The 115,343-nt window shown below is 51.1% G+C and carries 80 protein-coding genes (2 of these 80 cut by a window edge); 47 read left to right on the top strand and 33 right to left on the bottom strand.

What is annotated here, in order from left to right; all coding sequences use genetic code 11:
• The 5 genes from ACW9SV_RS20205 to ACW9SV_RS20185 form a co-directional block, all read left to right on the top strand.
• On the top strand, window positions 1-653 hold the 3' portion of the coding sequence (locus ACW9SV_RS20205; RefSeq protein WP_479558584.1) for a SusC/RagA family TonB-linked outer membrane protein. 2,707 nt of this gene lie to the left of the window's left edge; 653 of the gene's 3,360 nt are visible here — the last part of the coding sequence; the start codon falls outside the window, past its left edge; its stop codon occupies window positions 651-653.
• A 90-nt stretch (window positions 654-743) separates the two neighbouring features.
• On the top strand, window positions 744-2,183 hold the full coding sequence (locus tag ACW9SV_RS20200; RefSeq protein WP_479558583.1) for a SusD/RagB family nutrient-binding outer membrane lipoprotein: 1,440 nt from the start codon (window positions 744-746) through the stop codon (window positions 2,181-2,183).
• A 111-nt stretch (window positions 2,184-2,294) separates the two neighbouring features.
• The gene (locus ACW9SV_RS20195) at window positions 2,295-3,338 is read left to right on the top strand and encodes a glycerophosphodiester phosphodiesterase (protein WP_479558582.1); all 1,044 of its coding nucleotides are present in this window, start codon (window positions 2,295-2,297) and stop codon (window positions 3,336-3,338) included.
• A 254-nt stretch (window positions 3,339-3,592) separates the two neighbouring features.
• A complete protein-coding gene (locus ACW9SV_RS20190; protein ID WP_479558581.1) occupies window positions 3,593-5,089 on the top strand; it encodes a calcineurin-like phosphoesterase C-terminal domain-containing protein in 1,497 nt (498 codons plus the stop codon).
• Between the two features lie 172 nt (window positions 5,090-5,261).
• A complete protein-coding gene (locus ACW9SV_RS20185; protein WP_479558580.1) occupies window positions 5,262-6,797 on the top strand; it encodes an ATP-binding cassette domain-containing protein in 1,536 nt (511 codons plus the stop codon).
• A gap of 24 nt (window positions 6,798-6,821) precedes the next feature.
• Here ACW9SV_RS20185 and ACW9SV_RS20180 read toward each other — a convergent pair whose 3' ends face one another.
• The 3 genes from ACW9SV_RS20180 to ACW9SV_RS20170 all read right to left on the bottom strand — a co-directional run bounded on the left by ACW9SV_RS20180 (window position 6,822) and on the right by ACW9SV_RS20170 (window position 8,929).
• Window positions 6,822-7,457 (bottom strand): hypothetical protein, encoded by a 636-nt coding sequence (locus ACW9SV_RS20180; protein ID WP_479558579.1) that lies wholly within the window; start codon window positions 7,455-7,457, stop codon window positions 6,822-6,824.
• A 146-nt stretch (window positions 7,458-7,603) separates the two neighbouring features.
• Window positions 7,604-8,476 carry a prephenate dehydrogenase gene (locus tag ACW9SV_RS20175; protein WP_479558578.1) on the bottom strand — a complete coding sequence of 291 codons (873 nt, stop codon included), beginning with the start codon at window positions 8,474-8,476 and terminating at the stop codon, window positions 7,604-7,606.
• Between the two features lie 165 nt (window positions 8,477-8,641).
• Window positions 8,642-8,929: a GNAT family N-acetyltransferase gene (locus ACW9SV_RS20170; protein WP_479558577.1), complete on the bottom strand. Its 288-nt coding sequence runs from the start codon at window positions 8,927-8,929 to the stop codon at window positions 8,642-8,644.
• 166 nt (window positions 8,930-9,095) lie between these two features.
• On the opposite strand from ACW9SV_RS20170, the gene ACW9SV_RS20165 reads away from it, so the two are divergent.
• The 7 genes from ACW9SV_RS20165 (at window position 9,096) to ACW9SV_RS20135 (ending at window position 18,322) form a co-directional block, all read left to right on the top strand.
• A complete protein-coding gene (locus ACW9SV_RS20165; RefSeq protein ID WP_479558576.1) occupies window positions 9,096-10,052 on the top strand; it encodes a CvpA family protein in 957 nt (318 codons plus the stop codon).
• 142 nt (window positions 10,053-10,194) lie between these two features.
• Complete coding sequence (locus tag ACW9SV_RS20160) at window positions 10,195-10,527, top strand: hypothetical protein (RefSeq protein ID WP_479558575.1); 333 nt, start codon at window positions 10,195-10,197, stop codon at window positions 10,525-10,527.
• 347 nt (window positions 10,528-10,874) lie between these two features.
• Window positions 10,875-11,918, top strand: coding sequence for a succinylglutamate desuccinylase/aspartoacylase family protein (locus ACW9SV_RS20155; RefSeq protein ID WP_479558574.1), 1,044 nt, complete (start codon window positions 10,875-10,877; stop codon window positions 11,916-11,918).
• Between the two features lie 73 nt (window positions 11,919-11,991).
• Window positions 11,992-14,427, top strand: coding sequence for a TonB-dependent siderophore receptor (locus ACW9SV_RS20150; RefSeq protein ID WP_479558573.1), 2,436 nt, complete (start codon window positions 11,992-11,994; stop codon window positions 14,425-14,427).
• A 374-nt stretch (window positions 14,428-14,801) separates the two neighbouring features.
• Window positions 14,802-15,512 (top strand): ABC transporter ATP-binding protein, encoded by a 711-nt coding sequence (locus ACW9SV_RS20145; RefSeq protein WP_479558572.1) that lies wholly within the window; start codon window positions 14,802-14,804, stop codon window positions 15,510-15,512.
• 2 nt (window positions 15,513-15,514) lie between these two features.
• Window positions 15,515-16,936, top strand: coding sequence for an ABC transporter permease (locus tag ACW9SV_RS20140; RefSeq protein ID WP_479558571.1), 1,422 nt, complete (start codon window positions 15,515-15,517; stop codon window positions 16,934-16,936).
• Between the two features lie 3 nt (window positions 16,937-16,939).
• On the top strand, window positions 16,940-18,322 hold the full coding sequence (locus ACW9SV_RS20135; protein ID WP_479558570.1) for a DUF3526 domain-containing protein: 1,383 nt from the start codon (window positions 16,940-16,942) through the stop codon (window positions 18,320-18,322).
• A 157-nt stretch (window positions 18,323-18,479) separates the two neighbouring features.
• On the opposite strand, the gene ACW9SV_RS20130 is transcribed toward ACW9SV_RS20135, so the two are convergent.
• The gene (locus tag ACW9SV_RS20130; protein WP_479558569.1) at window positions 18,480-19,949 is read right to left on the bottom strand and encodes a M48 family metalloprotease; all 1,470 of its coding nucleotides are present in this window, start codon (window positions 19,947-19,949) and stop codon (window positions 18,480-18,482) included.
• Between the two features lie 230 nt (window positions 19,950-20,179).
• Window positions 20,180-20,947, bottom strand: coding sequence for an EcsC family protein (locus ACW9SV_RS20125; RefSeq protein ID WP_479558568.1), 768 nt, complete (start codon window positions 20,945-20,947; stop codon window positions 20,180-20,182).
• A gap of 310 nt (window positions 20,948-21,257) precedes the next feature.
• Between ACW9SV_RS20125 and ACW9SV_RS20120 the strand changes: the two genes are divergently transcribed.
• The 10 genes from ACW9SV_RS20120 to ACW9SV_RS20075 all read left to right on the top strand — a co-directional run bounded on the left by ACW9SV_RS20120 (window position 21,258) and on the right by ACW9SV_RS20075 (window position 30,701).
• Window positions 21,258-21,662 carry a hypothetical protein gene (locus ACW9SV_RS20120; RefSeq protein WP_479558567.1) on the top strand — a complete coding sequence of 135 codons (405 nt, stop codon included), beginning with the start codon at window positions 21,258-21,260 and terminating at the stop codon, window positions 21,660-21,662.
• A gap of 87 nt (window positions 21,663-21,749) precedes the next feature.
• Complete coding sequence (locus ACW9SV_RS20115) at window positions 21,750-22,151, top strand: hypothetical protein (RefSeq protein ID WP_479558566.1); 402 nt, start codon at window positions 21,750-21,752, stop codon at window positions 22,149-22,151.
• Window positions 22,152-22,775: 624 nt separating this feature from the next.
• Entirely contained in the window at window positions 22,776-24,119 is a 1,344-nt protein-coding gene (locus tag ACW9SV_RS20110) for a MutS-related protein (protein ID WP_479558565.1), read from the top strand.
• Window positions 24,120-24,145: 26 nt separating this feature from the next.
• Window positions 24,146-24,673, top strand: coding sequence for a hypothetical protein (locus ACW9SV_RS20105; RefSeq protein WP_479558564.1), 528 nt, complete (start codon window positions 24,146-24,148; stop codon window positions 24,671-24,673).
• A 91-nt stretch (window positions 24,674-24,764) separates the two neighbouring features.
• Window positions 24,765-25,589, top strand: a complete 825-nt coding sequence (locus ACW9SV_RS20100; RefSeq protein ID WP_479558563.1) for a WG repeat-containing protein — start codon at window positions 24,765-24,767, stop codon at window positions 25,587-25,589.
• 262 nt (window positions 25,590-25,851) lie between these two features.
• Window positions 25,852-26,271 carry a hypothetical protein gene (locus ACW9SV_RS20095; RefSeq protein ID WP_479558562.1) on the top strand — a complete coding sequence of 140 codons (420 nt, stop codon included), beginning with the start codon at window positions 25,852-25,854 and terminating at the stop codon, window positions 26,269-26,271.
• 315 nt (window positions 26,272-26,586) lie between these two features.
• Window positions 26,587-27,438: a DUF4261 domain-containing protein gene (locus tag ACW9SV_RS20090; RefSeq protein WP_479558561.1), complete on the top strand. Its 852-nt coding sequence runs from the start codon at window positions 26,587-26,589 to the stop codon at window positions 27,436-27,438.
• Window positions 27,439-28,142: 704 nt separating this feature from the next.
• A complete protein-coding gene (locus ACW9SV_RS20085; RefSeq protein WP_479558560.1) occupies window positions 28,143-28,802 on the top strand; it encodes a hypothetical protein in 660 nt (219 codons plus the stop codon).
• A 193-nt stretch (window positions 28,803-28,995) separates the two neighbouring features.
• Window positions 28,996-29,760, top strand: coding sequence for a type I methionyl aminopeptidase (gene map / locus ACW9SV_RS20080; RefSeq protein WP_479558559.1), 765 nt, complete (start codon window positions 28,996-28,998; stop codon window positions 29,758-29,760).
• Window positions 29,761-29,912: 152 nt separating this feature from the next.
• Window positions 29,913-30,701: a hypothetical protein gene (locus tag ACW9SV_RS20075; RefSeq protein ID WP_479558558.1), complete on the top strand. Its 789-nt coding sequence runs from the start codon at window positions 29,913-29,915 to the stop codon at window positions 30,699-30,701.
• A gap of 157 nt (window positions 30,702-30,858) precedes the next feature.
• On the opposite strand, the gene rluF is transcribed toward ACW9SV_RS20075, so the two are convergent.
• Window positions 30,859-32,067 carry a 23S rRNA pseudouridine(2604) synthase RluF gene (rluF, locus tag ACW9SV_RS20070; protein ID WP_479558557.1) on the bottom strand — a complete coding sequence of 403 codons (1,209 nt, stop codon included), beginning with the start codon at window positions 32,065-32,067 and terminating at the stop codon, window positions 30,859-30,861.
• Between the two features lie 80 nt (window positions 32,068-32,147).
• Window positions 32,148-32,366, bottom strand: a complete 219-nt coding sequence (locus tag ACW9SV_RS20065) for a VF530 family protein (RefSeq protein WP_479558556.1) — start codon at window positions 32,364-32,366, stop codon at window positions 32,148-32,150.
• A 253-nt stretch (window positions 32,367-32,619) separates the two neighbouring features.
• Here ACW9SV_RS20065 and hutU point away from each other — a divergent pair, with 253 nt between their 5' ends.
• Complete coding sequence (gene hutU, locus ACW9SV_RS20060) at window positions 32,620-34,332, top strand: urocanate hydratase (RefSeq protein ID WP_479558555.1); 1,713 nt, start codon at window positions 32,620-32,622, stop codon at window positions 34,330-34,332.
• Between the two features lie 129 nt (window positions 34,333-34,461).
• Entirely contained in the window at window positions 34,462-35,703 is a 1,242-nt protein-coding gene (hutI, locus tag ACW9SV_RS20055) for an imidazolonepropionase (RefSeq protein ID WP_479558554.1), read from the top strand.
• An 83-nt stretch (window positions 35,704-35,786) separates the two neighbouring features.
• On the opposite strand, the gene ACW9SV_RS20050 is transcribed toward hutI, so the two are convergent.
• Window positions 35,787-36,350: a hypothetical protein gene (locus tag ACW9SV_RS20050; RefSeq protein ID WP_479558553.1), complete on the bottom strand. Its 564-nt coding sequence runs from the start codon at window positions 36,348-36,350 to the stop codon at window positions 35,787-35,789.
• Between the two features lie 103 nt (window positions 36,351-36,453).
• Between ACW9SV_RS20050 and hutG the strand changes: the two genes are divergently transcribed.
• Window positions 36,454-37,416, top strand: a complete 963-nt coding sequence (hutG, locus tag ACW9SV_RS20045) for a formimidoylglutamase (protein WP_479558552.1) — start codon at window positions 36,454-36,456, stop codon at window positions 37,414-37,416.
• A 114-nt stretch (window positions 37,417-37,530) separates the two neighbouring features.
• Here the strand turns inward: hutG and ACW9SV_RS20040 are convergent, their stop codons facing one another.
• The 10 genes from ACW9SV_RS20040 to kduI form a co-directional block, all read right to left on the bottom strand.
• On the bottom strand, window positions 37,531-40,107 hold the full coding sequence (locus ACW9SV_RS20040; RefSeq protein ID WP_479558551.1) for a phosphoenolpyruvate carboxylase: 2,577 nt from the start codon (window positions 40,105-40,107) through the stop codon (window positions 37,531-37,533).
• A gap of 294 nt (window positions 40,108-40,401) precedes the next feature.
• The gene (locus ACW9SV_RS20035; RefSeq protein WP_479558550.1) at window positions 40,402-42,867 is read right to left on the bottom strand and encodes a glycoside hydrolase family 95 protein; all 2,466 of its coding nucleotides are present in this window, start codon (window positions 42,865-42,867) and stop codon (window positions 40,402-40,404) included.
• A 194-nt stretch (window positions 42,868-43,061) separates the two neighbouring features.
• Window positions 43,062-44,462: an MFS transporter gene (locus ACW9SV_RS20030; RefSeq protein WP_479558549.1), complete on the bottom strand. Its 1,401-nt coding sequence runs from the start codon at window positions 44,460-44,462 to the stop codon at window positions 43,062-43,064.
• 14 nt (window positions 44,463-44,476) lie between these two features.
• On the bottom strand, window positions 44,477-45,136 hold the full coding sequence (locus ACW9SV_RS20025) for a bifunctional 4-hydroxy-2-oxoglutarate aldolase/2-dehydro-3-deoxy-phosphogluconate aldolase (protein ID WP_479558548.1): 660 nt from the start codon (window positions 45,134-45,136) through the stop codon (window positions 44,477-44,479).
• Window positions 45,126-46,154, bottom strand: a complete 1,029-nt coding sequence (locus ACW9SV_RS20020) for a PfkB family carbohydrate kinase (protein WP_479558547.1) — start codon at window positions 46,152-46,154, stop codon at window positions 45,126-45,128. Before ACW9SV_RS20020 ends, ACW9SV_RS20025 begins: the two co-directional genes overlap by 11 nt.
• Window positions 46,155-46,157: 3 nt before the next feature.
• On the bottom strand, window positions 46,158-47,555 hold the full coding sequence (gene uxaC / locus ACW9SV_RS20015; protein ID WP_479558546.1) for a glucuronate isomerase: 1,398 nt from the start codon (window positions 47,553-47,555) through the stop codon (window positions 46,158-46,160).
• 159 nt (window positions 47,556-47,714) lie between these two features.
• The gene (locus ACW9SV_RS20010) at window positions 47,715-49,139 is read right to left on the bottom strand and encodes a tagaturonate reductase (RefSeq protein ID WP_479558545.1); all 1,425 of its coding nucleotides are present in this window, start codon (window positions 49,137-49,139) and stop codon (window positions 47,715-47,717) included.
• 191 nt (window positions 49,140-49,330) lie between these two features.
• Window positions 49,331-50,380 carry a LacI family DNA-binding transcriptional regulator gene (locus tag ACW9SV_RS20005; protein WP_479558803.1) on the bottom strand — a complete coding sequence of 350 codons (1,050 nt, stop codon included), beginning with the start codon at window positions 50,378-50,380 and terminating at the stop codon, window positions 49,331-49,333.
• A gap of 61 nt (window positions 50,381-50,441) precedes the next feature.
• On the bottom strand, window positions 50,442-51,230 hold the full coding sequence (locus tag ACW9SV_RS20000) for a gluconate 5-dehydrogenase (protein WP_479558544.1): 789 nt from the start codon (window positions 51,228-51,230) through the stop codon (window positions 50,442-50,444).
• A gap of 6 nt (window positions 51,231-51,236) precedes the next feature.
• Window positions 51,237-52,079, bottom strand: a complete 843-nt coding sequence (gene kduI, locus ACW9SV_RS19995; protein WP_479558543.1) for a 5-dehydro-4-deoxy-D-glucuronate isomerase — start codon at window positions 52,077-52,079, stop codon at window positions 51,237-51,239.
• Window positions 52,080-52,386: 307 nt separating this feature from the next.
• Between kduI and ACW9SV_RS19990 the strand changes: the two genes are divergently transcribed.
• The 11 genes from ACW9SV_RS19990 (at window position 52,387) to ACW9SV_RS19940 (ending at window position 70,152) form a co-directional block, all read left to right on the top strand.
• On the top strand, window positions 52,387-55,647 hold the full coding sequence (locus ACW9SV_RS19990) for a SusC/RagA family TonB-linked outer membrane protein (RefSeq protein ID WP_479558542.1): 3,261 nt from the start codon (window positions 52,387-52,389) through the stop codon (window positions 55,645-55,647).
• An 18-nt stretch (window positions 55,648-55,665) separates the two neighbouring features.
• Window positions 55,666-57,537 carry a RagB/SusD family nutrient uptake outer membrane protein gene (locus ACW9SV_RS19985; RefSeq protein ID WP_479558541.1) on the top strand — a complete coding sequence of 624 codons (1,872 nt, stop codon included), beginning with the start codon at window positions 55,666-55,668 and terminating at the stop codon, window positions 57,535-57,537.
• A gap of 41 nt (window positions 57,538-57,578) precedes the next feature.
• Entirely contained in the window at window positions 57,579-59,228 is a 1,650-nt protein-coding gene (locus ACW9SV_RS19980; protein WP_479558540.1) for a hypothetical protein, read from the top strand.
• A 164-nt stretch (window positions 59,229-59,392) separates the two neighbouring features.
• Complete coding sequence (locus tag ACW9SV_RS19975) at window positions 59,393-60,682, top strand: DUF4861 domain-containing protein (RefSeq protein ID WP_479558539.1); 1,290 nt, start codon at window positions 59,393-59,395, stop codon at window positions 60,680-60,682.
• A gap of 208 nt (window positions 60,683-60,890) precedes the next feature.
• A complete protein-coding gene (locus tag ACW9SV_RS19970) occupies window positions 60,891-62,219 on the top strand; it encodes a pectate lyase family protein (RefSeq protein WP_479558538.1) in 1,329 nt (442 codons plus the stop codon).
• Window positions 62,220-62,226: 7 nt separating this feature from the next.
• Window positions 62,227-63,177, top strand: coding sequence for a pectinesterase family protein (locus ACW9SV_RS19965; protein ID WP_479558537.1), 951 nt, complete (start codon window positions 62,227-62,229; stop codon window positions 63,175-63,177).
• A 67-nt stretch (window positions 63,178-63,244) separates the two neighbouring features.
• Window positions 63,245-64,477, top strand: coding sequence for a glycoside hydrolase family 88/105 protein (locus ACW9SV_RS19960; protein ID WP_479558536.1), 1,233 nt, complete (start codon window positions 63,245-63,247; stop codon window positions 64,475-64,477).
• Window positions 64,478-64,485: 8 nt separating this feature from the next.
• Window positions 64,486-65,463, top strand: a complete 978-nt coding sequence (locus ACW9SV_RS19955; RefSeq protein ID WP_479558535.1) for a pectinesterase family protein — start codon at window positions 64,486-64,488, stop codon at window positions 65,461-65,463.
• Between the two features lie 381 nt (window positions 65,464-65,844).
• Entirely contained in the window at window positions 65,845-67,416 is a 1,572-nt protein-coding gene (locus tag ACW9SV_RS19950; RefSeq protein ID WP_479558802.1) for a glycoside hydrolase family 43 protein, read from the top strand.
• A 108-nt stretch (window positions 67,417-67,524) separates the two neighbouring features.
• Entirely contained in the window at window positions 67,525-69,282 is a 1,758-nt protein-coding gene (locus ACW9SV_RS19945; RefSeq protein WP_479558534.1) for a glycoside hydrolase family 28 protein, read from the top strand.
• A 78-nt stretch (window positions 69,283-69,360) separates the two neighbouring features.
• On the top strand, window positions 69,361-70,152 hold the full coding sequence (locus ACW9SV_RS19940) for a rhamnogalacturonan acetylesterase (protein WP_479558533.1): 792 nt from the start codon (window positions 69,361-69,363) through the stop codon (window positions 70,150-70,152).
• 455 nt (window positions 70,153-70,607) lie between these two features.
• Here ACW9SV_RS19940 and ACW9SV_RS19935 read toward each other — a convergent pair whose 3' ends face one another.
• Window positions 70,608-71,606: an alpha/beta hydrolase gene (locus ACW9SV_RS19935; RefSeq protein WP_479558532.1), complete on the bottom strand. Its 999-nt coding sequence runs from the start codon at window positions 71,604-71,606 to the stop codon at window positions 70,608-70,610.
• 905 nt (window positions 71,607-72,511) lie between these two features.
• Between ACW9SV_RS19935 and ACW9SV_RS19930 the strand changes: the two genes are divergently transcribed.
• The 6 genes from ACW9SV_RS19930 (at window position 72,512) to ACW9SV_RS19905 (ending at window position 84,719) form a co-directional block, all read left to right on the top strand.
• Window positions 72,512-75,619 (top strand): SusC/RagA family TonB-linked outer membrane protein, encoded by a 3,108-nt coding sequence (locus ACW9SV_RS19930; protein ID WP_479558531.1) that lies wholly within the window; start codon window positions 72,512-72,514, stop codon window positions 75,617-75,619.
• 30 nt (window positions 75,620-75,649) lie between these two features.
• Window positions 75,650-77,161, top strand: coding sequence for a RagB/SusD family nutrient uptake outer membrane protein (locus tag ACW9SV_RS19925; protein ID WP_479558530.1), 1,512 nt, complete (start codon window positions 75,650-75,652; stop codon window positions 77,159-77,161).
• A 78-nt stretch (window positions 77,162-77,239) separates the two neighbouring features.
• Window positions 77,240-78,037, top strand: a complete 798-nt coding sequence (locus ACW9SV_RS19920; protein ID WP_479558529.1) for a rhamnogalacturonan acetylesterase — start codon at window positions 77,240-77,242, stop codon at window positions 78,035-78,037.
• A gap of 1,212 nt (window positions 78,038-79,249) precedes the next feature.
• Window positions 79,250-81,241 (top strand): DUF6298 domain-containing protein, encoded by a 1,992-nt coding sequence (locus ACW9SV_RS19915; RefSeq protein WP_479558801.1) that lies wholly within the window; start codon window positions 79,250-79,252, stop codon window positions 81,239-81,241.
• A 264-nt stretch (window positions 81,242-81,505) separates the two neighbouring features.
• Window positions 81,506-84,259 (top strand): NTP/NDP exchange transporter, encoded by a 2,754-nt coding sequence (locus tag ACW9SV_RS19910; protein ID WP_479558528.1) that lies wholly within the window; start codon window positions 81,506-81,508, stop codon window positions 84,257-84,259.
• A 7-nt stretch (window positions 84,260-84,266) separates the two neighbouring features.
• Window positions 84,267-84,719 carry a Crp/Fnr family transcriptional regulator gene (locus ACW9SV_RS19905; RefSeq protein ID WP_479558527.1) on the top strand — a complete coding sequence of 151 codons (453 nt, stop codon included), beginning with the start codon at window positions 84,267-84,269 and terminating at the stop codon, window positions 84,717-84,719.
• Here ACW9SV_RS19905 and ACW9SV_RS19900 read toward each other — a convergent pair.
• The 5 genes from ACW9SV_RS19900 to ACW9SV_RS19880 all read right to left on the bottom strand — a co-directional run bounded on the left by ACW9SV_RS19900 (window position 84,685) and on the right by ACW9SV_RS19880 (window position 95,380).
• On the bottom strand, window positions 84,685-85,296 hold the full coding sequence (locus ACW9SV_RS19900; RefSeq protein WP_479558526.1) for an HD domain-containing protein: 612 nt from the start codon (window positions 85,294-85,296) through the stop codon (window positions 84,685-84,687). The two genes, ACW9SV_RS19905 and ACW9SV_RS19900, sit on opposite strands and share 35 nt — an antisense overlap.
• Before the next feature lie 111 nt (window positions 85,297-85,407).
• Window positions 85,408-86,574 carry an adenylate/guanylate cyclase domain-containing protein gene (locus ACW9SV_RS19895; protein ID WP_479558525.1) on the bottom strand — a complete coding sequence of 389 codons (1,167 nt, stop codon included), beginning with the start codon at window positions 86,572-86,574 and terminating at the stop codon, window positions 85,408-85,410.
• 42 nt (window positions 86,575-86,616) lie between these two features.
• On the bottom strand, window positions 86,617-88,827 hold the full coding sequence (locus tag ACW9SV_RS19890) for a tetratricopeptide repeat-containing sensor histidine kinase (protein WP_479558524.1): 2,211 nt from the start codon (window positions 88,825-88,827) through the stop codon (window positions 86,617-86,619).
• A 140-nt stretch (window positions 88,828-88,967) separates the two neighbouring features.
• Window positions 88,968-92,927 carry a T9SS type A sorting domain-containing protein gene (locus tag ACW9SV_RS19885; RefSeq protein WP_479558523.1) on the bottom strand — a complete coding sequence of 1,320 codons (3,960 nt, stop codon included), beginning with the start codon at window positions 92,925-92,927 and terminating at the stop codon, window positions 88,968-88,970.
• A 575-nt stretch (window positions 92,928-93,502) separates the two neighbouring features.
• Window positions 93,503-95,380, bottom strand: coding sequence for a cyclic nucleotide-binding and patatin-like phospholipase domain-containing protein (locus ACW9SV_RS19880; protein ID WP_479558522.1), 1,878 nt, complete (start codon window positions 95,378-95,380; stop codon window positions 93,503-93,505).
• 551 nt (window positions 95,381-95,931) lie between these two features.
• On the opposite strand from ACW9SV_RS19880, the gene ACW9SV_RS19875 reads away from it, so the two are divergent.
• The 3 genes from ACW9SV_RS19875 to ACW9SV_RS19865 all read left to right on the top strand — a co-directional run bounded on the left by ACW9SV_RS19875 (window position 95,932) and on the right by ACW9SV_RS19865 (window position 98,182).
• Window positions 95,932-96,330 carry a VOC family protein gene (locus tag ACW9SV_RS19875; RefSeq protein ID WP_479558521.1) on the top strand — a complete coding sequence of 133 codons (399 nt, stop codon included), beginning with the start codon at window positions 95,932-95,934 and terminating at the stop codon, window positions 96,328-96,330.
• 367 nt (window positions 96,331-96,697) lie between these two features.
• Window positions 96,698-97,411, top strand: coding sequence for a rhamnogalacturonan acetylesterase (locus tag ACW9SV_RS19870; protein ID WP_479558520.1), 714 nt, complete (start codon window positions 96,698-96,700; stop codon window positions 97,409-97,411).
• A gap of 96 nt (window positions 97,412-97,507) precedes the next feature.
• Complete coding sequence (locus tag ACW9SV_RS19865) at window positions 97,508-98,182, top strand: LamG-like jellyroll fold domain-containing protein (RefSeq protein WP_479558519.1); 675 nt, start codon at window positions 97,508-97,510, stop codon at window positions 98,180-98,182.
• Window positions 98,183-98,275: 93 nt separating this feature from the next.
• Here the strand turns inward: ACW9SV_RS19865 and fbp are convergent, their stop codons facing one another.
• The 5 genes from fbp to ACW9SV_RS19840 form a co-directional block, all read right to left on the bottom strand.
• Window positions 98,276-99,265: a class 1 fructose-bisphosphatase gene (gene fbp, locus ACW9SV_RS19860; RefSeq protein WP_479558518.1), complete on the bottom strand. Its 990-nt coding sequence runs from the start codon at window positions 99,263-99,265 to the stop codon at window positions 98,276-98,278.
• Window positions 99,266-99,440: 175 nt separating this feature from the next.
• Window positions 99,441-101,087 (bottom strand): UxaA family hydrolase, encoded by a 1,647-nt coding sequence (locus ACW9SV_RS19855; protein ID WP_479558517.1) that lies wholly within the window; start codon window positions 101,085-101,087, stop codon window positions 99,441-99,443.
• A gap of 347 nt (window positions 101,088-101,434) precedes the next feature.
• Window positions 101,435-102,424 carry a Gfo/Idh/MocA family protein gene (locus ACW9SV_RS19850; RefSeq protein WP_479558516.1) on the bottom strand — a complete coding sequence of 330 codons (990 nt, stop codon included), beginning with the start codon at window positions 102,422-102,424 and terminating at the stop codon, window positions 101,435-101,437.
• 125 nt (window positions 102,425-102,549) lie between these two features.
• Window positions 102,550-103,167, bottom strand: coding sequence for a carboxypeptidase-like regulatory domain-containing protein (locus tag ACW9SV_RS19845; RefSeq protein WP_479558515.1), 618 nt, complete (start codon window positions 103,165-103,167; stop codon window positions 102,550-102,552).
• The gene (locus tag ACW9SV_RS19840) at window positions 103,154-103,741 is read right to left on the bottom strand and encodes an RNA polymerase sigma factor (RefSeq protein ID WP_479558514.1); all 588 of its coding nucleotides are present in this window, start codon (window positions 103,739-103,741) and stop codon (window positions 103,154-103,156) included. The genes ACW9SV_RS19845 and ACW9SV_RS19840 overlap by 14 nt, the downstream gene beginning before the upstream one ends.
• Before the next feature lie 439 nt (window positions 103,742-104,180).
• On the opposite strand from ACW9SV_RS19840, the gene ACW9SV_RS19835 reads away from it, so the two are divergent.
• Both ACW9SV_RS19835 and ACW9SV_RS19830 read left to right on the top strand, forming a co-directional pair.
• Entirely contained in the window at window positions 104,181-104,801 is a 621-nt protein-coding gene (locus tag ACW9SV_RS19835) for a DUF421 domain-containing protein (protein ID WP_479558513.1), read from the top strand.
• An 8-nt stretch (window positions 104,802-104,809) separates the two neighbouring features.
• Complete coding sequence (locus tag ACW9SV_RS19830) at window positions 104,810-105,502, top strand: DUF421 domain-containing protein (protein ID WP_479558512.1); 693 nt, start codon at window positions 104,810-104,812, stop codon at window positions 105,500-105,502.
• Between the two features lie 379 nt (window positions 105,503-105,881).
• On the opposite strand, the gene ACW9SV_RS19825 is transcribed toward ACW9SV_RS19830, so the two are convergent.
• From ACW9SV_RS19825 to ACW9SV_RS19810, 4 genes are all read right to left on the bottom strand, one after another.
• Window positions 105,882-106,742 (bottom strand): universal stress protein, encoded by an 861-nt coding sequence (locus tag ACW9SV_RS19825; RefSeq protein ID WP_479558511.1) that lies wholly within the window; start codon window positions 106,740-106,742, stop codon window positions 105,882-105,884.
• Window positions 106,743-107,165: 423 nt separating this feature from the next.
• Window positions 107,166-108,635, bottom strand: coding sequence for a M28 family peptidase (locus ACW9SV_RS19820; RefSeq protein WP_479558510.1), 1,470 nt, complete (start codon window positions 108,633-108,635; stop codon window positions 107,166-107,168).
• A 178-nt stretch (window positions 108,636-108,813) separates the two neighbouring features.
• A complete protein-coding gene (gene pbpC / locus ACW9SV_RS19815; protein ID WP_479558509.1) occupies window positions 108,814-111,033 on the bottom strand; it encodes a penicillin-binding protein 1C in 2,220 nt (739 codons plus the stop codon).
• Between the two features lie 244 nt (window positions 111,034-111,277).
• A protein-coding gene (locus tag ACW9SV_RS19810) for an alpha-2-macroglobulin family protein (RefSeq protein WP_479558508.1) crosses the window boundary here: on the bottom strand, window positions 111,278-115,343 show its 3' portion. The gene runs 1,316 nt beyond the window's last position; the window shows 4,066 of its 5,382 coding nt (coding positions 1,317-5,382); the start codon falls outside the window, past its right edge; it ends in the stop codon at window positions 111,278-111,280.

Here is a 115,343-nt window from a genome sequence, read left to right as displayed (position 1 = left end):
CGGGTGACATCTATGGTTTCGGGTTTGTCAGAAGCCCTGATGGTCAAATTGTGTATGACAACAGCGGTTTGCCCGCTTACCCAGACGAAGTTCAGTACATTGGCAACGCCTACGCCGATTGGAAAGGTGGTTTCCTGAACGAGGTTTCTTACAAGAATTTCCGGTTCAGCTTCCTGCTGGATGGTTCTTATGGTGGCATCATCTACTCCCAGACGCACCACAAAATGTCTGAGCAGGGCAAGCTGAAACACACCTTGATGGGCCGCGAAGAAGGATTCATCATTGGCGATGGCGTGGTGCTGAACGGTGACGGTACCTACACCCAGAATACCAAAAAAGTAAACCCCGCCGACTACTACACCCGGTATTACCGTCGCGCCAATGTGGAGTCCAACTCCTTTGACGCCTCTTACCTGAAACTGAGAGAAGTTCGTCTGGAGTACAACCTACCTCAATCGCTGTTGGCCAGAACCAGATTCTTCAACGGCGCCAGCATTGCCCTCTACGGCCGTGACCTGGCCATGCTCACCGACTTCCCGATTTTTGACCCAGAAACGGCTGCCCTGAACGGGAACAACATCATGCCGGGTATTGAAATGGGCCAGATGCCTTCTACCAGAACCATGGGCATGAACGTGACCCTTAAATTCTAAGCCAAAAACAGTTTAGTTTTCAACTCAACCTTTCAGAACTGCCGGTAGTCTACCCAGTCTATCGGCAGTTCTTCCAAAGAACTAAGAACCATGTTATCTATAAAGAAGACTTTTGTATTCCTCCTTGCCCTTGGTGCCCTCAACACTTCCTGTACCGATGATTTTGAAGAGGTAAACACAGACCCTAACCGCATTGAACAAATAAGCCCGGGTACCTTGCTGAACCCCATCCTCTATGAGATGAGCAGCTTCAACGCCAACCGGGCCGATGACTTCACCTTTGACCTCATGCAAGTGGCGCTTCCGTTCCCCAGTGCTTCGGGTGGTATTCACCGTTATGATGTCACAGAGAACTCCGGTAGCTCCACCTGGAACACCTACTACCGCTGGTTAACCAACATTAAGGAGATGCAGGCCGCGGCCGTGAAAGCCAATGACCCCAACTATGAGGCGGTAGCGCTTACCTTGAATGCCTGGGTATATTCACTGCTCACGGATAGCTTCGGCGATGTGCCCATGATGGAGGCTTCGCGCGGCGATGAGGGGATTCTGTATCCAACCTTTGACACGCAGCAGTCTATCTACACTAAGATTTTAGCCGATCTGGAAACTGCTAATGCAAAGTTTGATCCGGCTAAAACCATGATCTACGGCGATGATATCCTGTATCATAACAACGTGGCTAAGTGGAAGAAATTCTGCAACTCGCTGCGACTACGGTTACTGCTCAGAGTCTCCAAAAGAACGGAAACGAACGCCGTGGCTAAGATGACGGAGATCCTCAACAACCCCACCCAGTTTCCAGTATTCACGTCCAACGCCGATGCGGCCATTCTGCAGATCTCAGGAGTTCCGCCATTAATCTCTCCATGGGGACGGGCGGTTGACTTCAGAACGGGTCGGGCGGCATCATCTTTCTTCATTGATCACTTAAACGCCCTGAATGACCCCCGCCGAGCTAAATTCTTTACCCAAGCCACCTCCAAAGATGGTAGAACGCAGGTGGGGTACAAGGGAATACCTAGCGGCTACGAAGGAAGTGACACCCAGTTTGACTATGCTCCTTCCACCTTCAACGTTGCCCTGGTGACTGCTCCCATGATTACGGTGATCATGCCCTATGCCGAGGTGGAGTTCATCAAAGCAGAGTTGGCCCAGAAAGGCATCGTGACCGGTGATGCCCAAGCCGCCTATGAAAAAGGCGTAAAGGCCGCTATTGAACAGTGGGGCGCTGTGGTGCCCGCAGATTATTTCACCAATCCGGCAGCCGCGTACAATGGCACGTTGGAACAGATCATGCTGCAAAAGTACCTGGCCTTGTTCTTTGTGGATTATCAGCAGTGGTTTGAATACCGCCGCACGGGTTTACCGGTACTTCCCACCACCAATGCCATGATGAACAACAGGGTGGTGCCCGTGCGCTTCAGATACCCTACTACGGTGCAAACCAACAACGCCGAGAACTACAGAAAAGCCGTAGAAATGATGGGCGGCGATGACATTAATACCAAGGTTTGGTGGGAGAAATAAGCCTAAATTAACCTCTGGTGGCTATCTAAGCTTACCGTGCCTCTATCACCCTGGGCATGGTAAGCTTAGATTCTTTCCCTGTATGTAAGACCTCTTTTAACCAATCAGACTATGAGAATCGTAACACCCTGGAAGCTGCTTTTCTGTTTCTTGTTAGGGGTACACGCCAACGCCATGGCTCAATCGCAAATAACGCTTACTAACTTCACCTTTAAGCCCGGCTCAACGCAAGTGGGCCAGGTAGTAGTTCTGCCCCCTTCGATGAGTACAGCAAAGGTGAAGCTGGTAGGTACATCTGCTGCTACCTTCACCTTAGGCAAAGACAACTCCCTGAAAGCAAAGAAAGCCATCTCTGAACCATGGGTAGACGTGGTCTTGGCAGTAGAGCAGGGGCAAAGCACAATTCAGGATACCTTCCGGATTGTGAAAGACGAGTTTATCACTAACCAGGTCATTGCGCACCGGGGTGCCTGGAAAAACACCGGAGTTACTGAAAACTCCATTGGAGCCCTGCAGCACGCCATCCGGTTAGGCTGCGCGGGCAGCGAATTTGACGTGCACATGTCTTCAGACTCGGTTTTGTTTGTGCACCATGACCATGATGTGAACGGCATCCACATTGAAAAGACACCTGCCGCCGAACTATCCAAACTAAAGCTGCCTAACGGTGAGTATTTGCCTACGTTGGATTCGTATCTGCAAGCGGGACTCCACCAGAACAAAACCAAGCTGATCCTGGAGATCAAACCCTCCGCCATCAGCAAGGAGCGGGGCCAAGCCTTGGCGCGCAAAGTGGTGGAAACGGTGCAGAAACACAACGCCCAGGGTTGGGTAGACTACATCAGCTTTGACTATGCCATCTGCCGGAAAGTGCAGGAACTGGAGCCATCTGCTAAAGTAGCGTACCTCAACGGCGAGAAAGCCCCCGCCGAACTGGCCAAAGACAAGCTGTACGGGTTTGATTACAACCAAAGCGTTCTGAAGAAGAATCCCCACTGGATAGAAGAAGCCCACCAACTCGGCCTTACCGTTAACTCCTGGACCGTCAACTCCCCAGAAATGATGGACTGGCTTTTAGAACGCAAAGCTGATTTCATCACCACCAACGAACCTGAACTTCTGCTGGAAAAGGTAAAGAAGTTGGCTACTAAGTAAGCTGTGATTTTGGGTGAATTCCTTTAGTAAGGAGGAAACTGCTCCCATTGTTATATCCTTTCTCTATCACTAATTGTCATCCTGAAAGGACCTTGTGGGCAAGCTAGATAGACTTTGACTTCAAACACCATTGTAGCTTTAGGCCTGGATTCAATAAAACACCTCTAAACGGAGTCCCAGCAATCTCAGGTTGCCCCATTCTCTCTATCACTCATTCACACATTCTCTCAATCACTCATTCCCTCAATAATTACATGTTTAGAAGAAAATTCCTCCAGAGTATTGGCACCTTGGGCCTTGGGTTAACCTTGCCTATGGGGGCCGTGCAAGCGCAAACCACTCCAAAATCGGCTGACCAAAAAGTAAACTTGTCGCTCATCGCTATCAAGGGCAGGGTGCAGTCCGGTGGCAAGGGAATCCCCGGAGTAGTGGTTTCCGATGGTATCAACATGGTTGCCACCGATAATGCCGGAAAGTACACCCTGGAAAGCAACGCCACCGCCGAGTTTGTGTACATTTCCGTTCCCCGCGGCTACGCTATTCCGCAGGAGAAAGGAGTAGCGCAGTTCTTTAAACCGCTGCCCAAAGGCAAATCCAGCTTCACCGCCGATTTTGAACTGCAGAAACTGGCGCAGGACGACACCAACCACAACTTTGTAGTATGGGCCGATCCGCAGATGATCAACAAGAAAGACGCCGAAGAACTGGTGAACACCTCCGCTCCCGATTTGAAGAAACTAGTGGCCGGTTACAGCAAGGATACCCTCTTTCACGGCATTGGCTGCGGCGATTTGGTATGGGACAAATTTGAACTGTATGATGACTACAAGAAAGCTATCGAAATCTCAGGCATCCCGTTTTACCAGGTCATCGGTAACCATGACATGGACCTCACCGCCCGTACTGACGACGGCTCTGCTGACACTTTTAAGAAGCTATTCGGGCCCACGTACTACTCCTTTAACCGCGGGGAGTTGCATTACGTGGTGTTGGATGATGTTTTCTTCATAGGCACGGCCAAACGCTACATTGGCTATCTCACCGAGAAGCAGTTACAGTGGCTGGAGCAGGATTTGTCTTATGTGAAGCCGGGCAGCATGGTGGTGGTCTCGGTGCATATTCCGGTGAACAGCGGGGAGAAAAGACGCATGAAACTCAAAGACGAGTCGCTGGGCGGGGTGGTGTCTAACCGCAATGAACTGTACCGCCTTCTGAAGCCTTACCAAGCGCACATCATGTCAGGCCACACGCACATCTGCGAGAAAGTGATAGAGGGCGACATTATTGAACACACGCACGGAGCCGTTTGCGGTGCCTGGTGGACGGGACCCATCTGCACCGATGGCTCGCCTAGTGGCTACGGCGTGTACGAGGTGAACGGCTCGGAGATGAAGTGGTACTATAAATCGGTGGGCCATGACCGCGATCACCAGTTCAGGATCTACCCGAAAGGCACCGTGAAGGATCGCCCCGAGGAAGTGGTAGTCAACGTCTGGAATTGGGACCCGGAATGGAAAGTAACCTGGTTTGAGGATGGGGTGCGCAAAGGCGACATGAAACAGGAGATGGGCCTAGACCCGCTTTCGGTGCAGCTGCACGCCGGCCCAGATTTACCGGCCAAGCACAAATTCGTGGACCCTACCATGACCGACCATTTGTTCTGGGCCAAACCCTCTTCGGGCGCCAAGCAAATCAAGATTGAAGTCACCGACCGGTTTGGAAAGGTGTACACACAGCAACAGGCGGTTTAGGTACCGTTAAGGTTTAACATCGGGCTAAAGCAGGTGCGTAGGGCATAGCTTTAGCCCGATGTTTTTTTGGGCCCGATTTCCAGAATTCAGGCTTGAAACATTGAAAAGCAGAAAAGGCTAGGTTAGGCGGGGCAAACCTCTTATTTTAGAGGAATTACCATTGCCAACCTTCATGTCTTCGCCTTTCCTTTCTCTCCGTAACGTGACGGTTCGTCACCTCAACCATACCATTTTCCAGGATCTTACTTTTGAGGTGCAACCCGGTGAGCAGTGGGCGCTGGTGGGCGAGAGTGGCTCGGGGAAAAGCAGTTTGCTCAAGGCCATTGCCGGGAACCTGAGCGTGCTGGGCGGGCAGGTTCGATACGGGTTTTATGAGGAGTTTCTGGAAAATCAAGCAGCCCCGGATATCTTCTTCTCCTTCCGCAATCTGCTGGCAATGGTAGGGCAGAAGCACGCTTTCAAAAACTTCTCTTCCAATACCCACGACTTTTACTACCAACAACGCTACCATTCCACCGAGGCAGAAGACGCGCCTACCGTGGAAGAATACCTGACCTCGGTACAGCCAACCGGCGGGTCGCCTTCTGGGTGGACGTATGACAAGGTAATCACCTCTTTTCGGCTGACCGAATTGCTGCAGAAGCAACTGATCAAGCTTTCTAACGGGGAAACCAAACGGTTGCTCATGGCAGCCGCCCTGCTCCAGAACCCCAAACTGCTCCTCCTGGATATGCCGCTGACGGGATTGGATGTAGAAACCCGCGCCACCTTCAACTCTCTTCTTACAGAAATCACCTCTTCGTGTGTAACGGTGATCCTGGCCACCGCAGCGCATGAAATTCCGGAGGTGATCACGCACGTGGCCTACCTGGAAAATGGCCGCATTTTATCGGCCCAACCCAAGGCAGCATTTGAAATACAGAAAACAGAAGACCAATCCAAAGATGCTTTTGACGCAGAATTACTGACGCACTTGCTGGCCGGGGCAGAAGTGCCGAGTTTCTCCATCATTGCCGAGCTGAAAAATGTAACGGTGACCTACGGCGAGAAGACGGTGCTGGATGGGGTGAACTGGCAAGTCCGGCAGGGCGACCGTTGGGCGCTTCTGGGTCATAATGGCGCCGGAAAAACCACCCTGCTGAGTCTGCTCAACGGTGATAATCCACAGGCGTTCTCCAAGGATATCACCCTTTTTGACCGCAGGCGCGGTACCGGCGAAACCATATGGGACATTAAAAAGAAGATAGGGTTTGTTTCCCCGGAGTTGTTTCAATTTTTCCCGTACCAGCAGAGTTGCCTGCAAGTGGTGGAATCTGGCTTGTACGACACGCTGGGGCTTTTCAGGAAAAGTCAACCCCAGAATGCCGCCAAGGCTAGGCAGTGGTTGGAATTATTGGGGATTGCCGGGGAGGCGCAAAAATCGCTTCGGAGGGTATCTGCCAGTACGCAGCGGCTTTGTCTTCTAGCCCGTGCCTTAATCAAGCATCCGCCGCTATTGATTCTGGATGAACCTTGTCAGGGAATGGACGCCCAGCAACAAGAGCGTTTCAAGCAGATAGTAGACGCGATCTGTGCCAGCAGCAGCAGCACGCTCATCTATGTGACCCACTATCCAGAGGAAATCCCGGCCTGCGTGACCAAGGTGTTTAAACTGGAAAAGGGGAGGGTGGTTAATGAGGCAGAGAATGCTGGGCAAGTGTTAAGCTAGCCAAGGTAAAGGCTCTAATCGCCTTTACGCTTTTCCTTCCTCTAAATGCACGTAATAACGGGTGATTTTATCCCATTGCAAGGCTTGGAAGCCAGCCCAACCACCTTCTGAGATCAGCGTGTTCAGGATAGGGCGATCTCCGGCCTGTTCACCTGAGTTGTTTGGTTTCTCATCGCGGCCTATTTCCATGCCCATGATTTTGGTGCCCTCGCGTACTACCCTAAACGTACTGGTGGCTTCATCAGTGAAGAAGTGCTTTACTTCATCTCCGTCGGTCTCATCTTTCTGCGCTTCTGGTTTAGGGCAGGGACGTACCACAAATTGGGCCGCGTCTTCTTCGTCAATTACTTCCACCACGGTGACCCAGTTCTCAATCAAAGTGGCGGGCAAGATGATCTGCATGAAATCGCCTACCTGTACTTTGGTGGCATCAGACGGGTGGCCTTGTTTGTCATACAGCTGGAACGTGGAGTTGATGCCCGTCAGCGAAGACCAGCCATTTACGTTGAAGAGTTTCTGCTTGCTCCGGGTGAATTCCTGGCGGGCAGTGGTTTCATCTGGGTACGTGTTCTCGTTGTAAAAGAACTTGTCCTTGGCGTCCTCTCCCTTTAGTACTTCCCACTCTTTTTTGATCTTATCCAGAAAATCGGTGATAGCCATGACGCTCCTTTTGGTTGGTAAAAGTGTGTTTACCAAGAGGCGTACGGTTCAGGCAGGGTGGGGTTGGGCTTAAAAGCTTCTGTTTAGGCCTTGTTTTATCAAAAACAGTATTAAAACCGATGCTGCTGTTGCGGTGTAGCGCAAGTTTACTTCACCGGAGACACCTGCGCAATGCCGTCCAATACTGGTCTGATCTGGTTGGCCTGCTGCATCATCTGGTACAGTTGGTCGGTTTGGCCGTTTTGCAGGCATTGGTGGAACTGCTGCAAATGCTTGATGTACTCGGCCAGGGCGTGGCTCAGAAAATGGGCGTTCTGCTCAAAGATGGGTGCCCACATATCGGGGGAGCTTTTGGCCAGACGCACCGTGGAGGCGAAGCCGGAACCGGCCAGCGTAAAGATGTTGCGCTCGTCTTTCTCCACGTCCAACACCGTCAACCCCAAGAGGAAAGAACTTACGTGCGACAGGTGCGACACATAGGCCACGTGCTTGTCATGCTCCTCGGGCTGCATGTAAATGGTTTTGAGACCCAGGACAGAAAACAACTCTTCTGCCGTTGAGAGGGCGTGGGCAGAAGAGAGTTCCTTTTCGCAGATGATGTTCATTTTGCCCTGGTACAGCCCTTCCAGCGCCGCGGTAGGACCCGAGTTCTCAGTACCGGCAATAGGGTGGGCGGCGACAAACTGAGCACGGTTAGGGTGTTCTTTCACGGCTTCGCACAAAAGGCTTTTGGTGGAGCCAAGGTCAATCACCACCGCTTGAGGCGGCACGATGTCCAGAAGGGAGGGCAGCAGTTTCTGGATGGCCGTCACCGGAATAGCCACCAAGATCAGGTCAGAGATAGCGGTGGCCTCCTGCAAAGAAAGCACGCGGTCTACCAGGCCTATTTCCACGGCTTGGGCGGCATTTGCTGGGTTCTGTTCTACGCCAATCAACTCGGTGGCAAAACCTGCTTTTCTGATGTCTAAAGCAACAGAACCGCCAATGAGTCCGGTCCCTATAATGGTGATGGTTTTCATGTCTGAAAGCGAAGGCAAAGTAAAACGCGAAGGTACTACAAGTTTTCCTATCGGGGTTTATTTAGGCCTTGCTTGAGCCCCGCATCAGAAACAAAGGCTGGTTTAGGGGCTGCTTTCTCAAAAGCAGCCCCTAAACCAGCCTTTGTTTCTGAAAATCCTTATTGTTTAAACTTCAGACATGTACTCCTTAAAAGCCGGATGGCGTTTTACGTACGCTTCCACTACGGGGCAGGAGGCCACAAATTTCATGTTTCGGTCAATGACGTGCTCCAAAGCTGCTTTGACCAGTTTGTCGGCGAGGCCCTGGTTGCGGTGGTCTTCCGGAACGAAGGTGTAATCCAAATCCATCTCCTGGTTCTCGGTAATGGAGTAGGTCAGCTCGGCTTCTTCCCCGTCCAGCCTCATGTAAAATCTATAATTATCTTCGTCATGAATGACTTCTGTCTTATCCATAATCTTCCTTTTAAAATCTGTTATACGTTTAAGCCACCTCGTTAGATGGGAATTCAGGAATTCCACTTTTCCGGCTGAAGTTTGAAAACCGAAAGGAGGGGAGGGCGGTAAAAGAAAAAGGTACCCTCTTGAGTACTTACCGTTGTCTTACCATGAACTCCCACCTATGAACTACATAGATCTACTTATCATTTTCATTGTACTTTCCAGTCTCTGGACCGGCTGGTACCGGGGTTTTGCCTATGGCGTGCTGGACCTAATCAGGTGGGTGGGAAGTCTGCTCATTGGTCTGAGTTTATACCCTTACGTGGCCGAGGGGCTGGAGAAGCTGGTGAACTGGAACGAGCTTTGGCTGCTTCCCATCTCTTTTTTCGTGGTAGCGGTACTTGCCAGTATCCTTATTCAGGCCTTGGGTGATTGGGTTCTGGCGCAGTTCCCCAGCACCGTGCACCGGTCTAAAACCAACCAGATACTGGGGTTAATCCCCGGATTTCTGAGCGGACTGGTGACGGCCGCCATTGTGGTGGTGCTCATGACGGCGTTTCCGTTGCCCCAGAACATTCAGGAAGAAGTGCAGGAAAGCGCCCTAGCTACCCGTATTTCATCGGTCTCAGAAAAAGCTGAGATGGCCCTCTCACCAGTCTTTGACGAGGCCATTAACCGCACCATGAGCAAACTCACGGTGCAACCCGGTTCCGAGGAAATGATTGAGTTGCCTTATAAGGTCACCAACATGAAACCCCGTCCCGATTTAGAAGCCGAGATGTTGCAGCTGGTGAACGAGGAACGTGCCAAACAAAACCTGCGGCCCCTGGCTGCCGATACTTCCCTGCGCCGGGTAGCCCGCCTCCATTCCGAGGACATGTTCCGGCGCGGCTACTTTTCTCACTATACCCCTGAAGGCTGGAGTCCTTTTGACCGGATCAGAAAAGCGAAAGTACCCTTCCGGCTGGCGGGCGAAAACCTGGCCTTGGCACCCACTCTGGACATTGCGCACAACGGCTTGATGAACTCACCCGGTCACCGGGCTAATATCTTACGGGGTGGCTTCGGAAGGGTAGGCATTGGTGTCCTGCAAGGCAGCGACCGCCGCCTGATGATCACCCAGAACTTCCGGAATTGAAAATGTGGGATTAGCCATACAATTCTAGTGCAATCAAGTTGCGATTAGCGGGCATTTGTTTTAATATTGCGCAGGATGCTCTTTTCCGGAGGATGCCTTTAGGTGTTCACCTGGTACAAGAAGGCTTCCTTTCCTCGCCTGAATGCTTCGTCTACAGCCCTATATCGCCGCTTTTCTGCTGCTGCTCTTCTGCCAGGTTATGGTGCCGGAGTCAGCGCTGCTGGCGCTGCACGAGCACGAGCATACCGAGGCGCATGATGAGCCTATTCCCGATGGGGAGCATACCGTGGGCAAAGTACACCAGCACTGTAAGGTCAAAGAATACGGCTCCACCGATCTTATCTCATTTCCTCCTTTAGAGGTTCCGTTTACAGCACCCCCAATCAGTACCCGAATTTCAGGCTTCACCTTCGCCTGGAAATTTACCTATCCCAATAACATAGATCTCCGGGGGCCACCCCAACGCATCTCCTAAACCGTAGGCACTCGCCTGCTTTCACCCTTTTTCTTGGCTTTTTACTACTGCTTTTGCCGTTGCCGGAGCAGCAAGTGCCGGTACGTCTTGCTTTTTCGTGCCGTGAAAAGCCGTATCTGCGTGCGAACACCTTTTAGGCGTTTCCCGCTAAGAATTTGGAATTCGGGTCTTTTCTGAACCAGGAAAGTCCTGTCAGGCAGCTTGTGCCCTTTCTTCTGTTTTGCAGCTTCTGGCGCTTATCGTCCTGGTAAGTCGTGTCCCTGCATTCCTTCATAGATTTTAGAAAAGCAGACGCCCCTGGCTACCCAAAGCCAGGCAATGTCTGCCGTTTACGATTTGTGTTTCTTATGAGAAATCTACCCCTCCTATTCTTCTTCTTTTTCGCATTACATCTATCCGCCCATGCCCAGGTAAAAGCTTTCCAGTTTCAAGGTGAAAAGATAAAACCAGGCTCAAAACACTCCTTCCTGCTACCCGTTGTCACGTCCCAAGACAACACGGTTATTCCGGTTACGGTTTTCCACGGAGTTAAAAAAGGACCGGTTCTGGGTATCACGGCTGGGGTACACGGGCTGGAGTACGCGCCCATTATGGCCGCCCAAAAGTTAGGCAAACAGCTAGACCCGGCGCAGATGAGCGGCACCGTTATTCTGGTGCACATGGCCAATGTACCGGCCTTTCTGAACCGAAGTTTGCGGGTGAACCCTTTAGATGGAAAGAACCTGAACCGTGTTTTCCCGGGCAAGAAAGAAGGTACCAGTTCTGAGAAAATAGCTTGGATTATCTCTAATGAAATCATCGCGCGATGCGATTACTTTATTGACGTGCACGACGGCGATGCCAACGGGGATCTGCGCCCCTACTCTGGTTACTATAACTACTTCAACATGCCCGAGGTCTCAGAGAAAGCCCGGCAGATGGCCGTCAGTTTAGGCTTTGATTTCATTGTGCAGTTCGGGAATGAACAGGCCTTAACGGAAGCATCCATCTACTGTTCCCGCGAGGCCACCAAGCGCAACATTCCGGCCGTGGACATTGAATGCGGCGGTATGGGCAGGGTGGAGGAAGAAACGGTGCAGCAGGTGTTGGCCGCCCTGAATAGTCTCATGCGCCACCTGACCATTCTGGAAGGAAAGCCCAACACGGTGCTCCATCCGGTCATGGTAGGCCAACGGACCACCGTGGAAAGCAAGCACACGGGCTTTTTCTACAGCAATCTTACTAGCGGCGACTACGTGAAAAAGGGCATGCGGCTGGGCTATACCACTGATCTTTTCGGGAACCACTTGGCCGATGTGTTCTGCCCGGTAGACGGCGTCATTCTCTACAAGATCTTCAACCCGCCGGTAAAGGCTGGCGACGGATTATTCAACATCGGCCACATTCAATAAATCCTCAGAACTCAAAGCCAGCAGGGGCAAGCTATTTACCATTGGCTTTTGCCCGGGCTTCTCTCACATTTTTATGAAAAGACATCTAATTCTATTTCTTCTGATGTTGCATCAGATGGTAGCGTATTCCCAAACGGAGGGGCATGTTACCGGAACAGTCAGAAACGCCAAAGGCGAAGCATTGGAAGGGTTAACGGTTACCCTTAAAGAGAACAATGCCTTCGCGACGGTGACCGCGGCAGACGGCACTTTCCACCTTCATCACGTTCCCTTCGGAACCTATACCTTACTGGCCTTGGGAGTAGGCTACACCTCAGAAGCAAGAACCATTGTCCTGAATGCCGGTAACCCCGAGGTGACTGTGTCCTTCAATTTAAAGCAAAATTCTCAGGCCCTGCAGGAGGTAGAGGTGTTGGGCCGCAAGGAAACGACTTACAAAAGCGAGTACAGTTTCATCGGTACCAAAACTGCCACGTTGGTGATAGACGTGCCGCAGACCATTTCCACGGTCACCAAAGAGCTCATAGAAGACCAGCAGGCCTTTACCCTAAATGATGTGGTGAAGAACGTGGCCGGCGTAAACCAATACTCCAGCTATGATGACCTCACGGTGCGCGGGTTTAGAAATGGCTACGAAAGCGGTTTTCGGTTAGTGAACGGCCTGCGCTCGGGTTACAGCTACGGGAACGGGTTTTTCCGGGTGCCGCTAACGGTGAATCTGGAGCGGGTAGAGGTCTTAAAAGGTCCGGGTGCCGCGCTGTTCGGGGACATTAATCCCGGCGGAACCATCAACATGGTGACCAAGAAGCCGCTGGAGGAAGACCGGAAGGCCGTGAGTTTTTCGGTGGGCAGTTTCCAGACCATGCGCTCTACGCTGGATTTTACTGGTGCCTTGAACGATGACAAAACCTTGTTGTACCGCCTGAACGTGGGCTACGAGAACACCAAAACCTTCCGGGATGTGAATGACCGGGCCTCCTTCATTGTAGCGCCCACCATCACGTTCCGGCCCACGGAGAACACCACCTTCAACGCCGAATTGGTGTACAGCAACTTCAACGGCTATCTGGACCGCGGGCTGCCCATTCAGGCCGGGGACTTGTATGCGCTTCCGTTTTCCTTCACCCTGAGCCAGCCCAACGACCATTTCCGGGTAACGGATCTTTCGCTCAATGCTTCTCTGAACCAAAAGATCAATGACCGGCTCTCGTTCAACGTGGCGTACATGAAGTTCGCCTACGCCGAGGACATCAAGGAGCACCGCACCTTGAACACCTTCGCCGATGCGCCCCTGAACACCGTGATGAACCTGCGGTACTTTGAGCGCAGAGCCAAAGAGTACACTGATAACCTGTCTGCCTATTTCTCTTATGCTGGGAACACCGGCCCTCTCAGCCACAAAGTAGTCTTGGGCGCCGATTACGTGAAGTTCTCCACCGACAAGAACAGCACCATGTTTGAGGCCCGCCAGCAACTGGTGAACGGGAAGGCCGAGCCCCTGACCTTCGATCTGAAGAACCCGGTTTACGAGATCAAGAACACCAGTGATTACATCCGGCGGCCCACGCCGCAGTTCTTTATTGACTACCTCAATTCGGTGTTCCATACCACCGGACTGTATGTGCAGGACCAGGTGGAGGTAACCGACCGTCTGGGTCTGTTGCTGGGGCTGCGCTATGAGCTGTTCCGCGATGAGCGGGACTACGGCAACGGTGAGGAAACCGTGCAGCAGAACATGTTGTTGCCCCGCGCGGGTCTCACGTATTCGGTGCTGGAGAACGTGAACTACTTTGCCAGTTACAGCCAGGGTTTCCGGCCCATCAATCCGCAGTACATCAAATTTCCCGAGCGCTACGGCCGGACCAGCCCTTTTGAGAATGAGCAGAGCTATCAGGTAGAAACAGGGTTCAAAGGCGAGTTCTTCCAGAAAGCCTTGTTCGCCACAGTCTCTTTCTATCAGATTGAAAAGCGGAATACTCTCATCAACACGGGCCAGGTAACCGAGGCAGGCAACCCCATCTACCGGCAGAACGGGAAAGCCCGCGCCCGCGGAATGGAACTGGATGTGAGCGGTAACCTGCTTCCCAACTTCAACCTGAACGCCAACTATGCCTTCAACCACACTGAGATCCTGGATGCTGATGTGCCCGCCGAAAACGGGATGGTCGCCGCCAACGCCCCTAAGCACTCGGCAGGCCTGTGGGCGAAATACACCTTTACTTCTCCCGTGCTTAACGGCTTTGGTCTAGCTGTAGGAGGCAATTACGTGAGTCGCCGCCGCATGGAAGTACAGGTGAACGCCGTGAACACCGGCGAGTTGATCTGGGACTACTGGCCTGAGTATACCGTCGCTAACGCCGCCTTGTTCTACCAGGTGAACAAATTCAAATTAAGCCTGAACCTGAACAATGTCCTGAACAAACGCTATTTCGTGGGTGGCTACGATTACTTCCGCGCCAGTCCCGGTGCCCCTCGCAATTTCATTGCCACGGTGGGCTATACCATTTAGGGGAGAAAAGGTGTGTTTAGCGGCAAATTTTAGAAATCAGGCAGAGAACAGAAGGAGAAATTAACGAAGAGGACCCGGACAATATGAAAGGTTAGATTACGCATTTCGTCCCCCTTGGAAGGGGGTAGGGGGATGACAAGGCAGGATGAGAAAGCAACTCCAGTTGAAATACCACTAAGAAAAACGATTCTCGGGAATGTGAATATCAGCACGAGACATCATCCCCCTACCCCCTTCCAAGGGGGACGAAGACGAACTGTGATTTCGCTCTTTGATTAGCTGCGCCTGAGCTTCACCCTGTCATTTATAACCTATTTTAAGCAAAACAGGCCTAAAAAAAAACAATCATCAACTGACAATTAACAACCACCGATATGGAATTTGCCTTAGAAGCAAAACAACTGAAGAAACAGTACCAGGACAAACTGGCCTTAAAAGGACTTGACCTGCAGATAGAACCCGGGGAGATTTTCTGCTTATTGGGGCAGAACGGGGCGGGGAAGTCTACCACCATTAACCTGTTTTTGGGGTTCATCAGGCCTACCTCGGGAGCGGCGTACATCAACGGGCTGGAAGTAGCCGCGAACCCCATTAAGGTGAAAGAATACATGGCCTACATTCCCGAGAACGTGATGCTGTACCCTAACCTAACCGGGTTGGAGAACTTGGCCTTGTTCAGCAGCCTGGCGGGCTTCGACTATTCCCAGGAGGAGCTAATGACCTATCTGGTGCAGGCAGGTTTACCGAGCGAGGCGGCGAAGCGCAAAGTGGGGGCTTACTCCAAAGGTATGCGGCAGAAGGTGGGCATTGCCATTGCCGTGGCCAAGCACGCCAAAGTGTTGCTACTGGATGAACCTACCTCGGGGCTGGACCCCAAAGCCAGCAATGAATTCTCAGAACTGTTGCTTAAACTAAGCGACAATGGCACGGCCATTTTCATGGCCACCCATGATATTTTCCGGGCGAAGGAAGTGGGCACTCGTGTGGGCATCATGCGGGAGGGCGAACTGGTGGATGTGCTGGGCACGACTGACTTGAACGCCAACGAGCTGGAAAATCTTTACCTCAACTATATGCACGCGTAGAGATGGTCAGAAGTATTGCCCAAAAAGAATTCATCAGTACCCTGCGCGACAAGCGCTTTGTGGTGCTAAGCGTGTTGGTTTTGCTGTTGTTGCTGGCCGCCACTGTGGTGGGGCTGTACAGTTACCATACCCAGCAGCAGGAACGGGACGTGGCGCAGCAAACCGTGAACAACCAGTTCCAAAACTCCACGGATAGGCACCCGCACCGCATGGCGCATTACGGCTCCTACGCGTTTCGGCCCAAGTCCAGCATCAGTTTCCTGGATTTCGGGTTGGATTCCTATACCGGGGCTTCGGTGTTCATGGAAGCGCACCGGCAGAACAGCGCCAACTTCAGCCAGGCGCAGCAGTCGTCCTCACTCATCAGGTTCGGGGAAATGACGGTGGCCTTTGTGCTGCAGATGCTCCTTCCGCTGCTCATTATTTTCCTTTGTTTTAGCGCTTTCACCCAGGAAAAGGAAACTGGTACGCTCAAAATTCTGCTGAGTCAGGGCGTGTCTCTGCGGGAGATTGCCTGGGCCAAGATTGCCGGCTACAGTAAAACGGTGGGGTTAGTGGTAGGACCTGCCTTGCTCATTGCCAGTCTGCTGTTGTTCGGGCGGGGCGGTTTTGACTGGCACACCGATGTGCTAGTCAGGCTGCTGCTGTTCATCGGGTTTTACTTGGTGTACTTCTTCATTTTCGTGGTCCTGTCTGTGGTTGTCTCGGGGTTGCACCAGCGCTCCAGCACGGCCTTGGTGACCTTGCTGGGTATCTGGATTCTTTGCTGTGTGATCATCCCCAAAGCCTCGGCCAACCTGGGCAATACGCTCTACACTACGCCCACCAGAGCCCAGATGGACGCCGATGTGCACGAGGAAGTAGCCAAAGGCATTGACGGGCACAACTCGCAGGATGAACGGGCCGAGGCCCTGAAAAAAGGATTGCTGAAGAAGTACGGGGCGGATTCGCTGAGTCAATTGCCGGTGAACTTTGACGGGATCATCATGGCTGTGGGGGAGGAGCAGAGTACCAAAGTTTATCGGGAGCATTTCGCGGAGCTCACCGATATCTTCCAGAAGCAGAACCGCATCTCGGAGTGGGCCGGTTTCCTGAACCCGTATCTGGCGGTGCGCAACCTGTCCATGGGCATGGCAGGCTCTGATTTTCAGCACTACATCCATTTCCAGAACGAGGCCGAGCAGTACCGCTACAACCTGGCCCAGAGCCTGAACCACATCCAGACTACCCGCCTCAAGTACAAAGACAAAACCACCCGCCTCAGCTCAGACACCTGGAAAGAACTAGCGCCTTTCACCTATGAAGCGCCGCCGGTTCAATGGGCCTTGGGAAGTCACTTGATTTCCCTGGTGGCCTTGCTTTTGTGGTTGGGGCTGGTGTGTACCCTGGGGCTCAGGCTGATTGACAACATCCAAATTGCATAACACATGAAACTTTTCTGGATACTGATCAAATATGAATGGCTCAACTTCCGGGCCGACAAAGGCTTGGTGATACTTACCACTCTGGCGCTGGTAGCCGGATTGTACGGTATTTATTACGGAACAACGGAGATAGAACGGCAGCGGGAGAACATAGCTGGGCTGGAGGTTTTGACCCAGCACAACGTGGCCGAAATGAAAACCAAGTATCCCGCCGAGGCAGATGCCGGCGACATTGGCTACTACCACTCTACCTTCGCCGTCCACCACCCCGATTCCTGGGCCAGCCTCTCCCTGGGCCAGCGCGACGTGAACCCGTATTACATTAAGCTGCGCCTGCTGAATTTGCAATCCCAATTGTATGACTCCGAGAACATCAACCCATTGAAGGTTCTCTCCGGGAACTTTGACTTGGCATTTGTGCTGGTGTATTTGTTTCCGCTGCTGATTATTGGGCTGTGCTTTAATATTCTGTCCATTGAGAAAGAACAGGGCACCTTGCCGCTGTTGCTGTCGCAGCCCATCAGCCTTCCGCTAATTGTGGGAGCGAAACTCACCTTCCGGATGATGGTGGTGTTGGGCATGGCGTTGGTGCTTTCAATTGTGGCCATGGTCTGGGGCGCGGTTGTGCCCGATGCGCGGGTCACGTTGTGGCTGGGCGTGGTGGTGCTGTATTGCCTTTTCTGGTTCGGGACGGCGTTTCTGGTGGCCGCCTTGCAGAAGAACTCGGCGTTCAACGCGGTGACTTTGTTGGGCGTGTGGCTGTTGCTCACCATCATCATCCCGGCGCTACTGAATGTGTATGTGTCCATCCGGCAACCGGTCCCGCAGGCATTAGCCCTGACCATCAAGCAGCGCGAAGTAGTGCATGGCGGCTGGGACAAACCCAAGCGGGAAACCATGGAGGCGTTCTTCGTGCGCTATCCGCAGTACCGCGACACCGCCGAGATCCAGGGCCGGTTCGCCTGGAAATGGTATTACGCCTTTCACTTATTAGGTGACATAGCCGTGGAAGATCTGGCAAACGAGTATCAAAGCAGTTTGCAGGCTCGGCATGATCTGGTGCAAAACCTGAACGTGCTGTCGGTGCCGGTGAATGTACAGGGCATCTTCAACGCCATGGCAGGTTCAGACTTGCCTTCTTACCTGCAATTCCTGCAAAGCGCCACCCGTTACCATGATGCCCTGCGGGAGTTTTACTATCCGTTCCTATTTAACCAAGTAGCTTTCACCCACGCCGATTTTGCCCGGGAACCCAGGCATAGTTTCACCAGCGCACCAGACATGCCCTCGGCCAAGAATGGTTTAGTAAAACTGCTACTCAGTGTGTTGGTGGTGTTTGCCGCTGGATTGCTTTTGTTCAGGTGGAAAGAGGCTTCTGTGAAGTAGAAAGGTGGTCTAGGTGATTCTAGCCTCTTTTCTGTAAATCACCCCTAAGCCACTTGATAGTTTCTGCCTTGTTTTCTGAAAAGGAGGCAGAAACCAGTTAAAATAAAAAGGCCCTGCACTTTTGGTGTAGGGCCTTTTTATTTTAACCTATTGCTGTTTACTTCTCAATTACCTTGATCAAGGTATTAGCGGCAATGCGATCTGTTAGTTGCATACCATTCAGAATAGCCATTTCATCAAAGCGTTTGCTGGGCACATTATACGATTGCAGCACCTGCGACAGGGTTCCGGCGGTACGTACGGTTTTGATGCGCACTACTTCCGGCTTACGCCCAATCTTTTCCTGATCGGTGAGCTGACGGAAATTGGTAGCCGTGGCACTGAAAGCCGGGAAGTAGGTATTGAAATCGGTAGCCGTGGTCACCCCGGTGATGTTGTAGATATTGCCGCCGTACTGAATAAAATAACTCAGGGCCTGAATGGGTGGCTGCTGTTGCTGCTGGGCTTGTTGTTGCTGCTGTTGAGGTGCCTGCTGCGAAATAACCGCCAGGGCTGGCAAGCCATTCACAGTTACCTGTTTAGATTCTATGGCTTGCAGTTGGTTGTCTTGCAACATCTTTTGGGCAGCAGCCTCCAGGGAAGCACCTTGCGCTAACCGTAGGAACATCATCGCCTTACCATCGGCGGGGGCCATTTGCACTTGTTGCGGAGAGTTCTGGTGCCTCCAACCCGCAGGTATCGGGAACTGGAACTTCAGCTCTGGGTGGTAGAAGATGCTATTCTCTACAAAGCCTTGTTTAGGGTCTTCGCCGTAAATCAAGCCATCAATCATTCTCAAGTAGCTGTTACGTCCTTCCTGCAGGTTGGTGGCGTTGGTTTGCTTTTTCCACTGCTCGGCTAATTGGTGCACGGTGGTGTAGCGGTTGGCAGGGTTGGGGTGGGTTGACTGCCACTCCGGAATCTCGCCTTGGCCGGCCTGTTCGCCCTGGCGTTGCAGCGTCTGAAAGAAATCGGCCATGTGGCTGGCATCGTAGCCAATCTTGGTAGAATACTCTACCCCCAGTTCATCTGACTGGCGTTCATCGTCGCGCCCGAACTTCAGGAAGAGCAGCCCCGCGCCCTGCGAGAGTTCATTTCCATATTGCGCCAGGGTAGGGGAGGCAATCATGCCCCCAATAAGTAGCACCTGGGCCAGGGTAGACTTGCTTTGCTGCTGCGCCGAGTGCCGGGCGGTAATGTGCCCAATCTCATGACCCAACACGCCGGCAAACTGGGCCTCGCTGTTGAAGTGCGCCATGATACCACGGGTGAAATACACAAATCCGCCGGGCACGGCAAAGGCATTCAGCACCGGGGAGTCCACAATCCTGAACTGGTATTTCAAGTTGGGTCGATGCGAGATGGCCGCCATCTGAGACCCTTTTTCCTGGATGAAGCGCTGTAAGGTAGGGTTCTCTACCAATCCATACTGCGCCACAATCTGCGGATCTGCCTGTAAGCCCATGGCTACTTCCTGTTCTTCAGACACAAAGTTGATATCTCTTTTCCCGGTAACCGGGTTGGTGGCGCAGGAATTAAAAAATAGAATGGCGGCGGTTGCCAAACTACAAGGAATAAGTTTTTTCATAGCGGTAAGGTTTAGGGCTAATTATTCATTCTCAAAGAAAGACCAGGTAGGTTATTCTGCTTGTTCTTAGCAACGTGTACAGAAATTATTGGTTACGAAGCCTTATTTGTAGGATTTATCTAAGGAAAGCGGGCCTTTTTAGAAACAGCAATTTTTAGGCCGTTTTGAAGAGAATTGCCTTAAAGGAATGAGGCTATAACTATTGAAAAGTTGTAGCTAGAAGAACTCCTTTAAAGGGAGGAACCCTCAGTAAGGTTGTTTAAATCAATGAATCGTTGCTCCTGCCAGCGCATGCGGTAGGCGTTCATGGCGGTGGTGCCCAACTTTTGGAGAAGTTTGTAGTTGACGATTGCTCCCACCGGGGCCCCGATCACCGGGATCAGTTGGGCCAGTTTGGGAAGGTCAATGTAGTCTCGGTACTCTTGCTGAAAGGTGCGCCAGTCAAACTGGTGAATGTCCTGGGGCAGGTGCAGTTTCTGGGTTTCCCAATCCACCATTTGCCGGTACACCTCGCGCCGTTGCTGCTGTCCGCTGAAAGCCAGTTGGAAGATGTGCAGCAGGTACACCCGCTCCCGGTAATCATCTACCGAGTGGCCGTAAAGTGCCGCAATGTCAAACAGCATTTTAAGCTTGATTCCGAGTAAAAGGGGGAAATCTGCCAAGCCCAGCAAAATGCCACCGGCTCCGGTAATCCCTCCTTCGGCGGCGGCGGTTTTCTTGTAAAAGGCAACCCGATCCTCCACGGCCGCTTCTTTTTGCTCCATTGTGGCATGCGGAAGCGCCTTGCTGGTGGTATGCATGGCGCCAAACAACACGGCCCTGATCATCTGTTTAATGGCAGCCGTAATTGCTTGGTGGACCTTCTCTGGTATGTAGCTGTTAATTTTCTGCTGCATGCCCCTGGTAAGATGGTTCAGAAGTGAGGGATCCTTTTGCATCTGCTGTTTCCACTCCTGAAGTTCAAGCAGAATTTTATCTTCGTAGGCAGAGGTAGTCATAGCAGAGGTTGGCAAGGTTAATATCTCTACGAAGAACGGTTATTTCAATGAAGAGATCAAAAAGCTAGCTTACCGTGCTCTAGTTTCCTGTGGGAACAAGCCTCACATTGAGAACCTAGGAAATAACCATATCTTTCCCTTAAGATAAACTAGCTACTTTTTCCTCTTCCCTTCGGCTTCGGGATGAAGCCGGATTTTACCTACGTATATAGGGTAGATAAGCGTAGGTGGTACGGTTATCCGGTACTTAGGCGTAAGTTAAATTAGGATTAACCCACATAAGAATAAAAAATTCTTTAAAATATTAAGAATGAATCTCAATGCTCTAGTTCTGTTATTTCTGGTGTTATTCAACCAGCCGATTAAATCTGGTTTGGTAGGGGAATGGAGCTATGAAGGCACTCTGAATAAGAACAGCAAAATTGATTGTTGTGTAGAATGCCCCGATTACTTAACAATTAATAGCAATGGCACTTACAAAGTGTTCAACGATTGCTACGGCCCTGACGCCAAAAATCCGATAGTAGAGAGTGGAAAATGGTTGTTTATAGAGAGTTCTAAGAAGTTGATACTTAAAGAAAGAAAGTTTGTCACTAATTACCACCTCTATTCACCGAAGAAGATGATAGAGCTGACACTAATCTCAGCCGACAGCAAGAAACTCAAAATAAAGAATAACCAAGGTAAAATAGAGCAATACGCAAGAGAAAAATAACCTACGCCTAACGGTTAGTATAAACATCAAGCCACGGCCGACGGCCTCGCTCGTTGTTTATACTAACCGTTAGCGGTAACTTAAATTATGAAAAGCTCTTCTTTATTAAAAAGGATTTCACTTTTATCATACTTGCTAATTTTCCTAAACGGAATGATGATTGGTATTCCTATGTTAGCCTATCTAATTTTTGCACTAACGGACTGGGAAACCTTAGCACCGATTTTTTCAATTATGGCTATCAGCGGATTTGTATTGCTGGCACATACTTCTATAACTAAGGGGCAATTGAAAGTTCAAAAAGAACTGATTGCATTTATTTTACTATTATCTCCACTTGTTTATAGATTAGTATCTGTACCATTAAACCTATTTAATTACTCTTTGTTTTTAATACCATTTATAAGTTTTGTGACTTTATACATTATATCATTGTTTCTTTCTTTTAATGAATTAAGCAACTTAAATAAAGGAAAAACTGCCGCCTAACGTCTAGTATAAATGTCACCACGGCCAACGACCTTCGGTGTCGTTTATACTAGACGTTAGGCGGCAGTTTGAAAAAACAAAATGTAAAATGAAGCAAAAAGAATTTACATAATTTACTATTTCTTATTTTCTCACAAGCTTCCCCGAATGTGAAAATTGCATACAAATACAAAAAAACAAAACAGCTGACATTAAATTTCCAAATATTGGCAAAAAGTTAAACTTATACATTGACACAAGGATTGATGAATTAACTGTTGGCTTTTTGGCTGGACAAGGGCAGTTTGGATGGCATGTGCACATGGATATGTATGGAGCTGAGACACCCCTTGAAATGGTTTAAACAGCAATTGAGCTTATAAAAGAAATTTTAAGTGATAAAAGAAGAATTGTTTATTCAAGTTACTTAGGGTATTTTTTGACGGAAGATGAAGAGGGACTTGGAAGATGAAGAGGGACTTGAAGATTATAAAGAAGAGGACGAAATAATTGAACTTACTTACTGGAGTGAATTATAAAAACACCGCTGCCTAACAACACCTAAACATCAGTTTCAGCCGCCGGCCTTGCACGTCTCATGCACGAGACCGTTAGATGAAACCATAATAATAAATATTTAACCTTATGATGCAGGTCACCGATCTGAAGCTAATGGAGGAGGTGCTTCCTTTCTTTGACTTCACAAACAATGACTCGGCTTCTGATCGGCTTCTTTCATTGCTATGTGAGGTGCCTGCAACAGAAGAGGCAGTATTGGCAAGACATTTTGTTACGCAGGGTTTCATCGACAATTGGTCAGTTTTAGATAACTTCACCTATCGGAGGCTTGACCTAATGGAGGTGCATGCTTTTCTTGTTGCAAATGCTGGCAGGCAGCCTTCTGTGGGGCAGAGTAGATTCAAAGCTTTCCTGAAATTGATAGTCTCCGAAACTGACCGGAATAGGTTAAGGTCAAGACTTGTACAGGCAGTTTTGCTGTTACACGGCATTCAGGTGCGTTACTTCCTCCCCTTAAACAAAGATAAATTTCCGGATGACTTTCGAAGGCAACTCCAAAGTGCCCTTTCGTTCCTAAATAAGCTCAACTTAAATGCATCTGCTGAGCAGATAAACGAAGATCGCCTCAACGCCTCTAGTATTGTCGAGCTTTCACAGCGGATAAGTTGCCTCAGCATAGAAGAGGTGAATTCTTTTTGGGACTTCTTCTTTTCTTTTGAAGCCTACTGGTCCATAGCAAAAGGAACCCTCATTCATGGCTTTACATTTCCTCACTTCACCCGCGGCACGTTCAGGATCACCGACTTTCACCATCCACTTGTCAGCAACGCGGTCAAGAATTCCTTGGAGATGGATACAGAGAAGAACGTTCTCCTGCTCACTGGTCCCAACATGTCTGGCAAGTCTACCCTATTAAAGGCCGTGTCCCTGTGTGTGTACCTTGCACGTGTAGGCTTTACGGTGCCAGCTTCGCTTTGCGCGATTCCATTCTATGACTCCATTGCTATCGCTATCAACTTGAGCGACAATCTCCGAAATGGCTACAGCCACTTCAAGGCAGAGATAGAAAACCTGAAATCTGTTTTACACGCCACAGAGAACCAAGGCAATTGCTTTGCCGTGTTTGATGAAATCTTCAGGGGAACAAACATAGATGATGCGCTCGACATCACCCAGACCACAGTGAATGGACTTGTAAGGCGCAAAGGTTCCTTTTTCCTATTGTCAACCCACCTGCTACAGCTTGACGGGCAATTGAATAGTGAATGTAGGGAAAGAGTCAGAAAGTGCTATATCGAATGCAATCTGGAAGAAGGTAGTCCGAAGTTTTCATACCGCCTGAAAGAGGGATGGTCTCAGCTTAAGATAGGCAAAATCCTCTTTGAGAAGGAAGGACTAGCTGAAATGCTCAGTGAAGATAAAAATGGCATCATCCAACAACACCTATACGGCAGCTCCCTCACCGCATAGCCCAGTACGTTAGGCAAAAAAGAAATATGAAACTATACTTACGTGTTGTCTTTTTGATATCATTTTCTTTGTTGAGCTGTATTAGCTATGGCCAAAGCAACCAAGATTCTGGAGTTGCTGATACTTTACTGACAAAAGAGTGGTCAAATATAACTAGAGGGTATGAACTCAGACTTGAAATACTAGGTGAGTTCCAAGAGCATCTTTCCAAAAAGAAGCCCTACAAAAAGTTGTCCGATGAAATCAGTAGTCAACTAACTGACATGGACAAAGATTGGGTTCAGGTGAATTCAGTCGCAGAAAGAAATAGAGTCGTAGCTGAACAGGATTCGCAGACATCTCGAATAGAAAAGTGGCTTACGGTGGACTTGGCAAACGATAAATCCCTAAGAAGGGATGAAGAGTACGATAGAATCACCCGCATGATTGAGGGAATAAACAACAGAATTCACATTGAAAAGTCCCTCTACAACAAGGAGGCAGAAAAGAGAAAGCGTCGCGACTTAATTCTGGAGGGTGTAAAAAGTATTACTATTCCCCAGGTAAAGTTCTAAAAATTTCTTTGCCTAACATTGCATAAACGATCAATTTTCGGCCGACGGCCTCACACGCCTCATGCACTAGCGTTGCATGTAATTATAAGCAATGAAAAACCTGTTCCTAATTCTGCTCCTTGTTATCATTGCTTCTTGTGACGTAGCAGATAATAAAGAAGCGGAGTTTAGACGGGCAATAGGTGGTATAAGTGAGAGTATCTACATCTACGAAGAAGAGGGAAAACAAGGGCTTGTTGATTCGAGCGGAAATGTGATTTTGAAGGCACAATTTGATTTTATAGCAGATTGGCAAGAATACGGGCTAATTCTTGTGGACTCTGGCGGTAAAGGTTATGAAGGAGACGTGGTAGGCCATGAATTTAACAAGTATGGGTTGATTGATGCCAAGGGCAAGGTGCTGTTCAGGCCCCAGTTCGATGATGTGAAAGTTTCTGATAACTCTGCATTAGTCTTAAAGGATTCGCTTTATGGGTTTGTAGACAATAGGGGGAATTGGCTTGTTGAGCCTAAATACAAATTTGCAGCCCCTTTTTACAAAGGAACAGCTATCGTAAAGCAACAAGATAAATTCTACCTGATTAATAAACAGCAAGAGCTGATTTTTACCACTCCATTAGACACCATATGGGAGTTCAAAAATGGTGTGGCCGTAATAGAAAAGGGGGAAACATTTGGGTTTATCAACTATAAAGGAGAAATAATAGCACCTTTTAACTACAGGGGGATAGGAGACTTTAACTGGTACCACGGATTAATAATGAAGGAAAATGAGAAGTGGTACGTAGTTGACACGACAGGTGCTATTGTCATTGAGCAAGGTTTTAATAAGGTATCAGTAGACAATGAGCAGGGTGAGATATTTGCCGAAGGCATAGTTGAAGGCAAACCTGTAAGAGTTAAGCTAAAGAATTAAATCATCTAACAAAGTGCAGCCTTAACCCTCGCTTCGCTTCGGTTGCACCAAACCGTTGACAAAAATAAAGATTATGAAAATCCGGCATCTACTTCTACAAGTCCTTTCTCTAACCCTCCAATTTTCTTGCAACCAGGCAGAAAAACAGGAACGGTCAGTACCGGTTGAGCCCTCCCCTTCAACATCACTTACCAATTCTTTCAAAGGAGAGGACATAAAATACCTGGATGGGAGAAGTGTCCGCATAAACGGCAAGCTGCCATTGGTTGCACCAGTCCAGAACATCAACAGCCTACTGGGAAAACCAGACAGTGTCGTCGCTATTGACTTGGATGGTTGCACCTCTGGGTTTAGGAGCGAAAGGTCTAAGGTGGCTTATTACAACGGGTATGTGTTTGAGCAGTACCGGGACACTTTGTATTTCATGGATGCCACCTTCACTAAAAGAAATGGAAACTTTCTGCAGTATAATGACCTGAGGCTGGATTCCTCCACCACATTGGAGGAAATCCAAAGGCGCTACCCCAATTCAGCCAAAGAACCCGGTACAGTAACTATGAGCGAGTTCGGTGAGGTACAACAGATTTCATTGGCTCCCTACAAAGAACCTACCGATGCTATGTGGATTCTGATTTTCAAAAATGGAAAGTTAGTTTTGGTGGAGGACTGGTTCCCTTGTTGAAATTACTCTTGTCAACAACGGCTATACGGCAGCTCTGCCGCCGCATGCTGCATAGCCAAGTGCGTTGAGCTCCATTTATAAGAATGGAAACAAACTTTGAAATTGAAGACAATTATGCAATGCTGTACATGAACAGGCACATTGACATGCATAACAATTTCAATTTTATTGAACTGACCTATAACGCTGAAAAGAGTGAAATTAACCTGAAATTCACTAAAAAGAAAGGTAACTGGGTTCTGAAAGGAGAGTTCTATTTATTAGCATTTCTCCTAAAGAATGTGACTGCCTTGCAATCAAATACTAACTAAAGAAATGGGAATATTAGATTTCATAAAGAAAACAACTCAATCAAAAGAGCCTTTAGAACCAATGCAAAACAGTCCAGAGGTACTAACCACTAGACTGTTATACTTTGAAAACCCTAGCATTGACTCCGTTAAAATTTTAGAAGAACTTAAATCAATCTACAAAAAAGTCGAATCTTCCGGCGTAGGAAATACTTTACTTTTCTTCTTCCCTGATTTACAGATTAATCTGGCAGATGCATCCATACCTGCCCAGTTAACTATTCTTAATGCAGAAGGGACTAAAATATCTGATATTGAGGAAAGTTCGCTGCAGCAAAATTGGCATTGGGAAGAAGCAGCTCAAACAGCTTCCAAGTGTACTTATGAAATCATCATAAGTGACCTAATGACCAGAACCCTAGATTACAAGGCTAGAGTTAATCTTTATTTAGATTTTTTGGTTTCAATCATAAAAGTTACGAATCCTCAAGTCATACACTCTTTAAATTCCCAAAAGTTAATTTCCCCAGAAGACTTAGTATCCGAGTCTGCTTTAGCAGACAGGGATATTTTACATGGGTTAGTTAACGTGCGCCTTTTTAATGTTAGTGACGGGCAACAAGGAGAAATAGTAATGGATACGATTGGAATGCATTCTCTAGGATTGCCTGACTTCCAAATCAAGTTTACTGACTTGGATGAAAACAGAGTTGCAGGATTACTGTGGAACTACTCCCACTATATTTATGAAAACGGAGATGTTATCCAATCAGGAAATACCCTGCAAGGCTTATCAGAAACGTCGAAGTGGAAATCAGAAAAGCAGTTATCATTTGCTGAACCCGAACGGGTTGTAATTAATATGATCGTGAATTAGAAGTAATGGCACATAGCCAAACCTATGGCGCAGCAAAACCTAGTACGTTGGGTTTGATAGAAACAAGAATAGCTACTCACTGAATAATGAAGTAGCTGAATCAGCTAATGCCACTCAATTAAAAGCTAAAAGCTGTAGCCAAAGTTGTCGAACTTACACAGGAAAAAACAGAGGAGCCTCAATCCGACACTTGGACGTTTGATAAGGTTGACGGCACACAGTTGGTATTCAAAGAAGGTCCTGCCTTTGATACGGAGCTAGTCAACCTAGAGTACATTGGGCAAATAGACATTGACCAAAAGGCCCCGTTTTATTTACTAAGGCAGGGATTGTGATGAATTTGATGCAAACACAGCCATCTATTCCTAAACGTTCAGAAAGGGGAAAACAGGTATGGCTATCCTGGAAAGGAAAAAGATTTTGAAACGGACTCACTTCTCTACCAAGCCATAGCTTTTACGGAGAAGTGCTGAAAGGTGTAAAAGGAGTAGTTTGGTACCAGAAAACGCTGATGGAGGACAATTCCTTTCCCAACTCTGTCTTCATAGCCAGACTTGATGGTGAAAGCATAAAAAGAGAAGAAATGCAGGAATACGACAGACACCTATAGAAACTCTTTCATTGAACAAATCAGGCAAGAATAAGGAGATAAGATTATACAAGTGAACCATAAAAGGTACTAGACTTTGGAGTGTATCAAAAATATGAAAGCGGAGGACTTTGATAAAAGGGAAATAATCTTTGAGAGCATTTGGAAAACAATTGCTTTAACCATTGGCTCGGGTCTTTTTGTCTTTTCAGCCTTCGCTTACATGGATAGAAAAGAAAGCCCTTTTAGCTTCTGGGCTACGTTAGTGCTGTTTGGGTTTGGTGTAGTACACGAACTTTACCAGTTATTTAGCCAAAAGACACTCTTCATTAGACCTGGAAGTAAGCTTGCAAAAGAATATGCAGAAATTGATTTCCAAAAGAGGTATAGTGATTTAGGGTCCTTTGAGTACTCAGACGGTGGCTTTATAGCAACTATTGAGGAAGAGGAAGTGGCTTTGAGCTGGGGTGAGTTGAATACGATAGTGGCTTACAAAGAAGACCTGTACACTTATGATGTGATTTGCTTGGATGTATGTACCAAAGACGGACTAAAGTTTAGCGTAAATGAAGATACCCCAGGCTGGTATCAATTTAAAGATAGATTAAACAAAGCCTTTGCCTCAATAGACAGAGACTGGCTGACCAAGGTTACGTTTCCAGCATTTGAAACCAAATTGACTCTATTGTATGACGGTCAAAGCAGAGATTTAGGAGAAGTGATTAAGGATCACTATTTAAATCAATGTAGCAATGACCACGAGGAAGGAAAATAAACTGAAATGTTTTTGCTTTAATGGCCCTTGAAATCAAAATAGAATTCCACAAATTCAGGCGCAGGCCTTTTATGGAAAGAATGAAGTTGGCTTTAACTTAAATAAAAACATTGCCTAAGTTTGTGCAGACTGCACCTGCAGCCTCTTACACTCATTTGTAGCATTCATCTAATCTTTTAAACTCAAAATCAGCATGTCGATATCAACAGAGAGCGAACTTTTAGGAATGGAAAAGGTGAGTGAGGCCGTGGCGATAACGTTAAAAGAAATGAGGGCGTTTGCCAAGCCGGGGATGTCTACGAAGCAAATAGATGAGTTTGGCGGGCAACTACTGAAAGAGTTTGGCGCCAGATCGGCACCGGCTCTGGCGTATGGGTTTCCCGGTTGGACTTGCATTAGCCTCAATAATGAAATTGCGCACGGCATCCCATCCGATACCAAGATCCTAAGAGAGGGAGACCTCCTCAACATTGATGTTTCGGCGGAGTTGGATGGATTTTGGGCAGATAACGGCAGTTCCTTTGTGGTAGGGGAGGACTTGCACAACCATGGGCACCTGGTAGACGCCTCCAAGCGGATTTTGGCCAAAGCCATCAGCCAAGTCAGGGGAGGCATGCGCATCGCTGATTTGGGCAGGATGATTGAAACTGAGGCTAAAAAGTCTGGTTTTAAAGTGATCAAGAACCTGACCGGGCACGGGATTGGACTAAATCTGCACGAAGAACCCAGTGAGATCGCCAACTACTACGATCCTTATAACGTCAAAAGGTTTCGAAAGAACTCAGTGGTTGCCATTGAAACCTTCATCTCCACCAACTCCACCATGGCCAATACCTTAAAAGATGGCTGGACCCTGGTGGGGAACAAAGGCGGCTATGTAGCCCAACACGAACACACCCTAGTGATAACGGATGGCAAACCCATTGTACTCACCGAAAGGAATGAGATCCTGAACTAAGCCAGTTTTGGGGTGCTAAGCACTTCCCATGTAAAACATCAGGAAAAATGGAAACTAGAAACATCTTCCGGTAAACTGCCATGCTGAGCATCTACTACCTCAAGTCACCTGCCGTTACTTGTTCTTTCTGAGCAATTGTATTCAACCCTACCATGAAAAGAATACACCTCTTTGAATTTGAAGATTTCAGATGGTTCCCTGACTGGATAAGAGTATGTTTAACCCGGTTGATCGTGGTGATGCATAAAGTATTAGGTACCCATGAAGAGCTGGCGGGCTTGATAAACAGAGCTTTAAAGCAATCTCCAAATGCTGCTATCATTGACTTATGCTCAGGCAGCGGAGGGCCCATGGTAGAAGTTGCCGGGATTTTGAGAGAGAAGTACCAAAACCGTCAGTTAACCCTAACCCTCACCGATCTATACCCTAACAGAGGATTAGCGACCAGAATAAACCAGGAAGCGAACGGGGCCATCAGGTATGTCACCACTCCTGTGGATGCCACCAATATACCTTCAGACTTGGTAGGTTTACGAACAATGGTCTGTAGTTTTCACCATATGAGGCCTGATACGGCCAGAGCCATCCTGCAAAATGCCAGAGACAGGAAACAGCCCATCTGCATCTATGAAATAAGCGATAACAGTTCCCCCACTTTCTTGTGGTGGATTGCCTTGCCTTTTAACTTTCTAATGGCTTTTCTGATTACCCCTTTTGTCAAACCTTTAACGATAAGGCAACTTCTGTTCACCTACCTTATTCCGGTCATTCCTTTTTTCTTTGCTTGGGATGGGGCTGTGTCCAATGCCAGAACGTATACCCTGCAAGATTTAGATGTCCTGCTGAATGGGTTAGAGGCAGATGATTACCAGTGGGAGAGTGGCAAAATCTCTGGGAGAGCTAAAAAGATTTACCTTCTCGGGCTGCCTGTGGTAAGATAATACCTGTTCAAAAAAGAAGTAGAGCCTTTAGGCCAAGACTGGATACAAATAAAGAGGAGGAGCGATTTAAGCCTTTGTTTCTGAAAACAGGCTCAAATCGCTCCTCCTCTTTTTATTTGTATTTGCCTTTCTTTTCAGGAAAAGGCCACAAAACGTACTATCGTCTTCCTCTGCCTCTGGTACCGGCGGTTCTCTTCGGCTTCTGATCAGCCGATGATGGCCGGGAAGAAGTTCTGGTAGACTTACCCGATGAGCCGCGGGGAGTTCTGTCGGTTTTGTTGGAGGTGTGCTCAGACTTGGTTTTCAAGTTTTTGCCAGCTGCTGGTTTGGCTTTCCGAGGGGCAGGTGTCTTGGATGTTCTACCGGCTCCGGTGGCATCTTCTGTATACCCGGCTGCATCACTTTTAGGTCTTCTGCCAGGCGTATATTCCTTCGGAATCCGGCGGGTGGCACCAGAATCAGGGGCGGGTCTGCGGACTGCTTTTGATTTGGGGTTTTCGTACGCATCGCCTGTCCGCTTTGGTTTGGCCACGCGGTGCACCTTCACGCCAAACTCTTCCATCACATCGTCTTCCTCTTCGGGAGATTCTTCCTCCGCCAGACGGGCAGCCTCCTTGCTCCAAGAAGAAGCATCTTCGGTCTTGGAAGATTCTGACACCAGTTGGTTGATAGACTTGATCTCCTCCAAGGTCAGGTAACGCCAGTGGCCAGTAGGCAGATCGTCCAGTTTCACGGTCATGATGCGCACGCGTTTCAGTTTCTCCACCTTGTAGCCCAAAGCCTCGCACATGCGTCTGATCTGGCGGTTCAGGCCCTGCGTTAACACAATCCTGAAAACCTTATGGCCCTGCTGCTGCACAAAGCATTTCTTGGTCACGCCTTCAAACAAGCGTACCCCGTTGCTCATGCTTTTGATGAACTCATCGGTCACAGGCTTGTCCACCATCACCACGTACTCTTTTTCGTGGTTGTTGTCGGCGCGCAGGATCTTGTTTACAATGTCGCCGTCGTTGGTCAGGAAGATGAGCCCCTCAGAGGCATTGTCCAGTCGCCCGACGGGGAAGATGCGTTTGGGATAGCCAATAAAGTCAATGATGTTCTTCTTGTCCTTGGGGTCGGTGGTGGTGGTCACGCCCGAAGGTTTGTTGAAGGCGATGTAGATGGGCCGTTCATTCGGTTTCTTAGACCTGATGGCCTCGCCGTCCACCGCCACTTTGTCGCCGGGTTTCACGGTGGCGCCTTTCTTGGCATCGCGCCCGTTAATGGTCACGCGCCCTTCCTCTATGTACTGATCGGCCTCACGGCGCGAGCAGAAGCCCGAGTCGCTGATGAATTTGTTAAGCCGAAGTCTGTTATCTGTTGACATGTTGCTGCTGATTCTGAATACTATACGTGTGCGGAAAAATGTGCGCCAGCTTTTTGGGCGGCAAGACCCCTAAAAAAGTACTACCGGGCGAAGGTGCGTAGGTACAGGTCTTCCACTTTCTGGCGGGCCCAGGGCGTTTTGCGCAAGAAAGTAAGGCTAGACTTGATGCTGGGGTTGTGCGTGAAGCTGTTGATCCGGATGCGGTCTCCTAATTCTTCCCATCCGTAGTGGTCTACCAACTGCACCAGAATCATCTCCAAGGTTTTTCCGTGCAACGGGTTGTTTTTCTGTTCTTCCATAATTCCACAGCAAAGGTAGTCTTTCTGGATGAGTTTTACGCAGACGGCTCTTTAATGGTGTCTTGCCTAGGATGATAGGTTTTGTACATGGAACACAGCCCTGCTTTAAGATCCCTTTTACCAAAAGCGGCTAAAAACCCTAGAAAGGCGCTACTACTTTCTTGAAATTTTAAACCTATTAAGAATTTTTAGTATATTAATGAACCCATTACCGTCACGCCATCTCTAATAGCACTAAACCTATTCTTCTAGCATGGAAACGATAGCTCTCTCTACCTCCGTTGCTTCTTCTAAGCTGTCTCCCGACGAGTTTGTTCAGACCTATGCCAAACACCCGGTCTATTTTCCGCCCCGCGGCCCTAAACTGCACGCGAAAAACTGGCAAGCCGAGGCAGCCCTCCGGATGTTTCTAAACAACCTGAGCGCCGAGGTTGCCGAAGACCCCGACCGTTTGGTGGTGTACGGCGGCATAGGTCAGGCGGCACGTACCCCGGAAGATGCCCGCAAGATTGTAGAGCTGCTCCTGACACTGGACGAAGATGAGAGTTTGCTGATCCAATCGGGGAAACCAGTAGGGAAAATCAGGAGCCATGCCGAGGCGCCCCGGATTCTCATTGCGAACAGCAACCTGGTGCCCAAGTGGGCTACCTGGGAGCATTTCAACCAACTGCGGGAGCGCGGCTTGATGATGTATGGCCAGATGACGGCCGGTTCCTGGATTTACATTGGCACCCAAGGCATACTGCAGGGAACGTATGAGACCTTTGCGGCCTGTGGAAGATCCCATTTTAAAGGAGACCTGCGCCACAAATTGGTTGTGAGCGGTGGCTTAGGCGGCATGGGTGGCGCTCAACCGCTGGCGGCCACCATGACGGGGGCCACGTTCCTGGGGGTAGACATTGACCCCGAAAGAATCAGGAAACGGCTGGAGACCCGCTACATAGATAAAATGACGTTTGATTACCGTGAAGCCGTGCGCCTGGCCTTGGCTGCCCGAGACAAAGGGGAGGCCGTCTCCATTGGGTTGGTAGGGGATATCGGTGATGTGCTGGAGCAATTGATTCAGGATGGCATCACCCCGGATATTCTAACCGACCAGACCTCGGCCCATGACCCCACCAACGGGTACGTGCCCCACGGTATGTGCCTGCCCCAAGCCCTAGCCCTGCGCAAAGCCGATCCTGAGCTGTACCGCGAACGATCCCTTAAGAGCATGGCCCGGCACGTAGGCTTCATGCTGGAACTGCAGCGCCGGGGCAGCTGCACTTTTGACTATGGCAACAACCTGCGGGAGTTTGCCCAACAGGGAGGGGAGCCGAACGCGTTCCAGATACCAGGGTTTGTGCCTGAGTTTATCAGGCCTCTTTTCTGCGAAGGCAAAGGTCCGTTTAGGTGGGCTGCCCTTTCTGGGGACCCCGAAGACATCAGGGTGACCGATGCCGCTTTGAAGGAGCTTTTCCCCGAGAACGGCCACATGATTCAGTGGTTGAAGCAGGCGGAATTGAAGGTGGCTTTCCAAGGCCTGCCTAGCCGAATCTGTTGGCTAGGTATGGGCGAGCGCGAGAAAGCCGGTCTTCTGTTTAATAAATTGGTCCGCGAAGGCAAAGTGAAAGCGCCCATCGTTATCGGGCGGGATCATCTGGACTGCGGTTCAGTGGCGTCTCCGTACCGCGAGACCGAGGGCATGAAAGACGGCTCTGATGCGGTGTCTGACTGGCCTTTGCTCAACCTTATGGCCAACGCCAGCGGCGGGGCTACCTGGGTTTCCTTCCACCACGGTGGGGGGGTAGGCATGGGCTATTCGCAACACGCGGGCATGGTGATTGTGGCCGATGGCACCGACCGCGCGGACCATTGCCTGCGCCGGGTGCTGTACAATGACCCAGCCTTGGGTATTTACCGGCACGCTGATGCCGGGTATGAAAAGGCACAGGAAAACGCCCAAAAGTTTGACTTAGGGCTGTAAAGCTATTCTGTTCTAAAGGGGCAGCAGACTTTCCTTTAGGCTTGTTTTCCTAAAACTACTTCAAAATCAATCATCCATTTGGAGGAGGGACCTGAACCCTCAGGCTCACCTTTTCCCGTAGCTGCTTTCATGGAATCACCGCAGGCACCTATTACCCTGATTGGACCTTTCGCTCAAATCCTGCCCATGACCAACCTTCCGGTAGGCGGGGCCATTACAGATGACCAATTAGAGATCTTAGAGCAGGGCGGCATTTTACTGGAGGGAGAGAAGATTGTCCGGATTGGGCCTTTTGAGCAGTTGAAAGCAGAAGCAACTCACTTTTCACTGCAAACGATAGAGAAACCCATGGTACTGCTGCCGGGGTTCATTGACGCCCACACGCATCTTTGTTTCGCAGGCTCCCGGTCTAGGGATTACGCCTTGCGGGTGGCCGGAAAAAGTTACCTGGAGATTGCCCGGGCCGGTGGCGGAATCCTGGACACCGTTTCTAAAACAAGGGCAGCCTCTCCGGCGGAACTAGTGCAGGCATTGTTGACACGCTGTGACCGGCACCTAGCCGAAGGCGTCACCACGTGTGAAGTAAAAAGCGGGTACGGGCTATCGGTGAAAGAGGAGCTTAAGATGCTGGAGGCGATCCAAACGGCTAACCAGCAGCACCCGCTGGATCTGGTACCCACCTGCCTGGCAGCCCACTTGCGGCCACCCGAATTCTCTGAAGCCGCAGCCTATTTACAGCATGTTTTACAGGAACTACTGCCAAAAGTAAAAGAGCAGAACCTAGCCCGGCGCGTAGATATTTTCATTGAAGATACGGCTTTCTCTGAACAGGAAGCACTCACCTACTTGCAGGTCGCTCAAGCCATGGGCTTTGACCTTACCGTGCACGCTGACCAATTCAGCACCGGAGGCAGCCACATTGCCGCTCAGGTAAAAGCCGTCTCTGCGGATCATCTGGAAGCCAGCGGAACGGAGGAAATTGCCCAATTGAAAGTGGCCGTAGTAGTCGCGACTGTTTTGCCCGGTGCTTCCCTAGGCTTGGGGATGCCTTTCGCCCCGGCGCGTACCATGCTGGATGCCGGCCTTTGCGTAGCCATTGCCACAGACTGGAACCCTGGATCGGCCCCGATGGGGGACTTGCTCTTGCAGGCAGCTTTACTAGGAGCCTCGGAGAAACTGACCTTGGCCGAGACTTTCGCGGGTATCACGTACCGGGCTGCCCAGGCTCTCCGGCTAGAGGACCGGGGAAAACTGGCCCCCAATCTTCTTGCAGATATGATCGCTTTTCCAACAGACCATTACCAGGAGATTCTTTACCACCAGGGAAAGTTGAAACCAACGCTGGTCTGGAAGCGTGGCCGGTTAATTTAACAAAGAGTGGCCTAATCAGGTCTCCGGCAGAAAGCTTTGAAAGCCTTCATGATAAGGCAAGCAGGAAAAAGAAACCAGAAAGGTTAGTTCATAGACTTCTCGCGATCTAGCAGGATGCGCACAATCCGGGTGTCTTCGTCGTCCCAATTAATGTTCTTGATGTTTTCGATTTGGTGCACGGTCAGGCCATCGTATTGGCCGTAGCTGTTATATACCTCCATCAGGAATTCGGTATCAGAAACTTCCTTAATGAAGCCGTAGAGGCCCAGGTCCTGGTACAAATACAGGTAAATCAACTGCTCTTCTTTTTGGGCTTGGTGCAGGATTTCTTCCATGCTGCAGTTGCCGATATGGAACATGGCCGGAATGGTGGTCTCGGAATAGATCTTCCGGAGGCTGGTTTCTTTCACTTCCAGTCTGCGCAGGAAAATATCATCAAAGTCTACCCCGTACAAGTCTACTGTTTTCAGGATCAGGATTCCGTTTGGCAATCCTTGCGTACTGATTGATTTTACGCTGATGGTTTCCTCGTTGTAGTCTAACAAGTATCCAAGGTATAGTTTAGAGCCTTCGGCAGAGTTTACTCGTAAGGCAACCGGCTTATTTTCTTCTTTGGCTTTGTAAAGGAGCGAGTAAAGGAGTGACATTAAATTTGAGATAAAAGGTGTGAGGTAAGATGGAGTTCGTAAATGGTTATCGTAATATAGAGAAAATCTAGAAGTATACCCATGCGGCAGCAAGGCAGAAGTTATGTACAAACCAGCAGATAAATCTACCTGGAAGGGGCGGGTGGATGCCCAGGATGGAGAACTGGGGCAGAGATGGCACCAGGTCATTCGCTTAGTAGATCTGTCCGGGGACGTACCCAACGGGGAAAATGATTTTGTTTTCCTGGGCTTTAGCTGTGACGAAGGCGTTCGCCGGAACCAAGGGAGAGGAGGGGCAGCAGAGGGGCCAAATGCCATCCGTCAGGCGCTGGCCTCCATGGCCGACCATCTTCCCGAAGGCAGGCACCTGTTTGAGGGAGGAGATGTGATCTGCGCCGATCAGCGGTTAGAAGAAGCACAGGCGCAGTTAGGCCGAAAGGTGGAAAAGCTGCTCACAAGAGGCTACCGGACTTTAGTGCTGGGGGGCGGGCACGAAACCGCTTACGGACACTTTCTAGGCATCCAAAAAGCTTTGCAAGAAGGGGGAAAGCTGGGGATCATCAATTTTGATGCACACTTTGACCTTCGGAGCTATGACCAGGGCCCGAGTTCCGGGACGCCCTTTCTGCAGATAGCCCACGACCTGAAAGCGGCGGGCAAAGAATTTCACTACCTATGTTTGGGCATTCAGGAATACGGCAACACCCGCAAGCTTTTCCAGACTGCGTCAGATTTAGGGGTAGAGTACATCACTGCCCAGTCTCTTCAACAGGAAGAAAAGGCTACCCACCTTTCCCAGATCAGACGCTTTATTCAGAAAGTAGATAGACTGTACGTCAGCATAGATCTGGATGTGTTTGCCGTCCCGTTTGCCCCGGGGGTAAGTGCACCTGCCGCCCTCGGGATGAGCCCGCAGGAACTCTTGCCTTTTATACTGGAGGTGGTCAGAAGCGGCAAGATGATGTCTTTGGATGTGGTAGAGCTAAACCCCGCCTTCGACTTGGATAACCGAACTGCCAAACTTGCGGCAGCTATACTCTTTCATCTGGTTGAAGAGTGGCGTTGATCCTATTCTAGGAGATTGAAAGATTGGCGCTTTAGGGCTACTTTCTAGAAAATACTCCAAGACAAGAAGAGGCCACTTCCTTGCAGAAATGGCCTCTTCTTGTTTATATAATCTCTAAGCTGAGTTCCGCTCGGCGTTGATGATCCCAAAAGAGCAGCGCATGACCAGTTTCTCAAACTTGCTTTTATCTGGGGTCTCAGCTTCCTGTTCTTCCATCTCCCTTATCTTGGTAAGGGCAAACTGCTGGATGGTGAGCAAGGGCAACTCAATCCGTTGGCGCATCTGGATGGAGTGCAGGTTCACCGGTTTGTCTTCCATAAGGTGGCCGTTGCCTGTAAGGCGTAGCACATACTTTCGCGTGCGCTCAAACTCTTCATGAATGATGTTCCAGAGCTCGCCGTATTTAGGGTGGTTGGCCAGGAAAGCCGTCAGCGGGAAGAAGCACTTGGTCATGGCCATCTCGCAGTTACCCAGCAAGGTTCTGAAGAACAGGGAGCGGCGGTACAGTTGCGCAATGGCTTCCCATTGCCCTTCGGCCTCCAGTTTCTCCAGGGCGCTGCCCACCCCGTAATACCCCGGCAAGTTCTGCTTTAACTGGCTCCAGGAACCCACGTAAGGCACCGCCCGCAGATCATTCAGATTCAGTTTACCCGGTTTCCGCTTAGATGGTCGGCTGCCGATGTTAGCCTCGGCATAATACCGCAACGGACTGGCGTAGTTTAGGTACTCCAGGAAATTTGGGTGATTCTTGAGCGTGTTGTAAGCTCCGTAACTGACATCGGCGAGGCGTTGCATCACTTGCTCTTCCTCTTGCGACAAGGTAGTTTCATGGGCCGTGAACAAGGCGTTTCTGATGCCCGCGTGCATCAATTGCTCCATGTTGTATTGGGCCGAGTCTGTGGTCCCGAAGTTGGAACTAATGGTCTGTCCCTGAATGGTCAGTTGGATCTCCTTGCTCGCGATTTTTGGACCCATGGAAGCATAGAACTGGTGCGTTCTGCCGCCCCCTCGGGCGGGTGGTCCGCCGCGGCCGTCAAAGAACACCACCTGCAAATCATATTGCTGGGCCAAGGACGTCAGTTCTTCCTTGGCTTTGTAGATACTCCAGTTAGACATGAGATAGCCGCCGTCCTTGGTGCCGTCTGAGAAGCCGAGCATGATGCTCTGGATATTGCCCCGGCGTTGCAGGTGCTGGCGGTATACGTCGGAATTGTACAGGGCCTCCATGACATCCCGGGCGTTCTTCAAGTCATCAATGGTCTCAAAAAGCGGGACAATGTCCACGCTCAGTTCCTCGGTTTTCCAGCCACTTAGCAGAAACAGGCCATAAACCTCCATGACATCCAACGCGCTGGTGCTATGGCTGATAATGTAGCGGTGGCAGCCTTCCGGCCCATTGATTTCCTGGATGGTTTTGATGGCCTGCATGGATTCCAGCGTGTCGCGGTGCAGTTCATTCTCCAGCCAGGATGGGTCAACAGTGGTATTGGCGTTCAGTAAGGCTTCAATTTTCCGCTCGGCAGAAAGCTGCGGGTAATTGCTGGGCAGTGCATCGGTAGTAGCGGCAATGGCTTCCAAGGCCTCGGTGTGGGCAGAACTGTCTTGGCGTACATCCAACGAGGCGAAGAACAGCCCGAACAATTCTACCTTGCTGATCAGGTTTTCGGCCAGTTCCAGGAAAAGGGAATTGTGCTCCTCCAACAAGATCGTTTTGATCCGCTGCAAGGGAGCCAGGATGTCTTCTTTGGTGATGTCGGCCTTGTAGCCGGGCAGGAAAAGGTTGTTGTACAACTTCTGCTCTAAAGAAATTAATTCATTCAGTACCCCTTTGAACGTAAGGCGCCGCTTGAGTTTGCGCACATCCTGGTAATACGACTTGATGATGCTTCCCCTGATGGACTCGGCTACCTGCAAGGTGATGGCCGCCGTAACGAAGGGATTTCCGTCCCGGTCGCCCCCCGGCCAGAACCCCAACCTGATCACTGGGTTTTGAGGAGAGACCGCCTCGGGGAACTGGCTTTTCAGGTGCGACATGATCTGTCCGGCGGCCTGGTAGAAGATGTTCTCCAGGTACCAAATCAGGCTAACCGCCTCATCATAGGGCGAGGGCTTTTCGTTTTTGAAGAACGGCGTTTTCCCCAATTGGCGCAGGTAGCTGTTGACCTGCACGGTGTTGTCGCTCACCAAGGCCTTGGACAAGTCGTTGATGATGCCCAGCACCTCGCTGGGGTAAAACTGGGTAGGGTGGGCCGTGAGCACCAGCCTCACCGAGAAATCCTTTAGCTTTTCTTTCAGTTGTTGCTGCGTCTGGGTTTGTTCTACCTCAGCCTGCAAATGCCGCAAGGTACCAGCCCCGGCCATGTCATGCGTCTCTTTGAAAGAAGCATCTTCCAGGGCGTCAAACAACACCACCTGGCGCTCGGCGTACTGCACAAACCGAAACAGCAGGTCCATCTGCTCCTGCCCGGTACGGTAAGGCGTGTACTGGTTGAAGAAAGTGCTGATGATGTCATTGGGGCTCTGCTCTTTGGCGAAGCCTTCCTCGCAGTGCAACAGGAAAATTGACAGCAACACGCCGGTTTTTTCTACCCGATGAAAAGGGAGAGAGGTGAACAGACTGTTGTATAACTGAAACTTAAGTCCTACGTGCTTGTCATAGGTTTGCAGAGCGCTGTTGGAAGAACCATCCATAGTTTGGCAATTTGTGAGGTAAGGTTGAAGTTCCCTCTTTTTTAAAACCAACTCGTTAGAATAGAGACTGGCTGTTAACAAATATAAAAGGTATAAGCTATTTTGTTAAGTTTTCTTTAGTAATAAAACGAATACTTTAACCATTTTTTAAGTTTGGGGCTAAAAAGCTATACTGGGTGAATGATCCTGTAGCCTCTCGTTATTAGGCTCATTCCTTAAAAACAGGTCAAAAATAGAGGGGCTATTCTCCTTTGGACAGAAGTATGTTCCGGACCATTCCAGCCAGATAAATCCTTACAGCCCGATGAGCTCATAGGTTTTCCCTTTCTTGGTTTCCAGATCAAAGAGCGAAGTGGTTGGAACCTCAACCGGGGTAAGAGTAGCTTTGGCTGAAACCAGTGGAGTTTTGATGGCATTAGTCTGAAATAAGACGTTTTGGTTGGCTCCCTCGGCTTTTTGCAAGCTTCCTTTGCCCTGCAGTTCTACCCCATTGGCTACTCGTAACCGGCAGTTACCGCCTAACTTAGAATGAATGGTGAGAGCCTTTACCTTGCCGTTCTCCCAACGCAAGTCCACTACAAAACCGCCGCGGGCCACCAAGCCCTTTGCCTCACCGGTTTGCCAGTTTTCCGGCAAAGCAGGCAGCAAGTGCAACGCGCCGTCATGGCTCTGCAAAAGCATCTCCGCGATGCCGGACGTACAACCAAAATTCCCATCGATCTGGAACGGGGGGTGGGCATCGAAAAGGTTGGGGTACGTGCCTCCGCCTTCGCCGGATTCTACCGCCCCGGCGGGCGTGAGTTGGTCTTCTATGAGCTTGTAAGCGCGATTTCCGTCCAGCAGCCTGGCCCACAGATTCACTTTCCAGCCCATAGACCACCCCGTGGATTTATCGCCCCGGTAGACCAGCGACGTTCTGGCGGCCTGGAACAATTCTGGGTGGGTAAACGGGGATATCTGGTTGCTGGGGAACAAACCGTATAGGTGCGAGACGTGCCGGTGCTTGTCGGTGGGTTTGTCCCAGTCTTGGAGCCATTCCTGCAACTGCCCGTGTTGGCCTACCTGCATGGGGGCCAGACGGTCGCGGAGGGTGCGCAATGAATCGGCGAAGGCTTGGTCGGTTCTCAGAGCCGCCGCGGCGTTGATCACGTTGGAGAACACATCAAATACCAACTGGTTGTCCATGGTGGTGCCGGCGGCAATGGAAACCCCGTTCTGGTGCGAGTTCTCCGGCGACATAGATGGGGCCACCACCAGCCACTTATGCGTGGGTTCTACCTGCAGCACATCGGCGAAGAACTGGGCGGCACCTTTCAAAACGGGGTAATATTCCTTCAGGAACTTGCGGTCTCCGGTGTACAGGTAATGCTGCCAAAGGTGCTGCGTAAGCCAGGCGCCGCCCATGGGCCAAAGACCATAGAACGCCCCGTCTACAGGACCAGTCATGCGCCAGAGATCGGTGTTGTGGTGCAGAGTCCAGCCGCGGGCGCCGTACATTTTGGCGGCGGCTTCCTTGCCGGTTTGGGCCAAGTCCTTCAACATGCCGAAAAGCGGCTCGTGCATCTCCGGCAGGTTGGTGACCTCAGCGGGCCAGTAGTTCATCTCGGTGTTGATGTTCACGGTGTACTTGCTGTCCCAAGGTGGGGAAACCTTGTCGTTCCAGATGCCCTGCAGGTTGGCCGGCTGGGTGCCCGGCTGCGAGCTGGAGATCAATAAATACCGCCCAAACTGGAAATATAGGCTCACCAGCTGCGGATCATTGCCCTTGGCGAACTCGGCCAGGCGCACATTGGTGGGTTTGCCCATGGCCTCGGTGGTACCCAAGTCCAGCGCTACCCGGTTGAAATAGTTCTGGTAATGATTGATATGCGCCTCGCGGGCTTTGCGGTAATCCTTTTTGAACGCCTTTTTTAAAAATTGGGCTGTTTTCGCCGCCTCATCACCAGAGAGGTCCTGGTAGTTTTTGAAGTTGGTGCCCATGGCCACGTACACCACCACCTCATCGGCATTGGTGATCTGGAGCGCATTGTCCGTGGCGCTGACGGTTCCGCCTATCACCTTCGGTTGGATCTGGGCCTGAAATCTTACCTTCCCTTGTTTGTTGGCCACGTTTCCGGAGGTGCCCGCCAGAATCAGTTTATTGCCCTGGGTGCTCACCTGATACGTTTTGTGCGGACTGTCGGCGGAAAGGGTGCAGGTGATGCTGTTGGGTTTGCTTGCCGTGAGCCGGATAAGAATGACCTGGTCTGTAAAAGAGGTGATCATCTCGCGGCGGAACGTCACATCGCCTACCTGATACGAGACCGAGGCTTGGGCCTGGCTGATGTCCAGATCACGGGTGTAGTGGGTGGCTCGTTCATGTCCGGGAAAGTGCAGGAACAGGTTGCCCACGGGTTGGTAAGGCATACCGTAGTTGTTACCAGCGGGAGCGTTTCTGGGGAGTTTTTCCAACGCCAGCGCCTGCGCCTCCTTGTGCTTGCCTTCAAAAATCAGCCTCCGGATCTGGGGCAGGGCGCTGTTCAGATCGTTCTTCACGTTATTACCCGGTTCACCGGCCCATACCGTTTCCTCATTCAACTGCAGCTGTTCTCTGGCTAGTCCGCCGAACACCATGGCCCCGATGCGCCCATTCCCCAGGGGCAGCGCCTCGTTCCAGTTGGCGGCTGGTTTGTCGTACCACAGCCGCATGGGGGCATTCTGTTGGGCCAAACAGGTAGTCACGGTAAAAAGCAAAAGCAGGGTAAACTTCACGAAGTTCATGGGCAACGTTTAGGGGCTAATTTTCTAAAATAGATTCAAAACCGGAAGCAAAAGGCAAAGCGGTAAAAGGCTGCAGAAGGAGAGAGGCGTGTAAATGAATAAGCCTTCAGATTACAGAATCTAAAGGCTTATTCAGGAGGAGAATCTTAGAAGAAAGCCTTCAGAGATGTCACCTTTGATATGTGACAAGTAGTTTACAGAGCTACAGGCTTCATTTTAGGAACCAGCGATTTCATCACGCTCCAGGCGACCAAGTACGCCAGGGCGCAGAACGCGAACATGATGGTATAACCGGTTTCCACGCGGCCCAACGCTTCATAATGGTCAAAGAGGTAACCGCCCACTTTGGTCACGACCACGCCGCCAATACCACCGGCCATCCCGCCGATACCCGTAACTGAGGCCACGGATTTCTTAGGAAACATGTCAGAAACGGTGGTGAAGATGTTCGCCGACCAGGCCTGGTGCGCCGAAGCGCCGATGCCGATGAGTATTACAGGGAACCAGTAGCTGATGCCGCCCAGCGGTTGCGCAGCCAGAACCAACAGCGGGAACAGCGCAATCACAAACATGGCCCGCATACGGCCTTCGTATGGGTTATAGCCTTTGTTGATGAAGTACATCGGGAACCAACCGCCGCCAATACTACCTATCATGGTCATGCTGTACAGTACAGACAAGGGAAGCATCACCTGGGTACCGGTCAAGCCGTACTGGGCTTTGAGGTAGGCGGGCAGCCAGAACAGGAAGAACCACCAAACTCCGTCCGTCAGGAACTTACCGAAGGCGAAGGCCCAGGTTTGTTTAAAGCTTAACAGCTTGAACCAGGACACTTTCTCCGCCGAGGCTGGGGAATCCGGTTCCAGAACAGGCTCGCTGTCGCTGCTGATATAGTCGCGCTCGGCGGCGGAGAGTCTTTTTTGCTTGTCTGGGGTTTCATAGAAGATAAACCAGAAGAAAAGCCACAAAAAGCCTACCGCCCCGATGATGAAGAAAGTGTACTCCCAACCTAAATGCGAGGCAATCCAAGGAACGGTCAACGGTGCTAAAATGGCCCCCACGTTGGAGCCGGAGTTGAAGATACCAGTTGCCAGCGAACGCTCTTTCTTAGGGAAGTACTCGGCCGTGGCTTTGATAGCCGCCGGAAAGTTACCAGATTCCCCGAAGCCGAGAAAAGCCCTGGCCACCATGAACCCAATAACGGAAACGGAAATTCCGGTGAAGCCCACCGCGGTGAAAACCGGGCTAACTACCCTGCCCAAAGGCTCGGCGTACGCGTGCAGGATAGCCGCCAAAGACCAGATCACCAACGCCCATGCATACCCTTTTTTGGTGCCCAAGCGGTCAATAATCCGGCCCGCGAAGAGCATGGAGATGGCGTAGGTGAACTGGAAAACTGCCGCAATGTTGGCGTAATCGGTGTTGGACCAGCCAAATTTCTCCGCCAGCAGTGGCTGAAGCAAACTCAATACCTGACGGTCTAAGTAATTGACCGTGGTCGCGAAAAAGAGTAGGCCGCAAATGGTCCACCGGTACTTGCCAATCTTTTCCTGGCTTGTCATTGTGATCGGTTTTGATTGTTTCGTTTGGGTCATAAGGGCGGGGTTAACTATTTTCTACATTTCTGCGCTAATTCCAATGCTTGTGCCGTGAGATCCTGTAATGTGTCAAACTGCCGGTGGGCCAGTATGTCTTTGCTGATGAGTTTGCTGCCCATGCCCACAGCACAGACGCCCGCTTTAAACCAGGTGCGGAAGTTCTCCTCTTCCATTTCCACGCCTCCCGTAGGGATGAACAACTGCCCCGGGAACAGCTCCTTGATGGAAGACACAAACGCCGGACCCACAATGTTGGCCGGGAAGATCTTGATCAAAGCTGCCTGCGCCTGCTGCGCCACATGGATCTCGGTAGGAGTGAAGCATCCCGGGATCCATAGCAAACCAGCCTCATGCACCAGATTGCCAACCTGTGGGTCCACAATGGGGGCCACCACGTAATCGGCACCGGCTTTAAGGAAGTCATTGGCTTGTTGCACGGTTTTGATCGTCCCGATGCCCAGGTGCAGGTCTTGGTACGTTTTCAGCTCTTTTTTCAGAAACGTGAAGTTTTCCAGCGCGGCGGCTCCGCGGTTGGTGTACTCCAAAGTTCTCACGCCTGCGTGGTACAGGGCTTTCACCACGTCCAGGCTCAACTGCGGGTCCTCGTGGAAGAATAACGGCAGAAGCCCCTGGTTTACGATGGCCTGCAGGGCCGTTTCTTTATTTGGCATACGCTTGAATGGTTTCCTCAATCTCCGCTACCGTGCTGGTGGTAGCGTCGCTTTCAATGAATAATTTCTTAAAGGCCGCCGCCGTGGCAAACTCCAGGGTTTCCTGCGGCGAAAGCTGGTGGTAAAAGCCATAGATGAGCCCGGCCATGAAGCAGTCGCCGCTGCCTACTTTGTCCAGGATCTTGTCTACCACGTACTCCTGCGACACGTGCAGTTCGCCCTGGGTGTAGAGCGTGGTGAAGTAGCGGATGCCCTGTTGCCCATGATCGAACCGGAAGGTGTTGGCTACGATTTTGCACTTGGGGAATTCCTTCAGAATCGCTTCTGAAGTTAAGGTGGCGTGCTCCAAGAGTTTCTCTTTCTCTGTGTCTTGCACCAATTTCTCTTCCAGCGGCATGCCTAGCATCTTGTTCGCGGCCCACACATTGCCCATGATCAGGTCACAGGCTGAAGCCAACGATGGCATGACCTTTACCGGGTCTTTGCCGTACTTCCACAGCTTGGCGCGGTAGTTCAAGTCCAGCGAAACGAAGATGTTGCGGTTTCGGGCGGCTTGCAGCGCCTCGGCGCAGACATCGGCAACGTTCTGGTTGATGGCCGGGCAGATGGCGCTGAAATGGAACCAGCTCACGCCTTCAAACACCTGGTCCCAGTTGATGGTCCCGGTTTTCAGATCGGCGTACGCCGAGCCTGCGCGGTCATAGATCACGCCGGCGTTTTTGAGGTCTTTTCCCTTAGGTAGGTAATAAAGGCCCACACGGTCGCCTTGTAGCAACACGGGGCTGGTATCGATCTGCCGCTCCTGCATATAGCCCATGAGCTGCTCAGACACGAAATTCTCGGGCAGAGCCGTGAGGTAGGCCGAAGGAACGCCCCACAGCGCCAAAGCCGTGGCTACGTTCAGTTCGGCGCCGCCCACGTAGAACGGCAGCCGGTTCTCCTGCAGCCATTGGCCTTGTCCATCCGGACAGATTCTGAGCAGCAGCTCCCCAAACGATAAGACTTTTCCGCTGGCCATAGCTTAGAATTTGAAGTAGTTTTTCGCGTTGTTGTAGCAGATGTTCTCTACCATCTGCCCGATCCATTCCAGTTCTGAGGCCGGCAGTTCGCCGTTTTCCACGTCGTTGCCCAGCATGTTGCAGAGGATTCTTCTGAAGTACTCGTGGCGCGGGTAGGAGAGAAAGCTGCGGGAATCGGTCAACATCCCCACGAAGCGGCTCAGCAAACCCATGTTAGACAAAGCGTTCATCTGGGCCTCCATGCCTTGCTTTTGATCCAGGAACCACCACGCTGATCCGTACTGGATCTTGCCGGGTGTGCTGCCGTCGTTGAAGTTGCCAATCATGGTAGCGTACAGTTCGTTCTGGCTCGGGTTCAGGTTGTAGAGGATGGTCTTGGCCAACTGATTGGAGTTGTCCAGCTTGTCCATGAATTTAGCTAACGGACGGGCCACGTCAAAATCACCGATGGAATCGAAGCCAGTATCCGGGCCCAGTTCACGCATCATGCGGGTATTGTTGTTGCGCAGCGCGCCCAGGTGAAACTGCTGCGTCCAGCCTTTGGCGTGGTCCATCAAAGCCAGTTCCACCAGCATGGCTGACTTAAATTTCAGTACCTCTTCTTTGGTCAAGGCCTGTTTTTGCAGCGCTTTTTCAAAAATGGAGGCAATCTCCTGGTCGGTGTATTCCTCGGCGTACATCGTTTCCAGGCCGTGGTCAGACAAACGTCCGCCCTGGGCGTGGAAGAAGTCGTGGCGTTGTTTCAGGGCATCCAGCAGGCTTTGGTAGTTACTGATGGAAACTCCAGAGGCAGCCTCCAATTTCTCCAGATACGCCAGGTAACCGGCATCTTCAATGGCCATCGCTTTATCCGGGCGGAAGGTAGGCAATACTTTGATCCCGAAATCATCAGCGGCTATTTTCTGGTGGTGCTCCAGGGTATCGACGGGATCATCGGTGGTGCAGATGGTCACCACGTTCATATTCTTCAGAATGCCGCGCACGCTGAACTCATCAGATTGCAGCATCTCGGTGGCGGCATCATAGATCTCGCGGGCAGACTCCGGCTTCAGAACTTTCTCAATCCCAAAGGGGCGCTTCAGCTCCATGTGCGTCCAGTGGTACAGCGGGTTGCGCATGGTAAGCGGAACGGTTTTGGCCCACTGCTCAAACTTCTCAAAATCATCGGCATTGCCGGTGCAGAAACGCTCAGGAACGCCGTTGGTGCGCATGGCCCGCCATTTATAGTGATCGCCCTCCAACCAGATTTGGGTCAGGTTCTTGAACTTCCGGTCATTGGCAATATCGGCGGGGTTCAGATGGCAATGATAGTCAATGATGGGCATGTTCTTGGCATGCTCATGGTACAGCGTTTGGGCGGTCTTAGTCTGAAGTAAGAAGTTATCGTCTAAAAATGACATAAACGTAGCGTTGGGATACTGTAAATGATCTGAAAATAGCCCGATTGCCCTGAGGCTAGTTGGGTATTTTCAGGGTAATTTGCTTAAAATAGGTCAAAAACAGACACCAACACCTGTATAGGTGTCTGTTTTTGTTAAAAGAGTACTAACTGATGCGTTTTAGACAGTTTTCAGCTGCTCTTGTTGCTGCAGCGCTTTCAGTTCCTGGTTCACCAAAGCCTCCAGTCCTTCTACCTGGGTCAGGTCGGTGCCCCAGAACTCCTGGTTGGCAAGCACTACTTGCACGGTCTCGGCGGTGGAGTTTTTCTGCCAGGCAGCCTGGAAGAAGTCCAGCACCTCTGGGGTATCGTTCACCGGAGTTGGCTCACCATTGTATTCGCCTTTGTAGAACAGGATCAAGGCCGCCAGCGAGTGCAGCAAACGCTGCGGCAGTTGGACTCTGCGCTTCTGATATTCCAATACCGAGGGCAGCACGCGCACCTTGTATTTAGACACAGAGTTGAGGGCAATGGATTGCAGCTCGTGGCGGATGAACGGGTTCTGGAAACGCTCGATCACATCATTGGCAAACTGGTTCAGTTCTTCAGCGGAAAGGTCCAGCGTGGGGATGATTTCCTCAAAAATGGCTTCTTTGATGAACGTGCCGGCTTTTTCGTCTTCCACAGCTTCGCGCACGGTACGTAGGCCTTGCAGATACGCCACTGGTACCAGCGCGGTGTGGGCGCCGTTCAGGATACGTACTTTGCGGGTTCTGTACGGGGTAAGATCGTCCACAAATTTCACCTGTAAATCGGCCTGCTCGGTAGGGAACGCCTTCGCCACCGATTCCGGGGCTTCAATCACCCACAGGTGGAACGGCTCGGCTTTCACCACCAGGTTGTCTTCAAAGCCTAGTTCCGTCTGTATCTCTTTAATGGTGTCCTTCGGGAAGCCCGGCACGATGCGGTCTACCAGCGTGTTGCAGAAAATAGTGTCGTTCTCAATCCAGGAAACGAACTCAGCGGGCAGGTTCCAGTGCTGCGCAAACTGCAGCACCGTGGTACGCAGGTTTTCGCCGTTTTTCTCAATCAGTTCGCACGGGATAATGGTCAAGGCTTTGTCCTTGGCCCCGGCGAAATGCGTGAAGCGGCGGTACAACAGCGCGGTCAGTTTGCCCGGGAAGGAGCCAGGCGTGGTCTCGAAGGTCAAATCATTAGGCTCAAACGCGATGCCGGCCTCGGTGGTGTTAGAAATGATGAACTCCAAATCTGGGTTCTCGCCCAATTTTAGATACCCCTCATAATCGGCGTACGGGCTGAGCGAGTGGTTCACGCAGGTAATCAGCCGGGTGTCCTGCACGGTTTTCCCGTCCTGGATTCCTTCCAGCACCAGGTGATACAAGCCGTCCTGCTGGTTGAGCAACTTATAGATGCCTTTGTCCAGCGGTTGAACAATTTCCACGCCACCGTCAAAGTCGGTTTTCTCGTTCAGGATATCAATGATCCAATCCACGAAACCGCGGAGGAAGTTACCCTCTCCAAACTGTACAACTTTGGTTGGTCTTGTTTGGGTGATCTGGGCGGTGGTTCTGTTGAGGTGCTGCATGCGCTTTTGGATTTAATGAGGAGAGAAACGAGTTCCTCTCCGTTTTGGCCTGGTAAGGCAGGAAGGGAAAGGGGCTTCCTGGATATATTTCCGGGGGGGGGGGCGGCTTTCCTTCTGAAGGAGAACCGGTCCCGGTATTTTTGGGGTATTTCTAAGAAAAGGTGCCTAAAGTGTCCATCAAAGCTTCTAGCTTAAACTTCTCCTTTTAGCGAAGCCGCTTTCAGCGAAGATCCCCGGATGATGAGCTCCGGTTTGAGCACCGTTTTCTGGGGCACCAGTTTCTGGTCTGGTCCGGTTTTGAAGTGTTCGAAAAACAGCTCGGCGGTGATGCGGCCCATGGTCAAACTGAACTGGTCCACGGTGGTGAGCGCCGGATCTGAAAAGGAGGTGAACGGCTCGTTCCCGAAACCCGCCAGGGCAATCTCCTGAGGCACTTTGATTTTGCGCTCCTTCAAAACCTGCATGGCACCCATGGCACCGTAGTCGGAAGCCGAGAAAACCGCATCGGGTAGTTCTTTCAGTTTGAGCAGTTCTTCCATGCTGGAGCGGCCGTCTTCCAGTTGCAGGTTGCTTTTCACCACCAGTTCCTCATCAAAGGGTACATTGTAGTCGCTGAGGGCATCCATGTACCCGCGCAGACGCTCCTTGAAAATGCTTACTTTCTTGGGACTGGTGAAATGCGCAATGCGGCGGCATCCCTGCTGAATGAGGTGCTCCACTACTTTGTAAGCACCCAGGTAGTCGTCAATCATCACCTGGCTTACCTCCAGGGCATCGGTGGTGCGGTCAAACAAGACCAGCGGGATTCCTTTCTCCTGGGTGCGCTTGAAATGGTCAAAGTTCTCGGTGTTCTTGCCAATAGAGGCGATGATGCCGTCCACGCGGGCGCTTAGGAGCGCATCAATGGTCTGCACCTCTTTCTCGTAATTGTCATATGACTGTGAGATAATGACCTTATAATTCAACTTGTTCGCGATCTCCTCAATCCCACGCACCACCGAGGCGAAGAACGCCCTATCAGCAGTGGGTACGATGATGCCAATGATGTAGCTTTTCCCGTTCCGGAGGGCCGCGGCGATGTTGTTGGGCTGGTAGTTCAGCTGTTTGGCCGCCTTCAATACCGCTTTCTTGGTCACCTCGCTGATGCGGGGATTGTCGTTCAGCGCTCTAGAAACGGTGGAAGCGGTGATATTCAATTTCTCCGCAATGTGGTGAATGGTCACCTTTGGTTTATTGGCCATTTTATTTGTCGCCATGTAGGTAGGTCAAAATCTACAACACTTTTCCTTCTTTCGCTAAGCGTTACTGCTCGTTACTTGGTTTCCCGATGGTGGCCAGAATGCCGCCGTCTACATATACAATCTGCCCGTTCACAAAGTCACTGGCTTTGCTGGCCAGGAAAATGGTGGCCCCGGCCAGATCCTCGGGGTCTCCCCAGCGCCCGGCCGGGGTACGGTGGATGATAAACTCATTGAACGGATGCCCGTCTACCCTGATGGGAGCAGTCTGGTCCGTGGCAAAATACCCCGGCCCGATGCCGTTCACCTGCACGTTGTACCGGGCCCACTCGGTGGCCAGGTTTTTGGTAAGCATCTTCAGGCCGCCTTTGGCCGCCGCGTAGGCAGAAACCGTGTCGCGGCCCAACTCGCTCATCATGGAGCAGATGTTGATGATCTTGCCGGCCCGGCGCTCTACCATGTATTTGCCCACCGTCTTGGACATGATGAACGGACCGGTAAGGTCCACGTCCAGCACTTTCCTGAAATCAGCTACTTCCATTTCCAAGGCGGGTACCCGCTGAATCATGCCAGCGTTGTTCACCAGGATAGCGATGGGGCCAACCTCCTGGTCAATGCGAGCGATGTTCTCTTTGGCTAGTTCCTCGTTTGTCACATCAAAGAGATAGCCTTTCACGTTCAGCCCCTGTTGGCGGTATTGCTCCAGGGCGCGTTCCATTTTCCCAGGGGTATTGCCGTTCACCACCAGGGTGGCGCCTGCTTTGCCTAAAGCCGTCGCCATGGCCATGCCCAGGCCGTGGGTGGCGCCGGTTACTAAAGCTACTTTGCCGGTTAAATCAAATAAATGGGTCATAAACGGCTATTTTAGTTCGGTGGTGGCTACTTTATCCATGTCGTTGTAGTCCAGGTTCTCGCCGGCCATTCCCCAGATAAAGGTATAGTTGGAGGTTCCGGCCCCAGAGTGGATAGACCAGGGTGGGGAGAGCACCGCCTGTTGGTTCTGCATCCAGATATGGCGGGTTTCCTGCGGCTCGCCCAGAAATTGGCAAACCGTCTGGTCCTCGGGTACCTCAAAATAGAAATAGGCTTCCATTCTCCGGTCATGCGTGTGGGCCGGCATGGTGTTCCAGACGCTGCCGGTTTTCAGCTCGGTGATGCCCATCTGCAGTTGGCAGGTCTCCACTACGGAGTTGATCAACACCTTCCGGATGGTGCGGGCGTTGGCGGTTTCCAGGGAGCCCAGTTCCACGGTTTCGGCCTCGCTCAGTTGCACCTTCTTGGTAGGGTAGGTGTGGTGGGCTGGGGCTGAGTTAAAGTAGAAGCGGGTGTCGGCACCGTTAGGGGCCGGATGGAACAGGACTTCCTGCACGCCCTTGCCTATATATAAAGCCTCTTTGTTCTTTAGCGTAATCTCCTCGCCGTCTACCGTGATGGTGCTGTCTGAAGAGACGTTGATGATCCCTATCTCCCGCCGGTCCAAGAAATTCTCAGACCGCAGGGTAGGGAAGGTGTCCAGCCGTGCCGGGCCGTTTACCGGATGCACGCCTCCTACAATCAACCGGTCATATAAGGTATAAGTTAGTTGGATGGAATCTACCTGAAACAGATTCTCAATCAGGAAGTGTTCGCGCAGTTTGGCGGTGTCATATCCCTTGAAATCGTTAGGGTGTATGGCGTGCCGGGTGGATTGGTGGACAGTCATAAAGTAGGGGTGCTAGGTGTAATCGTTTGCGCAAATTACGAATTTATCAATCGGTTAAGCTATGTTGGGTAATAAAAATATTCTGGCTTCTGTCTTATGGATAAACCATTCCTCTGCTAACATAATAAAAAAATGTTAAAGCAAAGGGTTTTTAAGGCATGTATTTAGAAAAGTGTCAAAAAAACGGAGGATTATTTTGGGTTTGAAAGTAATAAGTGTTAAATATGCAATCGGTTGCGCAGTTAAATGCTCTGCAGCTGCCTTGCTTTCTTTTCCTGTCATTTTATTAAAAACCTAAATTTTACCTATGCGACAAGCATTACTTAAGAAGAGCAGGTACCTTTTGGTGCTGACAATTTTCTTCTCAACGGTAGTCAGTGCCTTGGCTCAGACCGTTACCATCACTGGTAAAGTAACAGATGAGAAGAAGGAAGGCTTGCCCGGGGTGACGGTGCTCCTGAAAGGAACCACCACCGCCAACGCGACCGATATTGATGGAAACTTCTCCCTTGCGGTGCCTGGTGGGACCGGAACTTTGGTGTTTTCCTACATCGGGTTTCAGCCGCAGGAAGTAGCCATCAATGGTAGAACCACTGTCAACGTGGCACTGGTGCCAGATTCAAAGTCCATAGAAGAAGTAGTGGTGGTTGGGTACATGCCCACAACAAGAAAAGAGTTGACCAGCGCTGTTTCCTCCGTAAGTGCCAAGCAAATACAGGATGTTCCGGTAAGTACCGCGGCCGAGGCATTGGCCGGGCGTTTGGCCGGTGTTCAGGTGAACACCTCAGAGGGGCAACCCGGTGCGGAGATCACCATCCGGGTAAGGGGCGGAAACTCCATTACCCAGAGCAATGAGCCTTTATATATAGTAGACGGAATTCAGGTAGAGAATGCCTTATCCTTCCTGTCTCCGCAGGAGATTCAGTCCATTGACGTATTGAAAGATGCTGCCTCCACAGCCATCTACGGAGCCCGCGGGGCCAATGGGGTAATTGTGATTACCACCAAAGGCGGCCGGGAAATGCCTACCCAGGTAACCTACAACGGGTTTGCCGGGGTGCGCCAGATTGTGAACAAGCTGGACGTGATGAACCCGTATGATTTTGTGCAATACCAATACCAGGTATACAACTACAACCAGGATCAGCAAACCCGTGACGGTTTCAGAGATCGGTACGGCCGGTTTGAAGACCTGGACATCTACAAAAACATGCCCACCAAAGACTGGCAGGAAGAAGTGTTCGGGCGGGCGGCGTTCAGCCAGACCCACGTGGTGGGCGTAACCGGTGGTACTAAGGCCACTTCTTTCAACTTTACTTTAAACCACGTGGATGAGGAAGGTATCATGCTGAATTCGGGCAACGTGCGGACGCTGGCTTCCCTTAAGTTTGACCATTCCGTAAACGACCGTTTCAAAGTAGGCTTTACCACCCGCTACAGCCGCCAGGAAATTGAAGGGGTAGGAACCTCCAGCACGGGTACGCAAAGCACCAACCGGTTAAGAAACTCGGTACGTTACATGCCATTTGTCGCCCCGGGCTTTGAAGACCAGGTAGATGACTTCAATCCTCTGGATTTTGACCGCACCAACTTAACTAGCCCTGTTCTGCTGGCTAACCAGGAACTGCGCTATGACCGCCGGAACGATATTATCTTCAACGGGTACGCCAGTTTTGACCTGTTAAAGAACCTGACCTTCAAAAGTGTTTTCGGGATCAACAGCACCGATAGAAATCGTGAGGAATTCAATGGAGTGGTAACTCCGGTGGCCCGGCAAAACAACGCCCAGCCCGTAGTGAACCTGTCCGGCGGACAACAATATTCTATCACCAACTCAAATACCCTTAGCTACAGAAAGAAATTTGGCGAAGACCACAACATCACTGCTTTGTTAGGGCAGGAAATCTGGAAAAGAGACAGTAAAACCAATGGCGTACAGGTAAGATGGTTGCCCACCGACATCACGCCGGAACAGGCTTTTGCCGGTATCCAGAAGGCCACGCCTCCGGCCGGGTTGATCCAGAGCCCTTCCACCACCGGCGAGTCTGCCGAAGCGCTTTTCTCTCTGTTCGGGAGCGTGGGCTACAACTACAAAGAGCGGTATAGAGCCAATGTAGCTTTAAGAAGAGACGAGTCTTCTTTGTTCGCGCCAAAGAACAGAACCGGGTATTTCCCAACGTTTTCCCTGGCCTGGCACATTGGCGATGAGTTCTTCATGGAAGGTACCAAAGACTGGTTGAATGACCTGAAGGTGCGTTTTGGCTACGGTGCCGTGGGGAACAACCGCATTGGACCAGATCAGTGGAGAACTGTGTTTGAGTCCACTACCAATGATGGCTACGCTTTTACCGAGGCGGTAACCCCAGGTTTAGTGGCCAACGTTCTGGCAAACCCTAACCTGAAATGGGAAACCACCATCTCCAAGAACTTAGCCCTTGATTTCTCCTTGTGGAACAGCCGACTGAACGGTAGCATTGACTTCTATGACAATGCCACCAATGACCTTTTGCTGAATGCCCAGATTCCTACCACCAGCGGGTACACTTTCCAGCTCCAAAACGTAGGCAAAACCAGAAACAAAGGGGTTGAGCTACAATTAGACGGAGTATTGGCCGACAAAGGCGACCTAAGCTGGACCGCTAATTTCAATGTGACCCACCAGAAAAACAGAATCGTCAGCCTGGGAACCGACACTCAGGGCCAGCCTCTGAAATCCTACACCGTTTCTTCCGGTTGGATCACCAACACTTATCAGGATTTCCTGGTGGAAGTGGGTAAACCAGTAGGTCAGTTCTATGGCTATGTCACTGATGGCTACTACACCCTGGATGATTTCACCGCCACTTTCAACCAAGCCAACAACACCTGGACCTATGTTTTAAAGGAAGGCATAGCCAACAGCCAGAACGTGGCCTTGGGTAACCGTGTGCCCCAACCAGGTGACCTAAAGTTGAAGGATCTGACCCCAGACAACGGGTCCTACATGATTGGCAATGATGACAGAACAGTACTGGGGAACAACCAACCTAAGTTCTTCGGGGGATTAAACCAGCAGGTAACCTACAAAGGCTTTGACTTAAGCTTGTTTATCAACTTCTCTTATGGGGCCAAAGTGTACAATGCCAACCGCCTGGAGTTTACCACCCTGTATGAGTACAAAGACAATAACATGTTGACGCTCATGAACGACCGTTGGAAATGGTATGACGCCAACGGTGCCCTGGTAACTAACCCAGAGCAATTAACGGAGATGAACAAAAACACCAAGTACTGGACGCCGGGCCGTGGCCAATACTTCCTGCACTCTTTCGGGATTGAAGACGGCTCTTTCCTGAGAATCTCTAACCTGACCATTGGCTACTCTCTGCCAGAGGCCCTGCTGAAAAGAACCCGCGTGATTTCTAAGTTCAGAGTGTACGCCACCGTGAACAACCTGGTTACCATCACCGGCTACTCAGGGTATGACCCAGAGGCCAACACCAGAAGAAATGCCCTAACCCCAGGCGTAGACTATGCCGCCTATCCGCGCAGCAGATTTGTCCTGGGTGGTGTGAATGTTACCTTCTAATTTCCTAAAGATTAAGAGATGAAAAAGACCTATATAAAGTCCCTGCTGTTTTCAGCCGCACTAGGAGGCTTCCTTACTTTCTCGGCCTGTGAAGATTTCGTGACCATTGAGAACGATTCAATTTTAGCGCCCGAGGCCGTTTTTTCCAGCATTTCTTTTACAAACACCGCTATTGCCGGGGTGTACAACATGCTGCCCGGAGACGACGGGTACGGCAGCCGCATTTCCACCATCTTCCCCAATGCCGCCGATGACTTCAGGGTAGGGGGGGACCACAACCCCCAGAACCGCACCGGGGTAGCCCATTACGGGGTTGCAGCAGGTAATACGGAGATTGAACGTCCCTTCAACCAATTGTACCGGGGCATTGAGCGGGCCAATATCTGTATAAAGAACATTCCGTTGTCTGATGTGTACAACAACGGTTCTGCCGCCGAGCAGGCCACCATGCGGAAGTTCCTGGGAGAGGCGCTTACCTTAAGAGCCCAGTTTTACCACGAGATCATTCGTAACTGGGGAGATGTGCCGGCTCAGTTTGAACCTTCTTCAGATATCCCCGATCTCTTTATTGGCAAGACAAACCAGGATGAAATCTATGACCGTTTGTTGAAAGACCTGGAGCAGGCCGCCGAATTGGTGCCCTGGAGATCTGAGTCAGGGGACCCTACCACGCGGGTGACCAAGGCTGCGGTGAAAGGCCTGCGCGCAAGAATCGCCTTGGCCAGAGGAGGGTACGCCTTGCGCAGAGAATCACGCCAGATGGAGCGCAGAAGCAACTACCTGGAATACTACACCATCGCCCGCAAAGAGTGCCTTGACATCATGCAACGAGGCGAGAACGGCTTGAACCCGAACTACGAGAACGTTTTCCGAACCCTGCATGGCGTTTCCAGACAAGACCCAACCAATGAGTTGATCTGGGAAATTGGCGCCTTTGGCGGTAACGCCAGAACCGATACGAAGCTTGGTTTTGGAAATGGGCCCAGAATCAACGGCGGGAACACCACCTACGGCCAAGCCAACGGCCTGATTGAAGCGGTGCCTACGTACTTCTATGAATTTGACTCCATTGGTGATTCCAGAAGAGATGTAACCATTGCCTACCTGGCCGTGGAAGCAAACAACAACAAAACTCTCACCACTCCGCTAGTGATGCGCGAAGGCAAGTTCAGAAAGTACTGGACTAACATTGCCGGCACCAACCAGACCTTGGGAATCAACTGGCCGCTTATCCGGTATGCCGATATTCTTCTGATGTTTGCCGAAGCCGAAAACGAACTAAACGGCACCACCCCAGAAGCTATTGCCGCTTATGAGGCTGTAAGAAAAAGAGCCTTCTTTGATGATTTGGAAACCCGCATGGGCACCACCCCCACCACCAAGCCGGAGTTCTTTAAGGCCATTGTCAAAGAAAGATTGCTGGAGTTTGGCGGCGAGGGCGTCCGCAAGTATGACCTGATTCGCTGGAATCTTCTGGCCTCCACCATCGCCGAGACAAGGGCGAAGTTTGGGCAGATGATGCGTGGTGAGGGCCGTTACGCCAATGTTCCCCAGTACGTGTTCTTCAAACCCAATGTGCTGATCGGCAGAACCGCAACCGCTCAGGCAGAGATGGCGGACTTCGACCTCATCGCCGGCCTGGACGCTAACGGAAGAGCAATCAGAGGCAGTGTGAACCAGGTGATGTACCAGCCAAGTCCTACCACCACTGCGCCAGAGGGGTCGGGTTACCAAAGAATCAACTGGAGAGCAGCTATTACGCAGGAACATGTGACCGGGGCTACCAGAATGTTCGCCAGCCAGTACACGCCGGGCAAATCAGAAGTATTCCCTATCCCAACCGCGGCCCTTAACTCCAACTTCAGGTTAACCCAGGATTACGGTCATTAATCAACGCTTTTGATTCAAAATCATAAAAAGACATGAAAAACATGCGCTCAAAGCTTTTCAAATTACTGTATCCGGCGTTTGCTCTGATGGTAGTAGGGTTCGTTTCCTGTAAAGACGAGGAAGAGGATCTGGCCCCCATGCGGATGTTCCAGCCCGGCGGGGAGATTGCCGCTGCTAGCGGGGAGACCACGGTGAAACTTACTTGGAAAACCCCGGCCAACACCCCCGCGGGATCAGTAACCTATACCGTGGAAGTGGCCAAAGATACCCTCTTTCAAACGCCTGTGATTTTAACGGCGCAGACAGATACCACCGCCATCACCTTCACCGATCAGCAACTGGAAATAAAGCAGGACTACTTTGCCCGGGTAAAAACCAATGCCCGGGAGAATTCGGCCGGAGAATCAAAGTGGTTGGTGGGATCTCGTTTCAGGATAAGAGGGGAGCAAATCTTCAACGCTCCTTTGGCCTCTGAAATAAAAGACAAAACAGCTATTTTGAGATGGCGCCCCACCGCAGGGGTAACCAGGATAGTGCTGACCCCAGCCACCGGAACCCCGGTTGAAATCACCTTGACTCCAGAAAACGTGGCGGCAAACTCCATTACCCTTTCTAACCTAAAGGCCAGCACCTTGTACACCGCAGAAATCTTTGCCGGGACCATGAGCAAGGGGATCACCAACTTTGCCACTAAAGAGCCCAGCATCTTCACCTTGACCATCACGCCAGCGGATGATCTGTTAGCTACGGTAGCCAGCGCCGCTAACGGCGAAGTCATAGGCTTAGAGCCTGGGGTGTACAATGCGCAGGGCGGAAACATTTTGGTAACTGGTAAAACCATCACCCTTCAGTCAACCTCGGGCAACCCGTCCAATACCCGGGTCAATTTCAAAGAAGTGGTGCTGGAAGGAACCGGGGCCGGCGTTAAGCTGAAAGGAATTGAATTTGACGGAACCGCCGCCAACGCTGCCTACTTCCTGAACCTGGTAGGCTCTACTACAAAAAACGACGCAGCTGCAACTTTCACAGACATTCTGGTAGAAGACTGCATTGTGCGCAACATGGCGAACTGCTTTATCAGGGCTGACAGAGGAGCCAATGCCGCTGACCACAAAATTACTTCCATTGCGGTGAAGAACACCATTGCCGGCCTGACTTCCCTTGGAACCACGTATGTGTTCTTCACCTTGCCTAAGCTGCAATTTGAAACACTAACACTGGAGAATTCTACCTTCTATGGCTTCGGGCGGACCTTTATGGCGGCCGGGACCGAGGTTCCTGTCAAGCCTACCATCCTGATCACCAACTGCACCATCGGCAACTTTGGAGGTGGGGGCGCAAACAGAAACTACCTGTTGTTTGACGGCAATACTAATCCGGTGAACTTTACGCTGCAGAACAGCATCATCGGTAACGCGCCGTTAACCGGGCAGTTGATCGGGAATGCTGCTTTCCGGGCAAATGGAGCCGGTTCTTCTATTGTGATCAGGAACAACAACATGTTCAATCTCACCAACGGAGCAACACCAGCGCTAGACCTAACCTTCCCGGCTAACGCTACTCCAACGGCGAACAAAACCATTGTGCTCTCTAACTGGACGGCTAACACGTTTGAAGTTCCCGCCGATTCTGAATTGAAGACCGCCAGCACCACCGGTGGTCCGATAGGAGATCCTAGATGGGTGAAATAAGAAACAGAACAGGTGGGATCTTGGAACTCCTTGGTCTCACTTGTTCCGTTTTAAGCCCATTTTCATAAAACCACCCGCAAACCCTTTTATCCTGGGTTTCTGTCCACATTCTGCTTTTTTGTAGCTTATCAGCAGTCTTACGCATCCTTCTTACCCCCTTAACTATGATCAAAAAGTATCTTACCTGGAAAAACGGAGCTGTAGGTTTGGCGCTCCTTTTTAACCTAGCCTGCTCCTCCAGCCAAAGAGTGGCTTCCTCTGAATTCTCGCAATCGTTCACGGTACAGGTTTCTAATCCATTAAACCGGGAGCGGGAAAGTGTGCTGGTGGTGATTAAAGAAGAGGACCTGCCTAAAAAAGGCGCGGGTTTTAACAGGAATGCGTTCATAGTGACAGATGGCTCCACCGAAATCCCCAGTCAGTACAACGGCAAAGATGCCCATAACAAAGGAATCGCTTTGGTGCTGGACCAAATGGGTGCCGGTGAAACTAGAAAACTGACGGTGAGCTACAACCCGGAGGGAACGAACCTACGCACCTATCCCAAACGCACCCAAGCCGAATTGTCTAAGAAAGTAGGCGGCCGTTGGGAAAACCGGAAATACATTGGCGGCGATTTCCAGAACATAGACTCACTGCGCGTACCCAGCGAACTGACTGACCATTCCTACTACCTCCGTTACGAAGGCCCGGGTTGGGAATCAGACAAAGTGGGTTACCGCTTTTACCTGGACTGGCGCAACGCCGTGGATGTGTTCGGGAAGAAAACCCCGGAGATGGTGCTGCAGAAAGCGGGCCTGGACGGGTATGATTCCTACCACAACCAACAGCCCTGGGGCATGGACGTTTTGAAAGTAGGCAAGGCGCTGGGCGTAGGAACACTAGCCATGTATGACAACGGCAAAGCCGTCCGTGTGGAGAAAACCGACAGCACTTACAGCAAGATCACCCAGAACGGTCCGGTGTACTCTTCCATCCTCACCGATTATTACGGCTGGCTGGTGGCGGGGCACAAACTGAATGTGCATTCGCAACTGAGCATCCACGGCGGCACCAGGATGACGCACCATCAATTAAGGTTGGAAGGCGGAAACCCGCAGAACATTGCTACTGGTCTCATCAAAGACAAATCCGCCCCGTTGGTGAGCGATAAAGGCGAAGCCGGAAAGCGCTACGGCTACATGTTCACTTATGGCAAGCAAACCCTGAACACCCCGCCAGACAATATCGGGATTGCGGTGCTGTTCAATCCGCAGGATTTCATCACCTTTTCAGATGATCCTTTGAGCCACGTGGTACAGCTGAAACCATCCAACGGACAGGCCAACTATTACTTCCTGGCGGCCTGGGAACTGGAACCCAACGGCATCAAAACCGAAGAGCAGTTCCGCCAATACATCACGAGAACCGCCGAAGAACTGGCTCATCCGGTGAAGGTGAAAGTGTCTAAGTAGACCTGCTTTTGGCTCTGTTTCTGAAAACAAGCCTGAAAAAAGAATAAAAGCTTAGGGATTTAAGAACAAACATCTAAAGCAAATCTGGACGGAACGCGGGGAAGATAGAAGTAATAAGAAGTACATGAAAAACAGAAATAACATAGTGAAAGGTACCTGTCTTGGCTTAGTATTCCAGGCCGTCCTCTTATCAGGATGCGCGCAGAAAATGACATCCGTACCTGCAGCACAGGCTGAAAATCATTCCGCTGCAGGTTCATCCCTGGATGAGTCCGCTCAAGTTTTGGCGTTCCCTGGGGCTGAAGGATTTGGCAAGTTTACCACGGGCGGACGCGGCGGCCAGGTGCTGATTGTTTCAAACCTAAATGACTCTGGTCCGGGCAGTTTGCGCGAGGCCATCCGCAAGAAAGGGCCTCGTACTATTGTATTTGCGGTATCGGGGAACATTGAACTGCAGTCTTCGCTGGACATCAACAACGGTGATCTGACTATTGCCGGCCAATCCGCCCCGGGCGAAGGAATTACCCTGAAAAACTACCAGGTCAGCATCAAAGCCGATAACGTGATCGTACGCTACCTGCGGTTCAGGCTAGGGGATGAGAAAGCTCAGCAAGCCGATGCGTTTGGTGCCAACAGCCGGGCCAGCAACATCATCATAGACCATTGCTCTATGAGCTGGGCCACCGATGAGTGCGCCTCTTTTTACCGGAACAAGAACTTTACGCTGCAGTGGAGCATCATCGCGGAAGCCCTGAACCACTCGGTGCACGAGAAGGGAAACCACGGCTACGGCGGCATCTGGGGCGGCGAGGGCGCTTCTTTCCACCATAACCTCATTTCCAGCAACAATAGCCGCAACCCACGTTTCTCCGGTTCCAAGACCACACCCAACTCCCCGGAGGAACTGGTGGATTTCACCAATAACGTGATTTACAACTGGGGCGAGAACAGCATCTACGGGGGCGAGAAAGGCCGCTACAATCTGGTGAACAATTACTTTAAAGCCGGACCCGCTACGCCTTCCTCCAAGAAAGACCGCATCGTGAATCCGTCGCAGCCTTACGGCAAGTTCTACGTGAACGGAAACCACGTGGAAGGCTTTCCGCAGATCTCCAAAGACAATTGGGCCGGCGGCGTGCAAGCAGACCACCCAGACTCTACCAAAGCTTCAACACCTTTTCAGGCCCTCAACATCTCAGTGCAACCCGCGCAGGCGGCTTATGAGGCGGTGCTCGCCAATGCCGGCGCCAGCTTCAAACGCGATGCCGTGGATACTCGCATCGTGGCTGATGTACGCAGCGGAAAATCTGCCAGCGGTAAAAACAAAAACGGTATCATTGACTCGCAGAAAGACGTGGGCGGTTTCCCGCAACTGAAATCAGCCGTCACGCCCGAGGACAAAGACCAGGACGGCATGCCCGATGCCTGGGAGCGCACCCAGAAACTGGACAGCAGCAACGCCGCCGATGCCGTGACGCACACCCTCAACAAGCAATACACCAACCTGGAAGTGTACTTAAACAGCCTCGTTAAATAGTTTTGTTATGAAAAAGTGGTTCGGTATTCTCCTGATGTGCGTTTTAGCGGTGTTTTCCGTGAAGGCGCAGCAAAAGCGGATTGTGGTGGCCCAGGACGGCAGCGGCGATCACACCACCATCCAGGGGGCCTTGGATGCCATTCCGGCGTTCCCCAATGACCGCATCGAGATTCACATCAAGAACGGCACTTACCGCGAGAAACTGGTGGTCTCTTCCTGGAAAACCCGCATTTCATTCATCGGCGAGGACCGCGACAAAACCATCATCGTCTGGAACGATTACTCGGGCAAAGGCAAGATCAATACGTTCACTTCCTACACCGTTTTGGTGCAGGGAAACGAATTCCAGGCCGAAAACCTGACCTTCCAGAACGATGCCGGTCCGGTAGGGCAGGCGGTGGCGCTGCACGTGGAGGCCGACCGCTGCGTGTTCAAAAACTGCCGCATTCTAGGCGACCAAGACACCCTGTACGCCGGGGTAGACAACAGCCGCCAATACTACGTGAACTGCTATATTGAAGGCACCACCGATTTCATCTTCGGGCCGGCCACGGCGGTTTTTGAGAACTGCACCATCCACTGCAAAAAAAACTCCTACATCACCGCCGCCTCCACGCCGCAGAACCAGCCCTACGGCTTCGTGTTCCTGAACTGCAAAATTACCACTGCTTCCCCTGAAGCCACCAAAGTGTACCTGGGCCGACCCTGGCGTCCGTATGCCCAGACTGTGTTCCTCAATTCAGAACTGGGAACGCACATTCTGCCCGAGGGGTGGCACAACTGGAACAAACCCGATGCCGAGAAAACCGCCCTGTACGCCGAGTACAGATCCACCGGTCCAGGAGCGGCTACTGAGAAACGTGTAGCCTGGTCTAAGCAACTTTCCAGAAAAGAAGCCAAAAAATATAAGCCCGAACTGGTCCTGGCCGGGGATGACAAATGGAACCCCACGAAATGAGTTTTCGCCTCGTTTTCCTAAAATCTGCCTTAAAAACACCTCCTACACGCTTAAGCCTGCATCACCAATGAAACTTGCCCAATACGCCCTCATCGCTTTGTCCGCCTTGACCATGGCCTGCCGGTCCGGCGAGACTGCCTCGTCCAGCGCCGTGCCCGCTGCTTCTCCCAGCGGCAAACCTTACTCCGTTTGGATGGCTGATTCTGAGATGAAGCGGAGTCCGCAGGGCTGGATGATCGATTTCCGGCCGGAGCCGAAGTGGGACTACACGCAGGGGCTTTTTGCGAGCGCGCTGGAGCGGGTCTGGAAGCGCACCGGCGATCAGAAGTACTTCACTTACATCAAGGCCTTCGCTGATACCATGATCACCGATAACGGCCAGATTAAAACCTATAAGAAAACCGACTACAACATTGACCGCGTGAACCCTGGTAAGTTCCTGATCGCATTGTACAAGGAAACTGGTCAGCAGAAATACAAAATCGCCATTGACGAACTGCGAGATCAGATGCGAACGCACCCCAGAACCTCTGAGGGCGGTTTCTGGCACAAAAAGATTTACCCGCACCAAATGTGGCTGGACGGGCTTTACATGGCCACGCCGTTTCTGGCTCAATACGCCACCGAATTCAACGAACCGGCTCTGTACGATGACGTGGCGAAGCAGATTATCCTGATTGACAAACACACCTGGGACGAAAAGAAAGGCTTGTTCTACCACGCCTGGGACGAGAAACGCGAGCAGAAATGGGCCGATCCGGTGACCGGTTTGTCACCGAACGTATGGGGCCGCGCCATGGGCTGGTTGTCGATGGCTTTGGTGGACGCGCTGGATTACCTGCCGCAGAACCATCCGCAGCGCGGCGAGGTGTTGCGCGTGACCAAAAAGATGGCGCAGGCCATTGCTCAGTACCAGGACCCTAAAACCGGTCTGTGGTGGCAAGTGGTAGACCAGGGCGGCCGCGAAGGAAACTACCGCGAGGCCTCGGTGTCCAGCATGTTCACGTACTTTCTGGTGAAGGCCACCAAAAAAGGCTACATTGATCAGAAGTACATGGAGGATGCCCGCCAAGGCTATAACGGTCTGTTGGAGAACCTGATCAAAAAGAACGAAGACGGCACCATCAGCATCACCGAGGTGTGCGCCGTGGCCGGTCTGGGCGGAACCCCGTACCGGGACGGAACCTACGAATATTACATCAACGAGCAGAAACGCGACAATGATCCCAAAGCCGTGTCGCCGTTCATCATGGCCTCGCTGGAGTTTGAAGAAATGGGCAAAGCCTCTGCCCTTAAATAGACATTCGCATGAACCTGAGAAAACCTTTTCTGTTGCTCGTTTTCCTGTGCTGCGCCCTTGTTACGCATGCACAGAAGTATGACTTTGTGGTAGCCAAAGACGGCAGCGGCACCTTCAAGACGGTGCAGGAAGCCATCAACGCCGTGCCCGATTTCCGGAAGAACGTCACCACCATTTACATTAAGAACGGCATCTACAAAGAGAAACTGACGTTGCCCAGCACCAAAATTGCGGTGCGCATGATTGGTGAGGACGTGAAGAAAACCATCCTCACCTTTGACGATTACGCCTCCAAGAAAAACCGCTTTGGCGAGGAGATGGGCACCACTGGTTCCACCAGCTTCTTTGTGTATGGCGATGATTTCACCGCCGAGAACATCACCTTTGAAAACTCCTCGGGGCCGGTGGGGCAGGCCGTGGCCGTACGCGTGGACGGCGACAAAGTCATGTTCCAGAACTGCCGCTTTCTGGGTTTTCAGGACACGCTCTATCCACACGGCGAGAAAAGTCGCCAGTACTACAAGAACTGCTACATTGAGGGCACCACAGACTTTATCTTCGGGTGGTCCACAGCCGTGTTTGAGAACTGCGAGATTTTCTCCAAAAAAGGCGGAAACTTCGTGACGGCGGCTTCTACGCTGGAAGGCGCTCCGTACGGTTTCGTGTTCCTGAACTGCCGCCTCACCGGCGATGCCCCGGAGAAGTCCTACTACCTGGGTCGTCCTTGGAGACCGTTCGCCAAGACCGTGTTCATTAATTCGTATTTAGGCAAGCACATCAAGCCAGAAGGTTGGCACAACTGGAGCAAACCCGAGGCCGAGAAACAGGTGCTCTACGCTGAGTACAACTCCACCGGCCCGGGCGCTAATAAAGCTGATCGCCTGCAATGGTCCAAGCAACTAACGGAGCAGGAGGCGCAGCAGTACACCCTAAAAAACATTTTCGGTGACTGGACTCCCGGGCAACTGATCACCGCTAATAAATAGGTGAGGAAGCACCTGCATACTGAGGCAGGGATGAAGGCGATTTTGAAGGGTACTTAGGTGCAAACGATTGTATAAACGTTTTGGGACTTTTCTGAAGAAATCGGCCCTAGAACGGATTAGACTAGTCAACTTTCATCCTCAGTAAAATAAGCGGTAAAAGCGATGGCCTGTTCAGATGTCTTGGAAGTAACCTGAATTGGAACCAAGTGTGTCACGCTTTTAAGAAATTAGTCAAGCTGTACCTTGCGGTACTTAAAACGTAAGCAGATGTCCCCTAAAAAACAGCTAGCCCTCAGTTTACTTATCCTGTTGGGCGCTTGCCAGAGCGAAAAGACGCGTACCTCCTTATCGGTTTCCAACACCAGTGCCTCGGGTGGCAGCATGGCGGCTCCGGCCGGTTATGTCTCCAAGGTGTGGGTCTCAGACAAAGGCGACGGCACCTTCCAGAACCCGGTCCTGGACGCTGACTACTCTGACCCCGATGTGGTGCGCGTGGGCGATGACTACTACATGACCTCGTCCAGCTTCAGCTCCATTCCCGGGCTGCAGATCCTGCATTCCAAGGACCTGGTGAACTGGCAGATCATTGGGTACGCCATTGACCGTTTGCCGCCGTACCAGCACTTCGCCAAGCCGCAGCACGGAAACGGCGTGTGGGCCCCGTCCATCCGGCACCACAAAGGCGAGTTCTACATCTACTGGGGGGACCCTGATTTCGGGATTTACATGGTGAAAACAAGGAACCCGGCTGGCCGCTGGGAGGCTCCTGTGTTGGTGATGGAAGGAAAAGGCCTGATCGATTCCTGCCCGCTGTGGGACGAGAACGGCAATGCTTACCTGGTGCATGGCTGGGCGGGGAGCCGGGCGGGCGTGAAGAGCATGCTCACCGTAAACCGCATGAACCCCGAGGGAACCAAGGTACTGGACGAGGGCGTGATGGTCTTCGATGGACATGATGCGCACCCCACCGTGGAAGGCCCTAAGTTCTACAAGCGTAACGGCTACTACTACATTATGGCGCCGGCCGGCGGCGTGGCCACGGGCTGGCAACTGGTGCTTCGGTCCAGGAACGTGTACGGCCCCTACGAGGAGAAAATAGTCATGGACCAGGGCAAGACGCCCATCAACGGTCCGCACCAGGGCGCCTGGGTAGACACCAAGAACGGCGAGGATTGGTTCTTCCATTTCCAGGACAAGGAAGCGTACGGCCGCGTGGTGCACCTGCAGCCTATGAAGTGGGTGAATGACTGGCCCGTAATAGGCGAGGACCCGGACGGCGACGGCAAAGGCCAGCCCGTCTTGACCTACAAAAAACCGAACGTGGGCAAAACCTACCCCATCGTGACACCCGCGGAATCGGACGAGTTTGACAGTCACCTGCTGGGCTTGCAGTGGCAGTGGCACGCCAACCCCAAGGCCACCTGGGCTTTCGCCTCGAACAAAGGCCACCTGCGCCTCTTCACCGACCAAATGCCCGAAGGCGGCAAGAACCTCTGGGACGTTCCCAACCTGCTGCTCCAGAAATTTCCCGCGGAGAACTTCACCGTAACCACCAAACTAAAATTTACACCCAACCCCAAGCTGCAGAACGAACGCACCGGCCTGGTGGTGATGGGCATGGATTACGGCTACGTATCGGTGGTGAACAAGAAGGAAGGGATGTACCTGACCTACAATACCGCCCTCAAAGCCGACAAAGGCTCCCCTGAAAAAGAGCAGATCCTGGGGAAACTGACTGGAAACGAGGTGCAGTTCCGGGTGCAGGTGAGCAAGGGCGCAAAATGCCAGTTCAGCTACTCAGAGGACGGCCAGAACTTCAAAAACGCAGGCACGCCGTTCACCGCCGTTCCCGGCAAATGGATAGGTGCAAAGGTGGGGCTGTTCGCCATCCGCGATGACAAAACCAACGACTCCGGCTACGCCGATTACGATTGGTTCAGAGTGACCAAGTAGGAGAGAGGGACTGTTTTAGGGCTGTTTTCCTTAAAACAAGCAGAAAACAAAATACAGCAAGCTCCTTTGGGGAGCCATCAACAGAAGTTCAAGAGTAAACATACCATCATGAAGAATGTAGCAAAGAGCAGGTTTTTATTGGCCTTAGGGCTGGCGAGCGCGTTTCAGTTCTCCTGCCAACGTCAATCTTCCGCTCCGGCGGCCAGTGCCACCGCAGCCCCCACCGAGACTACTGCCGGCCGTAATTTCTCCAGCACCAGTGTAGCCGCTACCATTTACGAGGGCATTGAGTTTGACATGCCCAAAGTCAAAGAAACCAAGTTCCCCAACTACAGCGTGAGCATCACCAAGTACGGTGCCGTAGGCGATGGTATCACCAAAAACACCTCAGCCTTTGAGCAGGCCATTGCTGATGTAGCGGCCAAAGGAGGTGGGCACGTGATCATCCCACGTGGGCTGTGGCTGACCGGGCCCATTGTGCTGAAAAGCAACATTGACCTGCACGCCGAGGCCGGTTCCATGGTCATCTTCAGCCGTGATTTCAATGACTATCCGTTGATCAAAACCAGCTTCGAGGGGCTGGATACGTACCGTTGTCAGTCGCCTATCTCGGGCATGAACTTGGAAAACGTGGCCATCACCGGCGAGGGTACGTTTGACGGAAACGGCGATGCCTGGCGTCCGGTGAAGAAAAGCAAGATGACCGATGCGCAGTGGAAGACCCTCACCAAAACGGGCGTGCTGAGCGAAGACGGAAAAACCTGGTACCCCACCGAGAAGTCGAAGAAAGCCGATGCCAAAGACAACTTCAACGTGCCCAACTTCAAAACCAAGGAAGAGTTTGAGGCCGTGAAAGACTACCTGCGCCCCGTATTACTGAGTTTGGTGAACTGCAAAACCGTGCTGCTGGACGGCCCCACCTTCCAGAACTCGCCGGCCTGGAATCTGCACCCGCTCATGTGTCAGGACATCATCCTGCGGAACCTGAACGTGCGTAACCCTTGGTACTCGCAGAACGGCGATGGCCTGGATCTGGAGTCCTGCAAAAACGCGCTGGTCTACAACAACACCTTTGACGTAGGCGATGACGCCATCTGCGTGAAATCAGGGAAAGACGAGGATGGTCGCAGAAGAGGCGTGCCTACCGAGAATGTGATTGTGAAGAACAATGTGGTGTACCACGGCCACGGTGGGTTTGTGGTGGGCAGTGAGATGAGCGGCGGCGTGAGAAACGTGCACGTGTCTAACTGTACCTTCATGGGCACCGACATCGGGTTGCGCTTTAAGAGCACCCGCGGCCGTGGTGGCGTGGTGGAGAACATCTGGATCTCCAACATTGACATGATCAACATTCCTACTCAGGCTATCAGCTTCAACCTGTTCTACGGCGGCAACTCGCCGGTGCTGGAGGAAGACCAAAAAGCTGGCACAGAAGCCCGCGTGGACAAACTGGTGCCGGTGACCGAAGAAACCCCGTCGTTCAAAAACATCTGGATGCGCAACATCACCGTCTCGGGGGCCGATGAAGCCGTGGCCTTGCAAGGTCTGCCTGAGATGAACCTCAAGAACGTGAACATTGAGAACGCTTACCTGAAAGCCAGAAGAGGGATCACCGCAGTGGATGCTACTGGAATTGCCCTGAAGAACGTGAAAGTAGTCACCGAGAAAGGTCCGGCCCTGACCATCTACAACAGCAAAGACATCAACGTTCAGGGACTCACCTTTAACCAGACAGATGAACCAGCGGTGAAAGTCCTGGGTCCCTTGACCAAAAACGTGAAGCTGAACAACAAAGACTTCACCAGCGTCGCTACCCAAATCTCCAAAGGCAAAGACCTGGGGAAAGCGGCCGTTTCCATGCAATAATCCATTATGAAAAGGGCATGTGCAAGCGTGCCTTTTTTCATGCCCTTTTCTTAAAAACAGCTTAAAAAAAGAACCTACATGCTGAGAAGATTATCCCCCGTTCTTTTCCTGGTCTGCTGCGTGGCAGCTATGTCGTTTGCGCCTTTCAAGAAGAACATCGTGCGCGTGTACCTCATAGGCGATTCTACCGTTGCCGACTATTCTGACTACGATGGCGAAGATTACCTGAACAAGCGTTATCCGGTCATGGGCTGGGGACAAGTTTTCAAGCCTTTTTTGACGAAAGACAGCCTGGCCAAAGTAAAGCACCTCATCAAAGGCGATAGCGTCATCCTGCTGGATAAAGCCCGGGGCGGTCGCAGCACGCGCACTTTTTTTGAGGAAGGCCGCTGGGCTGCTGTCTATAAAGACCTGAAGAAAAACGATGTGGTCATGATCCAGTTCGGCCACAACGATGCGGCAGTAGACAAACCAGAACGCTACGTGAATATTCAGGGCTACAAAGAGTTCCTGCGCCTGTACGTGAACCAGACCCGCGAGAAAGGCGCGATCCCCATTTTGCTCACGCCCGTGACCCGCAACTATCCCTGGAAAGACGGCAAAATCGGGAACGTGCACGGCGAGTATCCGCAGGCGGTGAAAGACGTTGCCAAAGAGCTGAATGTGCCCTTGATTGACTTGCAGCAGCTTTCCATTGATTCCTTCTCCCAGAAAGGCCAGGAGTTTGTGACCAATAACTACTTCATGAACCTGCCCGCCGGCCATTACAAAAACTACCCCGAGGGGCAGAAAGACAACACCCACTTCCAACCCAAAGGGGCCAAAGAAGTAGCCCGCCTGGTGTTCCAGGGAATGAAGAGCCTGAAGTAAAAACCGGTTTGTAAATCCTGAGTAAAGCTTAAAAGCGAATCGGGGCTGTTTTACAGAAAACAGCCCCGATTCGCTTTTTAATTTTTAATTTATAATGAAGCTTCGGAAAATAAATCATCAGCAATAATCCATTATTTTCCTTGATTGTCTCACACCTACACCCTCCACGTATTCCTTCCCCCTTCGAAGGGGGAAGGGGGATGATTAAACCTGCTGATCACACGCATTCCTGAGAATATAGTAGGGGCAATCCCTTGTGGTTGCCCTTGCTTTCAACCCATTAAAGCTACCGCTTTGTAGTAAAGGTCATCGGGTGTTTCAGTGGCCTTTGTCATCCCCCTACCCCCTTCAAAGGGGGACGGAATGCGTGAGAATTTTCTTAAAAAGGAAAAGCGTTTAGGGACTATTTTACAGGAAACAGTCCCTAAATGCTTTTCAACATTTAAATGATCAGATTACGACTTCTTCGGCGCGTACACCTTCTTAAGGAACGCATCTATATAGCCCACCATAGGCTCAAACCAGGGATCAAACAGCGGGAAGGTATGCGGGGAATCGGGGAAGGTATGCACCTCGGAGTAGATCTTGTGCTGATCCAAGATCTTGCGGAAATCGTCGCGGCCGGCGTGCATGCGGTCCACCGAGCTGTTGATGAACAGGAACGGCGGTGCGGTGGGCCCCACTTGGTTCAAAGGCGAGGCTTCTTCCCACAGGGCCAACATCTCCTTTTTAGGGTACCCAAACCAATAGGTGGCGGCCGAGATGCCTTTGGCGTCATTCCCTTCACCGGATTCCGGGTGCACAAAGGAAAGTGTTCCGTCAAGGTCTACCACGGCCTGCACCTGGCTGGAAACCTTGGTCAGGCAGTTTTCTCCTTCAAAGGCTGGTTTCTGGTTCGTAGCGCCCAAAAGCGCCGCCAATTGTCCGCCCGCCGAGAAACCCAGGGCAGTGACTTTGGCAGTATCCACGTTGAATTGTTTTCCGTTGGCCCTGATCCAGCGCACGGCGGCTTTCAGGTCATGCACGGCTGCGGGGTAGAGCGCTTCGGTGGAAAGGCGGTATTCGGCAGTGAAACACACATATCCCAAATCGGCCAGGCGTTGGGCCAGCGGAATGTGCTGTTGCCGGTTCCCGCTGCGCCAGCCCCCGCCGTGGATGAGCAGGATGGCCGGGGCTTTGCCGTTTGTTTTCTTTTTGGGGTAAAAAGCGTCCAAGGACAGGTTCCGGTCTCCAACCTGGCAATAGACAATGTCCCGTTTCTCCTGCACGGTGGCTAGGTTAAACTCCTCTACCAACTTGAGGTTGGTGATTTCGGGGTTGTATTTCTTGGCATGCCGGTAAGCGCCGGGGTTGGAGAAACTGGTATCCTGTTTACCGGTGATGCCCGAGGTCATCTGGGCCATGGTAGAACCGCCAGAAAGAAATAGAAAGAGCCCTATGAGGTGTGTTTTCATGAGAAGTTTGGGTCAGAGAAAATTCAATACAGGCATTCAATTGGTGTAATTATCAGAAAGGGTAGGCGCCATTTTCATCTAAATGGAAAGTTGCGCCTTCGGCTATTGTATTATCGGCTTTGGCTTCCTTTTAATAGTTAGGCCCTAAAACATTCCTTTAATTTCTTCTTCGGCACAAGCTTTTAAGTTCCTTTCATAAGGGAGGAGTAGGCATAACATGACGCATGGTAGTTTCCGGTAGGTAGTTATTCCATTTTGCTTGTGTAAACGTTTGCACTGTTTTAAACAAAAGGAATATTAAATTAGGGAAGAAGGCTACTTCTCTGATTTGATATTGAAATTTGCCTTACCTAAAAAAATAAACATAATGCCTAATGTAATGAATAAATGAGAATTTTATGCTGTTGTAGATACAAATGATTAAAAAAAATAGAAAAAGCTTGTGATCAAATTATTAAATTCCTATCTATGCAATCGATTGTACACCTTAACTCCTCCAAAAGGAAAAACAATCTGCCCCTAGTAAAGGCCAAGTTCTCCTGAATTGCTAGAAAGCAATAATCGTGTGATAGGAAAAGGAGTGGAACTGGCAGAGATTACCTAAGTCAAGCTTAAAAATCGGCTGCAACAAAGAGCAGGATCAACCTTCAGAAGCCTTCCTGTTCTTCTTTCAACCTTGCAGAGACATACAACAAAGTGTACCCAGCTATTTCTCAGAATAGCCCTCGTCGATTACTTGATCTTCATGGACTACAAAGCCACTTTCTGGGCTGAGTAGTGATTATTCCAGCGTAACGCAAGGCCTCCGCAGAGGAGAAGCTTTTTGGTACGTGTGAGTACAGAATCCATTGGTTTTTAGGACTGTCTTTCCTTTCATCTTTTCACCACATCTAATCCCTGCTTTTATGAGAAATCCTTTACAAAGAGCACTCAAGGGCGTCTGCCGGAAATTCTGGCTTGTGCCAGTGCTAGGCCACCTTGGTTTACTACCACTGCAAAGTTGGGGCAGCGAGCGCGCATCTACCCCTGCCACCCGTCATGAAGTTGAGAAAGAGGATAGGCAGGGAGCCAGAAACGGGGCCGAAATCAGCAAAACAAGGCTAAACCAGGGAGCCGAACTAACCGTGCGCGGAAAAGTAACCGATGAAAAAGGAGCGGGCATTCCGGGCGTAACCATTCTCCTGAAAGGCACGACGGTAGCAGCCCCCACCGGCGGGGACGGATCGTATTCTATTCAGCTCCCAGACGGCAACGGCACCCTCATCTTTTCCTTCATGGGATACATCACGCAGGAAGTGGCGGTAAACAACCGCGCTTCCATTGACGTGGCCTTGGTCCCAGACACCAAAGCGCTGGATGAAATTGTGGTGGTAGGATACGGAACCCAGAAAAAAAGTGATTTAACGGGCTCGGTTAGCGCTGTTTCTTCTGAAGAATTCAACGTGGGTCCGCAACTGAGTCCGCAGCAGTTGATCCAAGGCAAAATGGCCGGGGTGAATATCTCCCAGAACAGTGGGAAACCGGGTGCTTCAAATACGGTGCGCATTAGGGGAGGTACCTCGTTGACCGGTTCCAATGATCCGTTGTACGTGATTGACGGAGTACCGATCTCCACCACCAGCGGTGTGAGCCAGGCCAACATCCGGGGCAACGGTACCGATGTGTTTGACCAGGAGCCCACCAACCCATTGATGACCCTGAATCCCAACGATATTGAATCAGTAACGGTGCTGAAAGACGCGTCGGCTACGGCCATCTACGGGTCACGGGGTGCCAACGGGGTAATTGTGATCACCACTAAAAGAGGCAAGGCCGGCAAGGCGCAGGTCACCTACAACGTACTGGCAGGGGTCTCCAAGGTGGCGAATAAGTTGGACGTGCTTTCCGCAGAAGAGTACCGCGCCGTGGTGCGGGATCTGGAACTCACCCTGGATGACAAAGGCGCCAGCACCAACTGGCAGGATGAGATTTACCGCACGGCCTCTAACCAGGACCATAGCCTTTCTCTTATGGGCGGCGCCAGCAACACCATGTACCGCGTGTCTTTGGGCTACGGGAACCAGGAAGGCATCATGCTGGGCTCAGACCTAAGCCGGTACAACGGATCCATCAACATTAACCACGCCGCGTTGGATGATAAACTGAAGTTTGACCTGGTGGTAAATTACGGGCAAACCAGATCCAACGCAGCGCCGGTATCCAACACCGTCGGCAGTGAGGCAGGAACCAGCATGAACTATGAAGCCCTGGTCTTCAACCCCACCTATCCCGTGTACGACCCCACCGGAGCGTACTACCACGTAGGGCCTTTCCGGGTGAACCCGGTTTCCTTCTCCACCGATGTGACGGATGAGAAAACTGCCCAACGCCTGCTGGGGAACCTGTCTACCACCTACAAAATCATTGATCCCCTCAGCATCAACGTGAGTTTAGGGTACACCCGTCAGGAAATTGACCGGAACTCCTTTATCCAGAAATCCAACCCGTTGGGCGAAGGCTTTGGAGGCTACGCCAGCACCCAAAAACTCACCGACTACAGCAAACTGCTGGAAACCCTGCTACGGTTCAATAAAACCTATGGCCAGCATGCCTTTGACGCCATTGCAGGGTATTCCTATCAGTACTTTTTGGGCGAGGGCGGACGTACCACAGCCTCAGGGTTCCTGTCAGATTCCTTTAAATGGTACAGCATGCAGGCAGCCAGCACGGTGGGCGGCATCAGCAGCTTCCAGGAAAGCAACACCCTTATCTCTATGTACGGTAGGGTGAACTATGACTTTGGCGGGCGCTTTCTGGTAACCGGTACCATCCGGCGTGACGGGTCCAGCCGATTCGGGTCCGGAAACAAATGGGGTTTGTTCCCCTCAGGTTCCGTGGCTTGGCGGATTTCCCAGGAGAAGTTCTACCCTGAAAACCCTTTGTCTGACTTGAAAGTGCGGGTAAGCTACGGTGTTACCGGTAACCAGGAAATAGGGAACCTAAACTCGCTCACCACCCTAGGGGCCAGTAACAGAGGCTATCTGGTAGGTGGCCAACGCATCACCATCGTGCTGCCGCAGCAATACGCCAACCCAGATTTGAAATGGGAACAAACAGCTCAGGTAGACGTGGGAGTGGACTTCGGCTTCTTGCAGAACAGAATCCACGGTAGCCTGGACTTCTACCGCAAGAAAACCACCGATTTGCTTTTGCGCATAGCCGTTCCGTCACCTTCGGTGGTGAGCACGCAATTAGCTAACGTGGGCAGCGTAGAAAACAAAGGGATAGAGCTGGAACTGGGGGCCAACATCATTGATAAAACCAACTTTGGTTGGGAAGCCGATATCAACTTCAGCCGCAACCGAAACAAGGTTTTGAGCCTTTCCAATGACCTGTACAAAGGAGACAACATCCAAATCGCGCCGTTGCAGGGAGCAGGCCTGTCCGGGATCTATGCCCAGCTGATCATGCCGGGTGAGCCCCTGGGAACTTTCTACGGCCGCAAGTTCATAGGCGTGGAAAACGGGGTTGAGCAGTTTGAGCCCGGTAACCAAGTTATCGGCAACGCGCAGCCCGACTTCACCTTCGGGTTCAGCAACTCCTTCCGCTACAAAGCATGGAGTTTGGGCTTCAACCTGAGAGGCTCGGTTGGGAACGATGTATTCAATCTCACTGCCAACAACCTGGCTTATGAAAGCAACCTGCCGGGCCGCAACATCCTGGCGGCGGCACTCACCGACGGGGTAGGAAGAACCCAGCCTAAGCAGTATTCTTCCCGCTGGATTGAGGATGGTTCTTTCGCCCGCCTGGACAACATCACCCTGGGCTACACTTTCAACGTGAAGAACACCCCCTTGTCTAACGCCAGGCTCTTTATCACCGGTCAGAACCTGCTTCTCATCACCAATTATTCTGGGTTAGACCCTGAGGTGAACGCAGAAGTTTCCGGTACGGGAGTGGCCCCGCTAGGCATAGACTACCTGGCCTATCCAAGAGCGAAAACCGTGAGTTTGGGCGCCAGCATCTCTTTCTAATTGTGTTGCATGAACTTATATCCTAAGAAGATGAAACGATTCATATCCAAAATAAAAGTATTGGTTTGTTCTACCCTGGTGTTGGCCGGCTGCACAGACCTGGACGAGGAACAGTTCGGTAGCCTTTCGCCGGACACGTATTACCAGACCGAAGAGGAAGCACTTTCCTCAGTGGTAGGGGTGTACCAGCAGTTGTCCTACGTGGTAGACATTGGAGACCCTTTCCGGATTGCCGAGTTTGGCACCGATGAGTTCATTGTGCCGGGCCGGGCCAGCGGGGGCTGGTTTGACCAAGGCAACATTGACATCATGCTACACCAAGTGAAGCCAGACAATGCCACCACCGGACGGGCCTGGCGGTTTATCTTTCAGGAAATAGGCACGGCCAATGCGGTGCTGGAAAGCCTGGAAAGCTCTCCCAACAAAGCCAATTTTATGGGGGTAATCGCGGAGGCGAGAGCGTTACGAGCCTATGGGTACTTCTACGCCATGGATTTCTGGGGCAATGTACCCATCTTCACCCAGGCGCGGGTAGATCCGCAAAACCTGCCCACTAACAACAGCCGCGCTGAGGTTTTTGCCTTTGTGGAGAAAGAAATGTTGCAGGCGGTGAATGATCTGCCATCGGTGAATACCGTGACCGCGGCGTATTACCCCAGACTTACCAAAGAGGCGTTGTATGCGGCCCTAGCGACGCTCTATTTGAACGCCGAAGTCTACACCGGCACACCTAAGTGGGCCGAGGCCATTGCAATGTGCAACAATGTGATCAACTCCGGCGCCTACGCCCTGGAGGCCAACACAGTAAACAACTTCAAGGCCACCAACGAAGTTAATTCCACGGAGATTATCTCCTCGTTTTCCATTAACCCCACCAGAAACGCCGGCGCCAACCAGTTCATCTTGTACGCGCAGCCCGCCCTGGACAAACAGCGGTACAACCTGCCGTTCACCCCAGCCAACGGGTACAGCACCTACAAAGAGGCTCTGGACCGCTATGAAGCAAATGATGAAAGAAGAAGCCTGATCCAGTACGGACCCCAGACTTATCCTAACGGGCAGCCGCTGGTAGATAGCAAGGGCGAGCAATTGGTGCTGGTACCCATAGTAGACTACGTCAGTGCCGAGGACAATGAGGGCTTCCGGGTGTTGAAATATGTGCCCGAGGGCGTGACTTGGTCCGGGTTCAACGCTGACAATGACCTGGTGCTGATCCGCTACGCCGATATCCTCCTGATGAAAGCTGAGGCCCTGTTCAGAACCGGCAACTCCGGCGATGCCCTCACCCTGGTAAACCAGGTAAGAGCCAGAAGCAGCGCTACTCCGTTCAACACGCTCACCTTGAAAAACATTGAAGAAGAAAGAGCCCGCGAATTCATCTGGGAAGGCCATCGCAGACGCGATATGATCCGGTTCGGGAGCTATTTCAATGAGACTTGGACCTTTAAAACCACCCAAACCCCTACCTGGCGCGGCATTTACCCCATCCCTGCGGAGCAAATCACGGCTAACCCTAATTTGAAACAGAACCCTAATTACTAAGTGGTAACCAGTAAGGCAAAGGGCAGGAAGCTATAACCAGCGGCTTGTTCTTTGCCTTCTTTTTTTAAGGATAATACCATGGCAAGAGAGAAAATAAGAACTAGAATAAAAGGTATTTTCAAGGCGAGCGGGCTTTTCGCTTTGTTCGTTTTAGCCTCGTTTTCCTTTTTCAAGCCCCAAAACAAAATCAAGGTGTACCTCATCGGGGATTCTACCGTGCAGCACTATGAGCCCAACAGATATCCGGTGCAGGGGTGGGGAATGCCCTTCGGGTACTTTTTTGATTCTACGGTGGTAGTATTGAACAAAGCCAAAGGTGGAAGGAGCACCAGAACGTTCCTCTCAGAGGGTCGGTGGCAACCCATCGCCGATAGCCTCCAAGAAGGGGACTATGTGTTCATGCAGTTTGGGCACAATGACGAGGCCAAAGAGCCCCAGTACGCTGCCCGCTACACGCCCGTACCCGATTACCGCAAGAACCTGATCAAATTCATCACCGAGACCCGGGCCAAAAAAGCTACTCCGGTTCTGGTGACCCCTGTGACCCGGATGGTGTTTGATGCCGCCGGCAAAGCTCAGGAAACCCACGTAGAATACTCCCAGGCCGTTCGGGAATTGGCCCGGGAACTGAAGGTGCCCATGATTGATCTGGACCGGAAAAGCCTGGAACTGGTGCAAAGGATGGGCCCAGACCACGCCAAGGATTTGTTTAACCAACTGGAACCTGGCGAGCACCCCAATTACCCCGAGGGGATAAAAGACAACACCCATTTCAGTGAGTTCGGAGCCCGGAAAATGGCCCAGCTGGTCCTGGCTGAAATCAGAGCCCAGAAATTGCCCTTAGCGGATAAAGTCATAAAACAAACGCCTAAGTAATTGTGAGTGGTCCTTGCTGGAACAGCTTCACGGGTGTTTTCCGGAAAACAGGACCAAATCAGAAAAGACTGTAGGGCTGCCACCCGATTTTGCGACTTGCCTAGGATGCTAATTTTACCGGCAAGTTACCGGCACCAAGCAGTTCGACTTACAGTGCCAAGTTCGGCCTTGACAAGGGTTTAAATAGGAAGTATGAAGATGAGTAATTTCAGGATCGTCAGTTTTAGCCTCCTTTTCTGGTTTTTGGCCTTGAAAGGCGTTGCCCAAAACTCTCCTGGCCATGACTCCATCGCTTCCAAAATTGATTTTTCCTATGCGGGCTACCAGGCCAGCAACAAGGTTCCGCCCAAGGTACCGGCGGTTTTGCAGGTGCGGCCCAGTGGTGGAGATGACACCCGCCTTCTTCAGGCCGCCATTGATTATGTGGGGGCACTTCCCCTGCGTGAAGACAACTTCCGGGGAGCGATCCAGTTGAAGGAAGGCCGTTATAGAATTTCCGGCCAGTTGAACATGACCAAAGCCGGAGTGGTGATCAGGGGAGGGGGCAATCGGTTCAAGACAGTGCTGGTGGCTACCGGCAACAACCGCCGGGCCTTAATTAAAGTAGGTGCCTTGGATACCTCCGCAGTGGTTTCCAAGGCCCTGCAGGTGAAAAATCAGGTGCCCGCGGGTAGTCGCGAGTTACTTATGGAAAACGTAACCGGGTTTGAGGTAGGGGATCACGTGCTGATTACCCACACCAGCACTGCCAACTGGATTGCGGACCTAGGCATGAACAAAGCCGAGGGGATGTTTGCGGCGGTACGCGGTCTTCGGTGGCCCACCGGTTCCCGCAATCTCACCTGGCACCGGAGAATCACGAAAATAGACGCACAGGCAACGCAAATCACGGTAGACGCGCCCATCACCACGGGTTTAGAGCCTCGGTACGGCGGGGGCACCGTGCAGAAGGTGGTGTACCAGAACCTGGTGCATTCGGTGGGGCTGGAAGGATTCACCCTTGAAAGTGAGTACAACAAAGCTAATCCCCTGGATGAGGAACACGCCTGGATTGGCATCCAGATAGACCACGCGCTGGATAGTTGGGTCAGGAATGTGACTGCCCGGCATTTTGTGAGTTCCGCCATCAGGGTAGGTCCACAGGCCCGGCAGGTAAGTCTCCTGAACTGCCGAAGCGAGCAGCCTATTTCTGAAGTGGGTGGCTACCGCCGAATGAGTTTTCTGGTGGAGGGGCAGCAGGTCCTGGTAGAGAACTGCACAACCGAGGCAGGTCTTAATGATTTTGCAGTGGGCTTCTGCGCCGCCGGACCCAACGTGTTCCTGAACTGCAAAGCCATGAATGCCTTGGGAGCCAGCGGTTCATTTGAAAGCTGGGCTTCCGGGGTGCTGTATGAGAACGTCACGGTGGAAGGAGCGGGGTTACGGCTGACGTTTGATGAAGACCGGGCTCAGGCCGGTGGTTGGACGGCCGCCAATTCCGTGATCTGGAACTGCAAAGCCAAAGAGATGGAAGCATGGGGACCGCTTCGGTACCAGAACCATTTGGTGCAGGCAAACTACTCGCTGTTCCAGTCGCAGCTTTCCAAACGGTTAGGCCAAACCAAGGCAAAAACTGTAAATAGAAATAATAATTACGAAAGTCCACTGGCCTCCCTAAAGGAATTCACCCTGAGAGATATTGGCCCTGCGGTTGCACCTGTTCAACAGGCTTCGTACCCCTTGCAGATAGTGAATGGCCGGTTTGTGATAGAAGGCAAAGTTATCTGGAGCGGAACGGCTGGAGATCAGTTCTGGCGGGGACAGGCGTATCCGGCGGGCGAATTGAATTCTGGCTTCAGTTTAACACGTTTTGTGCCCGGAAAGGAAGGTGCTGGATTAACCGAAGTTCTGCCAAAACTGGCCCAAAATCTGGTGCGGCAAGACACCCGGTTTTACCAAGCCATGCCCGGGTTGTGGTATGACCGTCGGCGCGACGACCATTCCGTAAAGCCTCGGGAAGACGGAAATGTGTGGGCCCCGTTTTACGAGATGCCTTGGGCCCGCAGCGGAAAAGGCAAAGCTTGGGATGGCCTCAGTAAATTTGACCTGACCACGTTCAATCCTTGGTATTTTGCGCGGTTGAAAGAGTTTGCCCAATTGAGCCAAGAGTATGGACTGGTGCTGTACTACAGTTTGTACAACACGCATAACCTACTGGAATACGTGACCCATTGGGTCGACTATCCGTGGCGGCCTATCAATGCCCTCCAGAAAATAAACCTACCCGAGCCGCTTCCGGTAAAGCCCTGGGCTCGGCTGCATTTGGGCAATGAATTTTATGATGCAAGCAACGCCTCCCTCTGCGACCTTCATCGGGCTTACATCTTCCATGTGCTGGATGAACTGGGCACGTTTCAAAACATCATTTTCAACCTGGGGTTTCAGTTCACCGGGCCGCTGGCGTTTCAGCGCTTCTTTCTGGAAACTATTGCCGAATGGGAAAAGAAGAACCAGCGCAACGTACGGGTGGTTTTGACTACGAGTAAAGACATCACCGATGCGATTTTAGCAGATTCTCATTTAGCCAGGCAGGTTGACGTAATAGATACTCGCTACTGGCAATACCGTCCTGAGGGACTATTTTCCAACGGAGATTCCTTGTGGGCACCCCCCGGCGGTACCAACCGGTCTTACCGTGAAATGGTGAGTGAGGCCTTTCTGCAGGCTAGCGACTATCCTTTGCCCACCACCCAGGTACTCCTGTACAAGCAAGTGCGGGAGTATACAGACCGGTTCCCCGACAAAGCCGTGGTGGCCATCGCCAATGACATCAGCCCCATTCCGGCGCTCATGGCCGGGGGAGCGCAGGTGCTGATGGGCAGTTCCCCGGCTAGAGGCGAGGGGCACGTTCCCTTCTCTGCCTTTGTCCAGCGGCATCTGGCAAGTGAGTTGATGCACCTGAAGCCTAAGGATACTATCCTGAAAAATCCCGCCCAAAATTGGTGCCTGGCCAATCCTGCCAACACCACCTTGCTGCTTTACTCCTTATCCGGGCCTGATCTCCAATTCACAGCGGACCTCCCGGAAGGCAACTACTCCGGCCTCTGGTATGATCCCCTCTCCGAAACCCTTCATCCCGCGGGTGATCTGCCCCAGCTCAGGAAAGGAACATCCCTTCAAAAGCCCTCCAAGGCAAACTGGCTTCTGCTTATCCAAGCCAGATAGCTGCAGGCAAGTACCCCGTGGGCAAGAGAAAAAACTCCGGATTATTAAAGAAGAAATCTCTTGGCCTGCTTCATTTATGGGTTTTCGTATGAATAAACCCAATTTATTTTGTATTTTGGGTAAGCTTGCGTAAACAGGCTAAAAGAGACTACCATTTCTTATGCCCGCCACTATCTGAGACAGAAGGAAGTTTTCCTGCCAGATATAGACTTGTTTTGTTGTGTTCCCAAGAGTCGTGTATCATGAGCAGAGGAGAATCCATTTATGCATTTCAACATCTATGCATTACTCAACATCAAGCCCTCTGAGTACAAGATAGTCCGGCAGCTTTTTTTAGTGCAGTTCTTTCTGGGGATTGCTACGGCGTTTCTTTTCACCAGTACCTTAACCCTCTTCCTGCATGCCTTTAGCGTACAGCATATCCCGGAAGTGTACATTCTTGCGGCTTTTCTGTTGTTGTTGGCAAATTGGGGCTATTCCAGATTAGAGCATCAGTTAACATCCCGCAGGCTGCTGCAGAAAATCATCCTGTTCTCAGCAGGGTCGTTGCTTTTTACGTGGGCTGCCATCTCGTTCCTAGACTTTCGGTGGCTTCCCTTTCTGCTCTCGGCCTGGAACATGGTGGTGTACATGCTGGTGAATTATGCCTTCTGGGGAATGGCGGCCATTATTTTCAACGTACGGGAAAGCAAACGCATCTTTGCCGTGGTGGGCTCTGGCGATATTCCGGCTAAACTGATGGGGTACGCGCTAGTGCCCGTGCTCACGCCCTTAATCGGTGTCAATAACCTGCTCTGGATCTCAGTGATTGCTTTTGTGGGCGCTTATCATTTTCTGGGTAGATTCCAGCACCAGGTGGTAGACCGTCCGGTCCATGCGCCTCATCATTCATCTGCGCCCTCTACTTCTGAACAGGACAGGGTAGGCTCTTCTCTGATTACCCGCTTTTTCTATAACCGGCTGATTTTTTCCATTGCCCTTTTCTCCCTGATTGCTTTCACCGTTTTTGCGCTGATTGATTACACGTTACTGGGCGAGGTGAAGGCGCGGTTTGCCAACAGCCCCGATCTGGCCATTTTCATTGGGGTGTTTTTTGCCATCGGGCGGATCATGGCCATCTTCTTCAAGCTTCTGTTCAGTAGCCGGGTAATTAGCAGGCTGGGGTTAACTAACGCTCTGCTGTTGTCTCCGGTGGTGGTATTGGTTCTGACCAGTGTCCTCCTTTTGCCCGGAGAAAGCGAGAACACCATTCTGTACATTTTTGGGGTGATGGTGTTGCTCTCAGAGGTTCTGAAATCGGCGGTGCAGGAACCTGCTTTCTTTATCCTTTTCCAGCCCCTGGAACCCCACATCCGGCTGAAGGGGCATTTGATAGCCAAAGGATACATGCTTCCCTTCGCGCTGTTGGCAAGTGGGGCTTTCTTGTTGGTGTGCTACCACCTGCGCGGAGACTTAGGAATCCATTTTATTGCTCAGGTTCTGTTTGTGTTGTTGGTGATATGGGTAAGCACCGTTTTTCTGGTCAAGAAAGAATACCTGCACACCCTGGTGAAAGCCATCCGGAAAGGGTGGTTTACGGGGTCAGAACTCTTCCTGCATGACGGGCCCGTGCAACAGCTGCTTCTTAACAAAGCCTCAAGTAACAACCCCAAAGAAATCCTGCTTGCACTGGAACTGCTGGAAAGGTCAGGTTACCACCAACTGGACCAGCTTCTGGAACAGCAGTTCCATAGTCCCTTCCATGAAGTCCGTCGGTTTGTGTTGGGCAGTCTCCTGCGGTTAAACAAGAAAAATGTGTTGCACCTGGTCCAACAACAGCTGTCCCAGGAGAAGCCTGATCCCTTGAAGCCTGAGTTGTGCAAAGCCTATTACAGCCTTGTGCCTGAGGTTACCGACCAGGATCAAACGGCCCTGCAGGCCATGGAACCGGAAGCGTACAAAGCCGCTTTGGTGGGGTTGATGCGACGGCCAAATGCAGATGCCCACCCGTTCGTGCACCAGGAACTGCAAACCTTGGTGAGGGATACCGCCCCAATGCAGCACCAACAAGTAGCCGTGGATATTCTTTCTGAAGCCGGTGTGACAGGGTTCCAGGAGGAGCTGGGCAAGTTGTTGGTTTCTGATTTTGAGCCGGTTTACAAAAAAGCCATTGAAACCCTGGGCAAAGTGCAGGAATACGGGCTGGTGGCTCCAATGCTGGATATAGCCAAAGCAAGACAAGCCTGGCACCCCATGCAGAAATCCCTGGTTAATTTTGGAGACGCGGTGTTCGCTGTGGAGGAACTCCATGCCCGTGCGCCCACGGCCTTTGTACGGGCCGTGGTGGTGGCCGCCGGAAAAGTAAAAGGCAACCGCTCCACCGACTACTTGCTGGATCTGTTGGCCGAGGAGGAAGGCCCCACCCGTGACATAATTGAGGCTCTTTGGCTTAAACAGGCCGAATTGCCCAACGAAGGCAAAAAGCTACTGGAAACCTGGCTGAACACCACTCTTGCTGCCTGCCTGCAGAAAACCTCTGCCTGCCGTGATATCCGGACAAAGCCCGCGCTGGAATTGTTGGCCACTACGCTCGCCCGCGAGATAAACCAGGATGTGGTCTTGTTGTTGAAAGGGCTCGCCCTTCGGTTTGATCGTCAGCAGATTGGGCGGGTCTTGAGTTTGTTAAAGCTCCGCGACGAAACCCGGATGGCCAATGCCATTGAGATTTTGGAGCACCTGATTCCTAAATTTTATTTCCTGCAACTAGACCGGATCCTAGACTTTACCAATGAGGGGGCCGGTGCCGAGAATGACTTACATGTAAAGATGAACCACGATGTACCCGCCGTCGCGCTTGTCTCCACCGTTATCCAGAGTACCCAACTGCAGTGCTCTTCATGGACCAAGTCGGTGGCCTGTTACCTGCTTCCCCAACTGGGTGCCTCCTCTGCCAGAATGATTTTAAACGATGAGGAGAAGTTGCCGCATGATCCCCTTTTCCAGGAGACCAAAGACTTTGTTTATTCTGCCTTTAATTAACTTTTGTATGCTGCTGATTGAAAAGGTACTGACGCTACGGGCTTCAGAAATATTTAGCGAAACCCCCGAACCCGAATTAGTGGAGTTGGCAGGAGTACTGGAAGAAATACATCTACCGCCGGGTACCCACCTGTTCTCCAAAGGGGAGATAGGGGAGTGCATGTACATCATCTACAAAGGCCGGGTGCGCATCCATGACCACGAACACACCTTTGCCGAGTTGGAGGAAAACGAACTTTTGGGAGAACTCTCCATCCTGGACACCGAACCCCGCTCCGCCAGTGCCACCACCATAGAAGACACCATACTGCTGAAGCTGGCACAAGAGCCCTTTTATGAGATATTGCTCAATAACGCAGAAGTACTCAAAGGAATCCTGAAGACTTTATGCAGACGCTTGCGGCAGATGGATGCCCGCATGGTCTCTACGCATCTGTCTTCTGAAGTAGACCTGTTTTAGCTTTCAGTTCCTGAAGGTGGGCTTGTTTCAGGCTCTCGCGGTTCTGCTGGCAGTACTGCGTGAAATAGCGGTGCTTCTCCAGGAAATTTACCTGCATCTGGATCCACTCTTCCTGGCTCTGCAGGAGCCCCAGGGAAAGCAGTTCCTGATACAACCCGTGGGCGATAGGGGAATAATCTTCCCGGCCCAGGTAATCCAGATCTGCATCGCAGATAATCTGCTCCAGTTGGGAGTGGGGGTTCTGTGGTAGTTTAGTGGCCATGATGAGCTGGCAAATGGTTTCAATTTCCTGTGGCTCAAACCCAAAGGCGGGTAGCTCCCTGGAGGCAATTTCACAACTTTTTCTTTCATGATTTTGGTACGTTTCTACAAAACCTGCATCATGGTACAAAACGGCTACTTTCAAAAGCAAAAGCTCCTTTGGTGATTCAATCTTCTCAGCCCGCGCTATGACCTCTGCCCTGGCCAGAACGTCTAAGGTATGGGCCAGGCAGTGGTAGGTGAGGTGAGGAGAAAGACCAGCCTGTAGTTTAGTTACTACGTGCTCTTTGATAGACGTAAATGGAAAAGGAGCCATAGGAATAGGAAAAGGAGTATGCAGCCGGAGACCTTGGGTTTTAAGGTTAGTTTTAGGAAAAAGAAGCTAAAACGACGGGTGGTCTAAACCAAGATAAGGGTTTACCAGCGTTCACTCCCGTCTGTTTAAGCGATTCTCCACGAAGTACATACTTACTTGCCCCTTGTTTTTGGCTGGTACCTTTCCGCGGTAAAGGCAACTAAACCAATCTTTCACGGCCTCAAAGGTGGTTTCAGATATGTTGATTTTGCCTCCTTCCCCGCAAGATTCAATGCGACTGGCTGTGTTCACGGTATCTCCCCAGATGTCATAGGCAAACTTTTTCCGGCCCACCACTCCCGCCACCAGAGGGCCGGTATGGATGCCAATGCGCAAATCCCACCGCACTAGTCCCATGGCTACCCGCTCTTCGTTCAGGCGGGTCATGTAATCCTGGATTTCTATGGCCGCCAGAATAGCATCTACAGCGTGGGAGTGGTTTGCCACAGGGATGCCGCCAGCGCACATGTAAGAGTCCCCAATGGTTTTGATTTTCTCCAGGTTGTTTTTCTCCACAATGGAATCAAAGGCTAGAAAGCAGTTATTTAACTCAGAAACCAACTCATTTGGGGAAAGGCCCTCGGCGATGGAGGTAAACCCAATAAAATCGGTGAAGAGAACGGTGGCGCTGTCATAAAAGCGGGGGGTGGCAGCCCCTTTTTCCTTTAGTTCGTTGGCGACCTCTAGGGGCAGGATATTCAACAGCAGCTTTTCAATTTCTTCTTTTTGCAGGTTGACCTGTTGGGTACGCTCTTCCACTTTCTGCTCCAGTTCCTCATTTGCTTCTTTGAGTTCATGGATGAGTTGTTTGTTTGTGCGGCGTAACTGAAAGGCCTCAATGGCGTTGTCCAGCGTGATCTTCAGTTCCTCTTTGTCCCAAGGCTTGACAATGTACCGGTACACCTGTCCGGTGTTGATGGCGTCAATGATAGACTCCATGTCACTGTAGCCTGTCAAAATCATCCGGATCATGTCTTTCTCCTCCGGCAGATTTTTCAGGAACTGGACACCCGTCATGCGGGGCATGCGTTGATCGGTGATGACTAGGCAGGCATCCAGCGACTGCAGAATCTCCAACCCTTCTTCCCCAGATTTTGCCGTATGCACGTCATAGTGTCTCCTGAACGCTGATTTAAACACAATCAGATTATCCTCTTCATCATCTATGTACAGAATGGAAGGTTTTTCAGAGGCTTGGGTAGGGAAGGAAGCAACTTGTTCCAAGGTCATGTTTCCCATGGTTATAGAGGAGGATAAAGACGATTTATTTAGGTAGCTAGGTTAAGAGACAGTCTCAAATTTCAGGTTTTGGGAGGCTGGGGTAAACTGTAGGGGAATTCTGATGGTGAACTCAGTCCCTTCGCCGGGGTGAGATTCCACCTCTATCTTGCCTTTGTGCTTCTCAATGATTCCGTAGGAAATGGAGAGGCCCAGGCCCGTGCCTTCCCCCACGTCTTTGGTGGTGAAGAAAGGGTCAAAGATGTGTTTTTTCACTTCCTCGGTCATGCCTTGGCCAGTGTCCCTGATTTTAATGACAGCATAGTCATCATCAGTGTAGGTTTTGATGGCAATGGTACCTTCCTCCGGAATGGCTTGGGCTGCGTTGTTCAATATGTTCATGAAGACCTGATTCAACTGGCCGGGATAGCAGTTGACTTCCTTCAGGTCGCCGTAATTGCGCACAATCTTAATGCGGTTTTTCAACTGGTTGTTCAGGATTACCAGGGTTGAATCCAACCCCTCGTGCAGGTCTGCTTTTTTAAGGTTGTCCTCATCCAGGCGGGTGAAGTTTTTAAGGCTTTTCACGATTTCCTTCGTGCGGGTAGCGCCATTTTTCACGCTGGAGAAAAGCTGCTCAGACTCGTTAATGAGCTCCTCTACCTCTAACTCTTTTTTGAGTTTCTCCAGCTTTTGCAGTTGTTGAGTGTTATCTACCCCCGGCTTCAACTGAAAGTACACTTTGGCCACTTCCATAATGTCTGTGAAGTTCAGGCGAAGCGATTCTATGCCCGCCGAGACGAAGTTGATGGGATTGTTGATCTCGTGCGCCACCCCAGCGGTAAGTTGCCCCAAGGAGGCCATTTTCTCTGACTGCACCAGTTGCTCTTGGGTGTTGAGCAGGTTGTTGTACGTTTTCTCTAAATGGTCTCGTTGGGTGGCCAGTTCTTCTTTCTGGGCGTTGATCTCTTCATTCTTGTGCTGCAGCAGTTTATTGGCTTTTACCTTGTTTCTGAAGTTTAGAAACAGTACCACCGCCAGGATGATAATGAGCCCCAACACCACCAAAAGGGCATTCCGGAACACCTGTTGCCGCTGCAGGCTGGCTTGTTTCAACTGGCTGTCTTTGGTTAGAAGATCAATCTGGCTTTGCTTTTTCTCACTCTGGTAGTTTGCCTCCAGGTTGTTGATTTTCTCCTTTGTCTCGGCGTTGTACAACGTGTCCTTGATTCCTAACAACAGCGATTGGTATTGGTAGGCTTTCTTGTAATCTGCCAGCCTTTGGTACGACTGGGCCAGACCGGCATAAGCATCTTTTAACTCGTGGTTGGCCCCCAACTCACTGGCAATGTTCTTGGATTGCAGAAATGTGGCTAAGGCCTGTTCCGCCCTGTTTGTTTTAAGGTTGATCTGCCCAATGAAATTCATGGCTTGGGCTTCTTCCAGTTTGGCAGATACTGAATGCGCTATCTGGCGGGCTTTTTGGTGTTGCTCCATCGCTTTGGGCAAGTCTCCGCGGGAGGCGTATACTTTCCCTATGTTGTTGAGGGTGTACGCAACTTTGTCTTTGATATCGGCAGGTTCTAAGATGGTTAGGGCTTTCTTATAATAAGCCAGTGCTTTTTCGTCATTGCCCTGAGCAAAGTAAACTTCGCCTATGTTACCGGTTAAAGTGCCAAGCATGGCATGATCCCCGAGTTCCTGGGTGAGTGGTAAGGCCCTGAGATAATAGGAAAGTGCTTTGTCATGGGTTGCAGGGTTGTTAAAGTATTCAACCCCAATGTTGACTAGAGCGGTGGCAATGCGGAGTTTGTCCCCGCTTTCTTCTCCTTTTTTTAAAGCCTTTAAGTAAAACTCAATGGCTTTCGCATCCCAACCCTGGATGGAGTAAATCACGCCTATGTTGTTGAGCATGTTGCTTGCCCCCACTTTATCGCCCAGCTTGTTGAAAATGGCCAGTGATTGCTCCCAATACCGGATTACCTCTGGGTAGCTACCCTCATTCACATTCGCCAACCCCAGACTTTTCAGAGCATAGGCTTCTCCTTTCAGGTACTTTTGGGCGCGGGAGGCGGCAAGTGCCTGCTGGGCGTACGAAATGGCTTTCTTCTGATCAGTTCCGTTATAGGCTTTGCTTAACTCCAACAAGATGGTCACCCGTGAGGTGTCTTTGGCTGTTTTAAGTAGTGCCTGCAAACTGTTTGGGGTGGAGGTTTGGGCCATCAACAGGTTTGACAGAAAAACAGAAAGCAACAGCACCATTGATTTTTTCATACCCATGTTTTTAAGTGCTTCTAAATTGTTTGAGCAAATGGTAAGGTCATCAACCCGAAGTGTTCCTGACCTTACAACCCCCTCTTGTTTCAGGAAATCTGCCCCTAAACGAAATGCAGACTTCCGGACTTAAATCAGGTTTACTCCCGTTTCACCAGCCTGAAGGATTTCACCTCATTGCCGTATTCTATTTTCAGGAGATAGACCCCAGACGCCAAATGGCTTGTGTTCAAGGTATGGGCGGAACTGCTTACTGGCAGTTGCTGGCGTTTCAAGCACGTTTTTCCTAAAACATCTGTAATGGATACGGTTACCTCAGGTACGCCTAAATCACTCAACTCCAGGGACACTTCATTTCCAATGGGGTTCGGGAATACCCTGATGCCACCGGGCTCCTGGGTTGGGGCAGCTTCCAACTTACTGGTGGCAACGCCCTGGATTGGAGCCGTTCCGCAAGTGGAGCTGATGGCCCTAGTGGTTTTGCACCTGGACGAAGTGGAGCTTGCCGAGGACGCGATGGAGGTCTTTTTGACTCCCTGGTAGCTGGTTAAGTTCCAGGTGAGTTTAGAGCCGTCAAATTCCACTGAGAAGGCGTAGTTTTTGCCTGGCCTAAAGATGGTGGGGATTTTGGTTCCGTTTACAAAGCAGAGGGCTTGGGCTCCGGCGTACACCAATTTGTTTTCACTGTTGAGCGGTAACCCCACCGTTTGGGTATTGGGGTTTTCATACCAGAAATGGGCAATGTAGAAACCGGGCCTACTAGAAACTTGCACGCATTCCAAAATGGGTTTTACGGCCCTTACCCCCGTACCAATGGGGTTCACGAAGAAGTTGCCGGGTTCGCCGTACGTGACGTTCACGTTAGGGGAGAGCAGCGTAGCCGGTGCCCAGCGGTGGGTTCCTAAGGTGTACCCCGTGATCAGGTTGATGGAATAGAGCCTGGAAATAACCTCATCTGCTTCATTCAAAATAAGAACAGATTCCTCATTATTAGCAAGGCCCACAGTATTGGAATTGAGAATGCGGCTACCATTCAAAATTCTGCTGCCATTTAGAATTCGGCTCCCGTTCAGAATTCGGCTTCCGCTCAACAGGAAGGTAGAATTCATGATGGAAGTCGCTTCCAGGTCATTTGCGTTCAATTCATTTAAGATATGGCTGCCCACGTTGAGAATTCTACTACCGTTGATTATTCTGGAACCGTTGATTTCAGCTAATTCACTTACCAGAAAACTCCTGTTCCGGATAGATTCCACGTTCAGCAACTCGGCCTCGGTCACCAGCGCTACCTTGGTTGTCTGCAAAGCCAGGTGGGCCTGGGCCAGGTTGCTCCGGACTAGTTCAATCCGGTCGCTTCGGTTCTGGATGGGCGTTGGAAAGTTGAAGGAGTACGAAAAGCCAGTAATCGGTGCACCCTCGGCAATGGATACGTCCCTGGCCGCCACTTCAAGGGCAATTTTCTCAATCTGTAGAATGCCCGGTTCCAACACCACCTCGTACTTGTCTGCCCGAGCCAGAAATGGGTGACCCGCCACCAGTGAAGGCGTAATAACATAAGCGCCTACATCACTAAGATCCGTGGCCAGCGTTGTAAACCGGAGGTCACTGACTTGTAGGCTGTCATCGGGGATGAAGGTAGCGGTAAGGGGAGGCATCTGATCGCCATACCGTTTGGTGAGGTTGTTGGCTTTGATGGTGATGAGCCTTTTGGGGAAGAGGTACAGCGGCTTGGAACAACCTCCGTCTCCACCTTTGATACTGGTGGGTAAACTGCAGACCTGAATGGAGGGGTTAGTGGTGCTTGAATACTCTGGGATTGTGGCCGCGACTTCGGTGTCACTGATATAGGTGGTAGATAGGTCAGCCCCGGCGAATTTTATCTTTGAATTTCCCTTGAAATAATGACCCTTCACTACCAGTTTGTTTCCGGGTAGAGGGCCAGTTGGGCTCGTTTCCGTGGCCTTTTCAATTGTAAAACTCAGGACAATAGGCGTAGGAGTGGCAAAGGTGGAAATGGCATTGTCGGGCCTGATAAACCCAAATCCGCTGGCCAGATCATGTCCGGTTGAGCCCATGTCCAAGGCCGTGGACCGCAGCAGGCCCCTTACGGAGGCGGGGGGCAGCGTGGGACCAGAAAACTTAACATGCGCTTCCATGAGCAGGGCTGCAGCGGCCGCGGTATGCGGGGCAGACGCGGAGGTCCCGAAGAAATTGAAGAAGGAGTCTCCATCTTCATATTGGATCCCGATAGGCACAGTGGTATTGCCGCCGTTAGGCGCCACGAAATCTGGTTTGGTTCTGGGGATGGCGCCAGCGCCAAAGAGCGGGGTTCCTCCTCTGGAGGAGAAAGAAGCAATGGTAGGTAGGGTGGTGGTGTAACCAGGCCCATTGCTGTACAGAACCGCGCCCACCGTCATAGCCCCTGCGGCGTTGGCGTGCCCCGTGATGGTGGAGGTACCGGTGCGGTATTCCCCTATGGCGGCGTTGCCCCTAAAGATGACGTACTTAAAAACCACATTAGGATCAAGGGTGGCACTGGCATTCTCTACCACCAGGTTGGCTACGGCGCCACCCGGCCCAACTTCAAAGGACATACCCTCAAAAGGAAACGTACTGGCCCGGTTGTACCCGATAATGATGTTGCCGTTTTCATCCGTCAGGTAGAAATCCAGGTCTTGGCCCGTACTGCTGAACCATTGCAGACCCAGGGTGAAAATTCCTTCTGGTAAAAACAGCCGTTGCCGCACATCGCCCCCGCCAAAGTTATGTTTTCGGTTGGTGGCGGGGTCTAGGGGGGTATAAACTCCCTGGTAAGACCGCTCCCCGAAGTTACCGGCAGCTGAGAAGTAGGAAACACCTTGCGCCACCACTTCATCTACCGCCTGTGCCACTATGCCGTCCTGGAAGAAAGGATCATCTATGTAGGTGATATCATCCACAATGATGTGACAGCCTGCCGCTTTCATTTCCCTGATGCCCTGGGCCAAGTCAATGGGCCCATCAAACCCGGTTCGAAAGGCCAAAGTGGCTTTGGAGGCCACATCATGGATGGTTTCCAGCATGGCTCTCCCTTCGTCAGTGCCCAAGTCTGAACCCGGGGAAAGGTCTTTTAGCACTTGGACAGGTTCCTGGTTCAAGGGATTCTGCGGGCCGGGAAGGTCGCCCTGTTGTACACCCAGCAGGGCTCCGTTGCCCAGTCTGGCGTTATAGCTGTCAGATAAAACCCCAATCTTGATTCCTTGTCCTTGCATGCCAAAAGCGGTTCGGAGCAGGTCGGTGCGTTGGGCTCTGTCTCCCTGGGTGGTCGTGGCGCCAGCATTGGTAAGCGGGGTGAACACCGGCATGGCAAGGTTCAGGTTCGCTAATCCATTCAAATCGGGGAGCCTGGGAATGGGTAGCCAGCCGGTGATGTGCAGGTTGCTTACTTTAGGCTCTAGTAACCCCAAGGTTTGCAGGCTGGCCAGTAAGGCCGTGGTACCACCCGGAACGGCATACAAACTAATGAACACGTAAGTCTGCCCATTGAACTGTTCTATCTGGTACACCTCGTTGCTTTTGGTAAGCCCTGAACCAATTAACACACTTAGTTCTGATCCAATCTTGGTGGTATTCTTTCCGGGGGAACTTATAACCGGCGTAATGTTGCCTCCGGTAGCGCAAGCGGTGGAACTGCTGCTCGCCGCAACGGATTTAGGTTTGCCACTTGGCCCAATCACAGTCCAGACCAGCACCGGACAATCAAACTGCACCGTAAAAGCCGAGAACACCCGCCCTGGTTTGAAAACGGTGGGAACCTGGCCTTTCAGATTATAGACGGTACACGAAAGGGAACTGTTGGTAGGTGGAACAGAGATTTCGCTTTTACTAGGGTTGTTGTACCCAAAAACGGCTTCAAATTTATTTTCTGACGCTACCCACTTCACGCACTCCAGCATGGGAATAATCTCCATCTCAGTAATGGTGGTTTGGGCTATACTTCTAGTTGGTAAACAAAAGATGATACTAAGGAGAAAAGTCCATAGAAGGAGGTGGGTTCTGACCGCCGCAGAAAGGGAGGTTCTGCTTTCGGCTTGAACAGGTAAGGTAAAGGTTGCCATCATGAAGGGTTTCAATAGGGTGAAGATTGGGGGAACCAACTTGAGTATTGAAAACGCCTTCTGATTGCGGAAAGAGGCGTTGCAAGGGGTAGGGGGAAACGTAAACCAACAGTGCCTGTATCACTGAAGCAAGAACGAGAGCGTAAAGGAAGACACGCGATATTCCGGCTTAAGCCAGCATGTTTCCGGTGACAGAGGTGGGAGAAATCCCAAACCAACCAGGCTCGCTTTGAGGATTCGTTTACTAAATCGTGCTAAAAACCGCCTTTCGGAAAGTGGGCTGATGGTGGGAGGTCCCTAAAAAAAGGAGAATCAACTTAGATGTAAAGTTGATTTATTATAAAATTTCCGGCTAAGGTATCCAAATAAACAGTCTTTTTCAAGCAAAACGGTTTTTATGTTAACTAGGGAGGCAAAATCTCCTAGGGCTTACCTTTTAAATAAGAAGGCAAATCCTTATCAAGAAAATCGACATCACGGTTTTGGGCTTGTTTTATCCTAAAGACCTTAAAACTTTGCTTTGCTGTAGCCTTAATTTGAAAGGGAAAGTTAATGACCTATTCTGCCAAATAACTAGCCTAGGTAATCTCGGTGGTTGCCATGCTCTTGATCTTCAAATCCTCTAGTGGAGCGGTTTGAAGAAACTCCTTTCCGTAGGCATACCCGGTGGCGGCAATGGCGTCAAAATTCTTCATGTCCAGCAGGCTGAACTTACCTACTGGTGGGTTCAGGAAAAGGTCAAGGTCATTGATTTGTTTCCGTTGGTGCACCATGCTGGAGAGAATGGTGGATTTGAGCATGATGGCCGAGATGCTGGGGCTTTTGTACCGTTTCAGGAAGGGGAGGAAGCGGGAAAGGAAGAGATGCCAGCCGCCCGGCAGGTTGGTGTAGTTCAGTTTATATTCTTTGTCTTCCAGTAGGTTAATGCCAATGAGTTTTCCGCCGTAACGGGCTTTCATGACATCTACCGGAAAGTTGTTGAAGGAAGCCCCGTCTATGAGCAGGTTGTTGCCGTCTACCACCGGAGGCAGCACCCCGGGAATAGAAACGGAGGCTGTCACGTATTTCCAGAGGGGACCGCGTTCATGCACCACCATTTCAGATAAGGTGTAGTTACTGGAAATGCAGAAGAAGTTAAGCCACAGGTCTTCAATGTTCTTTTCCCCGAAATACTTACGGTTGGTATTTTGGAGTTTATGGCCTTTGAGGAGCGAGAGAACGGGAAGGGTATAGTCACTTAGGGGTTTGTCAGTGACAAAGGCACTTCTTCCTTTCCTGTACATCTCTTCCGGATCCCATTCATGGGCTATGGCCGCGGCAATGATGGCGCCAATGCTGGTGCCGCAAACCATATCAATGGGGATGTCTGCCTCTTGTAAAGCTTTATAGACACCAATGTGGGCAAAGCCTTTGGCGCCGCCACCGCCCAGAACCAATCCCATTCCTTTGTTTGTGAGCATGCGTGCTAACCGATTCAAGTGCCGCTGATCTTGAAGGCGGATGTTGTAGTGGCGGGAAACCGGCCGAAGGGCTAACAGGTCATGGGTCTTATTAGGGTTCTCTGTGGTGTGGGGATACAGGAACGCTACTTCTGTGGCCTGCTGCAGTTGCTCGTCTCCGCTGGAGAAAAGGAATCGCTCCAAATCGGATAGAGCGGTGCCTTGGTCAGCCTCGGTCAAAAGCAGAATTTTGTCGGCTTGCCGCAAGCAATGCCCAGTCCATTCCAGGTCTTCAGGGTCGGCCTCGAAAATCACGTAGCCCTGGTTTACTTCCTGCTCGGCCATCCAGTTGTGGATTTCAAAAGAACGCTCCTCTTCGGGTAATGACCTGTCCTGCAGGGCGTGAGGAAGTAACTCTTTATGGATATGCCTAATGCTGTAATGGTCATGCAAAGCCTCCACCAGTTGGGCCGTAAATTCTTTGATGACAAGACTGGAAGTAGCAGGCACCAGGACAAAATTGGTGTTTTTAGCTGGAACCCGGGTGTGGTGCATGGTATAGTTGAGCCGATCAATGATAAGCTTGGACAAAGTAACGGCTACTTCGGGGTGGTGAGCGACCAATTCATCAAAGTCAGATTTGAGTAGTTTGGCCAGCATACAGGTGCGCATGGCAGTGATGGTGGCAGAACGCGCCTCACCGGTAATAAGCGCCATCTCGCCTACGCTTTCGCCTTGGGCAATTTCACCCACCTGGCGAGCATCACGGGTACCGAACTCTACCCAGGCTTTTAACCTGCCAGACACCAGCAGGTACACGCAGTCGCCCACTTCGCCCTCCTTGCACAGAATCTCTCCCCGGTTTAACTCCACCCAACTAAATTTCAGCAGCAACTCCTCCACCACGGGTTCTTTCAGTTGGGTGAACTGAGCCTTAATGAGGTGCTTCAGCCTATCCAGCCGGGTCCCAAGAGGAGGTTTCTCCTGCAGAGGCTCTGAAATATAGTTTTGTTCCATAGCAGTAGACCTTAGAAGCGTTAAACTATTGAAATGAAGTTAGTTAAAATATAAATCAATAGATAGTAAACATCAGGGTTTATCTGGGTACAAGGCTGATCACGTTTCTACTTTGGACTTGTTAGAGCGGATAGGAAAGACCTTGAGAGTGCTGAATACCACAGGCTTTATGGCTGTTTTCTGCAAAGGAGCATAAAATCAAGTAAGTAGCTCTTTGGATGAAGAAAGTTTAGAGGGTGGTTAAGAGTGTTCAACTTAGTTTGATGGACTCGGAAGTAACTTTATGCCCACTGGTCACTTTAGAGGGCTTAATTCACCGCAGAGATTTGGTTTTAGTTTAAAAGTTAAGCATATTTAATGAAGCCAAGGACCAGGGAAATAGAAGCACAGGACGTGCTTTTTTTAGGATATTAAGCGCAATCGATTGCGCTTCAAGATCTTTGGAGTTTGTTATACATACCTCTTAACCTTGCTCGTCTTTCGTTTGCAAGTGAAACAAGCAAGGGCAAGAGGCTCCCTGCCTTATTACAGAACACGTTCAACAGAATACTATGAAATTAGAGCATTTCGCCCTTAACGTAGAAGACCCCGTTGCCATGGCCGCCTGGTACGTGCAGCACCTGGACATGCGCATTGTCCGGCAACAGAAGGAATCCCCTTACACCACGTTTTTCGCCGATGACAGCGGGCGTATCCTGATAGAGATTTACCTGAACCCCGCCGCGGAGGTGCCGCCGTACCGCACCATGAACCCCTTGCTGGTGCATCTGGCTTTTGTGTCGGAAGATCCTGGCTTAGACAAGGATCGCCTTTGCGCGGCAGGGGCTACCCTGGTAGCTGACCAACATTTGGAGGACGGCTCTCACTTGGTCATGCTCCGTGACCCGTGGGGTCTGGCGCTGCAACTCTGTAAACGAGCCTCGCCCATGCTGGCCCGAACCGAATGGTAAATACAAAGGTGTTTTGCCCTTGGTTCAAGTAAAATGACCTTTAAACGAATTTTCTTGGGAGTTGCGGTTTGCCCTCTAACAAGCCTTTCTCCGCCGGAACATGAAGGTGCAGAATGGCGGCTCAGTGGGCGTGCTGCCGGGAGGCTAAGAAAAGGCCCCGTTGGATAACTTACATTTAATCAACGTAGAAATAAAGGGTTAAGAAGCCTTATACCTTCTTCAACGTGAAAAACGTCTAGTTTAAAGACGCCTGGATCAACGGGGAGAATGTATCCTTGCCAAACAAAGTAAAACTCTGAATCCTATGCCTCCTGCCATGAAGTTTCCTACTATCCTGCTGCTTTTAGGCCTAAGTTGCTTAAGCCTCATGTCCTTCCTTTTCCCTGAGAGACAACCCATCACGGTGTACCTGATCGGGGATTCTACCATATCCATCAAGGAAACCAAGGCCTACCCTGAGACAGGCTGGGGCATGCCGTTTAAGTATTTCTTTGACGAAAGTGTGACTATAGAAAACCACGCCAAAAACGGCCGGAGTACCCGAACGTTCATTGAAGAGAAGCTATGGGAGCCGGTGGCTTCTTCCATGAAAGCCGGCGATTACCTGTTTATCCAGTTCGGGCACAATGACGAGGTGAGCACCAAAAAAAGCTACACCACCGAAGGTGATTACCGAAACTACCTGGAGCGCTTTGTCTCGGAAGCCAGAAAGAAAAAGGTGACTCCTGTGTTGATTACCCCTGCTGCCCGCCGCTTGTTTAACCCCTCTGGTAAAATTGAGGAAACCCATGCCGTGTACTCAGCCATTGTGCGGTCTGTGGCCCAAAAACAAAAAGTAACCCTTATTGACCTGGACCGGAAAAGCCAGGAACTGCTGCAGAAACTCGGTCCAGAGAGCTCTAAACTACTTTTCGTGCACCTTGCGCCGGAGGAGCACCCCAACTACCCTCAAGGCAAAATTGATGACACGCACTTCAACGAACTAGGCGCTCGCCAGATGGCACAGATTGTTTTAGCCGAAATGAAAGCCCAGAAACTGGAGTTGGCCAACCGGATTGTAAAACCGCAGATCAAACAATAGCCACGAAGAGGTCAGGAGCCTGCTTCTCATCTTGGTATTACCTCCGTTTCAAGGCTTTTTTCAGAAATCAGGATAAAAAAGGAAAAGACAAACCCTATGAGAAATGCTGCCTTTTTGCTGAGTTCTATGGTATTGCTGGTGGTTTCTTCCTGCGTCACCATGAAGCCTACCCGGTGGTCAATGCATTCGCCCACTTTGGTAGGAGGTCACCCAACTACCGTGTTAGGTAATCCCACGGCCCAACAAACCCAAGACGGAACTCCTGTACTCGCTTTTGATGAAGTAGATGACGGATTGCTGGTAGGGCACAATCCCATTGCCGGAGCCGAGGAATTCACCATTGAAGTGGTGTTTAAGCCCGAACCCGCAGGACCTGCCAACCGGGAACAGCGTTTCCTGCACATTGAAGATATGAGCCTGGGGCAACGACGTGTTTTATTGGAGCTTCGGCTAAATAAGCAAAACCAATGGTATGCCGATTTTTTCCTGCGCAATGAAATAGCGGCCCTCACCTTGGTTGATTCCACCAAAACGCATCCGGTGGGCGAGTGGGCCACCATGACCCTCACCTACAAAGACAAGCAACTCAAGGGTTACGTGAACGAACAATTGGAGCTTTCCGGTGAGATGGAGTACCTGCCAATTCCGACCACTGCCAAGACCTCCATTGGAACCCGCATGGATAAACGCTCTTGGTTTAAAGGACAGATAGCTAGCGTGCGCTTCTGGAAAACGGCCCTTCAGTCGAAAAAATACTCCAACACTCTGTAGAGCTGAACATGTATAACCAAGCATCCGGTTTGGGGCTGTTTTCGTAAGAACAGCCCCAAACCGGATGCTTGGTTTAAAGTGACCTGCTTAAGGTTATAAGGTCATGTACTTGCGCACTTTCTCAATCATTTCAGAAGATCCAATGACCAAAGGGCAGCGTTCATGGAGAGTAGCCGGGGTTTTGTCCAGGATGCGGTCAATGCCGTCGGTAGCCTGACCACCCGCTTGCTCGGCAATAAAAGCCAAGGGACTGCACTCGTATAGCAATCGTAGCTTACCAGCCTTGTTTTTGGCCGAACCTGGGTAAAAATAGATGCCTCCTTTCAGAAGATTGCGGTGGAAATCGGCCACTAGGGACCCAATGTACCGCGAGGAGTATTTCTGCTCGCGGCAGAAGGCCAGGTAATTCTGAATGCCCAACGGAAAGTTGCTCACATTGGCTTCGTTGCAGGAGTATTGCCTTCCGTCCGTAGGAATTTTGATGTCTGGGTGCGAAAGGAAAAACTCGCCTAAGGAAGGTTCATAAGTGAAGCCGTTCACGCCGCAACCTGTGGTGTACACCAGCATGGTGGAGGCGCCGTACAGAATGTAGCCCGCTGCCACCTGCTGCGTTCCCTTTTGCAGGCAGTCTTCCTGGGTTCCGTTCTGCCCTCCGTCGGACAGCCTGCGGTAGATACCGAAGATGGTGCCCACCGGAATGTTCACGTCTATGTTAGAAGACCCGTCTAAGGGGTCCATTGCCACAATGTACTTGGCGTTGGTATTGCCAGTATGGATAATGTCTTCATCTTCCTCAGACACTATGGTGCATACTTCGCCCCCGTTGCGCAGTGCCCTGATGAAACGGATGTTGGCAATCACATCCAGTTTCTGCTGGTCCTCGCCTTGTACGTTTTGGGTGCCTACGGTACCAATGGTATCCTGATCGGCACGGCTGATTTCCCGACTCACAATCTTTGCCGCCAACGCCATGTCCCGCAGCAACTGCGATAACTCACCGGAAGCGAAAGGGAAATCTTCCTGCTTTCTCATGATAAAACGGTCCAGAGTGGTGCCAACCGGAAGTGCAAGTGCATCATTCATAAGGGAATAGATTTAGTATAGGTTTTCGGATATAGCTAGTGGAGTAGAATTTGAATAGAAAGGCCCTGCACCAACCACCCAGATGTTACACGAAACTGAAGCGGTGAGAAGGTGCAGGGCCTAAAAAGGAGGTAGGTTCAAGGTGGGCAAGAACCTACGTTAGCAGGGGAGCGGCTTATAAAGACACCCCACGTTTCCAGGGGATGAAGTCGTCTTGGTGCAGGGCTTTTTCTTTGGTTTCAATACGGCCGCTGGCTACTTCAATGATGAAGTCCAGCACGTCTTCGCCCATTTCTTCAATGGTTTTCTCTCCAGAGATCACGGCACCGGTGTCAATGTCAATGATGTCGGGCATGCGCTGGGCCAGTTTGGTGTTGGAAGAAATCTTGATCACCGGGGTAATTGGGTTACCAGTAGGTGTGCCCAAGCCGGTGGTGAACAGCACGATGTTGGTGCCGGCCCCCACCAGGGCAGTGGTGCATTCCACGTCATTGCCCGGGGTGCACAAGAGGTTCAAGCCAGGCTTGGTCGCGTATTCTGGGTAATCCAACACATCCACGATAGGGGAGGTGCCTCCTTTTTTAGCGGCTCCGGCAGATTTGATGGCATCGGTAATCAACCCGTCCCTGATGTTGCCGGGGCTAGGGTTCATGTCAAAACCAGACCCAACAGCCTCTGCAGATTTGGCATACGCACGCATCAAAGACGCGAAACGCTCGGCGGCTTCCTCGGTCTCGCAGCGGTTGATTAATTCCTGCTCCACGCCGCAAAGCTCCGGGAACTCAGATAATACGGTCTTTCCGCCCAAGGCAACCAGAATGTCCGAAGTGTGACCAATGGCCGGATTGGCGGAGATGCCCGAGAAGCCGTCTGAGCCGCCGCACTCCAGGCCAATGGAAAGCTTGCTCAAGGGAGCGGGTTGTCTTTTCAGTTTATCGGCCTCAATCAAGGCTAGGAACGTCTGCCGGATCGCCTTGGACATCATTTCCTCTTCGGTACCTTCTTTTTGCTGCTCCAGCACAATGACTGGTTTAGAGAATTTAGGGTTGAGGGCCTTGATTTTGCTTTCCAGGATGCTTACCTGCGCGTTTTGGCAACCCAGGCTTAAAACGGTGGCGCCTGCCACGTTAGGGTGGTGGATGTAGTCAGCCAACAGGGCACACAGCATATCTGAGTCTTGTCTGGTGCCGCCGCAACCGCCCTCGTGGGTCAGGAACTTGATGCCGTCTACGTTCTCAAAAATACGGCGCTGAACCGGGGCAACGGCTTTCTGCAGAGTAAGCGTCTCAATTGCCTCGGTATTACCGGTCTGGTACAGTTCCACCATCTGCTGCACATACGACTTGTAGACATCGCGCTGACCAAAGCCTAGTTCATCCAGGAAGGCCTGCTTAATGATGTCTACGTTACGGTTTTCACAGAATACCAGCGGAATCACCAGCCAGAAGTTGGCAGTACCTACCTGGCCGTCTTCGCGGTGATAGCCCATGAAGGTTCTGTTAACCCAAGTGGAGACATCAGGTGCCTGCCAGCCGATGGTCTTGGTTTTACCGGTGAAGCCGTTCACCTGGTGTTTCACATTAGAAGTGGTCAGCACCCCGCCCACCGGAATGTCATAGACCGCCTTTCCTACCAACGACCCATACATCAGGATCTCCTCACCAGCGGCAAGGGGCTTTTGGGCAAACTTGTGTTTCGCCTGAACGTCATCAACCAAAACGATCTGCGACCCCTCGTATTCCACGACATCGCCCTTCTTTAAATCCGTCAGTGCTACCAGCACGTTGTCATTCGGATTGATTTTTAAAATTCTGTGTAACATATCTCTGATGGTAGAGTGTGCAATCGATTGCGCAAGATATCAATAATTGTGAAACATTGAAATATTCTGAAACAATTATTCCTAAAAATTAAAGATTTAGAATGTAAGGGAGGGATTAACTTAATACGTTTCCAATTTTGAAAATAGAAGAAGCCATAATCAGCTTGGTTTAGTAGTTCTTTTGCCTACTTTCCATACCAATTGCCTCCCATGGCTTGGGTTTGTATAAGGCCAAACCAAAATCCCGTCTAAAAAATTCCGGTGGCTGGTTTAGGAGCCGTTTTCAAAAAACAACTCCTAAACCAGCCACCGGAAATGAAATTGGTCTTAAAATATTTTATGAGGTGCTAGCGACCGGTAATTTGGTCCATGACCCAAGCCGTGCGGGCACCAGATTCACCTTTGCTGGGACATTCGCCTGTACCGGTCAATTCCTCTACAATTGTTTGGATAAAGGGTTGCTGCACGTGCGGCGGAGGGGGCAGAAAGAATTCATCGGTTCCTTTCTCAGTTTCTAGGCGGATGGGCTTCAAGGCAAAGGTGGGAAATATAATCCGGCCTTTGCTTCCTACTAGTTCAATCTCATCGGTGAATTGTTCAGGCGGCACCGTGAAACACCAAAGGCCGGTACCCATTACCCCGCTCTTAAATCTGAATTGCCCGGTCACGATATCCTCAGCGGGATAAAGCCCGGCCTGGTTTGCCGTTTGGCCTGAGGCTGCTTCAATAGGACCTAAAAGGTAGTCAATGTAATCTAGTTGGTGAGGCGCCAGGTCATAGAAGAGACCACCCCCGGCGATCTGGGGTTGTACCCGCCAGGGAAGGTCGTTTTGGTTAAGGTTTTGCTGAATTTGATGGAAAAGCCGAATGTTCACAAACTTTACCTCGCCAATGGCGCCTGCGTCTACCAGTTCCTTCACTTTGAGGAAAGAGGGCAAGCGCCGGCGGTAATAAGCCACAAACAAGGGCACGTTGGCCTTCTGGCAGGCAGAAATCATCTCCTGGCACTCGGCGTAGTTCAAAGCCATAGGCTTCTCTACATACACGGGTTTGCCTGCCGCTGCCACCTGCAGGGTGTACTGCGCATGGGAATCGGGCGGGGTGGCAATGTACACGGCATCAACCTCGGGATCTTGGATCAGGTCCTGGGCATTGTCATACCATTTGGGTACCCCGTGCCGCTGGGCGTAATCCTTTGCTTTCTCTCCATCGCGGCGCATCACCGCCACCAGCTTTGAGTTTGGGACTTTCTGGAAGGCGGGTCCGCTTTTAACTTCCGTGACGTCGCCGCAGCCTATGATGCCCCACCGGATGGTTTTGGTCAATGTTTCTGCCATTCGTTTTAGGCCGGTTTCCTATAATCCGGTCCTTAAATGTAGGAGAGATTCCACGGAAAGCGAAGCTAAATTTCATTGGTGTTTTTTGAATTCTGCCTGTAAAAGGAAAAGCTTTCCTTTTCTTCTTAGGGAGTTAAAATGATTTCCACTGAAGAATCTGCACTGCTGACTGGTACTTCTTTCGCTCTGAACTCGGGGTGGGAAACCACTAGCACAGATCGCTTTGATTGAAGTTGCAGCGTGAATTCCCCCCGCTGGTTTGTGCTAACCTGCAGGCCACTACCTTTTACTTTCACCAGAGCCTGAGGCAAGGCTTTCCCGGTGGCGTCTACTACCTGGCCGGTTAAACGCCAGGTTGTTTGGTTTTGGGTTACGCGAGAAGGTAAGTGGTCTGTTCCCGCAAAGTATTGGTGGTACACCACCTCGGCAATGGCAAACAAAAGTACCAACAGTACCGCGGCGGTCTGCCAGATAGGCCATTGAAACCCTTTCCGTTTGCGTTTTTTCTGGGCCAAAAAGTTTTTAAGCCGGCCACGGGTTTCCCGTACGGCCAACTGCACGCGGGCGGGTTGCGCCATGGTCATGCCCTCCACTAAGTCAGAGCAGAGCTCGCAGGAGACAAGGTGCCGTTCAATCCGGTGGCTGAGGGGAGCGGAAAGTTCACCGGTTTGGTACTGCCGCAGCAAGTCCAGCGAAGGATGCTCTTCGGAGTCCCAGGTGTCGGGGAGGTTATTCCTGCTCATAGTTTTTATTCATGTAGATTTTAAGGTTTCTTTTGCCGTTCTGGATGTGGCTTTTCACTTTGCCTATGTCCAGGCCGGTGAGGTCGGCTACTTCTTTGTAGCTTTTCTTCTGCAGGTAGAAAAGCTCTACACACGCGCGTTGCTCGGGGCCCAGGGTGGTGAGGGCTTTGGATAAAAGCTGCAGCTCCATCTCCTGGTCAGGGTCTTCTGAAGAATGGGCCAGGGCCGCTTTCTCCACCAGCGGCATTGATTTCTCATCTATCAAATCGGCCCCTTTTATTTTTTGTGACCTCAGTTGCATGAGGCAGTAGTTCTTGGTAAGCACGTGCAGCCAGCTCTTGAAATTGGCGATCTCATGTTTGTGCAAGGCTTGGATTAGGTGCTCAAAGATGTGCATGGTGGCGTCTTTGCTCTCGTCTTCGTTCTTCAGGTACTTGAGGCAAATCAGGTACACCATCTCGGTGTAGCGCTCAAACAACTGGCCCACCAATTCCACATCGCCGGTCTCCCGATACTTCTGTATCAGTTCCTGGTCTTGCGGGGGCTTAGAACGGGAGAATAGCTTTAGAAACATGCAGTAGGGTCAGTAAGCGTGTTTAAATAAAGGGATAAAAATCTTCTGGAAAAACATAAAGATTCTGGACTATTTCTTTCTTAAAAGCATGATGCAACCATGTGATAAATTCCATAAAACCGGGTTCATGATTTTAAACTTTCCATCAGAATTCATTTTTGTAGTCAATCAAGAATATGCCTCCTGTTAATTTAAAGGCACTTTTTGCAGGTGAATTTTGGGTGGTTTATAAATAATAAAAATTGAATATATCGATAAAAGCATTGTTAAATCTTTATTAAGAAAGCAGTAGTTTTAAAGAATTTACCGTATTAATTCCTTCAAAATAAGAGTAACTATAATCCGATTAGTGCTCGTATTGCAGAAGGTTATGAAAAAAGAAGAGATTTTTTTTCCCGATTGGCAACGTCTCTTGATTGGGAATACGCCCTGGGAATTTATGTTGGAAGTTCTTATCCGGACAATTGTCATTTTTATAGTTCTGCTGGTGGTGCTGCGCTTGATGGGGAAGCGGATGAACGCGCAGCTGACCATTTCAGAATTGGCCGTGATGGTTACCTTAGGGGGGATTGCCTCGGCCCCCATGCAGTTGCCAGACCGTGGCATTCTGATGGGAGTGGTGGCCTTTGTTTGTGCCTTGACCTTTCAACGGGGATTTAACTGGCTGGCCTTTAGGAACCGAAAGGTAGAGCTAGCCTCGCAGGGAGACGTGAGCATGGTATTGAAGGAAGGCGTGTTGCTGGTTCATGAGTTTGAAAAATCGCGCATGTCTAAAGACCAGGTTTTTGCCGCCTTAAGAACGCACAATATTCTTCATTTGGGGCAGGTGAAACGCCTGTACATGGAAGGATATGGCCTTTTCAGTATTGTAAAGGAGAAAGACTCCAAACCTGGGTTGCCCATTGTGCCCTACAAAGACCAGAGTATGCTCCAGACCTTAACCCTTGATCAAAACATTTCTGCCTGCACGCGTTGCGGCTACGTGGGAGAGACCAGACAGGTGCAGGGAAGTACTTGCCCTAAATGTTCCTGCGATGAGTGGACCGCCGCTGCCAAATAACTTTTTTTATGAAACCAGAAGACATTCAGATAACCGATTGGTTACGCATACTCCTGGGCGAAGTGCCCTGGGTTTTTTTATTGGAAATGGTGATCCGGATCGCGTTCATCTATTTTGTCTTGATGCTATCTATGCGCATCATGGGCAAGCGGATGGCAGCCATGTTAAGCAGGACCGAAATGGCGGCCTTGGTGTCGTTGGCGGCAGCCAACGGAGTGGCCCTGATGGATCCCTCTCGGGGGATTCTGCCCATTGCCATTATTGCCGTGGTGGTCATTGCGGTGGAACGAACCCTGGCTTGGCGAAGTACCCAAAGCGCCGAGTTTGAGCGCAAGGTAATGGATGACATGGATATACTGGTGAAAGACGGCTGCCTGCAACTGGAAGTAATGGAGCGGGCCCGTATCACTAGGGAGCGGTTGTTTGCCCAGTTACGCCATGATGATGTGTACAACCTGGGCAAGGTGCAGCGCACCTACATGGAGGCAAACGGTTCTTTCACCATCCTGCAATTCCCTGATGACCGCCACGGTCTTTCCCTGGTCCCTGACATTGATCCTGATCTCCTGGAAGAGCAGAAAAAGGCCCCAGATACCTATGCCTGCGCTTACTGCGGTAATCTGGAAAAACAGCAAAAAACTCCACAAGGCCAGTGCCCCAATTGCGGGTTTTTGGAGTGGAGGCCAGCGGTGGCTTCCTAGACCTTTGGTTCTGTTTGCATGATCTATTCGCAAATTGAAAAGCTTTTCCGTTTAGGAGCCGAATTCAAAATTCAGCCTTTAAACGGAAAAGCTTTTCAAATCAAGCTGGTCTTGGAAAAGATTATGTTTTCTGCAAAACTGGTTACCGAAATTTAAAATGGTAAAAAGCAGAAGGCTAGGGGTTTACGGCATCAAAGCGTCTGAAGCCAGTTGGGCCGGTTTTTCTATAAAAAACCACTTACGGCAAGCTGTAATTTAGGGTAGAAGACACATAGGCACAACAATGCCGTACAGATCCTGCCAAAAGCAGAGAGCCGGACATTTGCCCGGCTCTCTGCTTTTGGCAGGATTTAATATGTTATGTTTTCCTAGTATCTGATTATACTCTGATCTTTTTAGAGTGAAGTACCATCAGGGGCAGGTTAGGATAGTAAGAGGGCGTTTGCTGATGCCCAGGTAGCAGTAGATGGTCCCAAATTTGGGTGGCTTGGGCACCTACTACCAGCATATCGGCACGGTTGTTCCAGCAGAAATGGCCGATTCCTTCTTCAATTGATGGGTTGACTTCAATATGCTGGCTTATACGGGTATAGGGCAGGCGCTTCGTTATCCTTTCCAGTTCTTCCTGCACAAACTCCCGGGCGGTGGGCTCCTCTTTGGGGAGTACAAACAGGAGTTGTAGCTGCGCCCCGAAATAACTAGCCACCTTTAACACCGTCGCCATGTCTGAGGGCGAAAAACCGTGTATGTCAATGGCCAGAACCATCCGGCGGATAGGTTTGAAAATCACGTTGTCTGGAACCAACAAAACAGGACAAGGCACTTGCTGCATCACCTTGGCAGTCAAAGAATGATCCACCATCTCTTTCAGGCTGCGGGACGGGTCAGAGCCTAATACTACCAAATCAGCGTTTTCCTCTTGCGCGACAGAGCCCAAGTTAAGGCAAATCTCGCCGTTTTTGATTTTGGTTTTATACTCCTGCGGTTGGTCCTCGTCAATGCCCTCCAGATAGGTTTGCAGGCGTTTCATTTGAGTACGAGCTTCCTTTTTCTGCTCTTTTTCCCTCTGGATTGGGCAGAAATTTTGTCCTGTTGTGGTAACTAATGCTCCTTCTTTAGACTCGCAGATGTTATGAAACAAAGTAATTTCATAATTCATGCGTTGTCCAAGAGCATCGGCATATTGAATTGAATTTTCAGAAGACTTAGAAAAGTCTGTCCCACATATAAACCTTCCCATAAAATCTTATCTTTTGTTTACAAATAAATATCTGCCCGAAATGGTTCCTTAGAAATGATGTTAATCATATTCAAAGTTGACATAATGCTAAATGGTAGAAGGCTTTATTCGGTAAAATCAGGTTTTGAGGGGTTTAAAGAGGATAAATAACCGCTAAATGAGTCTTATAAGTGTTTAGAATACACCTGTAAGACTGAAGTTGTCTGCTTTGGAAAGAAAAGAAAACCAAGTGTTTACGTCCCTTTGAATGCAAACAAGTAGCCCCTAAAGCCCTGTCAGAAGAATGGTGGCTTAACTATGAGTAGAGGACGAGAATAGGACTCAACCAATGATCTAATTAAAAAGATAAACCCGCTTCGGGCTTGCTTTACAGAAAGCAGGCCCGAAGCGGGTTTATGTACAGCACTAGCTCTTATATATCACCTAATCATTCCAGCGCCACTCCCCAGCAATTTTCAGAGGTTCTTTCAGGTTGTTTTGGAGAAGGAAGGCTTTGGTCTCGGCATCGGAAAGGCGCTTGGCAGGCAGGATTGGGGCATCAGCAATCCCGTAGAGGAGCATGCTGCTGAAACGCACAGTGTTTTTAAGGCCCTGCTCATCAACCAGGTTAAAGGAATCGCAGTCAGCGTGGTAGCAGTCGCCGGCGCCCTGCGGCAGTTTTCCGCCCGAGGAGCCACCCGTGGGGATGCCTTGCAACATGAACGGCTGATGGTCTGAATGTAACCCGGCTCGTGAGCTGAAGCTGTTCTTAAACGTGGTGTCTATCTGGGCCGCTATGCTTCCAATGGACTGGAACAACTCCCTGCAGGTTTCCTGACTGGCATTATACCCTTTGGGGTCATTGGTCATGTCATAGTTAAGCATGAACGCAAGTTGATTCAGGGTTTTGTTTTTGAGGGCATCTTCTAAATAGGCTTCAGAACCTAGCAGTCCTTCTTCCTCGCCCATAAACATGACAAACTCAATGGTGCGCTTCGGTTTCAGTTTCAGGGTCTGGAACGTGCGGGCCATGTCTATTACCGAGAAGGATCCAATGCCGTTATCAATTGCCCCGGAGGCCAGATCCCAGCTATCCAGGTGGCCGCCTATCACAATTTTTTCTTTCGGGAGGGAAGTGCCTTTGAGGGTGGCGATCACGTTCCGCGCTTTGATTTTGCCCGAGAAGTTGGTCATGGCAATCTTGGTCGTCAAAAGGCCTTTCTGAAGCTGCTCTTTCAGCCGGAAGCCATCTTCGCGGCCAATACAAACGGCCGGTATGGTGATCAGTTTGCCGGTCACGGAGGCCGTTCCGGTCAGCAAGGTGCCGCAGGCAACGGTATTGATGATAATAATTCCGGAGGCGCCGTACTTAGTGGCCAAGGCTGTTTTCTCTGAGCGGTGTAGGCTGCGGGTACCTTCTGGTGAACCGGGCAAAACACCCAGGTATACCAACGCGATCTTGCCCTTTACGGCACTAGGCTTCGCCTGATAATCTGCTTCCAGCCCGTTGCCCATGTCTACCACCTGACTGGTCAGGTTCGCCTTCACGGGCGAATGCGCCAGGGACACCGATTTGATGTTCTGCAGATGGGCCGCGTCTGGCCCTGCCTGTAAGGTCAAGGTGCCGCGGCTCCAACTTTCCACCTCAAACGGTTGGTAGCGGACATCGGTGAAGCCGTATGATTTGAACAGGTTATAAGCAAACTCCTCGGCTTTCTTCCCGTTTTCAGACCCGGTCATGCGGTGGCCAATGGTTTCAGAGGCAGTTTTCAAGGAGCTGTAGGCCTTGGAATTAGTTTGCACCTCGGTGTTGATCTTCTGGAAAATGCCTTGCCACTCAGGGCTTGCCTGACCCATGGACTGCAGAGACAGCAAAACACCAGCCGCCAAAAGCCCCAAATTCTTCTTGAACATACAGGTTTGAATAGATGAAACGGGAAGTTAGAGATTTCAGGGGTTCTTACAAACCTACTCAGCTTAGCGTGAAATACTTTTACATTTAAAACAAAGCAAAAACAGCAGATGAGCAGTCCTGCTGTTTCGGGCTTGTTACTGGAAGCCCATCATAAAAGGGCATTTGTGATTTTAGGAGTTAGTCTATAAACCGCACGGTCACGTAGCTGTTGGTGTTGCGGCCCTGGTCATCCAGGCAGGAGATTTTTAGTTTGCCTGCGCTCTCAGGTTCAAAGAAAACGGGCTCATTTCCGGCCGATACTTTCAGGAATTTATCATTTACGTACCAGTACACCTTTTTCACCTCATTGTGGGCGTTGCATTGCAGCATCAGTTTCTGGTGGTCTGCTTTCTCCAACAAGTATTCCATTCCGGCAGTGGGCGAGGAGATGATGGGCGCAAACTCCTGGAAGATGCGGCTGCACGATGGGTTGTGCGGCGGGAGGCTGACGTAAGGCAGGTGCTGGGTCACAAAGTAGGTGAGGATCTCGGGCGAATGGTTAGGGTACCATTTTAGGGTATAACCACCATCGGGGAGGCAGGAGGTGCAGTAGGCGTGTTTCCCGTCAATTGAAACCGGCACTTGTTTGAGGTGCTGGCATTTGGTGGAGGTGGAGATACCCGGTAAATAGGTGTCCACGATCACATCCTGGCAAAAACTATTGGTAGGTAAGCCGCTTTCCAGGCAGACAGTGCGGGTGCCCAGGTTTTTAGGGGCAGAAAACCACTGGTTAGCGCTGTTGTAGTCAATGGTGTTGAAGATGGAGAACAGCAGGGGGGTAGCAGTATCGGTGCCATTAAGCTCAGGAACACCCTCGCCCGAGAAATTGCCCACCCAAACACCTACCGTGTACTTTTGGTTGTAGCCAATGCTCCAGGCATCTTTCCGTCCGTAAGAGGTGCCTGTTTTCCAAGCGATTTTTGGTAAATGGGCACTATTCAGGGCATTGTGCGGCAGGTCGGGTCTTTGGAGCTGGGTAAGTATCTGGTTGACCATGAACGCGGCCCCTGGCGAAAGGAGAGTTTTCCTTTGGGAGGCGGTGTCTTGTTGCAGCCAACGCGGGGGGACATAGCTTCCTTGCCGGGCGAAGGTCGCATACAACGCCGTCAGCTCCTCCAGCTTCACGCCGCAGCCTCCTAAAATGAGCGATAAACCCAGTTGGTCCCCCGTCTTCTTTATCTGGGAAAACTCGGCTTGTTTGAGTTTCTGGACAAAGGCACTCACCCCTATCTGGTCCAGCAGTTTTACCGCTGGAATGTTCAACGACGTGGCCAAGGCCCGTTCAATGGTGATGTTGCCGCTGTAGGTTCCGAAATAGTTTTCCGGGCGGTACCCTGCGTAGTCAATAGGCACATCGGAGATGATGGATTTAGGGGTAATCAGGCCTCGTTCAAACCCGGTAGCGTACAGAAACGGTTTTAAGGTACTGCCTGGCGACCTGATGGCCCGCACCCCGTCTACCTGTCCGCCATGGAGGGCATCTGAGAAATCGGCGGAGCCCAGGTAAGCTTCCACCGCATTGGTTTGGTTGTTGATGACCAGCACCGCGGCATTGTGGATGTTCTTGTACTTGAGTTGCTGCACATAATTGTAGGCCAGTTGCTCTACTTTCTCCTGAACCGCTGGTTGTAAAGTGGTTTTGATGATGGATTGCTGCTGATGCTGCCGGAACATGCGGTAGGCAAAATGCGGGGCAAAATGCGGAGCCTCCTGCCGCTGGGCATTCAGGGGTTCCAGCAACGCATCTTCTAACGCTTCTTTGGGGAATGCCTGCTGTTGGGCAAAGTAGCGCAGCCACTTGTTTCTAAATGCCACTATCTTCTGGTTTTGCCACCCAATACGCAAAGACGAGGGCTTGTTGGGAATAACGGTAAGCGCCACCGCCTGCGCCAGACTCAAATGCTTGGGCGATTGCTGGAAGTACAGCACCGAGGCGGCTTTTACCCCTTCAATGTTCCCGCCGTAAGGCACCAGGTTCAGGTATAAATGCAGAATCTCCTCCTTGCTGTAGCGCGCCTCCAACTGCAGCGCCCGGAAGACCTCGGTGAGTTTGTGCCAGTAGGTCCGCTTATTGGGGTAGAGCAGGCGGGCAACCTGCATTGTGATGGTAGAAGCACCCGAAGTGGTTTTTCCTTGTACCAGGTTTTTCACCAAGGCCCTACCCATAGCTACCGGGTTCACCCCAGGATGGTAATAGAAATACCGGTCCTCCTTCAGGAGCATAGCTTTCTTGAGTAGGGGGCTTACCTCAGCGGGTTCCAGTTGCATCCGCCATTTGTCGTCTTTGCTCAGGTACGAGTGCAGGATGCTGCCATCGGCTGCTGTGATGACGGGAGAATAGGAAATCTGGACCTGCAAGGGGAAGAGCAGGTTTAGGAGGATAAAAAGCCCAAAGCAAGAAACCAGTCCAACGCCAACATACCGCAGCCAGGTCCTTCCTTTTTCAGAAAAGCCCGGGAGGGGTACGTTGTGTAGGGGTTTAGCCAGTATTTTCAAGAAGTAGAGGTAAAAGCGTTCTAGTTGGTTCTGATTTCAGCGTGGATTTCTCAGGCAAGGAGCGGTCAGGTGTTACAAAGCCGTTTCTTGTAAAACAACCTCTAAACTAACGCACCCTCACTGTTCCGGCGCCATGGTACGAATGGTACTCGGCGTTGTACATGGCATCTGCGCCTACCGGACCCATCTGGAAATCGCCTTTGGAGACCGCCCTTACCTGGTAGAAAAAGTACTGCGTTTTTGGTAAGGCATTGGTGTACAAGTTAATGCGGTCATCCCGCAGGTCCAGGTGCTCAGGGGTGGCAGGGGCCATGGCCTGCACCCAGTTGAACTCCCGGGAAGCGAGCAGGCGCGGGTTCTCAATCTCGAAACCGGCGGGTAGCATATCCGTGATGGCAATGTTCGGAATGGTGCGTCCGTCCATTGACTGCAGCGCGAGGCGTACTACCACCAAGTCGTTCTGCTTGAAGGTTCCGTTGGTGATTTCTTTTCCGTCACGGGTAAAGAAGGTTTTGCGCACCTGCAGGAAATTGTCTTCCTGAGTATAGCTGCCGGTGGAACTGATGCCTTGGGCTTCCCAGAAATAATACAGGGTTCCCTGCCCTTTGCTCTGCAGGGTAACTGGAGTACTCAGTTTATTGGCGAGGGTGAGATCTTTGCCGCTGAAAGTACCCACCGTCTTGCCATTCTGTCGTACCAGGGCGGTGGCATTCCCGGCGTTTCTTTTAGCTTGTTTGCCCAAGGCCAGCAAGGCGAAAGCTCGTTCTTGGGTGTTAAACCAACGCGAAGAGCGGAGTTCCTGCGAGAGGTGTCTCACCAAAATAGGTACCTGCGGATGATCAGGATTGGCCTCCAGAAGGCTGTTCAAGGAAAGGGCCATGTCCCGGATGGAAGAGTAGAAGGAACCATCCAACGCCCGGACGGAGGTCTCTCCGGCAAAAGAGCGGGGCATCAGTTGGCGGGCGCTCTGGTGACCTCCGTTCAAAGCATAGGTATTGGCCAACACATACTTGGCATCTATGGAGAGCAAGTCGGGTTTGGCTTTGTAGAAGTTCATGGTAGGCCAATCGGGTTTGCCCGCCAGACTGAGGACGTACAACGAGTAAGCCGTTTCATGGGCTGCAATGACTTTTCGCTGCAGTTTTCTGGAAACATCGTAAAAGCGGTACTCCTCGGTGCCTTTGGCTTTCACCATCCGCTGCAGATACGACTGGGCCCGGTTAAGCACCTGTTGGTTGACGGGGTACCCGGCCTTTTGGGCCTCCAGCAGGAAGTGGACCGCGTAGGCACTGCTCCACCAATCCGTGTCAGAGCCTCCGGGCCAGTAAGTAAAGCCACCGTCATACTGCTGCATGCCTTCAATCTTGGTAATGGCTTCCTGAACCAGGTAATTGGGGTTGTAGCTACGGCCTTTCTGCCCCTGATTTAAAGACTTGGCCAAATCTGCATAATAGAGCAGCGGGAAAGCGGTGGACGTAGTCTGTTCCAGGCAGCCATGCGGATACCGGAGCAAATACGTGATATCATCGGTGAACTGCGCCAGAGGGGAGGAGCTCACCACCAGTCTGGAAGAAGCGGAAGAAGGTATAAAGCCCGTAGCGGGTTTGAGCTGCACGGTCATGGCGTTTTTCAAAGTCCCGGAGCCAGTGATCTGGGTTAAGGGTGCGGTAGGCCGTACCGAAAGCTCGGTGGTGTTGCTGAACTTTTCCCCCAGGGCTTTGACGATGACTTTCACTGTCGCTTGCCCAATGGCCGGAATGGCCACCACCTTGTACATCAACTGCTTTTCTGCGTTTGCATTAGAGGACGAAGAGGTACTGGCAGCCCCCACCACTTTCAAAGGACCGGTAACCGCAATGGAGCTGCTGAACGGTGCATTCTTAGTAGTGGTATTGCTGATGGTCACCGGTACCAGCAAAGTGTCTTTGGGGCTCAGGAAGCGGGGCAGGGCAGTGCTGATCACAATAGGGTCGGCTACGCGCATGATTTTCTCGGCAGAGCCAAACGCGTTTCCTTTGTAAGCGACGGCCATCACCCGGACGGCCCCGGAAAACTCCGGAATTTTCACCTTTACCGTTGCCTCACCACTGCTGTTGGTCTTCAATCGGCCGCTCCACAGAGACACCAGCTTCACACGTTTGGAGGTAAGCGGATTGATGCGTTTCTCCAGGTCATAGCCATCGCCCCCCACGCTGGACCGGGTGCCGCCCAACTCCGGGAACAGGTAAGGGTACAAGTCAAAGGCCTGCACTTCCAGGGCACGTTTCTGGTAAAAGAACCCATGCGGGTCTGGGGTCTGGTAGTCTTTCAGTTGCAGAATGCCTTCGTCCACCACAGCCAGGGTTACCTCGGCGTTTGGGGCCGTTTTGATAGAAACCTGCTGTAAACGGTTCGAGCGCGATGCTTCCGGGGCGGTCAGGGCCACCTCTAGCTTAGTTTTCTTCTGCGTGACCTGTAAGGGCTTAAAGCCCCGGGCAATGGTGAGCGGCATTTGGTTGTCTTTTATCTCGCGCAGCGCCACCGCCGAGACATACACTGTAGGCAGGTGTTCATCCTTGATGGGCAGCGTGAGGGAAGCTGCTTTCTTATCGGTTTTAAGATAATGGTAGCTAAGCACCTTGTTCTGTTCTACCGTTACCAGGATCTTACCGGCAAACGGAGACTTGAACAGGATTTTGGCGTCATCGCCTACTTCATAGCTTTCTTTATCCAGAGCGATGTCTACTTCGCCTTCGGTGTTTACTTCAAACGACGTGCTTTCCGTGTCTCCCCACCCGTAGGCGTAGAATTCCTGGGCCACGTAATTGTATGCCCCAGGCCGCATGATGCGCAACTCGTATTCCCCGGAGGTGGAAGGATTGAACCGTACCGCCGTACCACCTTTGTCAACCTCCAGCACGGTATTCAGCAGGACGGTCTGGCGGCGCTGCGATTTGTAGTTGTAGTTCTCGCTGTACCGTTCCATGACGGTTTCATAGGTGAACCGCACCAGTTGCACCTGTACCTTGGTGGAGATGGGCTGCCCCTGCGCATTAAGGGCTATGATAGGTACCTGCATTTCCTGCTTGGTGCTCACATAGCTTTCAAACTTCCTGAGGCCGTAAAATGCATATTGGGTGCTTACATTGAATTTGTTCAGGCGGTTCACGGGCCTGCCCGTCTCGTCAAAAACGGTGGTGAACAGAGAACCTTCTAAAAATCCCACATCTTGGAAGCCGTTCAATTGAAACGATTCCTGGCCTTTGCCCTGAGTGTCAGTTTCGCCCTGCCGTACGCTGTTCTGCAGGTTCACGTCGCTGGCATTGTTCAGTTCAAAAGTGTAGTCGGGGTATTTGGGGGCCTCGAAGGTTTTCTTTTTCAAGCTGAGCTGGACTTCGTAGGTACGCCCGGCGGCGGGTGGCCCGAAGAGGTTCTGCGCCGTAAGGTTGACGCTCACCTGCTCCCCAGCCGAGAAATCCGTTTTGCTCAGGACGGTGTTCACCTTCAACCGATCGGGCATGAATTCTTCCACCCCAATCTTGCGCGAGTTCAGCAACACATCATTGCCGGAGTAAACTTCCAGGGTATACGTACCCGTCACGGCCGAGGTGCTCAGGATAAAGGAGGTCTCAAAGGAGCCTTCCTGATTCAGGGTTCCTTTCTGGCTTCGGTACTCTTTGCCGTTGGGTAGCAGAAGTTTCAGCTTCAAAGGCAGGCCACTAACCGTTTTCCAGTTGGGGGTACGCACCAAAGTATTCACGTGGACCGTGTCACCGGGGCGGTACAGGTCACGGTCGCCATAGATAAAAGCGTCATAGTTTAGCTCCGCCAGGCGCTTGCCGCCCACGTCAAAGCGGGAGGTATTAACCTCGGTTTGGGCGTACGGTAGGTAGTTGAAGTCCTCGCCCTGCCGGGCGGTGATCAATCCAATTTTAAATCCTTGAGCGGTCTTGTTTAGGTCGGGGAAGCGGGCCACTCCGTCCTCGTCGGTGGTAGCGGTATAAACGACCTGGTTGTTGCTGCTGATGAAACGCACCTCCACTTTAGGCAGCACCTGGGCGGTACGGATGGAGTTGGCAAACACCAACACCTCGCTTTTGCCCTGCTTCGCGATTAACCCAATGTCAGAGACCGAGATGATCTTGGAGTCTTTGAGCCAGTTTTTGTCTGTGCTGGAGACGGTGACTACGTAC

The sequence above is a fragment of the Rufibacter sp. JT20002 genome, assembly GCF_056491185.1.
This window is presented reverse-complemented; position numbering and strand designations above follow the sequence as displayed.

Bases quoted from the DNA above. Each gene is read 5' to 3' on its own strand.
- ACW9SV_RS20200 (WP_479558583.1), top strand. From the start codon at position 744: ATGTTATCTATAAAGAAGACTTTTGTATTCCTCCTTGCCCTTGGTGCC.
- ACW9SV_RS20195 (WP_479558582.1), top strand. From the start codon at position 2,295: ATGAGAATCGTAACACCCTGGAAGCTGCTTTTCTGTTTCTTGTTAGGG.
- ACW9SV_RS20190 (WP_479558581.1), top strand. From the start codon at position 3,593: ATGTTTAGAAGAAAATTCCTCCAGAGTATTGGCACCTTGGGCCTTGGG.
- ACW9SV_RS20185 (WP_479558580.1), top strand. From the start codon at position 5,262: ATGTCTTCGCCTTTCCTTTCTCTCCGTAACGTGACGGTTCGTCACCTC.
- ACW9SV_RS20180 (WP_479558579.1), bottom strand. From the start codon at position 7,457: ATGGCTATCACCGATTTTCTGGATAAGATCAAAAAAGAGTGGGAAGTA.
- ACW9SV_RS20175 (WP_479558578.1), bottom strand. From the start codon at position 8,476: ATGAAAACCATCACCATTATAGGGACCGGACTCATTGGCGGTTCTGTT.
- ACW9SV_RS20170 (WP_479558577.1), bottom strand. From the start codon at position 8,929: ATGGATAAGACAGAAGTCATTCATGACGAAGATAATTATAGATTTTAC.
- ACW9SV_RS20165 (WP_479558576.1), top strand. From the start codon at position 9,096: ATGAACTACATAGATCTACTTATCATTTTCATTGTACTTTCCAGTCTC.
- ACW9SV_RS20160 (WP_479558575.1), top strand. From the start codon at position 10,195: ATGCTTCGTCTACAGCCCTATATCGCCGCTTTTCTGCTGCTGCTCTTC.
- ACW9SV_RS20155 (WP_479558574.1), top strand. From the start codon at position 10,875: ATGAGAAATCTACCCCTCCTATTCTTCTTCTTTTTCGCATTACATCTA.
- ACW9SV_RS20150 (WP_479558573.1), top strand. From the start codon at position 11,992: ATGAAAAGACATCTAATTCTATTTCTTCTGATGTTGCATCAGATGGTA.
- ACW9SV_RS20145 (WP_479558572.1), top strand. From the start codon at position 14,802: ATGGAATTTGCCTTAGAAGCAAAACAACTGAAGAAACAGTACCAGGAC.
- ACW9SV_RS20140 (WP_479558571.1), top strand. From the start codon at position 15,515: ATGGTCAGAAGTATTGCCCAAAAAGAATTCATCAGTACCCTGCGCGAC.
- ACW9SV_RS20135 (WP_479558570.1), top strand. From the start codon at position 16,940: ATGAAACTTTTCTGGATACTGATCAAATATGAATGGCTCAACTTCCGG.
- ACW9SV_RS20130 (WP_479558569.1), bottom strand. From the start codon at position 19,949: ATGAAAAAACTTATTCCTTGTAGTTTGGCAACCGCCGCCATTCTATTT.
- ACW9SV_RS20125 (WP_479558568.1), bottom strand. From the start codon at position 20,947: ATGACTACCTCTGCCTACGAAGATAAAATTCTGCTTGAACTTCAGGAG.
- ACW9SV_RS20120 (WP_479558567.1), top strand. From the start codon at position 21,258: ATGAATCTCAATGCTCTAGTTCTGTTATTTCTGGTGTTATTCAACCAG.
- ACW9SV_RS20115 (WP_479558566.1), top strand. From the start codon at position 21,750: ATGAAAAGCTCTTCTTTATTAAAAAGGATTTCACTTTTATCATACTTG.
- ACW9SV_RS20110 (WP_479558565.1), top strand. From the start codon at position 22,776: ATGATGCAGGTCACCGATCTGAAGCTAATGGAGGAGGTGCTTCCTTTC.
- ACW9SV_RS20105 (WP_479558564.1), top strand. From the start codon at position 24,146: ATGAAACTATACTTACGTGTTGTCTTTTTGATATCATTTTCTTTGTTG.
- ACW9SV_RS20100 (WP_479558563.1), top strand. From the start codon at position 24,765: ATGAAAAACCTGTTCCTAATTCTGCTCCTTGTTATCATTGCTTCTTGT.
- ACW9SV_RS20090 (WP_479558561.1), top strand. From the start codon at position 26,587: ATGGGAATATTAGATTTCATAAAGAAAACAACTCAATCAAAAGAGCCT.
- ACW9SV_RS20085 (WP_479558560.1), top strand. From the start codon at position 28,143: ATGAAAGCGGAGGACTTTGATAAAAGGGAAATAATCTTTGAGAGCATT.
- map (WP_479558559.1), top strand. From the start codon at position 28,996: ATGTCGATATCAACAGAGAGCGAACTTTTAGGAATGGAAAAGGTGAGT.
- ACW9SV_RS20075 (WP_479558558.1), top strand. From the start codon at position 29,913: ATGAAAAGAATACACCTCTTTGAATTTGAAGATTTCAGATGGTTCCCT.
- rluF (WP_479558557.1), bottom strand. From the start codon at position 32,067: ATGTCAACAGATAACAGACTTCGGCTTAACAAATTCATCAGCGACTCG.
- ACW9SV_RS20065 (WP_479558556.1), bottom strand. From the start codon at position 32,366: ATGGAAGAACAGAAAAACAACCCGTTGCACGGAAAAACCTTGGAGATG.
- hutU (WP_479558555.1), top strand. From the start codon at position 32,620: ATGGAAACGATAGCTCTCTCTACCTCCGTTGCTTCTTCTAAGCTGTCT.
- hutI (WP_479558554.1), top strand. From the start codon at position 34,462: ATGGAATCACCGCAGGCACCTATTACCCTGATTGGACCTTTCGCTCAA.
- ACW9SV_RS20050 (WP_479558553.1), bottom strand. From the start codon at position 36,350: ATGTCACTCCTTTACTCGCTCCTTTACAAAGCCAAAGAAGAAAATAAG.
- hutG (WP_479558552.1), top strand. From the start codon at position 36,454: ATGTACAAACCAGCAGATAAATCTACCTGGAAGGGGCGGGTGGATGCC.
- ACW9SV_RS20040 (WP_479558551.1), bottom strand. From the start codon at position 40,107: ATGGATGGTTCTTCCAACAGCGCTCTGCAAACCTATGACAAGCACGTA.
- ACW9SV_RS20035 (WP_479558550.1), bottom strand. From the start codon at position 42,867: ATGAACTTCGTGAAGTTTACCCTGCTTTTGCTTTTTACCGTGACTACC.
- ACW9SV_RS20030 (WP_479558549.1), bottom strand. From the start codon at position 44,462: ATGACCCAAACGAAACAATCAAAACCGATCACAATGACAAGCCAGGAA.
- ACW9SV_RS20025 (WP_479558548.1), bottom strand. From the start codon at position 45,136: ATGCCAAATAAAGAAACGGCCCTGCAGGCCATCGTAAACCAGGGGCTT.
- ACW9SV_RS20020 (WP_479558547.1), bottom strand. From the start codon at position 46,154: ATGGCCAGCGGAAAAGTCTTATCGTTTGGGGAGCTGCTGCTCAGAATC.
- uxaC (WP_479558546.1), bottom strand. From the start codon at position 47,555: ATGTCATTTTTAGACGATAACTTCTTACTTCAGACTAAGACCGCCCAA.
- ACW9SV_RS20010 (WP_479558545.1), bottom strand. From the start codon at position 49,139: ATGCAGCACCTCAACAGAACCACCGCCCAGATCACCCAAACAAGACCA.
- ACW9SV_RS20005 (WP_479558803.1), bottom strand. From the start codon at position 50,380: ATGGCCAATAAACCAAAGGTGACCATTCACCACATTGCGGAGAAATTG.
- ACW9SV_RS20000 (WP_479558544.1), bottom strand. From the start codon at position 51,230: ATGACCCATTTATTTGATTTAACCGGCAAAGTAGCTTTAGTAACCGGC.
- kduI (WP_479558543.1), bottom strand. From the start codon at position 52,079: ATGACTGTCCACCAATCCACCCGGCACGCCATACACCCTAACGATTTC.
- ACW9SV_RS19990 (WP_479558542.1), top strand. From the start codon at position 52,387: ATGCGACAAGCATTACTTAAGAAGAGCAGGTACCTTTTGGTGCTGACA.
- ACW9SV_RS19985 (WP_479558541.1), top strand. From the start codon at position 55,666: ATGAAAAAGACCTATATAAAGTCCCTGCTGTTTTCAGCCGCACTAGGA.
- ACW9SV_RS19980 (WP_479558540.1), top strand. From the start codon at position 57,579: ATGCGCTCAAAGCTTTTCAAATTACTGTATCCGGCGTTTGCTCTGATG.
- ACW9SV_RS19975 (WP_479558539.1), top strand. From the start codon at position 59,393: ATGATCAAAAAGTATCTTACCTGGAAAAACGGAGCTGTAGGTTTGGCG.
- ACW9SV_RS19970 (WP_479558538.1), top strand. From the start codon at position 60,891: ATGACATCCGTACCTGCAGCACAGGCTGAAAATCATTCCGCTGCAGGT.
- ACW9SV_RS19965 (WP_479558537.1), top strand. From the start codon at position 62,227: ATGAAAAAGTGGTTCGGTATTCTCCTGATGTGCGTTTTAGCGGTGTTT.
- ACW9SV_RS19960 (WP_479558536.1), top strand. From the start codon at position 63,245: ATGAAACTTGCCCAATACGCCCTCATCGCTTTGTCCGCCTTGACCATG.
- ACW9SV_RS19955 (WP_479558535.1), top strand. From the start codon at position 64,486: ATGAACCTGAGAAAACCTTTTCTGTTGCTCGTTTTCCTGTGCTGCGCC.
- ACW9SV_RS19950 (WP_479558802.1), top strand. From the start codon at position 65,845: ATGGCGGCTCCGGCCGGTTATGTCTCCAAGGTGTGGGTCTCAGACAAA.
- ACW9SV_RS19945 (WP_479558534.1), top strand. From the start codon at position 67,525: ATGAAGAATGTAGCAAAGAGCAGGTTTTTATTGGCCTTAGGGCTGGCG.
- ACW9SV_RS19940 (WP_479558533.1), top strand. From the start codon at position 69,361: ATGCTGAGAAGATTATCCCCCGTTCTTTTCCTGGTCTGCTGCGTGGCA.
- ACW9SV_RS19935 (WP_479558532.1), bottom strand. From the start codon at position 71,606: ATGAAAACACACCTCATAGGGCTCTTTCTATTTCTTTCTGGCGGTTCT.
- ACW9SV_RS19930 (WP_479558531.1), top strand. From the start codon at position 72,512: ATGAGAAATCCTTTACAAAGAGCACTCAAGGGCGTCTGCCGGAAATTC.
- ACW9SV_RS19925 (WP_479558530.1), top strand. From the start codon at position 75,650: ATGAAACGATTCATATCCAAAATAAAAGTATTGGTTTGTTCTACCCTG.
- ACW9SV_RS19920 (WP_479558529.1), top strand. From the start codon at position 77,240: ATGGCAAGAGAGAAAATAAGAACTAGAATAAAAGGTATTTTCAAGGCG.
- ACW9SV_RS19915 (WP_479558801.1), top strand. From the start codon at position 79,250: ATGAGTTTTCTGGTGGAGGGGCAGCAGGTCCTGGTAGAGAACTGCACA.
- ACW9SV_RS19910 (WP_479558528.1), top strand. From the start codon at position 81,506: ATGCATTTCAACATCTATGCATTACTCAACATCAAGCCCTCTGAGTAC.
- ACW9SV_RS19905 (WP_479558527.1), top strand. From the start codon at position 84,267: ATGCTGCTGATTGAAAAGGTACTGACGCTACGGGCTTCAGAAATATTT.
- ACW9SV_RS19900 (WP_479558526.1), bottom strand. From the start codon at position 85,296: ATGGCTCCTTTTCCATTTACGTCTATCAAAGAGCACGTAGTAACTAAA.
- ACW9SV_RS19895 (WP_479558525.1), bottom strand. From the start codon at position 86,574: ATGGGAAACATGACCTTGGAACAAGTTGCTTCCTTCCCTACCCAAGCC.
- ACW9SV_RS19890 (WP_479558524.1), bottom strand. From the start codon at position 88,827: ATGAAAAAATCAATGGTGCTGTTGCTTTCTGTTTTTCTGTCAAACCTG.
- ACW9SV_RS19885 (WP_479558523.1), bottom strand. From the start codon at position 92,927: ATGATGGCAACCTTTACCTTACCTGTTCAAGCCGAAAGCAGAACCTCC.
- ACW9SV_RS19880 (WP_479558522.1), bottom strand. From the start codon at position 95,380: ATGGAACAAAACTATATTTCAGAGCCTCTGCAGGAGAAACCTCCTCTT.
- ACW9SV_RS19875 (WP_479558521.1), top strand. From the start codon at position 95,932: ATGAAATTAGAGCATTTCGCCCTTAACGTAGAAGACCCCGTTGCCATG.
- ACW9SV_RS19870 (WP_479558520.1), top strand. From the start codon at position 96,698: ATGTCCTTCCTTTTCCCTGAGAGACAACCCATCACGGTGTACCTGATC.
- ACW9SV_RS19865 (WP_479558519.1), top strand. From the start codon at position 97,508: ATGAGAAATGCTGCCTTTTTGCTGAGTTCTATGGTATTGCTGGTGGTT.
- fbp (WP_479558518.1), bottom strand. From the start codon at position 99,265: ATGAATGATGCACTTGCACTTCCGGTTGGCACCACTCTGGACCGTTTT.
- ACW9SV_RS19855 (WP_479558517.1), bottom strand. From the start codon at position 101,087: ATGTTACACAGAATTTTAAAAATCAATCCGAATGACAACGTGCTGGTA.
- ACW9SV_RS19850 (WP_479558516.1), bottom strand. From the start codon at position 102,424: ATGGCAGAAACATTGACCAAAACCATCCGGTGGGGCATCATAGGCTGC.
- ACW9SV_RS19845 (WP_479558515.1), bottom strand. From the start codon at position 103,167: ATGAGCAGGAATAACCTCCCCGACACCTGGGACTCCGAAGAGCATCCT.
- ACW9SV_RS19840 (WP_479558514.1), bottom strand. From the start codon at position 103,741: ATGTTTCTAAAGCTATTCTCCCGTTCTAAGCCCCCGCAAGACCAGGAA.
- ACW9SV_RS19835 (WP_479558513.1), top strand. From the start codon at position 104,181: ATGTTGGAAGTTCTTATCCGGACAATTGTCATTTTTATAGTTCTGCTG.
- ACW9SV_RS19830 (WP_479558512.1), top strand. From the start codon at position 104,810: ATGAAACCAGAAGACATTCAGATAACCGATTGGTTACGCATACTCCTG.
- ACW9SV_RS19825 (WP_479558511.1), bottom strand. From the start codon at position 106,742: ATGGGAAGGTTTATATGTGGGACAGACTTTTCTAAGTCTTCTGAAAAT.
- ACW9SV_RS19820 (WP_479558510.1), bottom strand. From the start codon at position 108,635: ATGTTCAAGAAGAATTTGGGGCTTTTGGCGGCTGGTGTTTTGCTGTCT.